The sequence below is a fragment of the Novosphingobium rhizovicinum genome (genome assembly GCF_040813635.1).
GTDB lineage: Bacteria > Pseudomonadota > Alphaproteobacteria > Sphingomonadales > Sphingomonadaceae > Novosphingobium > Novosphingobium rhizovicinum.
Genome location: NZ_JBFNXR010000017.1, coordinates 113,414 through 227,447, shown reverse-complemented (window position 1 = coordinate 227,447; position 114,034 = coordinate 113,414). Strand labels below are relative to the sequence as shown.

Here is a 114,034-nt window from a genome sequence, read left to right as displayed (position 1 = left end):
ATGGTCTGGCCTGTGATCCACTGCCCAGCGGGTGAACACAAGAGCAGAGCAGTGCCCACCAACTCATCGGGTTCCCCCCGCGCGCGCATCGCGCAGGTCATCTCGAGGAACTTGATGAAGGGCGAGTCATCCGGAACCAGCAGCTTGCCTGCGTCGGACGTGACATTCCCCGGAGCTATGGCGTTGCAGGTGATTCCGTCCTTGCCGAACTGCTTGGCCAGCGTGGTCGTCAGTCCAACCAGCGCAAGCTTCGTGACGCCGTACAAACCCGTTGCCGGGAATGCTCCCCCAGAGGACTGATTGATGATCCTGCCACCGCCCCGCGCCCGCATCGAGGGCAACACGGCGCGTGAGCAAAGCAGCGCTCCATTGACGTTGACTCCAAAGGCGCGGTTCCATGCCTCAAGGCTGATCGTCTCACAATTGTCGTAGCTTACGTCCACCATCAACGCGGCGTTGTTGACGAGAATATCAACCCCGCCGAACGCATCATTGGCAGCCGCAGCCATGGCCAGCGTAGAGTTCTCGTCCGCGACATCCACCTGGGTGGCGACTGCACGGCCGCCCTCGCTTACGATCTCCTCAGCGACAGCTTCGGCGCCTGCGCGGTTGAGATCCGCCACTACTACCGCGGCGCCGGCGTTCGCGAGGCCAAGAGCGTAGGCCCGGCCAATCGAGTTACCACGTCCACCCGCGCCGGTGACAACCGCCACTTTCCCATCGAGACGAAACTGATCGAGGGTAAAGCTCATGGTCGGTACTCCGTGGCATCTGGTCCGCCGGTTGCGGCGCTAAGAAAGGGATCGGCGGCGGCACGCAGCGCTTCGGCTCCTGCGTCATCGGGAAGAGTTGTCTTCAGAAGCCCGACGTCCTTGACGAGCAGAGGAGCACCGACTGCGAAATCGCGTGGATGCGGCAGGCGTGCGAAGACTTCGAAGCCGAAGCTGCGCCCGCTGCTGGCCTTGATCAGGTCCGCAAGAGCACCCCGGTCCAGGTCGAGAGCATCTCCAGCCTGCAACGCTGCCTGAGCGAGTCCCATGTTCGCTGCCAGGAGCGCGTTGTTGACGATCTTCGCACGTTGGCCCGCCCCCACCTCGCCCAGCAGGACGACCAATTCGGCAAAGGTGTCGAGTACCGGGCGCGCTGCGGCAAACGCATCTGCCGCTCCTCCGCACATGACGGTGAGTGTTCCCGCCGCTGCGCCGGCGCCGCCGCCGCTGACCGGTGCATCAATCAGATCAATGCCATGCGCGGCGCAGCGCCGCGCCAATCCTTGGCAGGTCTCTGGAAGGACTGTCGAATGGATTACGATCAGGCTGCCTGACCGCATTGCGGGGATAAGTTGCTCGCAAACGGACGCGACGTCGTCATCATTGACGACGCAGACGCCGACGTGATCGCAGTCTGCGCCAAGCTCCGCGATGCTCCCTGCGACGTCTGCCCCTTTGGCAGCGAGGTCCTCAGCGACCTCGGATCGGCGTGCCCATACGGTCAGCGGGTACCCTGCGGCCAGGATCCGTTCCGCCATTGGGCCACCTTGGCTACCCAGGCCGATGAAACCCACCCGATTCATCCTGCCGTGATCCCGGCATCGATGGTCACGCAGCTGCCGTGAAAGCCCTTCCCCGCTTCCGAGGCGAGAAGCACGATCATGCCAGCCACCTCATCGACATCCACTGTCCCGCGGTAGCCTGTGTACCGCTTCAGCAGTTCGAAATCACATCCTTCGGGAGGGGTGAAGTTCCTGGCGATGTTGGTCACCATACCCCCGGGAGCGACTGCGTTGATCCGTATCGGCTTTCGCACGTACTCCATGGCCATGGCCTTGGTCATGTTCACGATGCCCGCTTTCGTGGCGCAATAAGCCGCAGCGTAGGCTTCGCCGATGAAAGCGGCAGACGACGCCACGTTGACGATGGCACCGTTGGCTTCGAGCAGATGCGGGATCGCCGCCTGCGACAGCATGAAGGGCGCTGTCAGATTCACCGCGAGGGTTCGCGCCCAGAGTTCCTCCGGCATCTCGTGCGAGTTCGCCAGGTAGATGATGCCAGCAACATTGCAGAGGCCATCGAGCCGGTCGAACTTTTCGACGGCAGCGCTCACTGCCTCCTTGCAAGCTGACGGGGGTGACAGGTCCGCCTGGTGAAGCAGTGCTTCGCTTCCCGGAACCAGGAGAGCCTGTGTCTCGGCAAGCCCGTCTGCATCCGCGTCGACCAGGCACAGCTGGGCACCCTCTTGCGCAAATCGCAGCGCCGTCGCCCGGCCCAGCCCTGAGGCCGCGCCGGTTACCAGCACGACCTTGCCGCTCATATTCGTGTCGATATCCATGCCGCAGTTCCCCTTGTCAGCCGTTCCCCTTGTCAGCCGTTCCAGGCCAAGCCCTTTTCAATTTTCGCGGCCATTTCGAAAACGACGCTCTGGATGACCGAGGCTTTCGGCCAACCGGCATGGACTGCGTACTGGAGCACGAACTCATGCAGCTCCGCCGCGGTGCAGTTGCCGCTGGCCATGGCTGCGTGAAAGTGACTGCGTATCGGCACATCAGCTGCCGCGTTCGCCACGCCGACGAGGGTCAGGAAACGGCGTGAGCGCTGGTCCAGGCCAGGACGGCACCACATCTCTCCGAAAACGAAGTTCAGGATCCCATGCTCGAGAAAGGGAACGCCATTTCCCACCGGAGGCCCGTCGAAAGTCATCACCTCGTTGAACGCGGCGAAGCCGGCTTCCATCCGCTGTCGCGGGTCCCAGGGCGCGCCACGTATGGGATCGAGGCTGACGCTATCCAAGCCGAGCTCGGCCTCTACAAGCGTGATAGCCTCATCCAAATCGCCCCCTACACCCCAGCCACAGTAGACGGAGAGATGCAGCGCCGCCTCGCGAAGTTCACCAAGGGTGAGCTCACGTGTCGCCAATGCGCCACGTACGTAATCCACGAGGGTTGTTCGGGGGCCGCCGCTGCTGGCGGCGGAAGCCAGGGAAATGAGGAAACGCGCACGCTGGTCCAGCCCTGGGCGAGACCAGACTTCCGCATAGACGAAGTCTCGCCAGCTTTCCTGCAGGAGTGTCTCGGGACGATCATGCTCACGCCCTGTGAGCTTTGCCTGAAGCGAATGGCCCCTCTCGCTCCGGTCGGCCGGATTCAGCGCCGTCACTGGCCCTGCTCCGGAGCAGCCATGCTCATCCAGATATTCTTGGGCTGGAGGAACTCGTGCAACCCCTCCACACCGCCCAGTCTGCCGTGCCCGCTCTTTTTGAAGCCACCAAACGGGCAGTTCGGCTGCATCGCCTCTCCGGCGCCGTTGACGTGGATCATGCCCGCGTGAAGCTGGCTCGCGACATGGTGAGCACGGCGCAGGTTCTGCGTATGGACGTACGCTCCCAGCCCGTATTCGGTTCCGTTCGCGAGGGCGATCGCCTCCTCCTCGGTGTCGAAGGGAGTTGCGACAAGAACCGGCCCGAACACCTCCTTCTGCGCGATCTCCGAGTCGTTCGCGACATCCGCAACCACCGTGACAGGCAGATAGAAGCCGTCCGCGAACTCGCCATCGAGGCGCTTCCCACCTGCGACCACGCGGCCGCCCTCACCTGTACTGCGGTCGATCATGCCCTGAATGCGACCGAGTGCCGCGTTGCTGATGACCGGGCCCAGGACCGTCGAGGCGTCGAAAGGATCGCCGGCCTTCACGTGGCTCGCCATGGCCGCCAGCATTTGCAGGTACTGGTCGTAGATGCTGCGCTGTACAAGCAGACGGGTTCCGTTGACGCAGCCCTGCCCGTTGGAAGAGACCGCGCCGCTCAACCCCTTCTTCGCGGCGACCATCACGTCGGCGTCATCGAACACGATGACCGCTGACTTGCCGCCGAGTTCCAGCCCCACTGGCTTCAGGGACTGGGCAGCACTGGTCAGAACTTTCGTCGCAGTGCCCCCCGATCCGATGAATTCGATCTTGTCGATGCCGTGGTGCCGCACCATGGCCTCGCCCACGTCGGCGCCTCCAGTCACCAGGTTGACGACGCCGTCGGGGATGCCGGCTTCCTGCAGCAGTTCGACCAGCTTCATCACGCTATAAGGCGCCAGGTCGGGAGATTTCAAAACAACGCAGTTGCCCGCCGCAAGCGCCGGAGCCATCACCATGGTCGCCGCGAAAAGAGGCCCGTTCCAGGGCACGATGACACCGACGACACCATAGGGTTCGAACGCCACGTAGTCGTGCGCAGGAGCACCCCACATCGGAACTGTGCGGCCGTGGATCTTGTCGCACCAGCCGCCGAAGTAGCGGAACTTCTGCGCCGCGTCGTAGCCCATGAACGGAGCGGTCATGGCCACTGAGCCATTCTCCGCGACGAGGCTCGGAGCGATCTCCGCCGACCGAGCCTCGAAAAGTGCTGCGATCTTGAACATCAGGTCACGCCGCTTGTCGCCGGGCAATGCGCGCCAGCCGGGCTGCGCCGCCCGAGCGGCTGCGACAGCGCGCTCCACATCGTCGGCACTCGCCATGCGAAACTCACGCGTGACGCGCCCTGTCGCGGGATAGACGTGCGCGACGACTTCGCCGCTGCCCTCAGCCTCCCGCTTCCCGCCGATGATGTTCGCGAATTGCGGAAGCGCGGCCGCGTCCGGATCTCTGAAGCCCATATCCTCTCACTCCCCGGCTGCAGCAGCCGCATCGCGCCTCTCATGACTGGAGGCGCTTTCTCGATTCTTTCGCCACATTAATATGCCTATCTTGTCTCTTTCAATCTCTATTTTGAGCGTTAAACAACATCGATCCAGTAGAAAGACGCATATTATTACCATGATTACGGAAACGGCTACCGAGCAAGAGCCCGCCAAGCGCCAGGTAGTGCGCACAACCGTGGATAAGCTGCGCGAGCGGATCTATGCGAAGGCTGCAAACGAACAGATCGGGTCTCTTCGCGACCTCGCGCGGGAATGCGGCGTCGGCATCGTGACGATCCAGCAAGCCGCACGCATTCTCGAGCATGAGGGCATACTGGAGGTTCGGCGGGGACCCGGCGGCGGGTACTATGGTCGGCGACCGGATCTTCGCGACATGGAGCGGGTGCTTGGAGCCTACCTTCAGAGCGAGCCGGCTTCCTGGAAGGAAGTGCTCGACATAACGTCCCTGCTCTTCAACCAGCTCTGCTCAGCAGCAGCTCGCTGCGCCGATGATCTTCCGCGTGAGGAACTGCGGACCGTGGCTCAAAAGATCTCTGCATGCGAGGACAGCAGCCAGCTTGGAGCGCTGGAGACGGAACTGCAGGAAGTGCTGTTCCGCATGGTGCGTCGCCCTCTGTTCGAATTGCTCACGCGTGTTGTCCTCGGAACGGCACAAAGTGCCGGATCCGAGGACGCGATGCGCAACTTCTTCGGCTTCGATCAATGGAAAGAAAGCCGCGCCAGCATCATCGCGGCGATTCTGGCGCAAGACGCCGGCCTCGCGCACTTCCAGGCGAACCGCCTCAACCGGGAAGTGCTCGTGCAGCTATGTGGATTGCAGAGCTACTGACACTTACGCTTGACCCGTGCCGACGACGCCGGGAGGAGGTACCGCCTCCTCCTCCCGCGCGGCTTCGGCATCAGGTGCTCGTCCGCCTCTCAATAGCAGGACCGCTGCGGCACCCACTAGCACGGCAGCGCCGACGATCGTGAGATACAGGTCGTAGCCGCCGGTCTCCTCCAGGGTATAGCTGAGGAGCAAAGCGCCCGCCGCCGCGGAGAACGACATCGCCGCCGTGAGCAAGCCTAGCGTAGAGCTGTAGACCCGCACTCCAAAGTGACGGGCGACAAGGAACGCGACGATGTCGCCCTCCGCCCCGAAGGCAAACCCGAGGCAGAACACCGCAAAGGTAATCACTTCCGGTGAATCCATCGACGAGGCGAGCAGAAAAAGCCCCAGGCTCGGCAAGGCGAGACCGACGAAGGACGTCAAACGCACATTGAAACGGTCGAGAGCAACGCCGGTGACAAAACGTCCCGCCAACATGCCTACGGACACCGCGCTCAGCATCACCCCGGCGCCCTCTCCCGGGATGCCATTCGCCAGAAGGAGCAGCTTCAACTGCACCAGCACGATCGTCTGCGGCAGGTTGCACAGTAGCATAGCGACCAACAGAGCCCAGAATGCGGGCGTGCGAAAGATGAGGGGGTAGTCTTCCCGCGCGCGACCCTTCGGAGCGGCTGCGCCCTTCTGCCCCCGGTCGGGCGGCAAGAGAAGGAAGGTCACGAGCCCGGCAATGGCGGTGCCGAGAGCGACGATCTGATAGCTTGCACGCCAACCATATTCTTCGACATATCCGTTCAGCAGCGGCGCGATGATGATCCCCGCGATGGCCGGTCCGGAAGCTACGATCGCCAGCGCCAGTCCCCGAGCATGCTGCACATGCTGAACGGCGGCGCGGGTATAGACGGTCGAGGTGGTGGTTACGCAAATCAGGCTCTGGAACGCGAAGATGACCACGTACAACCACAAGGAACCGCCCATCGCACTGTAGGCGAGGTACACCAGCGGCAGCGTGACCTGACCGATCAAAGCGGTCTTCCGCACGCCCAGAGTATCCGCCAGCCGTCCGACGAAAGGAAAGACGAACGACATCAGAAGGGCCAGGCTTCCCACCATGGCGAAATCGGCTTGTGACCAGCCCGTGTCGGAAACAAGCGTGGGCGCGATGGTGCTGGTGATCGTTCCGACGATGGACATGCCGCTGGCCATGCCGATGGTGGCAGCAAGCAACGGCCTCCAGGCCTGCCTTAGCTCCGACAGATAACTCATTGATCCTCCCAAGCGAACCCGTGCCCAGCCTTCGCGGCTGCGACTGTCTGATATGTTGTCTGCCGCCTTCTGATTGGGTTCACCGGCCGCGTCCACCCAAAACATACGGGCCTGGTGCCGACACAGTCACTGGCGTTATTCGCGAGACGGAAATGACCGTGCGAACCAGTCGTCGCGCGGTGTTCGAAGCGCTACAGTACGAAGATGAGGCGACGGGCGGTCTATTTCTTCGACGGCGGTAGCCGGCCCAATCCCGGGCCGATGGAAGCCGCCGTGGTTAACCGCGGCGTGGCTCATTTCAGGGATAGCCCACGCACGGGTGATAACAACGAGGCCGAGTGGGGGGGCCTGATCTTCGCCGTCGAATTGGCTATCGCGCAAGGCGACACGGACGTTCTGTTCGTCGGCGACTCATTGCTGGTCATCCAGCAGGCCCGGGGTCTTTGGACCTGCCGGAGCACGCACCTGAGGCCCTGGTTGGCTGCGTTTCAGCACGCCTCCGCACCGTTGGCGCGCATCGGCTTCCGACACGTTCCGCGATCGAAAAACCTTGCGGGAATAGCGCTCGCCCGCCGTTACGATCCGTAACCGGGCAGCAGTCTCCGAAGACCCCTAAGCGGTCCAGCTCGACAGATCCTCCTCCTGTGCCACCAGGGCGAGGCCGTGCGCGATGGAGGTGAGCTCTCCGCCGGACATCAGCTTCTCCTCTCCGAACCGCGTGGCGAACAAGGCGCGCACTGCAGGGACCAGCGACGTACCGCCAGTCAGGAACACCCGGTCGATCTCGTTCTCTGCCACGCCTGCGTTGCGCAAGGCCTCATCTACAGCACCGGCCATCCGCGCAACGTCCTCCGAGATCCAGCCCTCGAACTCGGCGCGAGTCACATTTGCGTCGATGGTCACGCCTCCACCGGAAAACTGGAACTGCGCCTGCTCCTCATCAGAGAGAGCTCGTTTCAATCGGCCGACCGCATCATAAAGCGCAAACCCGAGCTCGTTCTCGATCATCGCGATCATCCGGGTAATGGCGTCGGGATCTACGGCGCTGCGCCGCAAGCGATCCAGTTCCGCAAGTGTCTTGCGATTGCGCATGAGCGCCAGCTTCGACCAGTCCGAGAAGTCGGCGAAGTAGGAGGCAGGAATGTCCAGGACCTTGTCGAACGAGCGATACTGGCTGCCCTTCCCCAGCACCGGCAGCACCAGCCGGTCGACGATGCGCTGGTCAAAGCGGTCGCCGGCAAGCCCCACGCCCGCATGACCAAGCGGCACACAACGCGCCTGGGCGCCTCGCTCCCGGATATGCACCACGGAGAAATCGCTGGTGCCGCCTCCGAAATCGGCAACTAGCAACGTCGCAGGATCGCTGATGCGAGATGCGAAGCTGAATGCCGCCGCAAGCGGTTCGTAGACGTAATGCACCTCCGCCGCAAAGCCGTCGAACATGGCATCATAGCGTTGACGTGCCAGCACCGGATCAGGACGCATGCCCGCATAGTGAACCGGGCGTCCGACCACCAAACGATCCAGCCGCTGGAACTCACCACGTGCATGCGACGCCATCTCTTGGATAAACCGCCGACCGAGTTCCTCGAAGCGGAACCGTTTCGTGAAGACAGGTGCGCTGTCAAAGGTGGAGCTTGCAGCGACCGATTTGAACGACTGGAGGAAGCGGCTACCGCTGGGGTCTTCCAGGTACTCGTGGATAGCCGCCGGCCCGGCTGCGGCCGCAAGACCGCCGGGTACACCGTCATCTTGCCAGAAGCACAGCGCCGATCGAAACACCTCGGTGGCGCCATCAGCATGAGAGAAGCTCAGGAGGCGTGGCGTATCAGCGCCTGACGCCCGGGCGGCCACACTGTTGGTGGTGCCAAAATCCAGCCCTGCGAAGCGGCCGTTCTGATCGGAAGTCATGTACTCAGGGTCCCCGCGATAGGCACGGGCTTATGGTCGTCCTGTGGCGACGCCACAAGACCTCCGGCTCAGGGGGCACTTGAAGGGCACTGTGCAGGCTGCTCGCGCGCAACTGCTTGCCGAAGTTTGCCGGATGCGGCAACTCGGTTCGCATGGTGCAACATGACAGTCTCCTGCAAGGACGTAACAGGGTTTGAGGGGCCGAGCGCGATACCTCTGGCTGGCAGCACTGCTGGCCATCGTCTGCGCGACTGTCTTTCTTCTGATGCCCCGCGCCCAGGAGGTGGCCGTCCTGACCGTGGAGCGCGGCGATGCGGTGCGTGCTCTGGCGGTGAACGGACGCATAAGGCCGCGCCAGTCGGTAGCGGTGCAACCACCCGTAGCAGGCGTCGTGGTCGAATTGCCCCACGACGTGGGTAACCAGGTCACAGCAGGCGCACTTCTCGCCCGCATAGACGACGGTCCGCAGCGTGCTGCAATTGGCGAAGCTGCGGCAGCCGCCGCAGCGCAGCAGGCAGTCTTGGCCCAAGCCCGCCGTGAGCTGGCCCGATTCGAAGCGCTCGATGAATTTGCTTCAAGGCGCGAGGTGGAAGAGAGAAGGCTCGCAGTTCAGGAGGGCGCACGCGAGTTGCAGCGCAGGCAAGCAGCCCTGGCGCAAGCTCAAGAAGTGCAGCAGCGATACGTCGTGCGGGCTCCTTTCGCGGGCGTGATCCTGGAGCGCCCGGTCGACAGAGGCCAGACGGTCGGTCCCGAAACCGTGCTCTACCGCTTGGCCGACCTTGCTGCGCCAGAGATCAGCGCGGACGTGGATGAAGCATACGCCGTGGAATTGCGCACGGGGCCCATGGCTCTGGTGAAACTCCCCGGCAGAGATCGGCCGGCCCGCGCCGAGATCGTCCATATCGAACCTCGGGTCGACGAAGCCACAGGCGCCCGCGAGGTCAGGCTGAGACTTCTTGCGCCGCTGGCTTCCGCTCCCTCGGGCCAGACGGTGTCGGTCAACCTGATCGTCGAACGGCGCCCTCAGGCGATCAGTATTCCGCGTGCCAGCATCCTTCAGCCCGATACATCACCGCACGTGCGGATCGTGGACGCGAGCGGTCAGGTGAAAGAACGCCCGATCCGTTTCATCGATTGGCCCGCCGCTCAGGTGATCGTCACGCAAGGGCTGCAAGCCGGCATGCGGATTCTCGTAAATCCCGAAGCCGCCGAGCCGGGCGACAAGGTCAAGCCAGTCACCCGCTGATGCCCTACACCTTCAAGCTTGCGCTGCGCCATCTGCTCTCGACCCCCGGCCAGACTGTGCTGCTGATGCTGGGCGTTGCCGTGGGAGTGAGCGTATTCGTATTCATGAGCGCGCTCATCGGAGGCCTCGCCACGTTGCTGACACTCCGCACCGTCGGCAACATCCCGCACATCACGATGGAGATGGCCGAGCGCGACCCGGAGCAGGTTGTGCCCGGCCGGAACGTGCAGGTCGTTGTCCAAAAGGACCTGAGCCGCCGAGAGCAAATCGCCGTCTGGGAGCCCGCGGTCGCCATGGTTGAGGCCACCGAAGGCGTCGTGGCAGTATCGCCGCAGATCCGCGGAAGCGCTTTCGTTCAACGCGGGCAGGCGATCGCTCCGGTGGGAGTGATCGGAGTGCAGCCCGACAAGATCTCCGCCATCGTCGACATCGAAGGCGCCCTGGTGTCGGGTACCGCCGTGCTTTCTCCCGACACTGTGCTGATCGGCAGAACACTCGCCGACGATCTGGGGTTGAGGACAGGACAGGTCGTGGTTGTGCGGTCGGATCGCGGGCGAGAGCGAAGTTTCCGCATCGGAGGCATATTCTCGCTGGGGATCTCCACCGCGGACCGACAAGCCCTTTACATGAACTTTCGTACCGCAAGGGCCCTGTTCGATCTGCCGAGCGGGATTTCCCGCATTGAGATCAAGGTCTCACCGCCCGCTGCAGCACCGCAGATCGCAGCACGTCTGCGCAGGGCCACCGGTTTGAAGACGCAGCCCTGGACAGAGGAGAATGCGCAGCTTTTCGAAGCACTCGATGCACAAGGGCGTACTGGGACGATCGTGAAGACTTTCGCCCTGATCACCGTCGTCATCGGCATAGCAAGCGCCATGCTGCTTTCGATCGTGCGCCGCCGGAGCGAGATCGGCATCATGCGCGCAGTAGGCGCAAGTCAGCGCTTCGTGCTCGGCATCTTCGTTATCGAGGGAACGCTGATCGGGGCAATCGGAGCTATGGCCGGTGCGCTGCTGGCCTGGCTCGCTCTCATCCCCTTCCCCCCGCTGGAGGCGGTGGAAGGCGGCGGCCTGCCTGTCGACCGAGCCCAGGGCGACTACCTCGTCGCCATTCTTCTGACCACGGTAGCGTCCGCTATCGCCTCGGTCATCTCGGCACAGCGCGCCACGCGGATAGACCCCGTTGAGGCAATCGGCGCATGACCGCGGAGCCGCTGGTTCGCGTAAGAGGCCTGAGAAAAGTCTTCGGCGAAGGCGACGCGGCAGCGGTCGTCCTGCGCGGGGTCGACCTGGACCTCTCTCGTGGAGAAATGGCCACACTTCTGGGGCCTTCCGGGTCGGGCAAGAGCACTTTGCTGACGATACTTGGAACCCTGCTGAGGCCAAGTGAGGGCCTCCACCACATGCTCGGACAGGACCTGAGCACCGCCAGCGATGCGGAACGCACGAGGTTTCGCAACAAGCACATCGGGTTTGTCTTTCAGTTTCATCACCTGCTTCCCGACCTCACCGCGCTGGAGAACGTGATGATGCCAGCCGCTACGAGCAGGGGTAAGGAGACAGCGTCCATGCGCTCCCGCGCAGCGGAGTTGCTGGACGCCGTGGGCCTCTCCGACAGGCGCGACTATCGCCCCGCGGCCTTGTCAGGCGGGCAGCGGCAACGGGTGGCGGTTGCCCGATCCTTGATGAATGAACCACCACTCGTGCTGGCAGACGAGCCCACCGGCAACCTTGACCGGCACTCAGCAGATCAGGTGATGGCTCTGCTGGATCAGATCAACCGCGATACCGGCACATGCTTCCTTATATCGACCCACGACGAGCACATCGCGAAGCACTGCCGGCGTCACATCGAGCTGCTAGACGGCGCACTTGTTTGAAGGACATGCCCGCGGCGGCGCCGTATGGCTGCGCCTCCTGGGCAATCTGGACCTCGAACGGATCAGGGAAGTTGCGCAAAGTCGGTCAGCGCCGCATCGCGCAGGCCTCGCCAAACGTGGATTGCCTGCACCGTCTCAAACACGTCGTGAACGCGAAGGATGTGAGCACCGGCGTCGAGCGCCTTCATGGCCAGCGCCAGTGATCCACCGAGACGCCGGTGAGCGGGCGCCTCGTTCGAAAGAGCGCCGATCGTCCGCTTGCGGCTCGCGCCGACGAGCAGCGGTGCCCCCAAAGCGTGGAACAGCGGCAGCGCGTTCATCAGCGCCAGGTTCTGAGCGACCGATTTGCCGAAGCCGATGCCCGGATCCAGAATGATCCGCTCCGGCTCGATACCAGCTGCCAGCGCTACGTCTCGCCGGGCGGCAAGCCAGTCGAAGACATCCAGGACCACGTCGTCGTAACTGCCATCCGCGTGGAGATCATCGGCCGATCCAGGCGCATGCATAAGCACAACCGGAGCCCCTGAGGATGCGGCGAATTCGAGGCTGCGAGGGTCATGCCGCAAAGCCGACACATCGTTGATGATGTGGGCACCGGCACCGAGGGCAGCCTCCATTACGGCGGGGCGCCGGGTGTCGATGCTGATCGCCGCTCCCATACCCACGAGACGCTCGATAGCGGGGAGGACACGCTTGACTTCGTCCCCTTCCCACACCGCGGCGGCACCGGGCCGCGTGGACTCTCCACCCACGTCGACGATTGCGCCTCCTGCTTCAAGCATCTGCGCGCCATGGGCTGCCGCCGTCTCTGGATCGTCGAGAAACTGGCCGCCATCCGAAAAGCTGTCGGGCGTGACATTCAGGATTCCCATGACCTGAGGCTGGTCGAGGCGAATGGTCCGCTCTCCGCACACGAGGGGAGAGTGCACCTTTCGCAGAGAGGCCCACTGTGTCTCGGCCTGCGAGGCCAGATCGTCCGGGAGCGATGCGAGTGCCTCGACCACCCCGCTCGCTCCCACAAGATCACGCGAGAGGACTCGACCGCCCTCACGCACGATCAGGGCAAACCGGCTCGCCCAGACGAGTGAACCGGCCAGTCGTATGGCCTCCCCATGCTCGCTCTGCGGGCTTTCCGCAAAAGCGACTGGTCGGATGTAGAGCTTCCTCACGAGCAGAGGGCGAACGGCGAGGTCACGGCTCGGTCGCCAGCAGGTAGAGTTGCCGGATGGCATCCACCGGCTTCAGCTCGCCCTGGTGCTCCAAGTGCCAGAACGTCCAGCCGTTGCATGAAGGCGCGCCCTGCAGCGCGGCCCCCACACCGTGGATCGAACCACCTTCCTTGCCGCTGACCAGCGAACCGTCCGCGCGCACCGTCGCCGTGAACCGCCGCTTGCGATCGAAGAGCGGGGTCCCCGGAGCGATCCAGCCCGTCTCCACAAGCGTACCGAACGCGACGCGCGGCGCAGTGCGCTTGCTTTGCATCGTCTTGAGCGCGCTCTCGTCGAGCGGGAGCGCCATCTCGATACGCTCGAGGGCGGCGTCACGGTATCCCGCCTCCCGCTCGCAGCCGATCCACTCGCGCCCCAGTCGCTTGGCAACCGCGCCGGTCGTTCCGGTCCCGAAGAACGGGTCGAGCACGATGTCGCCCTTGTTCGTCGTCGCCAGCATCACGCGGTAGAGCAGCGCTTCAGGCTTTTGCGTTGGGTGAACCTTGTGGCCATCCTTCTTCAACCGCTCAGGCCCAGCGCAGATCGGCAGAACCCAGTCAGAGCGCATCTGCAACTCATCGTTCAGCGTTTTCATCGCGCGATAGTTGAAGGTGTACTTCGCCTTCTCACCCATCGAGGCCCAGATCAGCGTCTCATGTGCGTTGGTGAAGCGCGTGCCCTTGAAGTTGGGCATCGGGTTCGCCTTGCGCCAAACGATGTCGTTCAGGATCCAGAACCCGGCATCCTGCAGGATCGCGCCCACACGGAAGATATTGTGGTAGGAGCCGATTACCCAGAGCGACCCGTTGGGCTTGAGGATGCGACGCGCCTCCGCAAGCCACTCACGCGTAAATCGGTCGTAAGTCGCGAAGCTGTCGAACTTGTCCCAGGCATCCGTGACCGCATCGACATGGCTGCCGTCCGGCCTCGACAAATCGCCCCCGAGTTGGAGGTTATAGGGCGGATCGGCGAACACCATGTCGACACAAGCGTCCGGCAAGCTCCGCATCGCAGCAATGCAGTCGCCGTCCAAAATTTGCCCTAACGGCAGCAACTCGCGAGGAACCGGAGCAGGCGCCTTGGCCCTTATCCGCTCCTTGACCAGAACCTGTCCCATTCTCGCTCCGCAGCAGCCTCGTTAAGGCTACAGGGTGAGTCTTTCTGGACTCGCAGTCAAGCTGCGACTCGCCACAACTCGGCGAGTCGCAGCAGGCGGAAAGGGAGAACGGAGCGAGTCCGTCACAAGATGTCGAGTCCCGATGGCGGTGCCGGACTCTAGATCTGGTATGAGGAGGCCTTCGGCTTTTTTCTTCAGGCCGGCGCCAGGCCCGGGTCGATCCCCGTCAACTCGACCGAGATGTCCCAAAGCTGTCTGGCAGCGGACGGATCGCGGGAGGTAGCAGATCGCTTCGCCGGTCCCGAAGGTCCCGCTGCGCCACCGAAGCGTTGAGGGCCGTAATAACCTCCCGCCTGCGCATCGGGCGCTGTTGCTGCCTGTAGAGCGGGCCACGCCCCCTCGTCCGCATCGTTCAGTACGAAGGACAAAAGCGGCCAAGCCAGACGCAGAGCCGCCGGCATGTGCCGCGCCAGATCGGTGGACGCCACTCCGGGGTGGCAGGCGATTGCCTTGACCGGCGAGCTTGCCGCCTGAAGCCTACGATCAAGTTCGTACACAAACAGCAGGTTCATCAGCTTGCTGTCGGAGTAGCGCTGCGTACGGCTATAGCTCCGGTGTGCATCGATATCATCCCAGTCGATACGTCCGCCACGGTGTGCCAGGCTCGACGTCACGACCACTCTGCCATCAGGCGCTTTCGCCAGCTTCTCCAGCAGCAGGCATGTGAGCGCGAAGCAGCCGAGGTGATTGACGCCGAACTGCAGTTCGTGACCTTGCGCAGTGCGTTGAAGCGGCGGAAACATAACGCCGGCATTGTTCAGCAGCACGTCTAGGCGAGGCTCTCGGGCAACAACTTCGGCGCAGGCACGCACGCTCTCAAGATCGGCCTGATCGAGCGGCACAAACGCCAGATCCGCATGGGGCACGTCCGCCCGGATCCTTGCCATTGCGTCCCCTGCCTTCTTCTTGTCACGGCAGCCAAGCAACACGCGGGCGCCCCGAGCAGCTAGCGCTTTCGACGCAGCGAAACCGATCCCGGTGTTTGCGCCCGTGACAAGAATGCACCTGCCTTGCTGTGAGGGTACGTCCAATGCTCTGAAGCCGGCCATCGTCATGCCTCCAATGCAAGATGCAGTTGCGAAACGGGAGCGAAACTGCGGCGGTGGTGAACGCAAGGTCCGTGACGACGCAATGCTGTCAAATGTTCAGGAGTGCCGTAGCCGGCATTACGTTCCCATCCATAATGGGGGTGCGCTTCCGCAAGTTCGCGCATCAGCCGATCGCGGTGCTCCTTCGCGATGATGGACGCTGCCGATATGCAGGGCTCAATCGCGTCCCCGCCGACAACCGCGCGTGCCTTCCACTGCCACTCGGACCGGCGCCCCGCCGGCGTTAGATTTCCGTCAACGAGGACTTCGCGCGGCACGCCTTCCATCTGCTCACAAAGGGATTGCACCGCCAGCGTCATCGCCAGCATGGTCGCTCCGAAGATGTTGAGCCGGTCGATTTCCTCCACGTCGACCACGCCGACCGCCCAGCGACATCGGCGCTTGATGGTCGCCTCCAACACGGCCCGGCGCTCACGCGTGAGCTTCTTGGAATCGTCCAGCCCGGCGGGACGCGGCTTGCACAGGACCACAGCGGCCGCCACGACGGGTCCGGCCAGCGGACCTCGACCGGCTTCGTCTACCCCGATCACATAATCGGCGGTCATCGCGCTTGCAGCGGGAACCAGGGCTGGGTTATGCGTTAACATGGCATGATCGACACCACAGGCTTTGGGCGCCTGCTCGCCTCCGTATCGCCGCTTCTCATTGCTCTCGCAAGCTGCGGCGCCTCATCCTCCGGGGAAAACGCGAGACCTCCGGCCGACAGCGCAACAAGTGGCGCCCCGTTTGAGGTCGAGGAACTGGCTCAGTTCGACGAACCCTGGGCGATGGACCTGGACCAAAGCACTGGCATCCTGCTCATCACGGAGCGCAAGGGGACGATGAAACTTCGGCTGCCCGACGGGCGGATCGGAGACGTCACAGGCATGCCCGAAGTCGCCTACGGTGGCCAGGGAGGGCTTGGCGACGTGATCTTTGCTCCCGGCCAGTCGGGCGGCGATACACTCGACGGAAGAACGGTATACCTCAGTTGGGCTGAAGAAGGCGAAGGCGACACGCGCGGCGCTGCAGTAGGCCGTGGAACGCTGGCATGCCCCCAGCCTGTCTTCTGCGAGTTGCAGTCTCTCGATGTAATCTGGCGACAGGTGCCGAAGGTGACGGGCAAAGGGCACTACTCGCACAGGATAGCCTTCTCGCCCGATGGCAAGCACCTGTTCGTGTCCTCAGGCGACCGGCAGAAGATGGAGCCAGCGCAGGACCTATCCAACACGCTTGGCACCATCGTCCGGCTAAACCCGGACGGCACGCCTGCCGCAGGCAATCCGTTTGCGGATCGGGGTGCGCCGACGAACCAGATCTGGAGCTATGGGCACCGTAACATGCTCGGGCTCGCATTCGGACCGGACGGCCGGCTGTGGACGCTTGAGCATGGACCGGCGGGCGGCGACGAGATCAATCTGGTAAAGCCTGGCCAGAACTATGGCTGGCCCCTTGTCTCTGAAGGCAATCATTATGATGGTCGGCCCATTCCGGATAACGACACCAGACCGGATCTGGCCGCGCCCGCAATCAGCTGGGATCCAGTAATCGCACCCGGTAATTTCATCTTCTACACAGGCGACGCATTCCCGCAGTGGCAGGGAGAGGCACTCGTCGGAGGCATGAAGCCCAATGTTCTCGTCCGTGTGGCGTTCGATGGAGAACAGGCGCGTGAAGTCGCCCGCTATCCTGTAGAGCACCGCATCCGAGAGCTCGGGCAGGCACCGGACGGGTCGGTCTGGCTGCTGGAGGACGGCAAGGAGGCCGGAGCAGGCAGGCTGCTCAAATTGACACCTGCCAAGCCGCGATAGTTGTCGACAATCGGGTACTGGCACCCTATCGGCGCGCCCAATGTCCGCAGCCGCGATTATCCCGCTCGACAATGTCGATCCCGCTCTCGTCGAGCAACTGCTCGACCGCGCCTTTGAGCCTGACCGGCACAAGCGCACCGCCTACAAGGTGCGCGAAGGCATGGATTGGCTGCCGGCGCTCAGCTTCGCGGCCCTCGACGAGAATGAAATGCTGGTGGGCACGATCCAGTGCTGGCCCGTCGCGCTGACCGATCCCACCGGTCGCCCCCATCCCATGATCATGGTCGGTCCCGTGGCCGTACTGCCGGACCAGCAGCAGCGCGGCTATGGACAAGCCTTGGTGACGGCAAGCCTCTCAGGCATCGACGCGCGTGCGCCGCTGCCCCAGGTGATGATAGGCGACGCGGAATACTACGGCCGCTTCTGGGGCTTCTCGAACGAGCATTCGAGCGGATGGGACCTGCCCGGGCCGTTCGAGCGGCACCGGCTCCTCGTCCGCTGCGACAACCCGTCCGTTCTGCCCGAAAGGGGAACGCTGGGGCCTTGGCTGCGCTAAGCTTGTCTGGCATCGGACTGACGATGCCTTACGAACCGCCACCAGAGCTCGCCGGCCTCTCGCTCGCGCAAATCGCCGAGCTGGTCCACGAGCGCAAGCTGCCACCGCTGGACAAATGGTCTCCCATGGAAACCGGAGACAGCGAGATGCGGATTGCCGCCGACGGCCGCTGGTACCATCAGGATGGTGAGATCCGCCGGCCCGCAATGGTCCGCGCATTTGCGTCCTTGTTGATGCGCGATGCGGAGGGGCAGCACTGGCTCGTAACGCCAACGCAGAAGCTCTCGATCGCCGTTGACGATGCCGCGCTGGTGGCCATTGATGTGCGGCACGACGGAGACGCCCTCGCCTTCCGGTTGAACACCGATGACCTCGTGATCGCCGGACCAGAGCATCCCATCCGGGTGGACGGCGATCCGGACACTCCGGCAGTCTACATCGGCGTCCGTCACGGGATCGAGGCACGACTTAACCGCAGCACGTGGGCGCAGCTCGCGGAAATCGCTCTGGCTGGCGACGGCACCTCGGTGTCGAGCCAGGGCGTCTCGTTCCCTATCGTCGCATCATGAGCGCCCTCTTCGATCGCGTAGCGCATCTCTTCCGGAATGGGCACGCGGCTGCCCCACCAGCGCTATGGCTCGACCCCCGCATTCACGAGATCGAGCGCTTCGTGCCAGCTGCCGTGCTGATCGCCATGACGGAGCGAGAACGGCCCGGCTTCCTCTTCCTTCACCGGCCCGCCACGATGCGGGCGCATGCAGGCCAGATCGCCTTCCCAGGGGGCAGGATCGATCCCGGCGAAACGGCGGTGGAAGCAGCCCTGCGGGAGGCATGGGAGGAACTGGGCATCAGCCCAGAGGACGTGCGCGTGGTCGGTACCACAGACCTCTATCGAACCGGCTCCGCCTACGAGATCACACCGGTATTGGGCATCGTCCCTCCTGATATCGAGATCAGGCCGAACCCCGCCGAGGTCTCCCAATGGTTCGAAGCCCCTGTCGATTTCGTGCTGGACCCCGCCAACCAGGTACAGAAAACCATCGAGCACGAGGGCCACATGCACACTTTCGTCGAGGTGGACTGGCGTGGGCACCAGATCTGGGGCGTAACCGGGGCGATACTTCACAATCTTGCGGGAAGGCTGCGCTGGCATGGCTGAACTGCTCCCGCACGCTGACTGGACCGCTCGGGAAGATCTGACGATCCTTACCGACACGCTCGGCAGCGACAACGCGCGTTATGTTGGCGGAGCCGTGCGCGACACCTTGCTCGGGCTGCCGGTCAAGGACATCGATATGGCCACGCCGCTGCTGCCGACCGCAGTCATCGAGCGGCTCGATCGGGCGGGCATCCGCAGCGTTCCGACCGGGATCGAGCATGGAACCGTCACTGCGGTGCTGTCCGGCGGCCCGGTAGAGATCACCACTTTGCGCCACGACGTCAGCACCGACGGCAGGCGCGCGACGGTAGCGTTCGCCAGCGACTGGCGAGAGGACGCGGCGCGGCGTGACTTCACCATCAACGCGCTCTATGCGGACCCGTCCACTCTGGAAGTCTCGGACTGGTTCGGCGGGCTTGCGGACCTCGCCGCCCGCCGCGTCCGCTTCATCGGCGATGCCCGGCAGCGCATTCGCGAGGATCATTTGCGCATCTTGCGCTATTTCCGTTTCCAAGCGCGCTTCGGCAGCAGACCGGCCGACGATGAGGCCGAAAGCGCCTGCGCAGAACTCGCTTCCACGCTCAAGGGGCTTTCTCGCGAGCGGATCGGGATGGAAATGATGAACCTGCTTGGCCTCCCGGACCCGGCGCCCACGATCAGCCGCATGGCCGAGCTTGGCGTTACGGCTCAGGTTCTCCCGGAAGCGCATCCTGAGATGCTTGAGACGCTCGTCGAACACGAGCGAGCGCAGGCCGTGGCACCTGATCCGCTACGCCGGCTCGCGGCCTTGCTCCCCCCGGATCCGGCGCTCGCCGAGCAGGTCGCTTCGCGATTCCGACTGTCTACTGCGCAGAAAAAGCGCCTTGCGAACGCGGCAGCAAGGCAGGGCCCGCCCGGAGAGGCGCGTGCACTCGCCTATCACCTCGGCCGCAGCGAGGCGCTCGACCGGCTGCTTATTGCCGGTGCGGACGTTACTCCCCTCCAGTCCTGGCAAGTGCCACGGTTCCCGCTGAAGGGCGGAGAGATCGTCGCGCGTGGGATCAACGCAGGGCCCGAAGTCGCCCGCACGCTGCGGGCACTGGAGAACCGGTGGGTGACCGAAGGGTTTCCCGACCGCGCGCGAGTCCTTGAAATGCTCGAGGAAGTGCTGACTTAAGCATTGTCCTCCGGTTCGAGGACAGCAGGCAGTCAGCTTGCTTCTGCTAGGAACGCTTGGTGGACCTTCCTGAACTGATTGAATTTCTGACTCAGCAACCGCTGCTGGCACTGGCCATAGCCTCGATCTTCATCGCGGTACTAGGTGGAATGCTGCGCGGCGCCTTGCCGAAGCTGGGCGGCTTCGTCCGCGGAATGGGCAATCTGGGCTTGATCGCGGCGCTGCTGCTGACCATCGCACAAGTGACGCGGTTCACAACCGGCAGCGATCTGGCCCTTCCCCAGCTCGGGATGCCCGGTCAGACCGTCGAGGGCGGCGAGACGCGCGTGCCCATAGACCGCGACGGCCATTTCTGGCTCACCGCCAGCGTGAACGGGGTCGAGCGCCGCTTTCTGGTTGATACCGGCGCTACCCTGACCGCGATTTCCCCTCGAACGGCGCAGGCCGCGCAGCTTGAGGAAAAGGCCTTTCCGCAAGCCATCATGATGCGCACAGCCAACGGTACGGTTCAGGCGCAGTTGACCACGATCGACGAACTGCGCTTCGGCAATGTCGTCGCTCGAGACCTGGACGCCGTCGTTGCGCCAGGACTTGGTGATGCGAACGTGATCGGCATGAATTTGCTGTCACGCCTTGCAAGCTGGCGAGTGGAAGGGCGGACGCTCATCCTGGTGCCGCACCATCCCCAAGAGGTGAGCTAGGCTTTCCTCAAAACTTGTTATCGCGCGGAAAGCCCTGCGGTGGAAGCCTGCCAGCCGCGCCACGCGCCACTTTCCATGGCAGCAGATCCTTCTCAACCCTCGTGCGGCCACTCTCGCCGCCCATGGTCCATGAGAGGCCCTCCTCCAGCTTCAGCGTTACCGCATCGGACATGCCGCCGTCACGGTAGCGCTGCAGAGTGACGCCCTGTCCTTTCGCAAGCACGGGGAGTTCCTGCAGACTGAACACCAGCAGCTTGCGATTCTCGCCCACGACCGCAACGTGGTCGTGCTCAGCGGGGATTTCCCGTGCTATGGCCAGTTTTACGCCGGGCTTGGTGCTCATCACCGCCTTGCCCTTGCGCGTCTCAGCCAGCAATTCGTCCATCTCCGCCGCGAAGCCGCGCCCGATATTCGAGGCGAGCAGCAGCAGCCCCTTTGGCCGGTGGGTAAGCACAGAGACGATCTGCGCGTCAGCATCGATATCGACCATCGTGCGGATCGGCTCACCGAAGCCGCGCGCGCCAGGCAGCTTGTCCGCCCCAAGTGTGTAGAAGCGGCCATTGTCGACGGCGATCAGCAGCTTATCGGTCGTCTGCGCATGCAGAGCGAAGGCTGGGCCGTCGCCCTCCTTGAACTTGAAGTCGCCGTCCAGAGGCACGTGTCCTTTGGCGGCACGCACCCAGCCGCGCTGAGAAACGATCACCGTTACCGGCTCCTTCTCGATCATCGCGTCCATGCTGAACGCAACAGTCGGCGCGGCCTGCGCTATTGTTGTCCGCCGCCGTCCGAGCGCGGTGTCCTCTGCGTAATCCTTGCGCAAGTTCGTAAGATCACGTTTCAGCCTGGTGCGCTGGCGTGCCGGGCTTTCGAGCAGCTTGTTGAGTTCCTCCTGCTCCTTGAGCAGATCGGCATGCTCCTTGCGCAGCTCCATTTCCTCAAGCTTGCGCAGCGAACGCAGTCGCATGTTGAGGATGGCTTCGGCCTGACGGTCGGTCAGCTCGAACTCGGCCATCATCACCGGCTTGGGTTCATCCTCGGTGCGGATGATCTCGATGATCCGATCGAGGTTGAGATACGCAATGATGTAGCCCGCCACCAGCTCCAGCCGGGCGGCGATCTTCTCCAGCCGGTGACGGGTACGGCGCAGCAGTATGTCGATCTGGCTGTAGACCCACTCCTGCAAGAGCAGCTTCAAGCCCATCACGCCCGGTGTGCGGTGCGCATCGAGCACGTTGAGGTTCAACGTGAAGCGGCTTTCCATGTCGGTCAGCCGATAGAGGCTCTCCTTCAGCAGCTCCGGATCGACATTGCGGCTCTTAGGCACGAGGACGATGCGGATCTGCTCGTCGCTCTCGTCGCGCACGTCCTCGAGGATGGGCAGCTTGCGGTCGCCGATGAGCGCGGCGATCTGCTCAATCAGCTTGGCCTTCGGCAGCATGTAGGGAATCTCGCTGATGACGAGTTGCCACTGGCCGCTCCCCAACTTTTCGATTCCCGAATCTTCCCAGTCCTCTCCCACACGTCCGGTGGAGAAACGGCCCCGCACCCGGAAGGCGCCTTTGCCGCTTTCATAGGCGGTGCTGATCGCCTCAGGGCTGTCGACCACGAGGCCGCCGGTGGCAAAATCCGGCCCCTGGAAGACCTCCATCAGTTCGGCATGGGTGGCTTCGGGCTTGTCGATCAGCAGCAGCGTCGCATCGATGACCTCGGCGACATTGTGGCTGGGAATCGACGTCGCCATGCCTACGGCGATCCCTGTGGCTCCGTTCGCCAGCAGATTGGGGAAAAGGCCGGGGAAGATCTCGGGCTCTTCCTCCTCGCCGTTGTAGGTGGGGTGGAACTCCACCGTACCTTCGTCCAATCCGGCCATGAGCTGGATCGCGGTTTTGGTCAGGCGGGCTTCGGTATAACGATAGGCGGCGGCGTTATCGCCGTCGATGTTGCCGAAGTTACCCTGTCCTTCGACCAGCGGGTACCGCAGCGAGAAATCCTGCGCCAAGCGCACCATTGCATCGTAGACCGAGGCATCGCCATGGGGGTGGTACTTACCGATGACGTCGCCGACCACACGCGCCGATTTCTTGTAGGCGCTGGCAGGATCGAGCTTCAGCTGCCGCATCGCCCAGAGCAGCCGCCGGTGCACTGGCTTCAGGCCATCGCGCAAGTCGGGCAGCGATCGTGCCGTGATCGTGGAGAGCGCGTAAACGAGGTAGCGCTCCGAGAGCGCCGCATCGAAGGGCGCATCGACGATGGCGTCAAAGGGATCGGGTTCGTCGGTCGTGCTGGCCATTGCCGGAACGCCCTAGCAACACCGTGAGCGGAGCGGAACCGTCGGAACCGATGTTTTCCGCCAATCATTTCCTTTGCAGACCCATTCAGAGGAGAAAGACCATGGCACACAAGGTGCTCATCCTTGCGACGGACGGCTTCGAGCAGTCTGAGCTGACCGAGCCGAAGAAAGCTCTGGAAGATGCTGGCATTCAAACGGCCGTGGCCAGCCGCGAATCCGGGCAGATAAGGGGTTGGAATCACACGGATTGGGGCGAGAGCGTCTCTGTCGACCTAACCCTCGATCAGGTCAAAGCAGAAGACTATGACGCCATCATGCTTCCGGGTGGTCAGATCAATCCTGACAAGCTGCGAATGGAAGAGAAGGCAGTATCGCTGGTCAAGCGGTTTGCAGAAAGCGGCAAGCCGGTGGCGGCCATCTGCCATGGGCCTTGGTTGCTGGTGGAGGCCGACGTCGTTAAGAACCGGAAGGTAACGAGTTGGCCCTCTATCCGCACCGACTTGCGAAACGCGGGCGCCGATGTGGTGGATCAAGAAGTCGTAGTGGACGGCAACTTCATAACCAGCCGCAAGCCGGACGACATACCGGCATTTTCCAAAGCCCTCATCGAGGCTGTGCGATCCCCCGTTATCGCGAGCTAGGTATTGCTGGCGGCCTGCGACGTGTCAGTCACCCGAACTGCATGTCGCGGGCGAGGCCAGGAATGCGAACCTCCAGCCCTTCCATGCCCTCCGCCAGCTCGATCTGGCACGACAGGCGGCTGGTCCGGGTAACGCCCGCAGCAAGGTCGAGCATGTCTTCCTCGTCAGCGGAAGCCGGAGGCAGTTTTTCGAACCACTCGGGGGCAACGATCACGTGGCAGGTGGAACAAGCCATCTGCCCCTCACACGTACCTTCGAGCGGCATTCCTGCCGCCTGCGCCAACTCGAGCAAGCTTGTGCCGCTTTCCGCTTCAGCCGGAACGACACTGCCATCACTGGTGACGAATCGAACTTTCAACTCATCAGACTCCCTGCGCCGCCGCTGCGGCATTTATGCGTGCGCAGGCATCCTCTATTTCCCGTAGCCTACTATATCTTCCGAATCCGAGACGGATAGAAGATTTTGCTTCGTGCGGCGAAAGACCTAAAGCCGTCAGCACGTGGCTTGGGCGGCCGGAGCCACTGGCGCAAGCCGAACCTGCCGAAAATGCGAGGTCACGCAAGTCGGACATCAGCCGTGCGACGTCCACGCCCTCCAGACGTACGTTCATGTTGCCTGGCCAGCGCGCCTCTGCCGAACCATTCAGAGTCCAGCGCGACAGGATCTCGCGAGCGATGCTCCATAGGGAGGCCACGTGCTGCATGTCGGCTTCGGCGCGCTCCAGCGCCAGCTTTGCGGCTGCGCCAAAACCGGCGCATAGTGCTGGGCTTAGCGTACCCGAGCGCAGCCCCTGCTCCTGCCCACCGCCGTACATCAAGGGTGACAGCGTGACTCCATCCCGCACCCACAGAGCTCCAATGCCCTTTGGTCCGTACAGCTTGTGTGCTGACAAGGCCACCAGGTCCGCCCCTTCCGGATAACTGATCTTGCCAGCGCCTTGCACAGCATCGCAAAGGAACAAGGCGCCTGCACGATGCGATGCCTCAGCCAGCTCGTTGACGGGCTGAACGGTTCCAATCTCGTTGTTCACCTGCATAACGGCGACTAGATCGCTGCCTTGCGGAATCGCCGCGGCGGCATCGACGAGGCCGTTGGTATTCACAGGCAAGAGCGTGACACAGGAACTGGCCGCGCGCGCCGTGTCCAGAACGGCAGCATGCTCGATCGCGGAGACAGCGAGGCGCTTGGCCCCGGAGCCAAAGATCGCAAGATTCAGCGCCTCCGTCGCACTTCCGGTGAAGATAACGCGGCCACCTGGAGGGAGGAGCGCCGCTACTTGCTGCCGGGCGACCTCGATAGCCGCGGCTGCTGCGCGACCGGGCCGGTGCGGGCTATGCGGGTTGGCAAAGCCTACGGTCTCAGCGCCGCCCAGCCAGGGAAGCATGGCGTCGCGCGCCTCGGGCGCCAGAGGCGTCGTAGCCTGATAATCCAGATAGATCATGCGGCTGCCCGGCCTCGTGCCACTTCCTGCCAGGCGGCGAGGAAGCGATCGACGTCATGGCTGCCAGTCTCGCGACCGATACTTACACGCACGACCTCTGCGGCACCATCCACCCCCATCGCCGTGAGGACGTGGCTGGGCTTGAGGCTGCCGGAGGAGCAGGCGCTGCCGGCCGATACGGCAATGCCTTGTGCGTCGAAGCGGATCAGCTGAACCGCTGAAGAGACCCCCGGCATCCTGTAAGCGCCGACCGTCGGTATGCGCCGGGCTGCGTTACCCACCACGGCCCCACCGGCTGCGCGAATGCCGTTTTCCAGTCGCGCCCGCAGACGTGCCGCGCGCTCCAGCCAGGTTCGATCCGCTTCGAGAGCGGCGGCCATGGCCAAGGCGCCGGGCAGGTTCTCCGTCCCTGCGCGATATCCGCGCTCCTGCCCACCCGAGGGCCTCAAGATCGCCCAGTCCCGCACCAGCAAAGCGCCGATCCCGATCGGCCCTCCAAACTTATGAGCCGAAACCGCAATCATGTCGGCGGCGGGCAGCGGCAACTTGCCCGCGCTCTGAGCGCAATCGGCAAGCAGCAAACCGCCAGCAGCTCGCATGGTAGACGCTATCGATTCGAGGTCCTGGATCACACCTGTTTCATTGTTGACGTGCTGTATCGCCACCAATCCGGCTTCGGCCTCGCCGACCTCCACGAGCCCGCCGTTATCGACTCGAAGCCTTGGCACACCTTCACACAACCGAAGCACCGCGTCGTGCTCCACAGCGGAAATAGCGCTCACGGGCCTTACACAGCGAGTCAGCGCAATAGCCAGCGCCTCGCTGGCCCCGGAAGTGAAGATGAGTTCGCCCTGCCAGTCCAAGGCTCCCTTGACCCGCTCCCGCGCGTTCTCGAGCGCTGCACGGGCTGCGCGCCCCTGACGGTGCGGACTGGAAGGATTGGCCCACAGAGCCGCTCCCTCCAGCCACGCCGATCGGGCTTCGGGGAGCAACGGAGCGGTCGCAGCATGGTCAAGATAGAGCAGATCGGGGGACATTTTCAGGCACGTTGTTTTCGGGAGCGGTAGTTCTATATAGCGAACACCCATCCTTTGGCACCCCCGGTGCTGCTGTCGTCTTCGTGGCGCGGCGCTCCGGTCAGCAAGTCAGGTTCGCGAATCACATGCCCGCAGTCATTTTCCCTGGTCCCGAAGGGCGGCTCGAAGGCCGCTTCCAGCCCGCGTCGCGTCCTCGTGCGCCGGTCGCGATGATCCTCCACCCGCACCCGCAGGCGGGTGGAACCATGAATGACCGCATCACGCAGCACCTTTACAAGACTTTCGTGAACCGCGGATTTGCAACTCTGCGATTTAACTTTCGCGGTGTCGGGCGCAGCCAGGGCAGCTTCGACAACGGCATTGGCGAACTTTCCGATGCGGCTTCGGCCCTCGATTGGGTGCAGTCGATTCACCCCGAGGCATCGACCACCTGGATCGCCGGGTACAGCTTCGGCGCTCTGATCGGCATGCAGCTTTTGATGCGCCGCCCCGAAATCCGCGGGTTCATATCGATCGCTCCGCCAGCCAACATGTACGACTTCAGCTTTCTGGCGCCCTGCCCCGCTTCGGGCATCATCGTTCAGGGCACGGCAGATACTGTGGTGACCCCCAGCGCTGTACAGAAGCTGGTCGACAAGCTTCGCACGCAAAAGCACATCACCATCCACCACGACGAAGTGCCCCGCGCGAACCACTTCTTCGAGAACGAGATGGAAGACCTGATGCGTTCGGTGGATAACTACCTCGACATGCGGCTTTCACCGGACTGCCCGATCAAGTGAACCGCCGGACCGGCTAAAGCCTCTGCAGGCGCGGCGTTGCGAAGCGCCGCGCCTCGTCCTAGGGGCGGCATATGTCCGACGCCGTTTCTCCGCTCGCCATCCCCTTTCCCGATCTACCCGCAATCGCGGGCGTCACCCCGCGCGTGGCGCGCGCCGGGTACAAGAACTGGGGGCGGTGCGATCTCACCTACGTGGAACTGGCCGAAGGCACTGCAGTGGCGGGAGTCTTCACCCGGAACGTTTGCTGTTCAAGCGAGGTCGAGATCGGCCGCGACAATGTCGCCAGAGGACGCGCCCGCGCCTTGGTGGTGAATGCCGGCAACTCGAACGCCTTCACTGGCTATCGCGGTCGCGAAGCCGTTGAGCAGATCATGGCGCAAGTGGCCGGACACCTAGGGTGTGAGCAGGAAGAGGTCTTCGTCTCTTCAACCGGGGTCATCGGCGTTCCCTTGCCGAAAGATAAGGCTCGCGAGGGCGTCGCGGCAGCCATGAGCGCAGCGCCATGCTCATGGCAGGACGCCGCCTCGACCATCGCAACGACTGACACCTTCCCCAAGGGCGCGACGGCTTCCGCCATGATCGGCGACGTCAAGATAACGATCTCTGCGATCATCAAGGGCTCAGGCATGATCGCGCCCGACATGGCGACAATGCTGGGCTATCTCTTCACCGATGCGGACGTGGCGCCAGCCTTCCTCCAGGAATGCCTGTCGCGCGCCAACAAGACGACGTTCTCCTGCATCACCGTTGATTCGGACACATCCACCAGCGACACCGTGCTTGCCTTTGCGACCGGCAAGGCAGGCAACAAGCCGCTCACCTCCATCGACAGCCCTGGCGCTGACGCTTTCGCTGCCGCCATCCACGATGTCTGCCGTCAACTCGCACATCTCGTGGTGCGAGATGGAGAGGGCGCGCAGAAGTTCATCACGGTGACGGTCTCTGGCGCAGTGTCGGACGACAGCGCGCACCGCGTGGGACTTGCCATTGCCAACTCGCCACTGGTGAAGACCGCAATCGCTGGAGAAGACGCCAATTGGGGCCGTGTAGTCATGGCTGTGGGCAAGGCAGGCGAGCCTGCAGATCGCGACAAGCTGTCGGTCGGCTTTGGCGGCGTCTGGGCCGCGCGTGAGGGGCTACCCCTCGCTGACTATGACGAGACGCCAGTCGCCGCGCACCTGAAGGGGCAAGACATCACGATCGAGGTTGATCTGGGACTGGGCGACGGTCGAGCGCAAGTCTGGACCTGCGACCTTACGCATGGCTACATTTCGATCAACGCGGATTACAGGAGCTGAAGCCCACGATGAACGGCCGTGACATCACTCCCGCCTTCACTGCGCGTGTCGAGGCGATCATGCGACAGGCAGCCCAAACGGCTATCGTTCCGCGCTTTCGCGCCCTTGCCGAAAATGATGTCATCGCCAAGGCTGTAGACGATGTGGTCACCGTCGCCGATCACGAAAGCGAAGCCATCCTGACGGGTCTACTCACCGATTTGCTTCCGCAGGCAACGGTCGTTGGCGAAGAGGCGGCCTTCGCCGACCCCGCAATCTTCGAACGCCTGCGTAGCGGCCTGTGCTGGATCGTCGACCCTCTGGACGGAACCAACAACTTCGCCTCGGGCAAGGCGCCGTTCGGCGTGCTCGTGGCTCTGGCGGATGGTGGTGAGACGATCGGGGGCTGGATCCTTGACGCGCTGAGCGGCCGTTTTTGTTACGCCCACGCTTCGGGTGGCGCCTTCGTAGACGGAGAACGGATCACGGCGCGTCCGACGGCAGAAGAGCCGCCGGTCGCAGCGCTCTCCACGGTCTACATGGACCCGGAGGAGCGCGAGCAAGTGCTCGCGCATATCGCACCGCACTATCGAATGGTCGATATTCCCCGCTGCGCGGCCGAGCAGTACCCGCGCCTCGTTCTGGGCACGAACGACGTCTCGATCTTCAACCGGACGCTGCCATGGGATCATGCCGCCGGCACGCTGTTCCTGAACGAAGCCGGGGGGCGCGCGGCTCGTCTTGACGGCTCTACCTATCGTGTGGACGAGTGGGAGACACGTGGGCTGATCGGAGCCGCCACGCCTCGGCTTTGGGACGAACTGGCCGAGCGCATGGCACGCCTATAGGGTGCCCGCGCTCGGCCTCACGTCAGCTTACAGTTCGCCTTCGAGCCAGCCCTTGAGAGCACTCTTGGGTGCAGCGCCGAGCTTCTGGGCGACCGGCTTGCCATCCTTGAACAGCACCATCAACGGGATCGACTTCACGCCGATCTGACCTGGCACTTCCGTATTGGCCATGATGTCCATCTTGGCGACCGTCACCTTGTCGGCCAACTCCTCGCTGATCTCCTCGAGCGAGGGGCCGATCATCTTGCACGGACCGCACCAATCCGCCCAGAAGTCGACCAGCACGGGCTTGTCGGACTTGAGGACATCCGCCTCGAAGCTGGCGTCGGTTACGGCTTTGGTGGGCATGTAAGTTCTCCGATGGAAAGGATTGAGCTGCAATCTAGGCACGAAAGCGGCGCAGGCAACGCCGGCTTGCGAAAGGTTTACTCGATTGCGGCCAAGTGCGGCTTGTAAGGCGCCAAAACGTCGGCATCGAGTGCAAGGAGTTGTGGAGTGGCCGTGTAGAGGATCGCCGCGTCGACGGTGCGGCCCGGATAGACTGTCTCCAGCGCCGCAACATAGGCTGCCATCTGCCTCAGAGTGGCGACGGGCACCTGCTCCAGGCTTGCGGGCGGTCTTCGGGCGGTTTTGAAGTCCACGATCCGTATCTGCTCTGGCGTTATGAGCAGCCGATCGACTGTACCGGCGACCACCTGCCCGCCTACGATCGCCGAAAAAGGAACTTCCGCGAGGCTGGAGGGGCCGAACAGGTCTGCCCAGCCCGGCTCGCTGACGATGGCCAGGGTCGCCGCCAGCATCGCCTCTCGCTCATGCTCCGAAAAGTCAGCAGCATTGCGGACGAGCCACTGGCGCGCGCCCTCCTCGCGCATTTCAGAGCTCATTTCGGGCAGGCGCTCCAGCAGCCTGTGCATGAGGGTGCCGCGCCGCGCAGCATCCAGCGCAGCACCGGGCAGCAGGGGCGGGTCGGATGCGGCTTCCTCACCCAAGGCAGAGGGCGCAAGCGGGCGGGGCGGAAGCGGCTCAGCCGGCGGAGGGCGTAGCAAAGCCGGAGGGAGCGGCTCCGGAAGGGGCAACTCAACCGCAGGACCGGCGCTATCCGCGGCCATGCCCTCCGGCGGCGAGCCCCAGTCGCGCCGGCTGTCCCAAAGCGGATCTGCCACGACCTGCTCTGGGGGAAAGAGTGCTTCCAGCCGAGCATACCAGCTGTTCGGAGCAGCTGCTCCCTTGTCCCGCGGACCAAGCGCGCCACCTATGAAAAGCGCCTCCTCCGCCCGTGTCATGGCAACGTAGAGAAGGCGCCAGTGCTCCTGCATCTCAGCCTGCTTTACTGCCTGCGCTTCCTCCGCAATGCGCCCGCACTTCTCTTCCTTGCGCAGGGGCGGCAGCGGAATGCGTCGCTTGGTGTCGTGCGGGTCAGGCAGGTCGAGCCCGCGCTCCCGGCTCTCGTCCGGATTGCCGGTTGCGTCCGCAAGAATAACGATGGGGGCTTGCAGACCCTTCGAGCCATGGACGGTCATCACCCGAACAAGATCTTGTGCATTGTCGGCTTCGCGCTTCAACTCACCGTCACCCGCATCGAACCAAGCCAGGAATCCGGCGATGCTGGGCGTGCCGATCGCGGAGTAGGCAAGCGCCGCGTTCACAAGCTCGTCGATGGGATCGTTGGATTCCACCCCCAGGCGCGCGACGAGTTTACGGCGTCCTTGCCATGGCCCTGACAAGAGCCATTGAAGCAGAACGTGCGGAGGATCGAAGTCCGCGATCGCCAGCAGGGATGAAAGCTGAACGACGCTATCCCGCACCAGTGGATCGACGGATGCGCGCAGGTGTGCCCAGAGCGAGCGGCGGGGCCGCTGTCCGGGATCCCGGTATCCATGTTCCAGCAGTGCATCCTGCGTCCACCCAACCAGCGGTGAGACGAGAAGGTTAGCCAGGTTGAGATCATCTAACGGCTGGGCCGCGAAACGCAGGGCCGCGACGAGGTCCTTGACCGCCAGCGGTGCGCCAAGACGGAGCCTGTCCACGCCCGCCACGGGGACGCCCATGGCATGGAGCCGGGCAACGATGAGCCCCGCCAGTTCCTTGCGTTTGCGCACCAGAACCATGATGTCGCCGGCCGCCGCGCGACGCTCCCCGCCCTTGTGCAGGCGAAAGCCAGAGCCCTGCGGATCAAGCCAGGCGCGCACTTGCCGGGCGATGCGCTCGGCCAGTTGACGATCGGGACGCGAGAGCCAGGTTTCGGCCCCTTCCTCCGGCTCATCATCGAGTTCATCGGATGCGGCGCCGATCGGCTGCCAGAGCGAAACATAGCCGGGCCGCTGCTGTCCGACGTGTCGTTCAGCCGGCCGGTCGAGACCGATTCCATCGTGACCGATGGCGTGGAGAGCTCGATCGACAAAGTCGAGCACCTCCTGCGCGGTTCGGAAACTGCGATCGAGGCCGAGGTCCTGGAGCTCGCGAGGGCGGGCGTTCTCCGCAAGGTAAGTCGCATTGTGCGCAGCATCGCGCATTGTCAGGCGGACCCGATCGGCGGCGCGGCGGAAGTTTTCCGGACTCGTGCCCTGGAACCGGAAGATCGCCTGCTTGTAATCACCAACGACGAACAGCGTGCGCAGTCGGTCTGAGTGCTGTCCTTCGCCCGCCCAGAACTCCTCTGCCATGGCGAAGATGATGTCCCACTGCGCCTCGTTGGTGTCCTGCGCTTCATCAACGAGGATATGGTCGAACCGTCGGTCGAGCTTGTAGCGTATCCAGTCGGACAGTTCGCGCCGGCTCAGCAGGGCTGCCGCTTGGCGGATCTGGTCGTCGAAGTCGATGAGACCCTCACGCCGCTTTGCGTCTTCCCACGCCAGTGCAAAGGCGCGGCCAAGCCGCAAGGCCGGGACAAGCCTGTCCGCCAACTGCAGCATGGCTGCCATCTGCTGCACGCGCGCAATGCACTCGCTCACGCGGCCAATGTGATCCTCGTAATCCGGATCGCGTTTGAGGATGTTGGCGAGCCGTTTGGGCGCGCCGGTCGTCTTTGTGAAAAGACCGCCATAAAGATCAGCCAGCGCTTTTGCCCGCACCTCGGGCTCAGCGGCGAGCCAGGCCGCGATTGCCTCGGCGCCCTCCCGGCCGGTCTCGGTGGACCAGGCGCTCAGCGTCTCGTGGCAGCGCCGTAACGCAGACGTGTCGAACGCGTCATCGCAGCACATCTTGGCCAGCATATCGGCGTTGGCATCGCTGGGCAGCCCCAGCAACCGCAGGACGTTCGGCCGCATCGGCTCCTGCCAGCCGCCCGGTCCCAGCCATGCTTCCCGCGCGGAGGCGCAACGCAGCAGGAAGGCTTGGACCGCATCGGGGCCCATGCGCAGCGAAAGCTCGGCGACAGCAACAAGCAACTGCGGATCGCCGACAGGGTCCTTCTCGGCGGTGACCAGGAGGTCTGCCAAGACCTGCCGGGCGAGCAGCACGCGCTCGCGATCTTCCATCGGTCGAGTACCCGGAACCAATCCCGATTCGAGCGGGAACGCCGCGAGCAGCCACTGCGAGAAGGCGTGGATTGTGTCGATCCTTAGCCCTCCACCGGGACAGTCGAGTACCGCAGCAAACAGGGTCCGCGCATGCTGCCGCGTCTGCGGTCCGACGTCCGCGCCGATCGCTGCCAGCTCTGCCGCCAGTTCAGGCTCGCCCAACCTGACCCAGCTTGCCAGCTTCTCGTTGATGCGAGCGGCCATTTCGGTGGCGCCCGCCTTCGTAAACGTGAGGCACAGGATCTGCGAAGGCTCCACGCCAGGCTGCAGCAAAAGCCGCAGCACGCGCGATGAAAGGACCTGAGTCTTACCGGTGCCCGCCGAAGCAGAAAGCCACACAGTATCCTGGGGCGCGACCGCCTTCATCTGGCTGCCGACTAGGGGATGTGGCCCCGTCATGCCGCATTCTCATGCTGGTCCGCGTTGCCCAGCGTCGTGATCCACTCATCCAGCCGCATGAGTTGGTCATAGTCGGCATAGCTTGGAAGGTCGGGGTTGAGGCGCGCGGTGAAAGGTTCTGTTCCCAGCACCCAGCGGTCAAGCGCATCGTTGAGATATCGGACCGTTTCAGGAAGGAACTTCTCACGCGGGATGCCGGACTTCTTCTGCCCCTCCAACACAGGCTCGGTCCAGTAACCAAACTGATCCTGACCCTGCTTCTTCGCCAATGACCAGTATTCGAAACGCTGCGCCTCGCCCGAAATGTCCTTGATGCCGCCCTCGCTGGCGATCAGGCCAACGAGGCCTAACTGCAGCGAGAAACCCTCCTGCACCCGTCGCGCCGAAGGAGGCTGGCCGGTCTTGTAGTCAACGACGGCGAGTGTGCCGTCAGGACAGAGATCGACGCGATCGGCCCGCCCGTGAAGACGCACACCGCGCCACTCAATCGCGCCGTCCGCTTCAGTTGCCAGGACCCGCCGTCCTTCGGCGTTCTGGCGGCTGATCTCTTCTCCCACCCAGTCGAGCGCCGCCAGCAAACGTGGCCGCCAGAGCGCCCGCATCAGTGGATGGGCGCTCATCTCGTCCATGACCTGCTCTGCAATGCTGCGCAGCATTCCGGCAGGCTGACCCTGCTTGTGCCAACGATCCAGAATGGCGTGTACGGCCGTCCCTTTCCAGGCCGCACTGGGCTCTGCATCGAGCGGATCGAGGCTGCGCAACCTGAGAATGGAACTCGCGTAAAACTGGTACGGATCGCCACGCAGTCGGTCGAGAGCCGTGACCGAGATCGCCACCCTGCGCTGGTCCGAGGACGGCATCGGCTGCGGGCGCGGATATGCAGGTGCTGGCGCCGCCTCATCCAGCAGCCGCGCGAGACGGGGCGTATCCTGATCCACCATCAGCCGCGCCTGCTCGCCCAGCATCGCCTTCACTCGCAACACGAAACGGGAAGGTATCACGGGCGAGCTCTCGTCGCGGCGAGCCCAGCTCAGAACCACCTCTGGTGCGCCGAGCGCCGCGGCAAGATCATGCGCGGAGAGCCCGATGCGAAAGTCTGCGCCCGGAACGCCAAGAGCGCGCAGCAGTGCCGGCGGCAACAGCGCATCGGCTGAAGGGCTCGCGGGCCACACGCCCTCGACCAGACCACCACAGATCACGAGGTCCGCCCGGCTCATCCTGGCTTCAAGCAATCCATAGATTGCGACCCGCGGGTGCCCACCCCACGGTGGACGAACGGAAACCCGCTCCATCGCATCGCGCAACACCGCGTGCAGTTCAGCCGGGTCAAGGCGCGTCTGGATCTCCCGCGCCGCCTCCCGCAGTTCCTCGATGAACTGGGCAAGGGCGCGCCCGTCTGGTCGTCCCCACACGCTCTCGCCGCAAAGGGCTTCTGCCGCCAACGCCAAAGCATCGATCAGATCAGCCAGCGTTGCACCGGAGCCAAAGGCAAAGAGCGGAGCGAGCACGGGCTCCACATAATCCCACCACGGTGCGGCACCAGCGCGCTCAGCAACTTCCCGGATCGGCGCAAGGCCCGGGCCGGGCCGCGGCCCCCGCAAAGCGAGGTCGAGCGCCCTAGCGTGTTCCAGCCACTCCGCCCGTTTCTCTCCGGCGGCCACAAGAGGATGCGTCAAAAGAGCGACAAGCGGCACCGGGGCCGCCTGCTCTGCAATAAGCTCTGCTAGCAATAGCAGGACCCGACCGGCAGCAGTCTGGGGCAAAGGGCGGCCAGCGGTATCGTCCGCAACTATGCCCCAGCGTCCGAGCTGCGCGACGACGCGCCCCGCGAGTGCCCGATCCGGGGTGACAAGGGCGACCCGACGCTCCGATGTCTCCAGCGCCTGACGAATCAGAACAGCGATTGCCTGCGCCTCCGCCGCCGGAGTGGCGCTCTCCATCAAGCGAACACCGGACAGCCGCCGCTCGCGAGCCGCCAGGTTCGACCATCGCGCCGAAGCCGAGGGGGTGAGAAAGAGGTTCGATATAGCACGGCTGCGCTCAGGCGATGCAGCGCTCATGCCCGCGCGATGCCAAGGCTGCACTTCCTCGCGCGATACCCCCATTCGATTAAGCAGCAGCTTCAGGTGATACTGGGGGTGCGTGACCGCGTCGGCTCTGCCGAATGGAGGGTCGCCTGCCTCTTTCGGCATGCCTGCGGTACCAAGCGACTCCCATACTTCCTGATCCAGTGCCAGGTCGAGGTCTGGGAGAATCACCGAGCAACGGGGCAATTGCGAGATCACCCGCAGCAATCTTGCGAGCGACGGAGACGCGCTCGTGACCCCGACGGCGACCACCGGATGAGCCGGAGGCGTCTGCAACCAGCGCTTGGCAGCATGATCGAAAAGGCGATTTCGCCGCTCCGGTGCATCGACTTCGCCGCGTAGTGCAAGGTCGGCGATCCAGAGTTGCTGCACCTTCAGAAACGTGCGTGTCGCCTCGCGCCAGTGCTCCGCCAGTTCCCCAACAATGCCGATGACTTCATCGGAAAGCAGGTCGACAGGGGCAATGCCCTCGACGGCAAGCCGGTCCATCGTTCGCCCGATCTCAAACGCTCTCCGCAGCAGGACCGCGCCACTACCGGCAGCTTCACCCTCGATCGACGGGAGATGATCGGCCAGTCGCAGCCAGCGCCGCACCGGATCGGCCGCGGGAGGAATCTCCGATGCGCCAAGAGGATCGAGCAAAGGACCGAGCGCCTCGTCCAGATCCAAGTCGCCCACGACGGTCATGCGTGGAAGCAGCATGCCGCCCTGCCCTGCGTCCGTGCCCGAGTGTCGGATCAGCGCTTCGGTGACGGTCCGCACAGTACGACGGCTCGGCAGCAAGAGTGTCAGGCGGGCAAGGCCGAAATCAGGTTCCGCGTAGCGGGGCACCAGCCCGGCCACCAGCGCATCGGCAAACCCCCGGTGTGCGGCAATCGAATAGACCTGCGGCTGGGTGTGCTCAGGCACGTTGCCACTCAGACACGGTTGAGCCAGTTCTCCGTCACGGCAACTGCAGAGGGCTCGCCGACCTCGAACCAGATGCCTGTATGCGAAACCCCGTAAAGCCGCCCCTCCTCGATCGCCCGATTCCAGAAGACATTGGTCGAGAACGCCCCCTCGGGCGCGTCACGCATCAATTTGTGGGACACCAGCTGAATGCCAGAATAGATGAAGGGCGCCACTCGGCCCGAACGCCTGCGCGAAATGCGGCCCATTCCATCCAGATGGAAGTCGCCTTTCCCCTTGTAGTTCAGTGCGCGCGCGTGCGGCACGAGCAGGAGCAAGGCGTCCATGCGCGAAGGGTCCCATGCCGACGATAGCTCGAGCATGGCGTTGCGAGGCCCATCCAACCAGATGTTGTCGCTGTTGATGGCAAAAAACGGATCGGGCAGCAGTGGCAGGGCCTTCGCCATGCCGCCGCCGGTCTCCAGCAGGAGATCCCGCTCGTCGGAAACGGTGATGGCGGGTCCGGACCGGCGCGCCTGCAGGTGGGCCTCCAATGCGTCGGCCAGATAGTGCACGTTCACCACAGCCTTCGCCACGCCAGCACCGTCAAGCTGGTCCAGAACATGGTCAATGAGCGGCTTGCCCGCGACGCGGACCATGGGCTTGGGCTGCGTCGCGGTCAGCGGACGCATCCGCTTCCCCAGACCTGCCGCCAGCACCATTGCGGTGTCACTTGCCAGTGCCCCGGTCATCGTACGAACTCTCCGCCGGCAGCCTGGCGCAAGGCTTGGGGAATGTTCGTGTCAAACCACGTGGCCACCGGCGCGAGGGCCGGATGAGCGAGATCCCGCTCAAGCTGGCGCCACACCCGTGGGATCAGGTCAAGGTAGCGTGGTTTGCCATCTCGACGCCATAGACGCACGAAAATGCCGACGATCTTGGCATTGCGCTGTGCGCCAAGCCGCGCATAGTCGGCCAGGAAGGTATCACGATCATCGCCCGTGCTTGCGAGATAACGGTCGATCATTTCACTTTCCAACTCGGGGGATACGTCGCGACGGGCATCCTGCAGCAATGACACCAGGTCATAGGCGGGATGTCCCACAAGCGCGTCCTGAAAATCCAGCAACCCTTGTTTGTGCAGGGCGCCCAACAGCATGATGTTCTCCGCGTGATAGTCACGCAGCACGGTCACTCCGGGCCGCTGACGCGGCAGCAGGTCGCGAAGGACTGTTTCCCATGCTGCAGTGTAGCTTGCAGCATCGGCATAGAGGTTCTGCGCAGGGCAATACCACTCGGTAAAAAGGCGCACCTCGCGCATGTACTCGCTCATCGAGTAATCGAGGAACGGGCCGGAGGGGAGAGAACGGATCGCAACGAGAGCGTCGACGGCTCCACGGTAAACATCCAACTCATCGTCGGGCCATTCGTCAAGGTAGTCGCGCATGCGCACGGTGCCGAAATCTTCCAGCAGCACCCACCCTCGTCCCGCATCCTCTGCCAGGATACGCGGTGCGCGCATGCCGTTTGCATCCAGCCACCGGGCGGCGCGCAGGAAAGGCGCAGGATCTTCGTTCGGTGGCGGTGCATCCATCAGCAGGGCAGTGTGCTCACCCTTGCGAAGACGGAAGTATCTGCGGAACGAGGCGTCTCCTGGCAGCGGCTCAATCGCGGCATCGCTCCAGCCAGCGCTGGTAAGGAAGGAATCGACCCCTTCGGGTAACGTCATGGACATGGCATCCGCCCTAGCCAATCGCCCCCGCCCTCGACAATGGCGATCCGTCCGTCATCCGCAGCTTGCAGCGTGATGGACAGGCAACCCGCCTCATGTGCGAAGCCGCCCGCGTTCTCGGGCCATTCCGCGATCAGCGCAGCACCAGCGCGGTAATCGTCCAGTCCGATCTCGTCGCGCTCTGCCGGGTGTGACAGGCGATAAAAGTCCGCGTGCACAACCGGGATGCGCACGGTAGGCGGCTCGTACAGCTCGACGATCGCGAAACTGGGGGACGGGACTTCACCAGCGTGGCCCAGCGCCGCGATGATCGCGCGCGCCAGCGTCGTCTTGCCTGCCCCCAACCCGCCCGAGAGAGCAATGACGTCGCCGGGCTGCAGTGCAGAGGCAATGGCTGCGCCGAACCGCTCCATCGCACTCAGATCCGGAAGTGCGATCTTCACGGCAGTTCCACGATGGCTGCCGTACCCTGATCAGGTTCCGAGAGCAGGCGGAGTGTACCGCCATGCGCACGGATAAGCTCGCGCGCCAGCGGCAGGCCAAGGCCCTGACGACGCTCCACCGTTCGACCGTCGCCGCTGATCTTCAGGCCGTCAAGCGCGCGCGCCAGCGCCTCCTCGTCCATCCCAGGACCATTGTCGGACACAACAACCTGAGCGAATTTCCTGCCCTCGTGCTTCTCCCGCGAAACCTGAACCAGAATGCGCCCGCCCTTGGGCGTCGCGGCAATCGCATTGTCGAGAAGGTGGCCGAACGCACGGCCGAGGCGCCGACGATCCCCCTTGATCGAGCCGACCAGATTGCTTCCCTGCAAATCCAGGCTCAGTTCGGCACGTGTGATCCGCGCGGCTCGTTCTTCCACCACGGATCTGACGAGCGCCATCAGTTCGACGTCCTCGTGAGACAGCGGCAGCAGCCCGGCCTCGCTTTGAGAGAGATCGAGCAAAGTCTCGATCTGCTCCCCCAGCCCCTCCGCGGATGCAATGATCGCCTGAACGTACTCCGCGCCCTCTTCGCTCAACTCACCGCCGACACCTGCCTGCAACAACTCGGCAAAGCCACCGATCGACGTCAGCGGCGTCCGCAATTGATAGCTCATGTTCGCGAGGAAGCGCGTCTTGACTGCATCCGCTTCCTCCAAAGCCGCGTTCCGGTCACGCAGAGCGGCCTCAGCTTTCTGCGAATCGGTGATGTCGAGTACTGTCAGCAGACCGTTTCCATCGGGCAGAGGGACGCCGGCAAACTCCAGAACGCGCCCATCGGCCAGCGCAATCCGTCCTCCCGTCTGACGGCGGTCGAGCGTGGCCGCACGAACGACGTCGCCAATGGCTTTTGCCTGATTCGGCACCTTCAAGCGGGGCGAAATTTTGCCGAGAAGGGCTTCGATGTGCGGATGGCTGTCGAGAAAATCGCTCTCGAAGCCCCATTCCGCCGCGAACCGCCGATTCCACAGCTGCATGCGTCCGTTGGGCGCGAAGACCGCAATGGATTCGAACAGGCTGTCAAATGTTGCGGTTCGGGTGCGCAGAAGCGTGTCGCGCGTTGCTGAGAGGCGCAGTTGCTCAGTTCGATCCTCAACGATAAGCAAAAGCCCGCCGTCCGGCACCGGCTGCGCGACGATGCGCAGGTGCGTGCCGTCCGAAAGTGGCCAAGCCTCCTCCCGCGTCACGTCAGCGGCGAACCACCCTGCCCGCTCGCGCCGCCAGGCAGGGAAATCGCGGACCTCTGGCACGCGCCCCGCGTCGCGCGCGGCATCCAACAGGCGCTCGAACGCTGGCGGATCTGCCATGGCGGCGGGCGACAACTTGAAGAGGCTCTGAAACGGCTGGTTCGCGAACGTCAGCCGGCGCTTGGCATCGAACTGTGCCACACCGGCCGAAAGCTGATCCAGCATCGCACGCTGGGCCTCACGGAAGGCACGGAAGCCGCGCGCCATCTCTTCCAGATCCTCCACGTCGACCGCGTAGCCGGCGATACCCTCGCTGCCGAGGGGCAGATCGTGCACTCGGAACGCGCGACGCTGGTTGTCGATCGTGACCGGGACCAGGCGTTCGATAGGGGCGCCGCGAACGGCTGCCTGCACTGCCACCTGGCCAGCCGTAAGCCCCTCGACGGTCTCGATGAGTTCAGTCCCGTCTTCCACCACTTGCTCGGCGCTCTCCCCCGCAACTGCCGCGACGTATGCAGAGTTCACCAGACGCAAAGCACCGTCGGGCCGGCGGAACCACATCGGCATCGGCGCCGCTTCGATGAGGGAGACAAGCGCGGTGAAGTCGCCGCGCGCGCGCGCTGCCTCCTGCCGCAAGGTCGTCAGTTCGGTCTCGCTGTCGCTGAAATCGAATACCCAGACGAGTGCGGCCCCACCGGGTGAAACCTGAGGATCGGCAAGATGTCCACGCAGGGCTAGGCTTCGGTCCGAACCACGCGGCGTTGCGACCATGCGGAACGGTGCCGCTGTTTTCTGGGCGCGCAGGACGGCCTGGGTCAGTTGCGCCAGCGTTTCGGTCGGGAGCCCGCGGTCGCCTGCATCCAGTTCGCTCAGGTATTGCGGAACGGCATCTAGGCCGAGCCACTGCGCGAGCCGGGCCGAAGCCTCGATCCTGCCGTCGGTGCGGACGAGCAAGGGCAGTGCCGGCGACTCCTCGACCATTCGCGCCAGTCGTCTTGCCGAACGATGAATCGTGTCTGCACGGCGTTGGCGGAACCGCGCGGACACGATCGTCCAGGCAGCCGCAATCGTCCACGAGCCAAGAAGCAGGCCCAGAAGAACGGGTACGATGCGATCGTGGTCCATCGCCAGCGGCTATGGGGCGCTACAGCGGGGAAGACAATGGGCCGCCTGAGCCTGACTGCCAGGCGGCCCGCTTGCCTCAGTAGCGGTAGTGATCCGCCTTGAACGGACCTTCTTGCGGAACGCCGATGTAGTCCGCCTGCTTCTTCGACAGCTTCGTAAGCTGCACGCCAAGCTTTTCCAGGTGCAACGCCGCAACCTTCTCATCGAGGTGCTTGGGCAGCACATAGACGCGGTTCTCGTACTCGTCAGCCTTCGTAAACAGCTCGATCTGCGCCAGAGTCTGGTTGGTGAAGCTGGCTGACATCACGAAGCTGGGGTGTCCGGTAGCGCAGCCCAGGTTTACGAGGCGCCCCTTGGCGAGGATCAGGATCTGCTTGCCATCGGGGAACTCGACGAGATCCGTGCCGGGCTTCACCTCGGCCCACTTGTAGTTGTCGAGAGCCGAAATCTGGATCTCGGAGTCGAAGTGGCCGATGTTGCAAACAATGCTCATCGGCTTCATCGCCTTCATGTGCTCGGCGGTGATGACGGCTTCGTTGCCGGTGGCCGTCACGAAGATGTCAGCGCGCTTCACCGCCTCTTCCATGGTGACGACTTCGTAGCCTTCCATGGCGGCCTGCAGGGCACAGATCGGGTCGATCTCGGTGACCATCACGCGGGCGCCGCCATTGCGCAGCGAAGCGGCGGAACCCTTGCCAACATCGCCAAACCCGGCGACGCAAGCGACCTTGCCAGCGAGCATCACGTCCGTTGCACGGCGGATCGCGTCGACCAGCGACTCCTTGCAGCCGTAGAGATTATCGAACTTCGACTTTGTGACGCTGTCGTTCACGTTGATCGCGGGGAACGGCAGCTTGCCTTCCTTCGCGAGGTGGTAAAGGCGATGGACACCGGTGGTGGTCTCTTCCGACACACCCTTGATCGCCTTGACCGACTTCGTGAGGTAACCCGGCTTCGCCTTGAGGAACGCGTTCAAAGCCCGGACGAACTCAATCTCTTCGGCGTTGGAAGGCTCGAACAGCGCTTCACCAGCCTCGACGCGAGCACCCCACAGGACAAACATCGTAGCGTCGCCGCCATCGTCAAGGATCAAGTTGGCGGTGCAGTCAGGGTCCGCTTCGCTCGACCAGTCGAAGATCCGGCCTACGTAGTCCCAGTAATCGGCAAGGCTTTCACCCTTGATCGCGTAGACTGGGATACCCCGTGCCGCGATTGCAGCGGCAGCATGGTCCTGGGTCGAGAAGATGTTGCAAGTGGCCCAGCGCACGTCGGCACCCAGAGCCACGAGCGTCTCGATAAGCACTGCGGTCTGGATCGTCATGTGCAGCGATCCGGTAATGCGCGCACCTTTCAGCGGCTTGCTGCCGCCGAACTCCTGACGCAGCGCCATCAGGCCCGGCATCTCCGTTTCGGCAATGGCGATCTCGGCACGGCCGTACTCGGCAAGGCCGATATCGGCGATGGCATAATCCTTGGTCAATTCGGCGGTCGCCACAAGCAGCTCCTGAGAAATGGTCCGGTGTTGCACGCCCAGATCGGACGCACCGGTGATGCCATATCCTTAGCCGCTCCGTCAGGACGAGGCAAATATAAAGCTTTCTTTATATCCCTCTGCCTGGGTTACTCAGACCGGAAAGCTCATCCCCAATCCCACGACCGCCAACAGCACAAGCAAAGCGGCACCCAAAGCCCCATGCTCTTTGGGAGTCGCTGTAGAAGCAGGAACTCTCAAGCTGTCATACGAATTGCGCATCTGCGTCACTCCTATCCACGAAGATCAGGCACACAGCGTCTCATCGATGGGGTTAACAACAGCTGGCGGGCGGTGATAAACCCGCATTAACCGCTCAGCCACGTTGCCGGAGGGCAACAGGGCCGTATATCTGCGACGAAGCGATTCACTCCAGAACAAGGATCTCAGACATGACCATCACCGTTGGCGACAAGCTGCCAGACGTGAAGCTCACGAAAGTGACGGACAACGGCCCCGAGCAGGTTCAGGCTGCCGACTACTTCGCTGGCAAGCGCGTTGCTCTGTTCTCAGTACCGGGCGCCTTCACGCCCACCTGCTCCGCGAAGCACCTCCCGGGCTTCGTCGAGAAGGCCGACGAACTGAAGGCGAAGGGCATCGACGAGATCGCATGCACCGCCGTCAACGATGCGTTCGTCATGGGCGCCTGGAACAAGGCTTCGGGTAGCGATGCGATCACCATGCTCGCCGACGGTAACGGCGAGCTGGCGGAAGCGGTGGGCCTGGTCATGGATGGGACCGGCTTCGGCATGGGCAAGCGCGGCCAGCGCTTCTCGATGGTCGTGAACGACGGCAAGGTCGAACAGCTGAACGTAGAGGCTCCCGGCCAGTTCGAGGTCAGCTCGGCCGACTATATGCTTGGCCAGCTCTAAGTGTGGCATCGGGGCGGCTCACGGGCCGCCCCTGCTCTATTCTGCTTTTTGAAATTGGGGGAATGACGTGGCGCGTTCGGTAATCGTGACGGGCGGATTCGGGGTACTTGGCCAGGCGGTGACGCAGGCCTTTACGGCGAATGGCGACAAAGTGACGCGGATCGATTTCGCGCAGCAGCCGCATGCTGCCATTGAGGGCACGCTCGATCTCGGCGGCATCGATCTGACGGACGCGGAATCCACGCGCGACGCTCTTGCCAAAGTTGTCGAGACGAACGGCGGCATCGACGTCCTCGTCAACGTGGCCGGCGGGTTCACCTGGGAGACCCTTGAAGGCGGCAGCATTGCCAGCTGGTCGAAGATGCACGCGATGAACGTGATGACCGCTGCCACTATTACTCAGCTTGCGCTGGCCGAACTCAAGAAGTCCAAGGCCGGGCGGATCGTGAACATCGGAGCCGGTGGCGCGGTGAAGGCGGGAATGGGTATGGGCGCCTATGCCGCTTCGAAGGCGGGCGTACACCGCCTAACCGAAGCGCTTGCAGAAGAACTCGCGGGGTCGACGGTGACCGTGAACGCCATTCTTCCCAGCATCATCGACACACCCACCAACCGTGCAGATATGCCCGATGCGGATGTCTCCACCTGGGTGCGCCCTGAATCCGCTGCGAAGGTGATCTTGTTCCTTGCGTCGGAAGAAGCCGGTGCAGTGACCGGCGCCTTGGTACCTGTCACACGCGGCGGCTGAGCCTTCATTCCCAAGGCCGCACGCTTCAAGTTCCCGTTAGAGGGCAATTTGACTTGAGCTGGGCAAAGGCAAGGCCGCTTTCGACTGCAACCTTGCCTTTGCTCCCGGCTTCACCGCCTTCAGTAGCCCATAAGCTTCAGGACTTCCTCGCGACTGCGCGGATCGTCCAGGAATGTGCCCATCATCCGGCTGGTGATCATTCCCACGCCGGGGGTCCGCACGCCCCGCGCCGTCATACAGGCATGGCTTGCGTCGATTACCACAGCAACGCCATGCGGCTTCAGGTGCTCCCAGATGCACTGGGCCACTTCCGCCGTCAGCCGCTCCTGAATCTGGAGGCGGCGAGCGAAACCATGAAGCACTCGTGCGAGCTTGGAGATTCCCACCACATGGTCGCGCGGCAGATAGGCGATCGCCGCCTTGCCGATGATCGGCGCCATATGATGCTCACAGTGCGACTGGAACGGGATGTCCTTCAGCAGCACCACCTCGTCGTAACCACCCACTTCCTCGAAAATGCGAGAAAGATGGATCGCCGGATCTTCGGTGTAGCCGATGCAGTACTCTTTCCACGCCCGCGCCACGCGCTTGGGCGTGTCGAGCAGCCCTTCCCGAGCCGGGTCGTCGCCAGTCCACCGGATCAGCGTGCGAATAGCCTCCTGAACGTCCTCGGGTACCGGGGGCTTGCCCAGTGGATTGTCTTCGTCCGGGCCTACCAGGCTGCTCATGCGTTCATACTCCTAGCCTTTATCCTGTTCTTCTGCGCCGTTTGGCCACGTTTCGGTTTGTGCAGCAACCCGCGACGTCGGAACAGGCCTCTTCGGGCAATAGGGTCGAACATTTCGTCGGGGCGTTCCGGATCCAGCACAGCATTGTCCGCCAGGACCTCCTCTACCTCGTTCAACTCGGGCAATTCGAGGGGCCGCAAGTGCTTGCCCACCTGCGGGAGCGCAGCGATCATCGCGAGCATTGAACCATGTTGCTCGATAAGCCCTGGCATGTCCTCCTCCGCAACACCGCAATGCTCGGCAAGCAAGGAGTAGCGCAAGGCAGTAACCTGATCCTGTACATGAGCATTGGCGGGGCGCGTGGTGTCGATGAAGATATCGCACTCGCTGTCCAGCCCCAGCGAGCGGTTGTTCATGTTGGCAGAGCCGATCCGCAGGATCTCGTCATCCACGATCATCAGCTTGGCATGAACATAGATGGGGGTGCCGCCCGACGTGTATGGCACCATCAGCCGAAAACGCTGTGCGTGATCGATCTGGCGTATTGCCCGGACCAGCTCCGCCCTTGCGGAATCCATCGCCACCTGTTCCAGCCAGCCCTCGGCGGTCAGCGGATTGATGATCAGAAACTCTGGCGGATCGGGCTCGACCAGCCGCTTGCTGATAGCCTCTGCAATTCGACGCGAAGCAAAGTACTGGGTCTCTGCGTAGACGAAGCGGCGGGCCCGTGCGATCTGCTCGATGAAGAGGTGCTCGATCTCGGCGATCTGCGCAGCATTCCCCCACGCGGCGCGCGTGCGGGCAATACCGATCTCCACGTCCTTGAACTCCGCCTCAACCCGTTCGGGCCAGACGCTTTCTTTCTGTGGCCTGCAAGGCTCCATATCCGAGCCGCCGGCGATCTTCCACCGCTCCCGCCCGAGATGATCGAGCGCCTCTGCCACCTCGCCCTCCATCATCATCGTGATATCGTGCCAAGGCCCATGCGGACGTCCGCTCGGTCGCTTTCTCCGCTTGTCCTTGTGACGGTGTTCACGCGTGTCCCACCGATCCGCCGTCATGTCGATACCGCCGCACACCGCGAACCGGTCGTCGATCACCACTATCTTCTGATGATGGCTGCAACCGACGGGATGGGCCGAATCGAACTTGAAATCGATCGATGGGCTCATCGCCCAGCGAAGTAGGTCGATTACCATGGTGCCGCGGAACACCGACTTGAGAAGCGAGATGTTCCACTTGAGAACCTTGATCTCAAGCGACGGGGTGTGATGCGCGAGCCAGAGCATGAACGAGCCCAACCGCGCCGGAAATCGTTCTTGCTTGCCCAGCTTCCACCACCGTCGCCCTGCTGAAAGCAGAATGCGCGTGTCGAAATCCCAGCCAATCAGGAAGACCCGCTGCCGCGCGTTGCACATCGCGTCGCGCATGATCTCAAAGTAATCTGCCGCATCGATTACGACATGTGCTCGGGAGGCCTTCGCATAGCGCCAGACGGACTGCGGGGGCTCCCCAGCGCGTGCAACATCCCGGCTCTTACCCACGCCATTTCTCCTCGCACGAGGAAATCATGAGCTATAGCAATGTTCCGTCACACGATGATCTGCTCAACTCCTCGCGCCTTAGGCTCGGTTCAACGTGCCGTTCAGTTGCCCTCAAGCCGATAACCGGGAAAGTGGCCCGGTGGGTAGCTCATAAGCCTGCAGCCGCCGTACTGGCGTACTTCCTTCCGGGTTCATGCGAGTCTCGGCTCGACCCGGTTTCCATTCCAGCGGAACGGGAGGGAGGGTTCCGCGTTTATCGAACCAAAGTAGTTCCCGTGTTTGAATAGGAGAATGCAATGAAGAAACCTTTCATGACCGCCGCTCTCGCAGCCGTCGCACTGTCCCCGCTCGCCGCGCACGCGCAGGCTCAGGACGCAAGCGCTCAGGCAACGACGAGCGCGCAGGCATCCACCGCGGCGGCAACAAAGCCGGCGGTCGGCGCGAAGGTCTTCGGTCCGCAAGGTGCAGAAGTCGGCACCGTGGAGAAAGTAGATCCCGCAAACGTTGTGGTGAACACCGGCACCAAGCGCGCAACGTTGCCGCTGGCGGCGTTCGGCAACAATGAAAAGGGCCTGCTGATCAGCATGACGCGCGATCAGCTGAATGCTGCAGTTGCAGCCGCTGAAGCTCAGACCTCCTCCGCGATGCAGGCCGCGCTCGTCGCCGATGCCGAAGTGAAGAGCAAGGACGGCGTGCTGATCGGCACCGTGCAGAAGGTCGAAGGCGATAACGTCACCATCGATCTGGCCGACGGAAACCCGGTCACGGTTACGAAGCAGTACCTGACCGTAGCACCGGCCGGTGGCCTCGCCCTCACCATGAATGCAGCCGAGTTCAAGTCGGCCGTCGCGGCAGCGGTCCAGAGCGGAGCGAGTGCGCCCGCCGGAGCCGATGCCCAGGCAGGTGCCAACGCTCAGGCAGCCGGAACGGAAGAAACGGCGGCAACCAACTGACCGGGCCAAGCTTGGTTCAGGTTAACAACAAAGCCGGAGCGACCACGTCGCTCCGGCTTTTTCTATGCTCTACATGAACCGGAGCGAGGTGCGAACTAACCGGTCGGATCGACAGGCATTGGTTTCTCCGAGCAGCGTGGAGGCTCCGGCCCTATTTCCGGGTTCGGCAGGATCAATAAGCGGCCAACCAACCTTGTAGCATTCGCAACCTATGAACCGTCCCCACGCCGCCAGGATCTCTCATCGCGCGTTCGTCTGCATAGATCCGGCATCTGCATAGATCCGGTTCCCGGCCACTGGACATCCGCAGAGACTTCGGAAGAAGTATGCTTCTTACTCCAGTGCCGCAAAGGCTTCGCACGCGTCGTTGCCGCCAGCAACGATCAGGATGTCGTGCTGCTGCACGATGATGTCCTCTGTGATGTGCCGGAACGGGCCGTCCTGCGGTTTAACGCCAATGACCGCGACGCCGAACCTTGCCATGGTGTCAATGATTCCCAGCAAGTTGCCGACAAGGGCTTCGGGTGCCTTTGTCTTGATGATCGAGAAGTCTTCGTCGAACTCGATGTGGTCCATCATCTTGCCGGTCACTAGGCGGGCCACCCGGCGCCCCATGCGCTCTTCGGGATAGACCACATGATGTGCGCCCACACGCTCTAGGATGCGCCCATGCGTCTGGTGAGTGGCCTTGGCCCAGATTTGTGGAATGCCAAGATCGGTCAAACCCATGACCGTCAAAACACTCGCTTCCACATCGCTGCCGATGCCGACGACGACACGCCGGAAATCGGAGATGCCCACTTGCCTGAGCGCGTCGGGATCGGTGGTGTCGGCCTGCAGCACGTGCGGCAGATCGTCGGACAGCATCTGTACCCGCCGTGCATCGTAGTCCATTGCCAGCACGTCGTGCCCCATCTGCAGCAACGATTGTGCTACAGCGGTGCCAAACCGGCCCAGGCCGATGACGGCAACGGCAGACGATTTCTTCGTGTTCCGGCTAGCCAACAATGGGTTGCTCCTCAGGATAGCGGTATTTGAGGGTGCGCGGCGCCAAAGCCAGAGCCGTGGCGAAGGTGATGGTGCCGACGCGTCCGACGAACATCAGCAGCACAAGCAGCACTTGCGACGCAGGAGAAAGGTCCGCGGTGATCCCGGTCGAAAGCCCTACGGTGGCGAACGCTGAAACCGTCTCGAACAGGATGAGGCGAAAGTCGATCTCAGGCTCGATCCACTCGATCATCAGAGTGACCAAGCCGATGAGGGCAATTGCGATCAGCACAATCGATAGCGCCTGCCGCACGACTCTCGATCCAACCCGCCGACCGAAGATGCTCGTCTCTTCGTGCCCGCGAATCTCGGACCATACAACGAAGCCGAGCAGCGCGAAGGTCGTGACTTTCAATCCGCCCGCCGTACCTGCGCTGCCGCCGCCGATCATCATGAACACGTAGTTGATCGACAGGGATTGATCGGCAAAGGCACCGACGTCCAAGGCGTTGAACCCGGCCGTTCTCATCGTGACGGAATGGAAAGCGGCGTTTAGCAGCCGCTCACCTACCGGCATCGCTCCCAAAGTGGCGGGGTTAGTCCATTCCGCTGCCAGCATCAGCCCCATCCCGCCCGCGAGGAGGGCCGCGCTAACGGTGAGGGTTATGCGGCTGTGCAGCGACCAGGGTCTATGCCGCCGCGGCCTCCCGCGCCGCGACCACAGCTCGTGCAGCACGGGAAAGCCGATTCCGCCGACGATGATCGCCGCCATGATCGGGCCGAGGATCAAGCCATCACTCTGCCAGCTTATGAGGCTGTCCGAAAACGACGAAAAGCCAGCGTTATTGAAAGCGGACACGGCGTGGAACAAGGCGTGCCAGGCCGCGACGAGCGGGCTCAGGCCATAGCCCAACCACCAGCGCAGCCACAGCGCCAGCGTGACGACGGCCTCGATCGCGATGCTGACCACGAACACGAGCCGCACGAGGCTTGCCGCCTCGGCACGATTGAGGTGACCGTGCTCCGTCAGGGCGATGGCACGGCTCGACAGGCTCATGCGCCTTCCGGCAACCAGACCCAGCAAGGTTGCGCCCGTCATGATACCCAGACCGCCGATCTGGAACATCAACAGGATCGCCGCTTGCCCCAGGGGAGACCAGAAAGTGGGCGTGTCCACGGTAATCAAGCCGGTGACGCAGATTGCCGAGGTCGCGGTGAAGAAAGCAGTCATGAAGCCGGCGCTTCGACCGCTGGCAGTGGCAAGCGGCAGCATCAGCAGCAGCGTGCCTAGCGCGATCGCGGCCAGAAACGCGGCCGGAACCACGCGTGTGGGGTGGTCCAATCCTTTCATCGCCGGGCCTGTCGCAGGACAGTCGATACAAGACAATGGTTGGTAAGCGCAGGTTTGGCGAGCCACGGCATCGCGGCTGCCCTATCACGCCGTCGGCAAAGCTTCTACGGCGTGTTGAGCCCTGTTCCAGCAGTTACGGCTGGGCTTCCGTTCCACTCCCGCGCCAGCAGTTCACGGATGCGGCGGGTTGGTGCCCCTTGCCTATACGGTCTAGCACATCGGTCAGCCAGGTTTGGCGGTTTGCGCCGTTCAGCTTAGTGGCCTGCAGCAATGGGGGATCGCCGCTGTGCACTCGCCGCCACAAAAACATGAGACGTCCCGCAGTCTCGCGCAGCAGGCGTAAACCTGTTACTCTCGGCGGCCGGGCCGCGTCACCTATCTGACAATCTGTGGAGGAGGTGAATTCGGCGCTGCCACCCCGGTCATCACTCCGCCCCGAACAACAGCAGGACGGTTAGCGAGAACCTCTCGCTAACTTCCTTATTTCCTCTTGGGGAAAATGGCGCGCCCGGAACGATTCGAACGTCCGACCCTCAGATTCGTAGTCTGATGCTCTATCCAGCTGAGCTACGGGCGCGTTGGAGGGCTGCCAATAGAAAGGGTTTGCCGACCTGGCAAGCACTAAAATGCGTTCGCGTGCAACAATCTCAAAAGTCCTTCAGCCAGAGGGTAATCCAGCGGCGGCATGGGCAGCTTGGAGATGTCAGCAGGATCGCTCCAGGCGATGCTCGCGCCTCCCTCAGCTGCCGGAACACCCTTCCAGCGGCTGCAGGCGAAAAGCAGGATGACCAGTGGGCGGCGGCTCGCAGCCTCCGTGCTCCCGGACGCGAAAACGGCGGGCTGCAAGTCGGACGGATCGAGAATTACGCCCAGTTCCTCTGCAATTTCGCGCACCGCAGCGGCTTCAGGGGATTCGCCCTGCTCCAGCTTGCCACCAGGAAACTCCCAGAGGCCGCCATGCGCAGCTTCCGCCGGACGCTTTTGCATCAGGACCTGCCCGGCCGCGTCGATCAAGGCGACTGCGGCCACCCACAGCGGACCACTGCACTCGTGTACGTTCGACATCAGACTTAACGCATCCTTCACGCGAAGGTGACAAGTAGAAGAGGATTGGGGCAATTTGAGGCAGCGATGCGCGGCAAACGTCTTTTTCTATGCTGCCTGCGCGACAACCGCGGTGCAACAGCCGTCGAGTACGGCCTGATCCTGAGCCTGATCTTCCTTGCGATGGCAGGCGCCCTGTCCGGCGTCGCTGGTGAGACCCTGCGCATGTGGACCCATGTGGAATCCGAATCAGCCAAGGCCCACAACAAAACCGATTAAGCGAATCTCAAGTTTTCCAACCTACTCAGCAGAGTGTCCGCGGGCAGGCGCTTAACGGACCGGGTACTTTAGAGACGTATTACATTCCCAGGAGACTATCCATGCAGTTCTTCAAGAAGCTACGCCGCGACGAGAAGGGCGCAACCGCCATCGAATACGGCTTGATCGCCGCTCTGATCGCTGTTGCAGCCATCACCGCCATGAGCGGCCTTGGCACCCAGCTGACCAACACTTTCAACAAGACATCCGAGAAGATGAACGAAGGGACAGTGAAGGCTGGCTAAGCGCAGCTGCCACGCAAACGACGGGCGGCGGGGTAACCTGCCGCCCTTCTCATTTGTGCAGCATGTCACCTTTACTGCGTGACGATCTTCACCTTCTGCCCTGGCGTCAGGCGCGCATCGGACTGTAGCCCGTTCAACACCAGAAACCGCTCAAGCGGCGCATCCTTGTAGGCCATGCGCGCTGCCAGCGATTGCACGGTATCACCGGCTCCGACTGTCACCACGCTGATGCGGCGCGGCTTGATCTCTCCGACCTCGCTGGCGCTCAGCCGGCGCAGCGAGCGGAACATCGGGTTGAACACACCGGCGTTCCCCGCCTGCGTGATCGCGGTGAAGTGGTAGGCCTGCCCCCCGCCAAAGTCATAAGCAAAAACCGTGACATCGACCGGCCCGCTACCACCCTGCGCCCTTGCCGTGGCGTAGCGTACCGGCATGCCGTTGACGGTCGTGCTTTGCAGTGCCTGTGGCGCAATCTGCGCCTGACCTGAACTCAGGCCGGCAAAGACCTTGCCGACGTAGCTGTCGAGGCTACCCTCGATGCGCCCTCCCGTGAACTCAGCCTTGCCCGACTGTCCGTTAATTGAGACCGCTTGCGTGCCATTGACGAGATAGAAGCCCTGCGGCGCCTCGAACGCAAAGCGCAGTTCCGGATGCCGGAAGGTGAGGCCCTCGACGATCCCCTGCCGCGGGTCGTCTCCATAAGTCAGCCCATTGATGCCGCTCAGGAACGCGTCGCGCTTTGTCAGACCGTCCGCATTGGCGCCTGCGGTGCGCAGCGCGTCACGAACGCGAGAGGCGGGATTGGGGTGAGTCGATGCCCACTCGGGAACCTGGTTCGCAGTGCCCCGCAGCCGCGCTTCCAAGGCGTCCTGGCGCGCCAGGCTCTCCAGTACGGTCGCCATCGCGCGAGGGTCGTAGCCAGCCTTGCGCAGATAGGCGATGCCAAGGTTATCGGCTTCCAGTTCCTGCGAGCGCGAGAACTGCAGCGTCAGGAGCTGCGATCCTTGTGAGAAAACCCGCTGGCCCAGTTGCCCGAACGCGTTGTCTCCCAGCAGGACGCCGGAAAGCACCGACCCTAGAGCTCCGAGAATGGAATTGCGCGTGGCGGTCTTCTGGCGCTTGGCCGAGTGGCGCGCCGCAACGTGCCCTACCTCGTGTCCCAGAACGGCCGCGAGTTCCGCCTCGTTATTCATCAGCGACGCAAGTTGCCGCGTCACGTAGACGTAGCCACCGGGAATGGCGAAAGCGTTGTTGATCGGCGAATTGAGCAAAGTGACCGTGAAATCCCCACGAGCGTTGCTCAGGCCAGACTGAACGGCGATCGTCTTGCCGACCGCTTCCACATAGTTCGCCTGGGATCCGGAGACTTCTCCGCCGAACTCGGCGAGCAGTTCGGGGTGCGCCTTGGCACCCTGCGCCTTGTCCGTCTGGCTGATCGCGTTAGCAGCGGTGCTTGGCGCCGCTTGCACGACACCGCTTCCGCCGGTCGCTCCACAAGCAACCAGACCGGTCATCGCGAATGCGGCTGTCAACTTGAGTGCGAGCTTGCGGCGGCTTATGCCCATGGGCGTCCCTCTCTGTTCACGTTCGTCCGGGAAGAACCGAGGCTACCCGCCCTTGTTCCCAGCCCTAGTGTTTCCGGATCAAGTCTGTTGAGGTCGGGCAAGCGGGTGGCGGGCGTTCACCAGTGCCACCAGCCTCGCACTGTCGACATGGGTGTAGATCTGCGTCGTCGAAATATCGGCATGACCAAGCAGCGTCTGCAGCACCCGCAAATCGGCCCCGCCCTCCAGCAGGTGCGTGGCGAAGGCGTGCCGCAAGACATGCGGCGAAACACGGGTCGGGTCGATGTCGGCCCCAACCGCCAGGTCGCGCAGGAGCTGGAACAAGCGCACCCTTGTGACATGCCCCGATGCACCATGCGAAGGGAACAGAAAGCGCGAGCCTGGCGCGCGCAGCACAAGCCAGCGCGACAGCGCCTGCCGCGCCCTTCCGCTGACCGGGACCATGCGTTGCTGCCCACCTTTGCCGGTGACGTGAAGGAAAGGCGCATCGCGAGGAACCGCATTGACGGGCAGCGCCACGAGTTCGCTCGCCCGCAGGCCCGACCCATAGAGAAGCTCCAGAAGGCACAAGAGGCGAACGGCGCGAGGCTCGTCGCCAGCCGCTTCCTCTTCAGCCCGAGCGAGAAAGCGCGCGACTTCGTCCTGGCTCAGAAGGCGCGGCAAAGGACGGCGGATACGCGGTCTGGGCAAGGCAGTCGAAGGATCATCCTCGCGCAGCCCCTCGTCGATCAGGAAACCAAAGAACTGGCGCAGGGCAGAGCAACGTCTTGCAAGGCTGGAGGCGGCCAGCCCGGACCATGCGGCACCGAGCGACGCCAGCGCATCGGCATCTGCGAACGCCGGATCGCCGATTGCAGCACGGGTCGCCTCGAGATCGCGACGATAAGCATCCAGCGTGTTGGCCGACGCTCCGCGCTCGACGGCGAGCATGGAGAGAAAGCTCTCAACCGCGTCGCTCCGCTCAGAGGCGGAAGGATGCGCTGTCACTGCTCAGACCCGCGCGACAGCCTCGGCCGCGATCATCCGCGCCTCGGCCTCAAGACCCACCGCGCGCAGTGCCGAGACGATATGATAGAGATAACGGGGCGTCATCTGCGACCAGCTGGTGCCCTGCATCCCCAACCCGGCAAGATACGCGACTGTCACCTCATCGCCATTGCGGGCGGCGCCCTCAATGGCTCGTGTCCAGCGGGTCTCGCCACCCAGGTTTATACCAAGGTCCGACGCATAATCGTTCACGGCATCGGCGCTGATCCGGCCCAAGCCCGCCAAGCCTGCCACCAGGAAAGCAGACTTGCGGGCGCGATCGCTCTCGTCGCTATCGATGAAGGTCGCGATGTCGCCGTTGCTCACCCTTGCCGAGCCATTCGGATTGGCGAGTGCCAGCAGCGCCCAACCTTCACTACCCGGCTCGACCACATCCGCCCAGCGCATGGCATTGGCGTCGAGACCCGCCGCGAGCATGGATGCGATCAGCGGAGCTGCGCTTTCGGCCATTTCGGCATTGACCGGCATGCGCGCCGCTGCACGGGCGGTCAGCACCTGACGCCCGTAGGTCTGCGGCTTCCCTGCCGCGCCTTCCCAGAGCGAACGAATGGCCGCCAGCCGAGCCGACGGATCCTCAAGGACGTAGGCGTCGCGCAGCTTCTCGGCCCTGTCAGACCAATCTCCGGTGATATCCGGGTCAGCATAGAGCTGGCCATAGAGGTCAACCATGGCCGCGCTGGAGAGAACCCCCGTGGCCCCCGCCCGATCGGCGGCAGATGCCCGGCGGGAGAGACTCACCGCAGGCGCCACTGCCGTGACGTAATCATAGCGGACCCCAGCATCGTTCATCAGCCGCTGCGGCGGTTCCACACCCACGGCGTTGCTCAAGCCGAACCGCCAGGGCGTCATGTCCGTGACATCGTCCCACTCGATGGTAACGGCACGGCGCGAGCGACCGGCAGCGCCGGCATACTTCTGCGCCAGGAGGAGATCGATCCGCGGCATGATTCCGCGAACCCGATAGCGCTCAAGCTGGGCTGCAGCCGTCGCCCCATTGCCGCGAAACGCGCTGCACATGCTCTTGGCGACGGTCCATTGCGGCTCCTCTCGGTCCGCAGTCTGCGCGGCCATCACGGGGCAGATGCCGGTGAAGTCGCTGTTATCGGCGTAGACGTTGAGCGCGATCGCGTTCAGCTCGGGCGTATAGTTCCCCGCGTTGATGTCCTGCATGATCGCTCGAGCCGCGTCGGGTTCGCCCATGCGCAGCAGCAGGCCGACGCGCAGGGCGAGAAACTCCTGCGGGGTCATTCCATGCGGAGCGTCAAGCCGCGAGGCGAGCGCGCGCCGCAGAAGGATATGGCCCCAACGCGACACCAGCGTCCCACGATTCCCCGCCAGCGAGGCGCGAACCAGACGGCCATTCTGTCGCGCCAGGACATCCCCGGCGAGCCCGCCTTCACTCTCATCAATCAGGCCGACGTTGACCATTGCGCGTCGGGCGCCCGATGGCATGTCGAAGTCCGGCTTCAGCCCGAGCAGTTCCTGGAAATCCTCAGGGGTCATCCGTGCCAGTTCGTCCAGCGAAGGCAGTCGCTTGAGTGTCCCTTCACCCTGTTCCTCAGTGCTCGTCGGGGTCGGCGGCTCTGCGGGGGACTGGCTCGGAAGCGGCTGAATAACCGGGGCGGAGACGGTTGCTGAGGGTGCAGGCGACGGCGCGGGAGCGGGACGCGGCTGAGCGGCCTTGGACGCAGGGCTCGGTCGAGGCGCGGGCGTGGGCGCAGGGTCGTTGAAGCCGGGCGGCAGCAGGGACTCCGGCGCACCTTGCGCCAGCGCCAGCGCCGAACTCAACGTCAAGGCGGCGCCCGCAATCAGGAGGGCTGGCCTCATTTCGGCGCCCTCGGCACCGGGAGCGGCTCTGCGATATCACGAAGGGGCTGACGCCCGCCATCCACCCAGGCGTAGCCGAGCAACGCGGCAACGGGCAGGAACAGCGCCATCAATATCACCCGCCTGCCAATGCGACCTTTCACTCAACTTCCTCAAGCATGCTTGCGCGCCGACCTAGCCCAACTATAGGGGCCGCTGCAATGGACGTTCAGCAGCCTCGTTTCTCCGAACAGGAAATTGCCCGGATTACGGCCCGGATCGACCGTCCCGTGGTGCTGGTCGGCATGATGGGTGTGGGCAAATCGAGTGTCGGCAAACGCTTGGCAACGATCCTGCACTGGCCGTTCGTAGATGCGGACGATGAGATCGAGCGCTCCGCGCGCATGACAATTCCCGAAATCTTCGAGTCGTACGGCGAGAGCTACTTTCGCGATGGTGAGCGGCGCGTGATTTCCCGGCTGCTGGCAGAGGACGCCACTCCAACCGTGATCGCCACCGGCGGCGGTGCTTTCTGCAATCCGGCAACGCGCGAGCTTATTCTGGAGCGCTCCCTCGCCGTGTGGCTCGACAGCGATGTCGACACTCTGGTCGAGCGTACTGCACGCAAGGATAACCGCCCGCTGCTGCGTGATGGTGATCCGCGCGAGATCCTGGGCCGACTGCGTGAGGAGCGTGCGCCCGCCTATTCACAGGCGCCGATCCACGTGATCAGCGCCAACGGTCCGCACACGCAAACCGTCAACCGCGTTCTGGAGGGAATTGCCCAGTGGCTGTGATCCCGGTCGACATAGCTGGTCGGCCATACGAAGTGCGCGTCGGCGCCGGACTTCTGCCCGAGATGGTCGAGCATTGCCGCGGGCGCCTGCGCAAGCGCGGCGTTCCGATCATCACCGACACGAATGTGTATGCCGCCTGGGGTGAGGTCGTCGAGACTGCGCTGCGCGAGAACGGGCACGAGCCGCACTGGCGAATCCTGCCCCCGGGCGAGCAGACGAAAAGCTGGGATGAACTCGCGGCGACGGTCAACTGGCTGCTGACGCTTGAAGTGGAGCGAGGCGACCATGTCATCGCTCTTGGTGGCGGTGTGATCGGTGACCTGACCGGCTTCTGCTCCGCAATCCTCAAGCGCGGCTGTCACTTCATTCAGATTCCAACCACCTTGCTGGCTCAGGTGGATTCCAGTGTCGGCGGCAAGACCGCGATCAACACGCCCGCGGGCAAGAACCTCGTGGGCGCCTTTCACCAGCCCTCGCTTGTGCTGGCAGACCTCGCCGTGCTGGAGACGCTGCCTGAGCGGGAGTTGCTCTCCGGTTACGCCGAAGTCGTGAAGTACGGGCTGCTGGGCGATGCGGACTTCTTTGCCTGGTGCGAAACCAACGGCGCTACGATGCTTGGCGGTGATGCGGCACTACGAGAGTACGCCGTTGCCCATAATGTCGCGGCGAAGGCTGCAATCGTGGCGGAAGATGAGTTCGAGCGAACGGGCACACGCGCGCTGCTGAACCTGGGCCATACGTTCGGCCATGCATTGGAAGCCGAGACCGGGTTTTCGAGCGCTCTGCTGCACGGGGAGGCCGTTGCGCTCGGCATGGTACTGGCCGCACGCTACTCGGCCCGCAAAGGCCTGATGCCTCATGCCTCGGCCGAGAGGGTGGCCGAGCACATCGGCGCCATCGGCCTGCCCGCGAGCTTGTCCGGCCTTGGCCTCGACTGCGACGGCCGAGTGCTTGCCGGACATATGCTACATGATAAGAAGATGGACGCGGGAACCCTGCCCTTCGTCTTGCTTCATGGCATTGGGAAGGCCTTCCTGGACCGCGATGTGGACATGACCGACATCGCCGCCTTCCTGGACGAAGAACTCTCGACCGACGGCTGAGTATCGGCAACGCGTGATCCTTGCGCGATGGCTCGCAGAAGTGCGGCAACCCTTGCGCGCGCGGGCCGTTTCCTTGGTCTACACCAAATCGAGGGAGAGCCGCGATGACCGAGCCCGTCGCCATCAGCGAAACCGACCGCCTGATCGCCTCAGACAAGGTGGAAGGTACCAAGGTCTACAATCGCCAGGGCGAGCGCCTCGGCTCCATCCGCAATTTCATGGTCAACAAGCGCAGCGGCCGTGTCGAGTATGCTGTCATGGAGTTCGGCGGCATCCTTGGCATCGGCAATGAGTACTACCCGCTTCCCTGGGAGATGCTGGACTACGAGGAAGCCCAGGGCGGTTACGTCGTCGACCTCGACAAAGACAAGCTGGAAGGCGCGCCCCGTTATCGTGATCGCGACCCCGTCTGGGACGAGATCTACGCGCGACAGGTCTATGGATACTACGGAGTGCCCTTTCCCGTCTTCTAGGCATTCCTCTGGCATAAGTTGCCACCGGGGGGCGGCCGTAGTGCCTCCGGACCGGAGGCGCTCGGGGCGGCAGGTTCATCGGGACCTGCCGCCTTTTTGCGCGGCGCCGATCTTTCTTGCCGACAATGAAGCGCTACGCCCCGCAGGCACGGGACAGACGCGGCGCCTGACAAGCCTTAAGCCACCGCCTTTCGCCAGCATGACGGAAGACGCATGACCGCAGCCGAAGCCACGCCGCAGATCGATCCAGAAACTGTCGCGAGCCGCGACGACCGCGCCTTTCTCGGCCACCCCAAGGGCCTCGGTTTCCTTGCCTTCGTCGAGGGCTGCGAGCGGTTTTCGTATTATTCCATGCAGACGTTGCTGGTCCTCTACATGACCAAGTATCTGCTGCTGCCCGAGAACATTGGCAACGTCATCGGCCTCCAGGCGCTGCAAGAGAGCTGGTACGGAGGGCTGGAGGGACAGCCTTTCGCCTCGCGCCTGTTCGGGGACTACACTGGGCTTGTGTACCTCACGCCCATTCTGGGCGGGATCATTGCGGACCGGTGGCTAGGGCGGCGGGTGACACTCGTCCTCGGCGGTGCCGTGATGGCGCTGGGCCACCTGCTGATGGCGTTCGAAAGCGCTTTCCTGTTTGCGCTGCTGGCGCTGGTCGTCGGCGTGGGGCTGTTCAAGGGCAACATCGCCAGCCAGGTGGGCGAACTCTACAGCACCAAGGACCTTCGCCGCGCCACCGCATTCCAGATCTTCTACATCGCGATCCAGCTCAGCGTCATCGCTGCTCCGCTGGTTTCCGGCACGCTGGGCGAGAAGGTGGGCTGGCATTATGGCTTTGGATGCGCGGGCCTCGTCATGGTCGCGGGGCTGCTGCTGTACATCTACGCCAAACCCTGGCTTCCGGCGGACAACCGCCCTGCCAAAGGAGCGAAAGCGCCGGCAGACCGCTTGCACAAAACCGACGTGCCACGCTTGCTCGTCCTGCTGCTGCTGATCCCGGTCCTCGCCGTGGCGCTGCTGGTAAACCAGGAGATCTTCAACGCCTACCTCGTCTGGGCCGATGAGCAGTTCCAGCTCACGTTCTTCGGTACGACGGTACCGACGAGTTGGATGATCACCGTGGATGCGACTGCCAGCTTCACTCTGCTGGTCGCCGTCACCGCCTTCTGGAAGTGGTATGCCGACAAGTACGGCAGCGAGCCAGACGAGCTCGGCAAGATGATCATCGGCAGCGTGTTCACTATCGCTGGCGCCCTGTGCCTCGTCATGGCGGCGGCCACGCAGGGGGACGGCAAGATCGGCCTGTTCTGGCCGGTCATGTTCCACATCCTCAACAGTATCGGCTTTGGGCACACCCTGCCTGTCAGCCTCGCCCTCTTCACCAAAGTCGCCCCCCGCGCGCTGACGGGAACGGTGGTGGGCATCTACTACCTCGCTTTCGTAGGCGCGAACATGGTCGTAGGCACCGTGGGTGGCTGGTACTCAACGATGGACACGGTACAGTTCTGGCTCTTGCACGTGGGCGCAGCGACTGTGGGTCTTGTTGCCTTTGTCCTTCTGAAGGTGACACTCGGAAAGGTGCTGAACACGCCGCAAGACGTGTAAGCCGTGCAGGCAAGCGCCTGCGCCCGCTGGCGAATGCGGGGTAACGCCAGGAGGGAAGTTCGGCAGGCCGGAGTGAACATCGGGCCGGAACCGGGGCGCTCTTCGCGAAGAGCGCGGGAAACCACGTTGGATCGCGAACGGCCGTCTGGCGTGGTGACCTCGGCTCGGCCCTTCGGATGCGGTGCGGACCGGGCAAGCGGGCTCGCAAGTCGAGCGCCGGTCCTTGTAAAGCACCGCTCCGGTGCAAGCGCTTTGGGGACGCAGCCGCGATTTCATCGCATTGCTCTTCGCCCTCGGCGCCGGCCCGAAACACCGGCGAGGACGTGTACTTGGCCCTAGCCGGATGGCCGGAGCATATAACCCATATGGTTCATAATGTCAAGGACGCAGCTCTGAATCGCTGCTAACCAAACAATGCGATCGACTGCACCCCGGTAAGCATCGGCACGCCTTTCGCGTTCCACAATGCCATCCTCTGGCTAGAGCAGCCATCCTTCGCATAGTCGGAAGTGGACCGCAGCAGCCACCAGCCGTCGACGGTTTCCGGCTCGGGTGTCAGCAGATTGACCTGCCAGTGCATTGTGCTGACCGGCACGCTGGGCGAAAGCAACCGCATGACGCCCGGCGGCAGAGCATCGGCCGTGAGCAGCAGTGCCACAGTGGGATCGAGCGCCGTCACTTCCCGAGGACGAACCCACCAGAACATTTCCGGGCGCCGCTCGTCACTGGGAGGCTGCGCAAAGCGCACGTCAAAGTTGTTGCGCAGGAACACTGCTCCCCGATCTCGGGAGAGTGGTTGCGCCTCTTCTGGAACCAGGACGCCAGAGGGCATCTCGCAGTCGTTCAGGGAGACCGTACTCTCCACCGGACGCATGAAGACGAAGCTCGCTGTGAAGCCGAGCCCCTTCTCACCATAAATCTCACTGGCCATCCAGATTGCGTTGCGCCCGCTGCGCAGCACGCGCGCGCGCACCTCGACGTCTCCGTACAAAGGAGCCATCATGGCCATCTGCGCCGACCGGAGCGGCGGCAATTCCCCTCCCACGCGCATCGCCTCGGCCAGAGCCAGAGCGGACGAAAAGCCGCCGTAGGCAGTGCGCCCCTGATGCCATGTTTCCGGCACGCTTACGACACGGCCCTCCGCCGTTGCCTTCGCACCGGTGAGCACGTCTGCAAAACTCGACAAACTCTGGTCCATCAAAAAAGGCGCGAGCCGTTCGGCACCGGCTTGTCCGGAGAGAACAGAACCACCCTGCCCTCCTCATCCGCGAAGCCAAGCGTCAACGCTTCGGACAGCGCCTTGCCGATCTGGCGCGGCGGGAAGTTCACAACCCCCGCCACTTGCCGGCCGATCAAGTCCTCAGCCGCATAGAGCGCGGCCACCTGGCCAACGCTCCTGCGCTCACCCACGCCGGGCCCGAAGTCGATCCGCAGCTTCATGCTCGGCTTGCGCGCGCGCTCGTAGACTTCGGCAGCGATGATCGTGCCCACGCGAATGTCGACCTTGAGGAAATCGCCGAAGCCGATTTCCTCACCGGCCGCCGCACTCGGATCATGATCGAGGTGCATGCTACTCCAGTTCGAGGATCACCGCGTCGACGGCAAGGCTCTCGCCGGCCTTCGCGTTCACGGCTTTGACCGTACCCGACTTTTCGGCGCGCAGGATGTTCTCCATCTTCATGGCTTCGATGACTGCCAGCGGCTGGCCTGCCTCGACCTTGTCGCCCTCGGCAACACTGAGCGACACCAGAAGTCCGGGCATCGGGCAGATCAGGAAGCGGGACAGATCCGGCGCGACTTTCTCGATCATGTGCGAGGAAAGCGATGCAACGCGCGTGGGCAGGATCGCGACCTTGTGAATGGCACCGCGGGTTGTGACCTTCAGCCCGTTGCGCGTTGGCTCCACCCGAAGGCCAAGCAATTCACCCCCGACTTCTGCCTCAACCAGTCGATCGCCTGGAGTATACTCCATCTCCAGGTCCACGACCTGGCCGTTCACGGTGACCTCGTCTTCCTCGACCGCAACTTCGAACGCGGTGTTGGCGATGGTGATCGTCCACTCGGACGGCGGCGGCAACGTGTTGGCAAGCTGGCCGTCAACGCGGCGCGCGCGGTCAGCGCGAGCGGTGGCGATAAAGCCGGCAACGGCAGCGATCTTGGCCTTCAGTTCGTCCGACGGCGGCGCGCCGTGGAAGCCTTCGGGGTATTCCTCGGCGATGAAGCCGGTGGTCAGTTCGCCCGAGCGGAAACGCGGGTGCTGCATGATGGCCGAGACGAAATCGATGTTGTGACCAAGGCCCTCGATCTCGAATGCGTCGAGCGCGGCGATCTGCTTGTCCGCCGCCTCGTCACGGGTTTCGCCCCATGTCACCAGCTTGGCGATCATCGGGTCGTAGAACATCGAGACTTCGCCGCCTTCGTAGACGCCGTCATCCACGCGGACGCCATCGATGCCGCGGCGCCCGTTCGCCTGGCCATCGTCCGTCCAGCCCTCGACCGGCGGCTGGTAACGAACCAGACGTCCGGTCGACGGCAGGAACCCACGATAAGGATCCTCCGCATAGACGCGGTTCTCGATGGCCCAGCCTTCGATCTTCACATCATCCTGCGTCATCTCCAACTTCTCGCCTGCGGCGACGCGGATCATCTGCTCGACCAGATCGACACCGGTGATTGCCTCGGTGACGGGATGCTCCACCTGCAGGCGGGTGTTCATCTCGAGGAAGTAGAAGCTCTCACCCGTCGGGTCCGCGCCCGAGACGATCAGTTCCACCGTGCCGGCCGAGTAGTAACCCACCGCGCGCGACAGGGCGACGCACTGCTCGCCCATAGCCTTGCGCATCTTGGGCGTGACGAAGGGCGACGGCGCTTCCTCAACCACCTTCTGGTGGCGGCGCTGAATCGAGCACTCGCGCTCGTTCAGGTAAAGGATGTTACCATGCTTATCGCCCAGGATCTGGATCTCAATGTGGCGCGGGTTGAGGATGAACTTTTCGATGAATACACGGTCGTCGCCGAAGGAGTTCAGGCCCTCGCGCTTCACGGCTTCGAAGCCTTCGCGCACGTCCTGCTCGGTATAGGCCAGGCGCATACCCTTGCCGCCGCCGCCGGCCGAGGCCTTCATCATCACCGGGTAGCCGATCTCGCTGGAGATGCGCACCGCGTGTTCGGTATCTTCGATTTCGCCGACGAAGCCCGGGACGACGTTGACGCCGGCTTCCTTGGCGAGCTTCTTGGACTCGATCTTGTCACCCATCGCCGCGATGGCGCCAACGGGAGGGCCGATGAACTCGATGCCCTCTGCGGCAAGCGCCTCTGCGAACGACGTGCGCTCAGAGAGAAATCCGTAACCAGGGTGCACCGCCTCTGCTCCGGTCTGCTTGCAGGCGGCGATGATCTTGTCAGCGATGAGGTAGGACTGGGCCGCCGGAGCCGGGCCAATGTGAACCGCTTCATCAGCCATCTGCACGAACGGCGCGCGCGCGTCGGCGTCGGAGTAGACGGCGACGGTCTGGATGCCCATGCGCCGCGCGGTCTTGATCACACGGCACGCGATCTCGCCGCGGTTCGCGATGAGGATTTTCTTGAACAACCCCGTACCCTCCAAAACTCAGTTGCCGCGCCTCGCGCCGCAGCACTGAAAAACCAAAATTCATTGCACCAGTCGAGCGGTGCCGGTTACTCCGCCGCTTCCAGCTTCGCACAGCCTTTCGGCATGCGCTGGGCCTCAACCTCAGCAGGCGTCAGTTCGATCGCCATCGGCTTGATGCCAAGGCGCGCGAACATGGCCATGTCGCTATCGTCTCCCGCGTTGGGAGCCGTCAGCAGCTTGTCGCCGGTGAAGATCGAGTTGGCTCCGGCCATGAAGCACATCGCCTGCGTCATCTCGGACATCGACTCACGCCCGGCGGACAAGCGGACCATCGAGAGCGGCATGGTGATGCGCGCCACCGCCACGGTGCGCACGAATTCGACGTCGTCGATCTTCGCGAGCGGCGTATCGGCAAGCATGTCACCCAGTACCGTGCCCTTGACCGGAACCAGCGCGTTGACTGGCACCGACTGCGGATGGTCAGGCAAGGTCGCCAGCGTGTGGATGAAGCCAACGCGATCCTCGCGCGTCTCGCCCATGCCGACGATCCCGCCGGAACAGACGTTGATCCCGGCCATGCGCACGTTCGATAGTGTGTCCAGCCGGTCGTCCATGGTGCGCGTAGTGATCACCTGATCATAGCGTTCGGGCGAGGTGTCGATATTGTGGTTGTAATAGTCGAGACCCGCCTCGCTCAGCATGTCCGCCTGCTCAGGCGTCAGCATGCCCAGCGTCATGCAGGTCTCCATGCCCATCGCACGCACGCCCTTCACCATCTCGATGATGGAGGGCATGTCCCGATCCTTGGGATTGCGCCAGGCGGCGCCCATGCAGAAGCGGGTCGAGCCCTGGTCCCGAGCCTGGGCGGCACGCTGGAGAACCTGCTGGACCTCCATCAGCTTGGTCGCCTTGACGCCGCTGTCCGCCTTCACCGATTGCGAGCAATAGCCGCAGTCTTCGACGCAACCGCCGGTCTTGATCGAGAGCAGCGTAGAAAGCTGGACCTCGTTCGCGGGATGGTTGGCCCGGTGGACTTCGGCTGCGCGGAATACCAGCTCCGTGAACGGCAGGTCGAACAGCGCAGCGATTTCCTCGCGGGTCCAGTCGGTTCGAGGTTGGGTCATCGGGTCAGATTTGCTCCAAGGCCTGCGCGAGGTCCGCGACGATATCTTCGATGTGCTCGATGCCCACCGATACGCGCACCACGTCCGGTCCAGCGCCTGCCTCTATCTGCGCGCCTTCGTCAAGCTGGCGATGGGTGGTGGAGCTGGGATGAATGATGAGCGAGCGCGTGTCGCCAATATTGGCAAGGTGGCTGAACAGCTTGACCGCGGACACGAGCTTCACGCCGGCCTCGTAGCCCCCTTTGATCCCGAAGGTGAACACCGCACCACCCTTGCCGCCCAGATATTTGTGAGCGAGCTGGTGGTAGGGGTTCTCGGGAAGACCTGCGTAGTTGACCCAGGCGACCTTGGGATGGGCTTGCAGCCACCGAGCCAGGTGCAGCGCGTTGTCGCAGTGACGCTCCATGCGCAGCGCCAGCGTCTCCATGCCGGTCAGCGCGAGGAAGGCGTTCATCGGCGCCATCGCGGGGCCAAGATCGCGCAGACCCAGCGCGCGGCAAGCGACCATGAACGACAGCTCGCCCAGCGCCTCGTTGAAGACCATGCCATGGTAGCTGGGGTTCGGCTCCGTCAGGTACGGGTACTTGCCCGAGGCCTTCCAGTCGAACTTTCCGGAGTCGACAATCAGTCCGCCAACGGCGTTGCCGTGGCCGTTGAGGAACTTGGTGGCGGAGTGAACGACGATATCCGCCCCATGCTCGATCGGGCGGCAGAGCACCGGCGTCGCCAGCGTATTGTCGACGACCAGCGGCACGCCTGCGGCATGGGCAACCTCTGCAATGGCAGCAATGTCGGTGACGACCCCGCCCGGGTTCGCGAGGCTCTCGACGAAAACGGCACGGGTCCTGTCGGTGATGGCTGCTGCGACGTTCGCGGCATCGTCCGCATCAACGAACTTCGTTTCCCAAGCCATTTTGCGGAACGAATGGCCGAGCTGGTTGAGCGAACCGCCGTAGAGCTTCTTCGCCGCGACGATCTCGCAGCCGGGCTCCATCAGCGTGTGGAAAACCAGAAACTGCGCGGCATGGCCCGAGGCAACACCAAGTGCGGCCACCCCGCCTTCAAGCGCCGCGATCTTGCCCTCGAGCGCGCCGTTGGTGGGGTTCATGATCCGGGAATAGATGTTCCCGAATTCCTCCAGGTTAAACAGGCGCGCAGCGTGATCGACGTCATCGAACACATAGCTCGACGTCTGGTAGATCGGCGTGATGCGCGCCTTCGTCGTCGGATCCGGAGCCGTTCCGGCGTGGACCGTCATCGTCTCGAGCTTTTGGCTCATGTCCTTCTCCTACGTCGAAAGCGCGACCGTGCCGACGCCCGGCAACTGCCGGTACGCCAAAATTGTTTACTCCGCCGCCTCGAGCTCGCCTGCTGGCGGCATGTTGTGACCCAACAGGCGCAGCACATCGGCAGCGCACTCAACCACGTTGGTGCCGGGACCATAGATTCCCTGCACGCCAGAGTTGCGAAGGAACTCATAGTCCTGGGGAGGGATCACACCGCCCGCAATCACCTTGATATCGGCGCGGCCCTGCTCACGCAGGCGCTGGATCAGCTCTGGAATGAGGGTCTTGTGACCCGCCGCCAGAGAGGAGGCGCCGACAACGTCGACGTCGTTCTCAAGCGCGAGCACAACCGTCTCCTCAGGCGTCTGGAACAGCGGGCCGGACACCACGTCGAAACCCATGTCACCGAACGCCGACGCAATTACGTTGGCGCCGCGATCATGGCCATCCTGGCCCATCTTGGCGACCAGCAGCTTGGGCTTGCGTCCCAAGCGGCGCTCGACAGCGGCCACACCGTCAACCACCTGCTGCCAACGGCTGTCGTTCTCGTAAGGCGCGGCATAGACGCCCTTCACTGGTGTCGGCTGCGTGCCGTAGCGGTTGAAGCTGTCTTCCATCGCCGACGATATCTCGCCCAGCGTCGCGCGAGCGCGGGCGCATTCGACCGCGAGCGCCAGAAGGTTGTTCTCCAAGCTCGCCGGAGCCGCCGCACCCTTGCGAAGCGCGTCAAGCGCAGCCTGGCACTTGGCCTCGTCGCGCTCGGCCTTGACCTTGTTGATGCGCGCGATCTGCGCCTCGCGCACTTTGGCGTTGTCCACCTCAAGCGTCTCGAGCAGGTCTTCGTTGGCGAGGCGGTACTTGTTGACGCCGACGATCACGTCGTCGCCCCGGTCGACGCGCGCCTGACGGGCAGCGGCCGCTTCCTCGATCATCGCCTTCGGCCAGCCGGCGGCCACTGCCTTGGCCATTCCGCCCTCTGCCTCGACACGCTCGATTATTTCCCAGGCCTTGTCGACCAGCTCCTGTGTCAGCGCCTCGACGTAATACGAGCCACCGAGAGGATCGACCACCTTCGTCATCCCGGTCTCTTCTTGGATCACGATCTGCGTGTTGCGCGCGATGCGGGCCGAGAAGTCGGTCGGCAGCGCGATCGCTTCGTCCAGCGCGTTGGTGTGCAGCGACTGGGTGCCGCCCAGCATTGCCGCCATCGCCTCGATCGTAGTGCGGATGACGTTGTTGTACGGGTCCTGCTCCGTCAGCGACACACCCGAGGTCTGGCAGTGGGTGCGCAGCATCTTGCTGCGCTCATCCTGCGCGCCGAGCTTGGTCATGACACGGTGCCACAGCACGCGCGCGGCGCGAAGTTTGGCGACTTCCATGAAGAAGTTCATGCCAATGGCGAAGAAGAAGGAAAGCCGGCCGGCAAACTTGTCGATATCCAGCCCCGAGGCAACGCCGTACTTCACGTACTCCATGCCGTCGGCGATGGTGAAGGCCAGCTCCTGCACCTGCGTCGCGCCGGCTTCCTGCATGTGGTAGCCGGAGATTGAGATCGAGTTGAACTTGGGCATCTCGCGGCTGGTGTAGCCGAAAATGTCCGAGATGATCCGCATGCTCGGCTCGGGCGGGTAGATGTAGGTGTTGCGGACCATGAACTCCTTGAGGATGTCGTTCTGGATGGTCCCATCGAGCAGCTTACGCTCGACGCCCTGCTCCTCGCCCGCGACGATGAAGAAGGCCAGGATCGGGATCACCGCCCCGTTCATCGTCATCGAGACCGACATCTTGTCCAACGGAATTCCGTCGAACAGAATCTTCATGTCCTCGATCGTGTCGATCGCAACGCCGGCCTTACCGACGTCTCCGGTGACGCGGGGATGGTCGCTGTCATAGCCGCGGTGCGTAGCAAGGTCGAACGCGACCGAGAGGCCCTTCTGACCGGCGGCGAGGTTGCGGCGATAAAAGGCGTTCGATTCCTCGGCGGTCGAGAAACCCGCGTACTGGCGGATGGTCCAGGGACGGCCCGCATACATCGAAGCGCGGACACCGCGGGTGAATGGCGCGAAACCGGGAAGACCCGGATCGACGCTCACGTCCTCGGCGGTGTAGAGCGGTTTGACGGCGATTCCTTCCGGCGTCTGCCAGGTCAGATCGCGGCCCTTCACTTCCTTTTCGGCGGCGGCGCGCCACTTCTCGAGATCCGCTGCGGACGTGGGTTGAGGCAGCTCGCGCGCTTCGGGCGCGGCGCCGCTGTCCTCGCCAAGGTTCGTCTCGATCGTCGGCTTCTCGCTCATCGTCCGTTCCTCTTTCTCCTCACCCGCCTGCAAGTGAGAATACGCGGGCTTACCAGCGCGCTGGCCAGCCTGAGTTGATGTGGGCTGCAACCCACCTGTGCGAACCGGACCGTCACACGGCCCTGCGCTCGCCACCCCCTCCCAAGCGGGCGGGGATGAAAGCTTAATGCGCCTCTTTGGGCGTCTCCATGATCTCGGTAAGCTGGCCGCCCATGTCCTTCGGGTGCACGAAGAAAATAAGGGTGCCGTGCGCGCCGACGCGCGGCTCGCCCAGAACGCGCTTGCCCAGCTTCTCGAACCAGGCCTTCGCTTCATGGATGTCCGGCACTTCGTAGCAGATGTGGTGCTGCCCCCCGAGCGGGTTCTTCTCCAGCCACTTGCCGACCGCAGAGTCGGATGTGGTCGGCTGCAGCAGTTCAACCTGCGTTCCGGCCGTTCCGTTCTCGCCCGGCGTGTTCACAAAGCAGACCCGGACCTGCTGGCTTTCCAGCACGAACGGCTCGGTGATGTCCGTTGCCCCCATGATGTCGCGGTAGAACGCGATGGAAGCATCCAGATCCGGCGTGGCGACGCCGATGTGATTCATGCGTCCCAACTTCATGCCGCATTCTCCAGCCGCTCAGCGGCCACATTCTCGATCACCAGGGCGATACCCTGGCCGCCGCCGATGCACATCGTGATCAGCCCATAGCGCCCCCCGATGCGCTTCAGCTCGTACATGCACTTGATGGTGAGCATGGTGCCGGTGGCGCCGACCGGGTGGCCGATCGAAACGCCCGAGCCATTGGGATTTACCTTCTCAGGATCAAAGCCCAGCACCTTGGCGCACGCTGCGGCTTGCGCAGCGAAAGCTTCATTGCTTTCGATTACGTCGATCTGCTCGAGGCTGAGGCCTGCACGCTCCAGGGCAATCGGCACGGCCCTGATCGGCCCCTCGCCCATGTACTCCGGCTCGACGCCGGCATGCCCCCAGGCGACGATCCGCGCGAGGGGTTGCAGCCCACGCTTCTGGACCTCAGCTGCAGTGGCCAGCACGACTGCGGCCGCCCCGTCGTTGATGCCCGAGGCATTACCGGCGGTGACGGTGCCGTCCTTCTTGAAGGCGGGCTTCATATTGCCCAGCACCTCGGCAGTCGTCTCGCCACGAACGTGCTCGTCGGTGTCGAACACGGTGACACCCTTGCGGGTCTTCACCTCGACCGGCACGATCTGCTCCTTGAACCGCCCTTCGGCGATGGCGCGGGCGGCGCGCTGGTGGCTGGTCGCGGCAAGCGCATCCATGTCGTCGCGGGTTACCTGATGGCGCTCGGCCACGTTTTCCGCCGTGATCCCCATATGAAAGCCGCCGATCGCGTCGGAAAGGCCGATGGTCAGCGCGTCCTCCTGCGTGTTCGCGCCCATCTTCTTACCCCAGCGCACGCCGTGATCGTGGTAAGGTACGTTCGACATGGATTCCGCACCGCCAGCCACCGTGACCGAGGCTTCACCCAGCATCATCACCCGAGCCGCCGAGACAATGGCCTCCACCCCCGAGCCGCACAGACGGTTCAGCGTCAGCGCCGGAACCTCAGCAGGAATGCCCGAGTTCAATGCCATCACACGGCTGAGCATCTCGTCACGCGCGCTGGTCGGCATGACCTGCCCCACCACGACGTGCTGCACGTCAGCCGGAGCAACGCCCGCCCGCTTCAATGCTTCGGAGACGACGATGGTGCCCAGATCCGAAGGCATGAATGACTTAAGCGAACCGCCGAAGTCTCCAACCGCGGTACGCGCGCCGCTGACGATGTAGATGTCTTCCATACGAGCCTCAGTTCCTCTGCGCCTGCCGACGCCGGGCAAGGAAGCTCCGGCGCGCGGGACACCAATTAGAGCGGGATGTTGTCGTGCTTCTTCCAAGGATTCTCGAGCGCCTTGTTCCGCAGCTTGCGCAGACCCAGCGCAATGCGACGACGGGTCGAGTGCGGATAGATCACTTCGTCGATGTAGCCACGGCTGGCGGCAACGAACGGGTTGGCGAAGCGGTCCTCGTACTCCTTCGTGCGCGCCGCGATCCCCTCTGCATCCTGGCCACGGAAGATGATCTCGACCGCGCCCTTTGCACCCATCACCGCGATCTCCGCAGTGGGCCACGCGTAGTTGAGGTCACCCCGCAGGTGCTTCGAGCTCATGACGTCATAAGCACCGCCGTAGGCCTTGCGGGTGATAACGGTGATCTTGGGCACAGTGGCCTCGGCATAGGCGAACAGCAGCTTGGCGCCGTGCTTGATGATGCCGTTATGCTCCTGCGCAGTACCGGGAAGGAAGCCCGGCACGTCCACGAAGGTAATGATCGGGATGTTGAACGCATCGCAGAAGCGCACGAACCGCGCGGCTTTACGCGACGAGTCGATATCGAGCACGCCTGCCAGCACCATCGGTTGGTTGGCGACAACGCCGACGGTCTTGCCCTCAACGCGGCCGAAACCGATGATGATATTGCCGGCATAGGTCGGCTGGAGCTCGAAGAAGTCCCCCTCATCCATGGTCTTACGAATGACCTCATGCATGTCGTAAGGCTGGTTGGCGTTGGGCGGAATGATCGTGTCGAGGCTCTCCTCAAGCCGGTCCCACGGATCGGCGCAAGGACGCTCGGGCACTTCGTCGCGGTTAGACGCGGGAAGGAAATCGAAGAAGTCGCGCGCCGCGAGCAGAGCCTCGATATCGTTCTCCAGTGCGAGGTCGGAGACCGAAGTCTTGCTCGAATGCGTAACCGCTCCGCCCAGCTCTTCCTGTGTCACGACTTCGTTCGTGACCGTCTTCACCACGTCGGGCCCGGTGACGAACATGTAGGAACTGTCCTTCACCATGAAGATGAAGTCTGTCATCGCAGGCGAGTAAACCGCACCGCCGGCACAGGGCCCCATGATGAGCGAGAGCTGCGGCACCACGCCCGAGGCGAGCACATTGCGCTGGAAAATCTCGGCATAACCACCCAACGAGGCGACGCCTTCCTGAATGCGGGCGCCGCCGGAATCGTTGAGACCGATCACCGGAGCGCCGACTTTCATCGCCATGTCCATGATCTTGCAGATCTTCATGGCATGACGCTCTGACACCGCGCCACCGAAGACGGTGAAGTCCTGGCTGAACACGAAGACTAGACGACCGTTGATCGTGCCGGAGCCGGTCACGACGCCGTCACCGGGGATCGTGTTCTCCTGCATGCCGAAATCGACGCAGTTATGCTCGACGTAGGCGTCGACTTCCTCGAAGCTGCCCTCGTCGAGAAGGACGTCGAGCCGCTCCCGCGCGGTCAGCTTGCCCTTGGAATGCTGTGCGTCGATGCGGCGCTGTCCGCCGCCCATCTTCGCAGCTGCCCGGCGCTTTTCCATCTCGGCGATGTTGGCTGACATTGCGCTTCCCTTGCCCCGCATGAAACTGATGAACTGGTTTCCCGTCTAAAGGCAGGAAGGAGCCGGCAGGTCAATAGGTTTTAACCGCGCGATTAACAGCTGGTGCTGCATCGCAGCGCGCAGAACAGCGATATCGCCGGGCCGAACTGCGCGCCTTCGCCGGCTACTTCAGAAGAACCATTTCCTCGGCCATGGTCGGGTGAATGGCGACGGTGGCGTCAAAGTCCGCCTTGGTCAGACCTGCCTTCACGGCAACCGCTGCAGCCTGCAGGATTTCCGGGGCATCGGGGCCGATCATATGCATGCCAACGACCTTGCCCGTCTGGCCATCGCAGATCATCTTATAAAGCGAACGCTCGTTTCGATGAGCGACGACGTTCTTCATGGGCCGAAAGTCGCTTTCGTACACAGCTACACTTCCCAGTGTGTTGCGCGCTTCCGCTTCCGTGAGGCCTACGCTCGCGAGAGGAGGATGGCTGAAAACCGCACTGGGAATGCAGGAGTAGTCCACTGTGTGCGGATTGTTTCCGAACACAGTGTCGGCGAAGGCCTGGCCCTCACGGATAGCCACAGGCGTCAACTGAACCCGATTGGTGACGTCGCCAATGGCATAGATGTGCTCGACCGAACTGCGTGAGTTCTCGTCCACCCGCACCGCATTCTTCTCGTCCAGCTCGACCCCGACGGTCTCCAGCCCCAGCCCCTCAACATTGGGGACGCGACCGGTCGCGAACAGCACGCAGTCCACGTCGATCGGCTCGTGACCAGTCATAGAAACGCGCAGACACCCCTCGTCAGTCTTCTCGATCGACTGGAATTCTGCATGGAAGCGGAAGTCGATGCCCTTCATGATGGAGATCTGCAGCAGCCGATCACGCAGAGATTCATCGTATCCGCGCAGGAGCTGGTCGGAGCGGTTGATCAGAGTGACCTTGGAGCCGAACTGGTGGAAGATGCCCGCAAACTCGTTCGCGATGTAGCCTGCGCCCGCGATCAGCACGCGGCGCGGAATGGCGTCGAGGTGGAACGCCTCGTTGGAGGTGATGCCAAGCTCGTGTCCGGGGCAGGACGGTACGTGGGGGCGAGCACCAGTGGCCACCAGGATGCGACCGGCGGTCTTCTTCTCGCCACTTGCCAGGGTGATCTCGTGCGGGCCGGTGATCGTCGCCCGTTCGTTGAAGATCTCTACGCCGGCATTTTCGAGCGTCTTGGTGTAGAGCCCATTGAGCCGGTCAACATCGGACAAGACATTGTCGCGCAGCTTGATCCAGTCGAACGTGCAATTTCCCACGTCCCAGCCGAAATGCCGCGCGTCTTCCAGATCCTCCGCGAAATGCGCGCCATAAACGAGCATTTTCTTGGGAACGCAGCCGCGGATCACGCATGTGCCGCCGACCCTGTGTTCCTCCGCCACCGCCACGCGCGCGCCGTAGCTCGCTGCCACACGGGATGCGCGAACGCCGCCGGAGCCCGCGCCAATCGTGAACAGGTCGTAGTCGAATTCTGGCATATGCGCGCTCCTGTGGCTTTGGCGTGCATATGCGTGCGGACAGCGGCGATTGCCAGAACTGCATTGGCGAGGTGCCCCGATTACCTCGCCAAAGTGGCTCGGATCACCGCAAGGTCAGGCGCCAGGATGCAAGCGCCCGGACGTCATCGGCGGCAGTGTTCGCCGCCGCCGCGAACCGAAACGCGGCGTTCGCGCTGACCTTCTCATAGCCGACACTGAGCACCGGGTCGGAACGGCCGGAAAGATCCACGCGCTCACGACGATAGACCAGCGATCGTGTGTCCAGATCGTAGCCAGAGGCATACGTCAAGGTGCCCGATCCGGCGAACGCAGAAAGCGGCATTGCAAGACCGAACCGCACGCGCCCGCCCATCGCTTCACGGCTGGCGGATAGCCCTGCACGCTGGGTGAAGATGGAGGCAGCCGAGGTAAGCAGAGTATCTGAACCGATCCTCAGCCTTGTCACGCCCAGTGAGGCGTAGCTGTCGAGCGACCACTCACCTAAGCCCCATGTTCGCGAAAGCTGCACAAAGGCCGTGCGCGCGCCATCACCGAGCCGCAAGGCTCCGGTGCCGGCAGGCGCGCCGAACAGCGTACCCTCCTCTTCCAGAACGCCCACCTTGACCCGTCCAACGGCACCACTCCAGCCAAGAAGCACTCCGCGTGCGGAGCCGCCCTGGCCGTTGCCAAAGGCATAAGTCAGCGATGCACGTCCGCCCGCGACACCGCGCTCGGCTGTGAAAGCTATGTGAGCTGAAGGCGCATAGGCCAGCGTGATGTCCGATGTAGGAGCGAGCCCCATCGCCTCATCTTGTACACCGTCCTGCCCCGAGTAAGTCGCCGCCACCAGAGTTTTTCCAAGGCTCGTCACAACTTCGCCCCAGGTCAATTCGGACCGCTGATCCGCGGCCTCGGGCCCCCAGCGCATGTGCGTGTACCCGATGCTGCCGGAGGTTCCCGGAACTGCAAACCGCGTGGCGCCCGAACCGGCACTCGCGGCCACCCGGCGGGCGAACAATCCGCGCTGACGCTCAGGACGGGCAACAAGGCTGGACAGATCGCCACGGTAATCTCTGCCGAAGGCATCGAGCACCGTTACATCGGCCAGCAAGCCACGCACCTGCATGCCCGTAGCCTCACCGCCAAGCGCTTCTGGTATGACCATGACGGAACCTGCCAGTGCCGTCTGCGTCGTGCCGTTCGAGAGTGTCGGAGCGACAGGGGACAAGGCCGCTTCGACATCGATGAGCCCCCGTCCGTAAACCGTGTCAGCTCCGGGATCGCCCATGTCCCGAGCGGTGTTCACGATGACCTCACCAGCCTCCACTCCTGACAGCTGAGGCCACTTGCTCAAAATCAGGGCCGCAAGCCCGCTCACCTGGCCGGCAGCAGAGCTCGTGCCGCGGAACAGGACCAGGTCACCGTTCACGTCCATGGTCGCGTTCGTACCAACAGCAGTGACGCAACGCTGCATTGCCACCGTGCCGCAGCGGTTCGAGTAATCCGCGATCTCGAGGCCCTCCGCCCCCTCCTGGGCCGCAGCCACAAACAGCCAGCCCTTGCTGTTCGACGCATTGAGGTCGAGGTAGCCTTTCGGGTTCTCCTCCCCATCGTTGCCCGCTGAATTGACGAAGAGTCCTCCAGCCGCGGCGTACCGCGTGACCATGTTCGACCAGCCCGCACTGGGAACACTGGCGTCCACCTTGGCGATTGAGGCGTTGATGATCTTCACACCGTTCGCGGCTGCATAATCGAGAGCAGCGGGGAGCGTGCGGCCAAGCGTCTCCTCATCCTTGCTGACATCGACATCGCTGACCCGCAGAGCCACGATCTTGGCGTCAGGCGCGATGCCCTGGATGCCCGCGCCGTCGTTCTTTCCTGCGATGACGCCCGCGACCATAGTGCCATGGTCGGAGTATGCATCACCGATCACCGACCGCTCAGCCGTCTTTCCCGAGGTGGTGGTCCGGCCGAAGTCGCGGCTTAAGGGCGAAAGCTGGCCGCTCAGTTCGGCGGTCTCGACCACACCATCATCGACCACACCGACGAGCGCGTTTTGCCCGGTCCAACCGTTATCGAGAGCATAGAGTGCCCGCACGTACTCGAACGCTGTGTAGTTGCGTCGATACTCACCATCGTCCGCCGCCGACCGCATCGGCACCGAGGTCTTGCGCAGAATGGGCGCAATGCGCAGAGGCGACGCCGGAGTGGGGGTCGGCGTGGGCGCAATCGGCTCAGGCGCCGGCGCCGGTGGGGGAACCGGTGCCGTCTCAGGGTTTGGGGTGGGTGTCGGTTCCGGAGTGGGCGCGGGCGTTGGCGCCGGTACTGGCGTAGGGGTTGGTCCCGGTGGGGGATTGAGGCCTGGGGCGGGTGCAGACACCGGTGCCGGAGTCGAGGACACCGAGCCACCGCCGCCGCCGCAGGCTGAGAGAGCCGCTCCAGCAACACTGCAGAGAGCAGCACTCCGGATGAACTTAGGGCGGAGATACAAAGACATGTGCATAGTACCAGGAGTCCCGACGCAAACGGATGCGGCGGGGCTGCTGGTACTATCTCATGCTTTACGGGGCCTTCGCACTGCCTCCGTAGAACTACGAAGCTGGCCCTAGAGACTCTGACAGAGAAGAAGCTACGGAACGAACAGGTGGCGCGGCTTCAACCGATCCCTGCCAGCTCCAGCAGAGCTTCGGTCGAGGGATCGAAACTTGCACCGCCCTTGTCGATCTGCTTGGCAATCTCCTTGCCCAATTCCACGCCGAACTGATCGAAGGGGTTAATCTCCATCAACACCGCATTGGCGAAGGTGCGATGCTCATGGAAAGCAATGAGCGCGCCAAAGCTGACAGGCGACACCTCATCCAGCAGGATGGTCGTGGATGGACGATCTCCAGGATAGGCCCGAGCCGGATCGTCACTGGACTTACCCGCCATCAACGCCGCTCCCTGTGCGAAGCAGTTTGAGAGCAGAATGCGATGGTGCGCGAGGTCAAGTTCATGACCAGGAGCGATCGAGGCGATGAAGTCCACCGGCACAATATGAGTGCCTTGATGCAGGAGTTGAAACACCGCGTGCTGCGCATCCGTGCCCACGCCGCCCCAGGTGATCGGCGCGGTGGGGCCGTCTACGGGCTTGCCCTCCATGGTCACTGATTTGCCGTTCGATTCCATCTCCAATTGCTGGAGGTAATCCGGCATCAGTGCGAGCCGCTCGTCGTAAGCAAAAACGGCCCGCGTCTGGCAGCCGCGCAGACGCGCATAGAACTGGTCAGCGAAAGCGGCGCGCAGAGGCAGATTTTCCGCCGGATCGGCGTCACGAAAGTGGCGGTCGACGATCGCTGCGCCTTCCAGCATCTCAGCGAAGTCAGGCCAGCCCAAAGCCAGTGCTACGGGGAAACCGATGGATGACCACAAAGAGTAACGCCCTCCGACGCTTTCCGCGAAGGGCAGGATGCGCGTCTCGTCCACGCCCCACTCAATGGCCCGCTCCGGCGAGGCAGTCAGTGCAACGACACGCCCATAGGGATCGTCCACACCGTTTTCCCGCAGCCAGTCCAGCGCGCTCTCGGCATTGGTCATCGTTTCGATGGTCGTGAAAGTCTTCGATGCCACGGCAAGCATCGTCGTCGCAGGATCGCATGTCTTGAATGCTGCCTCCAGCGCGGCACCGTCTATATTGGATACCACGTGCACGTCGACCATCGCGCCATCGCGCGCGAGAGCATCCACCGCCAGTGCCGGGCCCAGTGCCGAGCCGCCGATGCCGACATGGATAAGGTGCTTCACATCACCCATGGCTCCGCGATGGATCGCCTCCACCATGGCGGCCATGCGTGAATGATAGCCGAGCGCTTGTTCGACGCTCTCTTCCTTCCCGACCCCTCTTTGGGCCGTGTGCTCCGCAGCCCGGCCTTCCGTAGGGTTGACGACGGCGCCGGCGAACAAGGCGTCCCGGCGAGCACGAAAACCGGTAGCTTCCGCGAGTTCGAGGAACTTCTCCAGGTGCGCATCATCCAGATGGGTCTTGGACCAGTCGAAGCGAATACCCTCTTCGCCAAGATCCAGGCGGGAGGCGAGCTTTAAAAGGCGATCAGGATCGTTCGCGAACAGTTCGGCCAAAGTCGGCTTTGGAAGCTCGGCCAGCTTGTTCCAGACGGTCTGCGCCTTGTCGCTCATGCTACATCCCTATCAACGCGAGACTGCCTCGCCATCATGCTGCCTTATGCATGTTGCACCTGCGAGGGCCAAGGCCGATCTTGCCCCCAAATGGCGCCTTCGGCGGCGGAACTATCGTACGAGCAGCCTTGACGGACGCTATGGCGAGCAACATGGACATCTTGATGAACGACACCGACACTGCCGCCACGGATCGCGAGCCGTCCGGCGCTTCCAAACCGTCCGCTCGCAAGGAGGAAAAGCAGGAGAACTTCTTTGTTTTCCTGCTCAAGCTCGTGCTTCTGGTGGTGGTGTTCCGCAGCTTCATCTTCTCGCCGTTCAACATCCCCAGCGAATCAATGCTCCCGCGTTTGCTGAACGGAGATTACCTGCTCGCTTCGAAATGGTCGTACGGCTATTCCAAGTACTCGCTGCCGCTGAGCCTGCCCCTGATCCCGGGACGCATCTTCGCCAGCCAGCCGGAGCGCGGTGACATCGTCATTTTCAAGGCTCCTCCGACGAATGACGTCGACTACATCAAGCGCGTGATCGGTCTACCCGGCGACACCGTGCAGATGCGGCAGGGGCAGGTTTTCCTGAATGGAAAGCCCGTTCCCAAGGAGCGCGTCGAAGATTTCGTCCTGCCTCTCACACCGAACACGCGGTGCTATGGCATCGATTTCGAAACGCAGCTTCCGGACGGCAGCCTTGCCTGCTCGTACCCGCAGTTCCGCGAGACGCTGCCCAACGGCAGGACCTACAACGTGCTGGACCTTGGCGACCAGCCACAGGACAACACCCAGACCTACACTGTTCCGGCAGGCCACCTCTTCCTGATGGGCGACAATCGGGACAACTCGCTCGACAGCCGCTTCCCGCCGATCGAAGGGGAAGGCATCGGGATCGTGCCGCAGGAAAACCTGGTCGGCAAGGCAGCTGTCATGATGTTCTCGACCGATGGCGGCGCTGAGTGGCTCAAGCCTTGGACCTGGTTCACAGCCGCGCGCTGGAGCCGGATCGGCGGTACTTTCTAGTGCTTGACGATACGACGTTTCGCTTTCTTGCGGAGACAACCGGGCACGAGCCGAAGGATCAGGCGCTCTGGGTGGAAGCGCTAACCCATGCCAGCACGGCGTCTAGACGCAACTACGAGCGTCTAGAGTTCCTCGGAGACCGCGTGCTCGGACTTTCCATTGCCCAATGGCTGTTCGAGCGGGGAGCCGAGCCCGAAGGACGCCTTTCCCAACGCCTCAACGCGCTGGTCAGCCGGGCGACGTGTGCCGAAGTTGCGCGCAATATCGGGCTTGCCCAGCACATCCGCATGGGCAAGCAGGCTCGCGACGACGGAGGTCAGGATAGCGACAACATCCTGGGCGATGTGATGGAGGCTCTGATCGGCGCCTGCTTTTGCGAAGGCGGTTTTGATGCCGCACGCACCATGGTACATCGGCTCTGGGACGAGGTCCTGAGAGGGAAGACGGGTAACCGGAAGCATCCCAAATCAGCACTCCAGGAATGGGCAGCTGGCAACCGCAGGCGCATGCCGGAATACACACTCGTCGATCGCTCCGGGCCCGATCACGCCGCACGGTTTACGGTGGCGGTCGCGATCCATGGTGTTGGCGAAGTGCAAGCCACGGCCAACAGCAAACAGGATGCAGAGACGCTGGCCGCAGAGGAATTCATGAGGAAATTCGGATGAATCAGAAGTGCGGCCTGGTTGCGGTGATCGGCGCGCCGAATGCCGGCAAGTCGACGCTCGTCAACGCTCTGGTTGGCCAAAAAGTCGCGATTACCTCCGCAAAGGCACAAACGACGCGCGCGCGCCTTCTGGGCATAGCCCTCCACGGCGAGGTACAGATCATTCTGGCGGATACCCCCGGCATCTTCGCGCCGCGCCGTCGCCTCGACCGGGCCATGGTCGCGGCAGCATGGGAAGGCGCTCAGGAAGCCGACGCCATCCTGCTTGTCGTCGATCCCCTGAAGCAGCGGCGCCATGAACTGGAGCCTCTACTGGAGACTCTGAAGGACCGGTCGGAACGCAAGATTCTGGTGCTCAACAAGGTCGATGCCAGCGCGAAGGAGCCTCTGCTGGCGCTGGCCGAGGAGCTCACTTCCAAAGTTCCCTTCGAAGAGGTCTTCTTCATCTCCGCCCTGACTGGGGACGGCGTATCCAAGCTGAAGGACAGGCTGGCTGCGCTCATGCCGGAAGGGCCATGGCACTACCCTGAAGACCAGGTGTCAGACGCCAGCGAGCGGCTGCTCGCCTGCGAGGTAACCCGCGAGCAGCTGTATCGGCAGCTTCATGACGAACTGCCGTACGACAGCGCCGTCCGCCCGGAAGCCTATACGCATCGCAAGGATGGGTCGGTCGAGATCCGCCAGCAGATTGTCGTCGCCCGAGACAGCCAAAAGGCAATCGTTCTCGGCAAACGCGGCGCCATGATCCGCGGCATCGGCGAAGCCGCGCGTAAGGAGCTGACGGAGATCCTGGGCCAGAAGGTTCACCTCTTCCTCCATGTGAAGGTCGAGGAAAACTGGGCAGAAGCGCGCGACCTCTACGAGGAACTCGGGCTCGACTGGGTGAAGTAGCGCCGGGAATTGACACGGCCCGCCGATCAGGAGCGGGCCGCAGCGCGTTCATCGCAGCTTCTTGATCTCCATCCCGTGCAGCTTGGCCGCGTCCTTCGTAGACTCCTCTGTGCGGTTCAGGGCCTTGGCAATCTCCTTGAGGCCCTTCCCCTTGCCGGCGAGCGTGCGCAAGCGCTGCAGTTCGTCCGGCTTCCAGGGCTGCTTGTGCTTGGCAGTCTTGTCGCTCATTCCGCCGTATCCTCGCTCGCCTCGGATTTAGCCGCCTTGCTTGTTGTGCCCGCAGCGCTCGCCTTCTTGGTGGAAGGCTTCTTGGCGGGCGCTTTCTTGGCGGACGCTTTCTTGGCGGACGCTTTCTTGGCCGCTGGCTTCTTGGCGGCAGCCTTCTTGGGAGCCGCCTTCTTGCGCCCCTTCGCTGGAGGACCCTTCGCCGCCTTCTCGTCGATCAGGGTAATTGCTGCCTCTGCGGTCAGTTCTTCAGGCTTGGCATCACGCGGGAGCGTCGCATTCGTCGTTCCATCCGTGACGTAGGGGCCATAGCGGCCTGCGAGCACCTTCATCTCGCCACCGGAGGTAGGATGGGGGCCCAAGACCTTGATCGGCTCGGCAGCCGCGCGGCTACCGCGACCACCCCGGTTCGCTGCAGCCTCAGCCAGGAGGGACACGGCCGCATTCATGCCTGTCTCAAAGACGTCAGCAGTAGAACGCAGCCTGGCGTACTTGCCCTCATGCACCAGGTACGGTCCGTACCGTCCGATATTGGCGGCGATTTCCTGGCCGGTCTCCGGATGGGTTCCGACCGAACGAGGCAAGCTCAAGAGCTTGATCGCCCATTCCAGCGTAAGTTCGTCCAGGTCCTTGGGGATCGACGCCCGCTTGGCCTCCTTACCCTCACCCAGTTGGATGTAAGGCCCGAAGCGGCCCGACCGGCGCGTGATTTCAAGACCGGTTTCCGGCTCCTGCCCGAGCACCTGATCGTCCACCTGTTCGGCGCTGCCGCCCGGCTGCGCGAATTTGCGGGTGAACTTGCATTCCGGGTAATTCGAGCAGGCGACGAACGCGCCATACCGCCCCCCGCGAAGTGCCAGGCGACCTTGCTCGCACTTCGGGCAGAGCCTGGGATCGGAACCGTCCTCCTTGGGCGGGAACAGATAGTCAGAAAGGAACTCGTCCAGCGCTTCCGTCACTTCGGAAGGCTTGCGCTCCATGACCTCGTCAGACTTCGGCTTGAAGTCCCGCCAGAACTCCGCAAGCACGTCCTTCCATTCGGCACGCCCGCCAGAGACGTCATCGAGCTCCTCTTCCATGCCCGCTGTGAACTCATAGGCCACATAGCGATCGAAGAAGCGCTCGAGAAATGATGTGAGAAGCCGTCCGGATTCTTCTGCGAAGAAACGGTTTTTCTCAGTCCTGACGTAGTTGCGGTCCTTCAGGACCTGCAGCGTCGCCGCGTAGGTTGAGGGCCGGCCAATCCCGAGCTCCTCCAGCCGCTTCACCAGACTTGCTTCCGAATAGCGCGGAGGCGGCTGGGTGAAGTGTTGCTCGGCCTTCACGTCCTTCTTGGCTGGCATGTCACCGGTCTTCATTGCGGGAAGAAGGCCTCCGTCTTCGTCCTCGTCCCCCTTCTGGTCGCGGCCTTCCTCGTAGACCGCCAGAAAGCCTGGGAACTTCACGACCTGTCCGGTCGCGCGCAGCTCATTCCGGCCGGTTCCGTCGCGCAAAGTGACGGTGGTACGCTCAAGCTGCGCCGACGCCATCTGGCTTGCCATCGCGCGCTTGTAGACGAGGTCGTACAGGCGCGCCTCATCGCCCGAGCCGAAACGGTCGCGCATGAACTCGGTCGGACGGATGGCCTCGTGCGCTTCCTGCGCGTTCTTTGCCTTGCTCTCGTAATGACGCGGTTTCTCGGGAAGGTAGTGCCCGGAAAACTTGTCCGAGATCGCCGCACGGGCGGCGGATATCGCCGAGGGGTCCATCTGCACGCCGTCGGTACGCATATAGGTGATAGCACCGGCTTCGTAGAGCGTCTGCGCGATCCGCATGGTGTGGCTGGCGGAGAAGCCCAGCTTGCGGGCTGCTTCCTGCTGCAGTGTCGACGTCGTAAACGGCGGCTGCGGGTTGCGCCGATGCGGCTTGGTCTCGACGCCCTCAACCTTGAAAGCACCTGCTTCTACCGCCGCTTTGGCGCGCATCGCAGTGCCCTCGTCGCCAAGGCTCAGACGATCGAGCTTTTGCCCCTCGAAGGCCACCAGCTTGGCGGTGAAGTCGGCTCCGTCGTGCGCCATTAGCGCCGCGACCGACCAGTATTCCTGCGGCCTGAACGCCTCGATCTCACGTTCGCGATCAACGATCAGACGCAGCGCGACCGACTGCACACGGCCTGCCGACTTCGCACCGGGAAGCTTGCGCCACAGAACTGGCGAGAGCGTGAAACCGAACAGGTAGTCGAGCGCGCGACGTGCCAGATAAGCGTCGATCAGGTCCTGATCGAGCTCCCGCGGTGCCTCCATCGCCTTCGTCACCGTGTCCTTGGTGATGGCGTTGAAGGTCACGCGCCGCACGTCCTTGGGGAGCGCCTTGCGCTTGGCCAGAAGCTCTCGCACGTGCCAGGAAATCGCCTCGCCCTCACGATCGGGGTCGGTGGCGAGGATCAGACGATCGGCCTGCTTGGCAAGGTCGGTGATCGCCTTCACCTGCTTCTGCTTATCGCCGTAAAGCTCCCAATCCATCGCGAAGTCCTCGTCCGGCCGGACGGAGCCGTCCTTCGGCGGGAGGTCGCGGACATGGCCGTATGACGCAAGAACGCGATAGTCCTTGCCCAGGTACTTCTCGATGGTCTTCGCCTTCGCCGGCGATTCTACGATAACAAGCTGCATTGTGGTTCCGAAAAAGAGCCCCTACGCGTGCGCGCACGCCTACACATACGAGTTGGTAGTGCGCGGCAAGCTCCGTCAAGGGGCGAGTGAGACCCGCGCACCTGCATGGCGGATCAGGCGGCCTGCCAGTTCGAGTTCAAGAAGCCCAGTTGCACTGCGGCGGCAGTCTCTCCCGATTGCCGCACCAGTTCGTCGACACCAATCGGCGCCAGCGTTAACATACCCGCCACATCGGCGGATCCGGTATCCCGAGCCGGTGCCACCCATTCGCCAGCGCTCGCAGTCTCGCGCAAGGCGACGCGCGGTCCTCCATCGAAGCCGGAGATCAGCTCCATCACATCCTCGGGCGATTGCACCAGCACAGCGCCATCTCGGATAAGCTGATTGCAGCCATGAGCCCGCGAATCGAGCGGCGAACCGGGTATCGCCATGACATCGCGACCGAACTCGGCCGCCAGCCTCGCGGTGATCAGAGACCCCGAACGCGGCGCCGCTTCCACCACGAGCGTAGCCGCAGCCAATCCCGCGATAATGCGGTTACGGGAGGGGAAATGCCGGGCGAGCGGCTCGGTACCGGGCGGCTGCTCCGCTATGAGGAGTGCTTCCTGAGCGATGCGCTCCTGAAGGTCCGCATGTTCGGGAGGGTAGGCGATGTCGATGCCGCTGGCGATCACGCCTATCGTGGAGCCCCTGCCAGCAGCCAGAGCTCCCTGGTGTGCTGCCCCGTCGATCCCGCGAGCAAGCCCGGAGACCACGGTGCAACCAGCTTCCGCCAGCGAGAGCGAAAAATCCCTCGCCAGCTTGAGCGCCGCTGCAGAGGCGTTGCGCGCACCGACCACGGCCACGCAAGGGAGGCGCGCGACCGGGACATCCCCGCGCACGTTGAGAATTGGCGGTGCACTCTCGCTGGCTGCGAGGAGTGCGGGATAGTCCGGTGAATCGATGAAGAGGTAGCGGGCACCGAACTTGCGAACAGCCGCGATCTCACGCTGGATTCGCTCTTCGTCCGCGACACGATACGGCCGCCCACCCTTCCCTGCGAGATCAGGCAGGGCCTCCAATGCGGCCGTGGCCGAACCGAACCGGGCGAGCAGTTGCGCGTAGGTGACCGGACCTACATTGGGCGAGCGTAGCAGGCGGATGCGGGCGAAGGCTTCATCCTGCGAGAGGGCAGTCGAATTGGCAGCAGTCATGCCTTCGATCTGCCGATCCGCGGCTCCGTTCCGGCTCGCAGGCGCCCGATGTTCGCCCGGTGCATCCAGAGCACGAGCGCTGCGAGTGCCGCCAGTGCCGGGACGAAGTTTTCATAACCGAACAGCAGCGCTGCGATGGGTGCGGCCACGGCGGCGCTCATGCCTCCCAGGGACGAGATGCGCGAGATGGTGAGAACCGCGAGCCAGACTGCGGCGTATGTCAGGCCGACCGGCAGGGCCAGACCAAAGCAAACCCCCGCGAGCGTGGCCACGCCCTTGCCGCCACGAAACCCCAGCCAGACCGGAAAGCAGTGGCCCAAAACTGCGCCAGCCGCAGCGAAAGCCTCGCTTCCGGGCCACACGGCACGGGCGATCAGTACGGCCACCAATCCCTTCACCAGATCCAGCAGCAAGGTCGCAGCAGCCAATCCTTTGCGACCTGTGCGCAGGACATTGGTCGCTCCGATGTTGCCCGAACCGATCGCCCTCAGGTCGCCAGCGCCAGTCAGCCGAGTCAGCAGCAGACCAAACGGCGTTGAGCCGAAGAGGTAGCCGAGTGCGAGTGCAAGAATCCACGTCATGTCCCATTCTTAGAACCACTCTCGGGGACTCGTCGAGCAGGAGGGATGAGGCGTGTTGCAGAATGTCTCAACTCATCGCTAGGGGTTCGAGTGACTTGGCCCCGAAAGGACTGATCCTGTTGCATCGCCCCATCGCGCAAACCGCTCCGGTCCTGTTGTTCGATTCGGGCGTTGGCGGGCTGACCGTCCTGGAGGAACTGCGTACCGTTCTCCCGCAGGCGCCCGTCGTTTATGCAGCTGATACCGCTGGCCTGCCCTATGGCACGAAGACGGAGGCACAGATCGCCGCGCGCGTATCGGGACTGCTGGGCCGGCTGACAGAGCGACTGAATCCGCGCCTGGTGTGCATCGCCTGCAATACCGCCTCGACGATTGCGCTGGGAATGGTGCGAGATGTCCTCGAAGTGCCGATCGTGGGGACGGTGCCCGCAATCAAACCGGCTGCCGCCATGACTCGCAGCGGCGTCATCGGTTTGCTGGGGACAGAGGCGACTGTGCGACAAGCTTATGTGGACCGGCTTGAGGCCGAGTTCGCGGCGGACAAGCGGTTGTTGCGGCATGCTGCACCGGGCCTGGTCGAGGCAGCCGAGACGAAGCTGCGCGGCGAGAGGGCGAATCCAGCCGCGATCGCCTCTGCCGTTGATGGGCTGCGCCGAATGCCGGGCGGTGACGCAATCGACACAGTCGTTCTCGCCTGCACGCACTTCCCCCTGCTGGAAGAAGAGCTGACCGCGGCGTTTGGTGGCGGTGTGCGCTTCGTACACGGAGCCAGCGGCATCGCACGACAGGTTGCCCGGCTGCTGGAGGGGCAGGATTTTGCCCGCGTTGCCCCGGACTACGCTTTGACGACCGCTCCCGATGCACTGCCGGAGTCTTTTGCGCGCGCAATGGCCCGTTATGGACTCGCGGATGTGCGGAGTGTTTGATGCCCCGCCGGGCGCGCATCACCTCTTGATCCGAAGCACGGACCCACCATTTTCACCTGGAACCCTGCATTTCCGGCACCCTCCTTAAGGAGGATAAGCGACTGGCAATGCAGGGGCGAATGGAGTAAGGCCCCCGGAAATGCGCCGGCATTTCGGCAGCCGCGGAGCGGACAATTTCGTGAACTACGACCAGATTTTCGATCAGGCGATCGAGCGCCTGCACTCCGAAGGCCGCTATCGTGTCTTCATCGATATCCTGCGCAACAAGGGCGCTTTCCCGAACGCGCGGTGCTTCGCGGGCCATAATGGGCCCAAGCCGATCACTGTCTGGTGCTCGAACGATTATCTCGCCATGGGCCAGCATCCCAAGGTGGTCTCCGCCATGGAAGAGGCCCTGCACGACGTCGGCGCCGGTTCCGGCGGGACTCGCAACATTGGCGGGAACACGCACTACCACATCGAGCTGGAGCGCGAGCTGGCCGACCTGCACGGCAAGGAAGGCGCCCTGCTCTTCACGTCGGGCTACGTCTCCAACGACGCGACGCTTTCGACACTTGCCAAGCTGCTGCCAGGTTGTGTCGTGTTCTCCGATGCCCTGAACCACGCCAGCATGATTGCCGGCATCCGCAACTCCGGCTGTGAGAAGAAGGTCTGGCGCCACAACGACGTCGAGCATCTGGAAGAGCTGCTCGCCGCTGCCGACCCCAACGTGCCCAAGCTGATCGCGTTCGAAAGCGTCTACTCGATGGACGGCGACGTCGCGCCAATTCACGCGATCTGTGATCTTGCAGACAAGTACAACGCGATCACCTACCTCGACGAGGTGCATGCGGTCGGCATGTACGGCAAGCGTGGTGGCGGCATCTCCGAGCGGGATGAGGCAGCCCATCGTGTGACCATCATCGAAGGCACGCTGGGCAAGGCCTTCGGCGTGATGGGCGGTTACATCGCCACTGACACGCGCATCATCGACTGCATCCGCTCCTACGCTCCCGGCTTCATCTTCACGACCAGCCTCTCGCCGGTTCTGGTTGCCGGTGTCCTTGCTTCGGTACGACACCTGAAGTCGTCTTCCGAGGAACGTGAGGGCCAGCAGCGCTCTGCAGCGCAGCTCAAGTCCATGTTCCGTGACGCGGGGCTGCCGGTAATGGACTCGGTGACGCACATCGTGCCGCTCATGGTCGGAGACCCCGTCAAGGCCAAGAAGATCAGCGACATTCTGCTCGCCGAGTATGGTGCCTACGTGCAGCCGATCAACTTCCCGACGGTGCCGCGTGGCACTGAACGCCTCCGCTTCACGCCCGGACCGGCTCACACCGAAGAGATGATGCGGGATCTGACAGAAGCACTCGTGGAAATCTGGGACCGGCTGGAAATGCGCATCGCCGCCTGACGACGCGGCGCGTCAGCGTCGCACGAACATGGTCTCGCCCGGCAGGCGCCTTGCAGCTGCATAGCCGGGCACTTGCGGCAACTGGTCGTGCGGCACTCCCGAGATCCAGATCGCATCAAAGCGGTCGCGCCGCATTTCATCGAGTGACTGGCGCAGGACTCGCAAGTCCGGACGATCATTGCCGAGGCAGTAGTTCAGGAATCCGTACATCCAGGCCTGGTGGAACACCAAGGGAAGCGCCAGCATTGCACTGCCCGCGATCCGGCCGTGAGCAGCGCGCGAGAGCGCCGCAATCCCAGCCACCGTCAAAGGTGCGATGAGCGCCGTGACCAGCCGCGTCGCCCGTTCTCCGCCCAGCCAGGTCCGATCAGAGCTGCTGGTATGTCCTCCCCCAGATTACCAAGCCAATACCAATCCACTGCGAAGTGTCCCGACAGCGGCCCTCCAGAGGACGCCACCGCCAATATGTGATGCCGGGCCATGTGCGCGGGAGCATCGACGAATCCGGGAATGGGGACCAACAGCACAGGTATGAGCGCCAGCACGACGGCCAGTGCGACCAGCACGGGCATTCCGCCCCGGCTGGCCGCTTCAAATCCCTGCAAGCGCGCCCAAGTCCAAAGTTTCGTGAGGTCAAAAGAGGACGCAATCTGTGCGATGCGCTCCTTCATACATTTATCGTCCACATGGAACCGGTGTGGTAGCTACGATTTGCGGCATGGCGTAGCAGAGACATAGCGACCTGCTCCAGCACGGCGGTGGGCACCAACTTGAGGACAGTCCATGAGATTCCTACGAATTGTTGGCGTCATCATCGGCGCCCTCCCGATTGCGGTCGGTCTCCTTTGGCTGGGGCAAGGCACGGGGCTCATCCTTTGGCCAGCAGACAGCTTCATGCTGGCTGACCGGACTTGGGCGCGCAACGGGCTTCTGCTCGCCGCTGTGGGTGCGATCATCGTATGGCTGAGCTTGCGTCAGCGCTGACCGCTCCGCTCAGTCTGCCTCAGAGCCGGGATCGGCAGGGAGGTCGAGAAAGAACCGGGCGCCGGAGCCCTCTTCGCTGTCTACGGACAATTCGCCGCCCATGGCACGGGCGAGGCGGCGTGAGATATAAAGGCCAAGGCCAGACCCCCCATCACCGCTCCGGCCCAGACGTTCGAACTTCTCGAACACAATGGCCTGCTGTTGCGGCGAAAGACCCGGCCCCTCGTCACCCACGACAACCCTCGCCCGTTCGCCTAGCTGCGCCAGTTGTATGCGGATGCGCGAGTGTTCGGGCGAATACCGGATGGCGTTGCCGATCAGGTTGATCAGCACCTGCAATACACGACGGAACTCCGCCACGGCGTTCAGCCGTTCGGACGGGCCCGGCCCTTCGATGCTGATGTTCTTTTCGCGTGCGCGGACGCCCAGAATACCGGCGGCCTGCCTTGCGACTTCCGCCAGATCGATATGATCGGGTGCCGTCGAAAACCCGGCGGATTCCACCACTTCAAGATCGCTCAAGTCTTCCAACAGGCCGAGCAGAAGCCTCCCCGCATTCGCGATCTCGCCTGCATAGTCGGCATAAGCATCCGGCAGCGGACCAGCCAGCCGCGTGCGAATGGTCTCCGCATTGGCCACGATCCGGGCAATTGGCTGCCGCAGCACCGGAGCAAGATCCTGGCCGACCAAAGCACGCCCACCGACCATACCCGCCAGAGCAGGCGGCTCTTCAACGGGAGGAGGCTGATCCGAGACGAGGAGCAGCTCGAAGCCGGCAGGATCGCGGCCCGGTTGCAATTGGGGAAGAAGGACGATCCGCCACTCTCGGTCAGACGCGGCTACGCGGACCTGCGCTCCGTCAAGCATTCGCCAATGAAGCGGCTGAGTCCCGTGTTTCTCCGGGGCCAAGAACTGCGTGAAGGGCTGCCCGATCCCGCCCTGCATTTCCGCCGCGATGTCCTGCAGTTCGGCGCTCTCACTCTCCACGGCGAGAATGCGCTGCTCGGCGTCGAGCCAAGCCACCAGCTCGGCCACTTCCCGCTCGATTGTGGCACGACGCTCGAAGGCTGCATACGCATCCTCGGCGGGCAGCGGTGCGGTGCGCCAGCTGCGCAGCACGATCTCACAACCCGCGCCATCGGGCTGAGGCTCGACATCCACCCAGGCGCTGATCGTATCCGCGCCATCCTGAGCGTTGATCGCCTTGGCCAGAGTGCTCCGGCTTCGCCTTGCCCTGGTCACAAGCTCCAGAAGCTCTGGCACGGCAATGACGCCCGGCACGGCACCGCCACAGCTACGCTGAAGCCCGGCAAGCGGCTCATCCGCACTCAGCAAATGATCTTCGGCGTCACTTCTCGCTCTCGCCAGCAGCGGCCCGCGTTCGTCCATGTCAGAGTCCCGCATGAGGCGCTCCGGCGAGAAGCGAGGCTGCCTGATCCGAAGTGATCTTGCCAAATCCGTGATGCAACACGCTGTTCGGTACAAGGATGAAGAGCTGCCGCTCTATCTCGTCCCCGCTCAGGCCTGCAGCCCGTAGCGCCAGCGCCAACCGCACCATCTGGCTCTCATGGGCAGACAAGCAGAGCCTGTCGCGCGCCTGGCCAGATGCGAGCGCAAGCGTCGTCATGAACAAGGCTACGCCGCCCTGCCCAACGTCGAACGGATCGATGGTGGGGTTGCTGATGCTTGTCAGCAAACGGCCTGCAAGCTCAATCCGCGAAGCCTCACGCCTGTAGATCACGGGTGCCTGATGTTCGGGAGCAAAACTCCGCGAATCCACAGGAAGCGCGGCATAGGATGCTGCCAAGGCTGAATCGAGGACGTCCTGAGGCAGCTCGGCAAGGGGCAGCTGCATTCGCCGTTGTGCCTGGCACCAGCGCGCCTGCGACCCCAGAAACTTCGCTGCCAGTTCACGCGTCGCGACCTCTTGCGAGGTCAAAAGGCTCTGCAGCAAGGGCGGCGTAATCGGGTCTATCGCGAACTCCTGAAGCAGGCGCTCAGTGATCTGCCATTCAAGCGCAAGCGCGTGCAAATGCGACAGAACCTCTGACTTCTGCCTTAGCGCAGCGATAACTGCGGCTGTGCAGGCCGGATCGCCGGACCGCACTCCAGAACCGGGAACATCGAGCAACTGAGCGCCAAGGTGCGACAGCATGCCGCGCATTCGTGCCAGTATCTCCTCTCCGAAGAGCGAAGCGTCAGGTCCGGCAAGCAAATGGTTCAGGACCGGCTGCACGGTTCCGGCCACAGCGTCGCCTTGCGCCAGGGTGGCGCGCAGGCTCTCCTCCAAGGATACACCACTGATGGTACGCACAGGTGCCTCGATCATGGCTCTGCATACGGCGCCCTTGGTTAAGGCAGCGTTAGTTGAGCCGCCTTGGTGGCAGGAGAATGGCGCTAAGCGCAAGCACGATGGCGAGCAGCCTTATAGATACGCCAAGAACGCCCAGAGCTGCAGCCCCTGCAAGCAGGAGCGACAGCACGGCACGGTCGCTTGTCCAAACCGCGACGCCATCTGTTAAAAGCCGCGGAGTCAGGTGCATCAGCAGCATCAGCATGAGTGGCGGGAAGAACCTGTAATCGACTCCAGCCGCCGTCACTGCGGGATGCACTTCCAGTCCAAGGACACACACAGCGACAATGCTGACGTCGACCAGCCATCCCAGCGCATGCGCGCGGGGAATCGCCGGCGCAGCCACGCTTTGCGCATCGCGCTCTGCGCGGCGCAGCAGCTCGGAGGCTCGGACCAGCATCCATGCGAATGCGACAAGCACGAAAGCAACGAGCGCAGACCCCAGCCACGCGACGGCAAATGCGAGCGCGAGCGCCACCACCGCACCGATCCCGACGGCACCGCTGGCGTTACCGGCATGGAGCAGCGACGACCCGAACGCCATGACGCCCGCACGCGCGAGCTTGTCCGAAGGGGCTGCCGAGGGACCCGCAACGAGCCGGGTCCGCAACCATTCCACTTCCGTAGCCAATGCCTCGCTCTCGCTCCGCACCATGCGCCAGTTTCCGCCAAGGCGGGCCTCGGCAGGCAGCTGTTGCATCGGCACACCCGATTGCAAGGCGATACGAGTCAGAGCCGAAGGAACGTCGCAATCGGCTGGCAGATCGTGCAATCGTTCCACCAGCGCGCCTGGGATCTTCATCACTCCCGCCGCTGCGTTGTTGATATCGAGACGCTCGAAACCTTCTGCCACGGCACCGTCGTCCGGAAGTGCGAGCACGACCGACTGAGTTCCTTTCATAATCGTTGCTGCCGTCGACCAGTCGGCAAACACGCCTTCTGTCACAACCATCAACTCATCGGCCGCAGTCACAAGCGCTGAAAGCTGCTGCGGACCAGGAGCGATGTGGAAGCGCACGCCTGCATTCTCGGCAGCATGTTGCAAGGCGGTAAGCTCTGGCGAAGGTCCGCGTGCAAGGCAGATCAGCCGCTGGCATTCCAGCCCCAGCACTAGGCCGAGTTGGTGCTGGGCAAGAGTGGCTCCGCCGATGCGCAGAAATGCACGTGGAAACGGCTGTCCCGTTCCCACCGGCTCCAGCATGGCTAGCAAGGCTATGCGCAGGTGTCCCTCCGTGGAAAGTCGCCTGTCTAAGGCTTGGCTGCGCAAGTGCCAAGCCACGCCTGTCCATCAGCCGCTGGATAAGTCCAAAACATGCGCCTTGAGGCGCCGGACCACAGTGGGCTCACCAGGGGCTGCCTCAAGCGCTTCTTCCGAAAGGAGCAGAAGCGCCTCAGAATGGAAGCTGGCAGCAAGACCCTTGAGGCGCATGGCAGCAACCGTCCAGTTGCCGTCACAACGCGAGCGCTCCAACAAGTCGACCTGCCGCGCTACACTCTCCACATAAGCGGAACGCAGCTCCGCAAACAGCTCTGGATCGCCGCCGGCAGCGGCCTGGAGAGTGGCTTCTAGTGCACCTGCTTCATAGGCCATGCTCCGCCGAGTAGTGGAGGAGAGTTAAAACGGGGTTTATCGGGAGGCCGCTCATGGTAGACCTCGCCCATGGTAGGGGAACGACGCATCATCGCCTTGGGCGCGAGCAACAACGAAGCCGGGAGTGCCGGCGGCACACTGCTGCCGAACGAGGCCGGGCATGCCGAGCCAGCCGAATCGGCGGCACACGAGACCCCGGCGTGGGATGCTGACGAAAGCGCCGAGACTCCGGCAGCCTGGCGGGCTTATCTTGCTCCGGTCGCGGCGATCGTTCTGACGCTCGTCTGGAGCGCGTTCTTCCTTTGGTCGCAATATCAGGCAGCTGAACCGGTCACCATCGGCACGGCTCCCGAACTTGTCGCTCAATGGGCGGTTCCCGTGCTGCTGATCGGCGTCATTTGGCTCCTGATGATGCGAAGCAGCCGCCGCGAAGCGGCTCGGTTTGGTGACGCCGCGGCACTGCTTTCGCGCGAGAGCGCTCAGCTTGAGACCCGTCTTGCCACCATCAACGGAGAGTTGAGCCTTGCGCGGGAATTCATCGCCTCCCAGTCGCGAGACCTGGAAACGCTTGGCCGTCTGGCCGTCGAACGGCTGACGCAGAACGCGGATCGGCTGCAGGAACTGATCCGCGAAAACGGCGTCCGCCTCGACACCATGCAGACGGTAAGCAAGTCGGCCCTGGACAACATGGACCGGCTGCGAACACAGCTTCCGGTCATCGCCAGCTCTGCGAAGGACGTCACCAACAACATCGGGAACGCCGGGCGGACCGCGCATGACCAGCTCGAGGACCTGGTCGCCGGTTTCAATCGCCTCAATGAGTTCGGGGCAGCCTGCAACCAGCAGGTGGCCGCCGTTCGCCAGGCAATGGATGGAGCCACCTCCGAGTTTGTGCGCTCCTGCGAGGATCTGGAGAAGCTGGCGGCCGCGCGTTTCGAAGCGCTGGCCGCGCGCGGTACAGAATTCCGCGGGCAACTGGAAAGTCACGAGGTAGAGGCGCTCGCCGCCATTCGCACGCGCGCTGCGGCTCTGGCGGACGAAGTTGAGAGCGCACGCGCGGCTCTCGACAACCATGAAGCCGAAAGCCTGACGTCGCTTCGTGCTCGCCTGAGGGCGCTGCGGGACGAGAGCGGTGTAGTCGGCCGGGCAATTCAGGACGGCGAGACCCGCGCCGCGGAAGCCTGGTCCTCCCGCCTCACCGCAGTCGAGCAACAGCGGACGGAGCTCGAGGGTCGCATCCACGAGGCCGAGAAGCGCGCGTTGGAAGCCCTTCGCGAACGCGCCGACATGCTCGCCGCTCGCAGTGGGGAACTGCATGAACGGCTGTCTGCGGCAGAACAGGCCGCGCTTGCAGGTCTGGAAGAGCGCGCGGGGCAGCTCGCGATGCGAACCAGCGAGTTCCAGTCACGCCTTTCGGCAGACGAGCAGACCGCCCTCGCCCGCATCACGGCTCAGCTCGCGGCGCTGGACGGAGAGATTGCCGAAAGGCTGGCGGAACATGAGCGGCATACGGACGCTCTCACCCGCCGTTCGGAAACCTTGGTGGCAACGCTGGGCGATCACGGCCAACGCATGGCCGCCGTCGCCCAGAGCGGGGCAGAGATCGAGGCCACGCTGACCACAAGCCTGGCGGTTCTTGGCGAGCGTCTTACCGCATCGCGCACCACCCTGGCCGCTACGGAAAGCGAGGTTGATCGCCTGACCGATGCCAGCGTCCGCTTGCTTGAGCTGATCCAGGCGAGCGCGAAAGAGAGCGCCAGCGCTCTTCCCGAAGCGCTGTCCGTCGCCGATGATCGGCTCTCGCGGCTCGGCGACAAGATCCTCACCCTCGTCGAGGATCTCGAAGGCGGTTCGCGACGCAGCAGTGAGCTTCACGCGAAGATCGATGCCACGCGCGAGGCTCTGGCCAATTTCCAGACAGAGCTCAACGCCAGCCAAGGCTCCGTTTCGCAACTCAACGAGACACACCGCGCCGAAATTTTGGCGCTGCAGTCGGCGGTCGATGAAGTCGAGCAGAGCGGGAGGCGCGTGGGCGCGGCCACTCGCGATGAACTCAGCGGCGCGATCGAAGACCTGGCAAGCGCAGTGCGTGGGGTGCTGGCCGCACTGGACGACGAGGGCACCGTAAAGGTGCGCGCTCTTGCGGAGCGCCTCGGGGAGGAAAGCGCACAGGCCATCGACAAAGTCATGCGCCCCCGCGCCGCCGAAGCCGCAGGCGCTCTGGAGCAAGCCGTCGCGCATGCGTCCGGCGCCGGGCGCGAAATGGCGACGCAAATGCGCGAACAGCTTGCGAGCGTGGAAGAGGCTGTCCAGAACCTTGAGAACCGGGTTACTCAGGCCCGTGAGCGCGCACAGGAGCAAGTCGATAACGACTTTAGCCGCCGCGCTGCGCTCATTACCGACTCGCTCAAGTCAAATGCCATCGACATCGCAGCGGCCCTATCGGCGGACGTCGGCGACACGGCGTGGTCCGCTTACCTGCGCGGGGACCGTGGGATCTTCACGCGCCGCGCTGTTTCGCTGATCGAGGCTGGCGAAGCACGGGCGATCCAGCAACTCTTCGAGCGGGACGACAGCTTCCGCGAGCATGTGAACCGCTACATTCACGATTTCGAAGCGCTGCTGCGGCAAGTCCTTTCCACGCGTGAGGGCAATGCCTTGGGCGTGACCCTGCTCTCCTCCGACATGGGTAAACTGTACGTCGTGCTGGCACAGGGCATTGAACGTCTCCGCAGTTAGGAGACGCGCTGCAGCCCTGCTGCCCGCGCTGTAATCAGTACCCCATCTCCTTGAGAGGGGGCGTGCCGAAGAAGTTGAGATCTTCGGCAACGACCCACCCATTGATGTAGTTCACGTAGAACACCACCATCAGGATCAGAGCCAGGATGGCCGCACGTAGCGCCACCTTGCCCGGACGGAAGTTGACGGGCGCACTATCCGCGTGCCCTTTCTCGACCTGGTGCCCCTGCACCTCGTCGGGTGTGCGCAGTCCGAACGGCAGAACAAGAAACGCACTCAGCACCCATAGCAGGGCATAAATCGCCAGGATCGAAGTCCATTCCATCTGAGCAGCCCTCAGCCTTCCTGTGCCATCATCACGATGATTTGCGGCTTCTTGCCCGTCCACCGGGACGCCGCCCGGCGTGCCGCAAGCCGCACTGCCTCGCGGGTCTTGCCGGCGTCCGCACGCGCCTTTCGCGCACCCGCACAGGCGCCCTCGACGTCGCGCCGGACTTCATCAAGGAAGCTCTCTCGTTCGAGTTCAAGAGGAAGTCCCAAGGCCTCAACCTGGACCTCGCCTTGCTTTCCAACCGCCACGGTTACGACACCGGCGTTGGAAAGCCGGCGACGCATGACTACGGCGTCCCCGTCGGCCGGCACGATCATGTCGCCATCCAGAACGAGCCTGCCGGCGCGCACTTCGTCGATCTTACCCGGCGCTCCCGGCGCAAGTCGCACGAGATCGCCATTCGTTTGAAACACGGCCTTGGGTATGCCGCTCGCCAGGCCGAGGCTTGCCTGCTCGCGCATGTGCCTGATCTCACCATGCACCGGCACCAGGATCTCAGGACGCATCCAACGGTAGAGCGCCTCAAGTTCCGGGCGACCGGGGTGACCTGAAACGTGGATCAGGCTTTGGCGGTCGGTCACCAGAACGATACCACGCTCGGCAAGACGATTCTGGATCCGCCCGATCGCAATCTCGTTCCCGGGGATCTGACGGCTTGAGAACAGAACGACGTCCCCCGCTTCGAGGGCCAGGGGATGATTTTCCTCGGCGACGCGGGCCAGCGCCGCACGGGGTTCGCCCTGGCCACCTGTCGCAACGATAAGCACTTCGCCGCGCGGCAGACTCATCGCCGTGTCGAAGTCGACAGGCGTGGGCAGATCCTTCAGATATCCACTCGCCTGACCCGCCTCGATGATACGATCAAGCGAGCGCCCGGCCACGCAGAGCTGTCGCCCCGTCGCGCGTGCGACAGCCCCAAGCGTCTGAAGTCGCGCAACGTTCGACGCGAACGTGGTGACCAGCACCCGGCGTCCCTTATGCTTGGCCACTTCAAGCTGCAGCCCGCGATAGACCTCACCCTCAGAACCCGAAGGTTCGGGGTTGAAGACGTTGGTGGAGTCACACACCAGCGCGAGCACCCCCTCGTCGCCGATCTCCGTCAGTTCGGCAGCCGTTGCGGGAGTACCGATCTGCGGCTCCTCATCGATCTTCCAGTCACCTGTGTGAAATACACGGCCGAACGGCGTATCAATCAGCAGCGCGTTGCCTTCTGCGATGGAGTGCGCAAGCGGCACATAGCTGATCCCGAAGGGACCGAGCTCAAACTCATCGAGATCATTGACGACGTTAAGCTCGACCTCGTCGAGAATGCCCTCCTCCTGCAGCTTTGCGGCCACGAGACGGGCGGTGAAGGGCGTCGCATAGAGGGGAGCGCCCAGCTTCCTGGCAAAGTATGGAACCGCCCCGATGTGATCCTCATGCGCATGAGTGAGCACGATTCCGAGCAGATCCTCCCGCCGTTGTTCGATAAAGTCCAGATCCGCGAAAACGAGATCGACACCAGGGTACTCATTCCCACTGAAGGTCATCCCGAGGTCGACCATGATCCACTTGCCGCGGCAGCCGTAGAGATTGACGTTCATGCCAATCTCACCCGAGCCTCCCAGGGCGCAGAAAAGCAGTTCCTCACCCGGTTTGTTTGTATTCGTCACTTAGAAGCACGCTCCGCTAGAATGGCCAGGCCTTCGAGCGTGAGGTCGGGGTCAACGGCATCAAAGATGTCCGCTGCCTCATCGAACAACACGGCAAGGCCGCCGGTGGCTATGACTTTCGCAGGGCGACCAATCTGCGATCGGATTCGTGCGATCAGCCCCTCCATCATGGCAACATAGCCCCAGAACACACCAATCAGCATCTGGTCCTCTGTGTTGCGTCCGATCACGCTCGAACTCTCCGGCACTTCGATTGCAATGCGCGGAAGCATCGCGGTGTTGCCGACGAGGGCATCGAGCGAAAGATTGATACCGGGCGCGATGATCCCCCCCTTGTAGGCGCCGTTGAAGTCGATCACGTCGAGCGTAGTCGCCGTCCCGAAATCGATGACGATCAAATCACCTGCATACTTCGCGTGTGCGGCAACCGCATTCACCGCGCGGTCGGCGCCGAGCGAACGCGGTTCGTCCACGTCGATATCGATGGCGTAGCTGGCGGCGCCTTGTCCCGCGATCAGCGGCTCGATGCCGAAGTAGTGCCTGGAGAGCACATCAAGGTTGTGCAAGGCGCGTGGCACGACCGTAGAGATGATGATTCGATCGATTGCCTGCCGCTCCACTCCTCGGATCTCAAGAAGCTGCATCAGCCAGACCGCATACTCATCCCCCGTGCGCCGCGGATCCGTCGCAATCCGCCAGCGCCCTTTAAGCGTGCGCCCCTCGAAGAGCGCAAAAACGACATTGGTATTGCCTGCATCGATTGCGAGCAGCATGGTTCGGTAATCCCGATCAACGGCTGTCTATGAGGACTTCGCCGGCGTGAATGGTGCGTCTGGTGCCGCCCGTGTCTTCGAGTTGCAAGGCCCCTTCGCTGTCGAGCCCGAGGAACACGCCATGCAGCACCCCGTTCTCAGAACCGTGGACCGCCAGGGCCGTGCCAACGGGATGCGCCCGGGCCAGCCAGCGAGAGCGAACTTGCGCCCACCCTCCAAAGCGCCAGAGCTGAAGCACCTCGCCCCAAGCCGTATCGAGCGTTGCTGCGAATGCATCACGGTCGACCACATGGCCGAGCGATGCCAGGCTCGCCACCGCCCTGCCTTCCACATCTGGCGCATGTAACAGGTTAACGCCCACGCCGACCACCACCGCTTCGCCTACCCGCTCCAGCAGAATGCCCGCAAGCTTCGCAGGCCCGACCAGCACATCGTTCGGCCATTTGAGGCTAAGCTGCTCCCTTGTCCCAGGCGCGACCGCGCACAACGCCTCGAAGACCGCTACACCTGCAGCCAACGAGAGGGTGTGAGCTGGTGGATCGCCAGCCCTCAACCTTATCAGCGTCGAGCCCATGAAGTTCCCGGCGCCATCGCTCCAGGTCCGCCCATGTCGCCCACGACCGCGGACCTGACGGTCGGCGACGAGCCAATGCCCCTCACTCACCATCTCACCTGCACTCACACGTGTTGTGAGATCAGTGTTGGTCGATCCAGTCTCGGCGACGACCTCGATCAAAGCCGTCGCATCAAACGGGGAGGAACAGCACAGCAGCCGCCGTCGCAGCCACACCGTCGAGCCAGCGCGTCAGGAAATATCCGAGAGGCGACATGAAGAGCGCAGCAAGGACCAACAGGACGTTGTGGGCCCAATCGCTGCGTCCCGTCACCACACCAGCCGGCTCATCGAAATACATGATCTTGACGATCTTGATGTAATAGTAAGCGCCAATCACGGACGCCGCGATGCCGATTGCAGCCAGCGCGACAAAGCCGCCCTGAACCGCCGCCTGAAACACAACGAACTTGCCCCAGAACCCGAAAAGCGGCGGTATGCCTGCGAGGCTGAACATGATGATCGCAAGCGCCAATGCAAGGCCAGGACGCGTGCGCGAAAGACCTGCCAGATCGGCAATAGCCTCAACCTGATTTCCTTCGCCGTCTCTGAGCATCAGCACCGCGACAAAACCGCCAAGCGACATGATGACATAGATGACCAGATACACCAGCATCGCAGCCGCGCCCTGCGGGGTGGCTACGGCCAGACCGATCAACACAAAGCCTACATTGTTGATCGAAGAATAGGCCATCAGACGCTTGATGTTTGTCTGGGCAATCGCTCCGAGGGCACCTACCACGATCGACGCCAGTGCCGCGAAGATCACGATCTGCCGCCATGCGTCTGCCTGCGAGCCAAACGCCTCGAGCGCGACGCGCATGGTCAATGCAAGGGCGGACGCTTTGGAGGCTGTGGCGAAGAACGTCGTTACAGGGGTAGGCGCACCCTCGTACACGTCAGGGGTCCACATGTGGAATGGAACCGCACTGATCTTGAACGCGAGACCTGCAAGCATGAACACGATGCCGAACAGCGCGCCAGCCGAAAGACCGCCGCTCAGTGCCAGGTTGATCCCTGCGAACGATGTCGTACCGGTGAAGCCGTAAGTGAGGCTTACCCCGAAGAGCAGGATGCCCGAAGCCAACGCGCCAAGCACGAAGTACTTCAGCCCCGACTCTGCTGACCGGCTGTCATTGCGCAGAATGGCCGCGAGCACGTACGAGGCCAGCGAGTTGAGCTCCAAACCGATATAGAGCGTCAACAGGTCGCCGGCAGAGGCCATCATGCCCATTCCCAACGCACCGAACAGCACGAGCACAGGGTACTCTGCCCGCATTCCACCGAAGCGGTCGAAAAATGCCGGCGTCACCACCAGCGCCGCCGCAGCGCTGCCGTAGATCAGGAGCTTCGCGAAGGACGCAAACGCATCCGCACGATACTGCCCTCCGAATGCGGTTACATCCGGCCCCATCGCTCCCTGAAACAGGGCTGGAGCGGTCAGGAACATACAGCCGATCAGCACAGCAACTGATACGATGGCGATCAGGCGCGCAGCCTTGTCACCGCTCCACGCCGAGACAAGCAGCAACACAAGCCCGGCGACGCTTAGCGTTACTTCCGGAGCAATCAGGCCAAGGGAATGGGCGAAATCCATCAGTGTGCCCCCTCCCCATGGGACGCTTCTTCATGTGCGGGCGTCTGCCCCTTGCCCATCACCAGCTTGGCATCACCCGCTGGCCGCGCGCGGGCTAGCCTGGCATCGAGCGCGGCAATGTCGCTGCGCATCGGTGCCAAAAAGCTCTCTGGATAGACACCCATCCACAGAACCGCCAAGCCAAGCGGGATCATCATGACGTACTCACGGAAAGTCAGGTCTGGCATGGCGGCAGCATCCGCGTTCCTCTGCTCACCGAACGCGACGCGCCGATAAAGGTACAACATGTAGGCGGCGCCAAGAATGATCCCGGTCGTTCCCACCAGCGCGACCCAGCTAGACACCTGGTAGATCCCCGCGAGGCTCAAGAACTCACCTACGAAGCCCGAAGTGCCTGGCAGCCCAATGGAAGCCATCGTGAACAGCAGGAAAAACAGCGCATAGCGCGGCATGTTGATGGAAAGACCGCCATACCGGGCAATCTCCCGCGTGTGCAGCCGATCATAGATCACGCCGACGCACAGGAACAGCGCGCCAGAGACGAGTCCATGGCTCAGCATCACGATCATGGCGCCCTCAAGCCCCTGAACATTGAAGGCAAAAAGGCCCAGTGTCACGATCGCCATGTGCGCGACGGACGAATAGGCGATGAGCTTCTTCATGTCGCTTTGCACAAGCGCGATCAGCGATGTGATCACCACCGCGAGCATCGACAGAGCGAACACTAGAGGTGCGAATTGAGCGCTCGCCTCGGGGAACATCGGCAGCGAGAAACGGATGAAGCCATAGCCACCCATTTTCAGCAGCACGCCTGCAAGAATCACCGAACCTGCAGTTGGCGCCTGCACGTGCGCATCTGGAAGCCAGGTGTGCACAGGCCACATCGGCATCTTGACCGCAAAGCTGGCAAAGAAGGCGAGCCACAGCCACGTCTGTACGCCAGGCGCGAAATCGTATGCCATCAGCGTCGGGATGTCTGTGGTGCCAGCCTCGTTCGCCATCCACAGCATCGCGATCAGCATCACTACTGATCCAAGCAGAGTGTAGAGGAAGAACTTATAGCTGGCGTAAATCCGGTTGTCGCCGCCCCACACGCCGATAATCAGGTACATCGGAATCAGGCCGGCCTCGAAAAAGATGTAGAACAGGAACAGATCCTGGGCCGCAAACACGCCGATCATCAGCGTTTCCATCAGCAAGAACGCTGCCATGTACTCACCGACGCGCTTGTTCACCGAAGTCCAGCTCGCGCCGATGCACACCGGCATCAGGAAAACCGACAGCATGATCAGCAACAGAGCAATGCCGTCGATACCCAACGCATAAGAGAAGCTTGAGAAGATCGCATGACGTTCGGTGAACTGCCATTGCGCGCCACCGACATCGAAACTGAGCCAGAGCACAACGCCCAGCGCCAGATCGACCAAAGTCGCCATCAAAGCGACGGTCCTTGCCGCCTGAGCCTGAAGGAACAGACATGCGCCCGCCGCCACGAGCGGCACCAGCAGCATCAGGGAGAGGATCGGAAAGTCTCCCATCACTCATGCCCTCTTGATTGTACCACTCGAACCCCCTGAACCAAGGCGATCATGCGATCACCCAGCTGATTGCGGCAACCAGCCCGATCAGCATGACTAGCGCATAGCTGTACAGATAGCCGGACTGAACCTTATGCGCGTACTGCGAACCCTTGCTCACGACCCAAGCAGCGCCGTTCGGACCGAACCGATCGATGATGCCCACATCGCCGACCTTCCAGAACACACGGCCCAGCCAAAGAGCCGGCACTACGAACACGTAGTGGTAAAGCTCATCGAACATCCACTTTCGATAAACGAAGGTATAGATCGGCCCGAGTTGATCAGCGACGGCCGCCGGGAAGCGCGTATTCCGGACATAGCCATACCACGCAATCAGCAGCCCTAACGCCATCACCGTGAACGGCGCCCATTTGACCCACGTCGGCACTGCGTGCAGTTCGTGAACGAGGTGCTCGGAGAAGACCAAGCTGCCTCTCCAGAACTCGCCTGTTCCCGCGCTGATGAAGGCGTGATGGAAAACGAACCCGGCGAAGATGGCCCCGATTGAGAGCAATACGAGGGGCAGCAGCATCACTGCAGGGCTCTCATGCGGACGATAGCCGCCAGTTCCCTCGCCCTGGCCATGATCCGGCACCTCGTGAGATGCAGATACGCCGTGATCCTCATGACCCGAATGCTCCTGTGCAGGCGCATTGTCTTCCGCGGTCCCGTGGCCGTGCGTGTCCACATGACCATGGCCATGCGCATCGTGGACGGCATGCTGAATGTGCTCGGACGCTGCCCACCTGGGCTTTCCGAAGAACGTCAGGAACACGAGACGCCATGAATAGAAGCTTGTCATCAGCGCGGCAGCAATACCCAGCCAAAAGGCATAGCTGCCAACCTGCGAGTTTGAAGCGTAAGCAGCCTCAAGGATAGCATCCTTAGAATAGAACCCTGCAAAACCGAAGACGTTGACGATGCCGACACCCGTAATCGCGAGCGTACCTGCGGTCATCGCCCAGAAGGTTACGGGGATCTTGCTCCGCAACGCGCCATAGTAACGCATGTCCTGCTCATGGTGCATTGCGTGAATGACCGAACCGGCCCCAAGGAACAGCAACGCCTTGAAGAATGCGTGCGTAAACAGGTGGAACATCGAAGCTCCGTACGCACCCACACCTGCAGCGAAGAACATGTATCCCAGCTGAGAGCAGGTGGAATATGCGATCACCCGCTTGATATCCCACTGCGTGCAGCCGATCGTCGCAGCGAAGAAGCAGGTGGACGCTCCGATAAACGTCACGAAGCCAAGTGCCACCGGGGCTGCTTCGAACATCGGCGACAGACGGCACACCATAAAGACGCCTGCAGTGACCATCGTCGCTGCGTGAATCAGAGCCGAAACCGGCGTGGGGCCTTCCATCGCATCCGGCAACCATGTGTGCAGGCCAAGCTGAGCGGATTTGCCCATCGCTCCGATGAAGAGCAGGAGGCACAGCACCGTCATCGTATCGAGACGATATCCCAGGAAGCCGATGGTCGAGCCCGCCATGCCCGGCGCGGCAGCGAGAATTTCAGGAATCGACACCGTACCGAACACCAGGAAGGTGCCGAAAATGCCTAGCATGAAGCCAAGGTCGCCGACGCGGTTCACCACGAACGCCTTGATCGCGGCTGCACTTGCTGAGGGCTTGCGGAACCAGAAGCCAATCAGCAGGTACGAGGCCAGACCCACGCCCTCCCAGCCGAAGAACATCTGCACGAGGTTGTCGGCGGTCACCAGCATCAACATGGCGAACGTGAACAGCGACAGATAGGCAAAGAAGCGCGGCTGATCCGGCTCTTCGTCCATGTACCCCCAGGAGTAGAGGTGAACCAGAGCCGAGACACTGGTGATCACGACCAGCATCACTGCCGTCAGCGTATCCACCCGCAGCGTCCAGTCGAAGGTCATGGTGCCGGACTGGACCCACTTCAGAACCGGGATGACGCTCGCCTCCGCAGTCCCCGAAAGGAAGCCGATAAAGATCGGCCAGGACAGCGCACATGCGACAAACAGGGCGCCGGTCGTGATGACCTTGGCCCCAAAGTTGCCAAGCGCCTTGTTTCCAAGCCCGGCGACGATCGCTGCCAGAAGAGGCAGGAAAACAATGTAGATGATGGGATGCACGGTCTTATCCCTTCATCCGATTTGCGTCGTCGACGGCAATCGTGCCGCGACTCCGATAGTAGATCACGAGAATGGCGAGACCGATGGCCGCTTCCCCCGCAGCCACCGTGAGCACGAACATCGCGAAGACTTGCCCGGTGAGGTCCTGCAAAAACGCGCTAAACGCCACCAGATTGATGTTCACCGAAAGCAGGATCAGTTCGATCGCCATCAGGATGACGATGATGTTCTTGCGGTTGAGGAAAATGCCCAGGACGCCAAGCACGAACAGGATCGAGCTGACGACGACGTAGTGTTCGATGCCGATCATCAGAGGCTGACCCCCTTACCAATTTCCGGCTTGACGTTCACGGTGGAGTCCTCCGGACGCCGCGCAATCTGCCGCGCAATGTTCTGCGCCCGGGTGTCCGTGCGCTGATAGTGCGTCAGCACAATCGCGCCGATCATCGCGACGAGCAGGATCAGACCCGATGCCTCGAAGAGGAACAGATAGCGGCCGTACAGCAGAGCGCCGATCGCAGTGATATTGCTGACCCCTACAGGTGTAGCTGCCATGCCATCAGGTGCACCAAGCTCCAGCGCCCCCGCGCGGTAGGCACCGATGCCAAGCACTATTTCGGCCAGCAGGACCAGCGCGATCAACATGCCGAGCGGGAAATGCTTCACAAACCCGGAGCGCAGTTCGGCAAAGTCAATGTCCAGCATCATGACGACGAACAGGAACAGCACCGCGACCGCACCGACATAGACGATCACGAGGAGCATCGCGATAAACTCGGCACCGACGAGTACCATAAGGCCGGCAGCGTTGAAAAACGCCAGGATGAGCCAGAGCACGGAATGCACCGGGTTGCGGGCGAGAATAGTGATCGCGCCCGAGGCGATCGTCAGGACCGCAAAAAGGTAAAAGGCGAAAGTCTGAATCATGAGCCCCGCGGCCCCCTAGCGGTAGGGCGCATCGGCTTCAAGGTTCGCGGCAATCGCCCGCTCCCACTTGTCCCCGTTCGCCAGAAGCTTCGCCTTGTCGTAGAGCAGTTCCTCACGCGTTTCCGTCGTGAACTCCAGGTTCGGCCCTTCAACGATGGCATCGACCGGACACGCTTCCTGACAGAAGCCGCAGTAGATGCATTTGGTCATGTCGATATCATACCGGGTGGTACGACGTGATCCGTCGGCTCTCGGCTCTGCCTCGATCGTGATCGCCTGCGCGGGACACACAGCCTCGCACAGCTTGCACGCAATGCATCGCTCCTCTCCGTTGGGATAGCGCCGCAAGACGTGCTCACCACGAAAGCGCGGCGAAAGCGGGTTGCGTTCGAACGGATAGTTGATGGTGGCTTTCGGCTTGAAGAAGTACTTCAGCGTCAGCGCGTGAGCCTTCACAAACTCGTAGAGAGTGAAGGACTTGACTAGTTGGGCGACACTCATGCGCCATACCTCGTGAACATCAGCCAGCCCGAGACGAGCACTACGAAACCGAGCGAAACGGGAAGGAACACCTTCCAGCCCAGCCGCATCAGCTGGTCGTAGCGGTACCGAGGCACCGTCGCCTTGACCCAAGAAAATACAAAGAAGAAGAACAGAATCTTCAGCAGCAACCAGATGAAGCCCGGCACGTAATAGAGCGGCGCCCAATCAATCGGCGGCAACCATCCGCCGAAGAAGAGCGTCGCATTCAACGCACACATCAGCAGGACGTTCGCGTACTCGCCAAGCCAGTAGAGTGCGAAAGCCATGGACGAGTATTCGGTCTGGTAGCCCGCGACGAGTTCGGATTCTGCCTCGGTGAGGTCGAAGGGAGCGCGCTGCGTCTCTGCCATGCCCGAGATGAGGAACATGACCCACATCGGGAAGAGCAGGATATTGAACCAGAAGCCGTTGACGATGCCAAGGCCGTGCCCGCGCTGCGCTTCAACGATCTCGTTCATATTGAAGGTGCCGGCCCACAGCACAACACAGATCAGAATGAAACCAATCGAGACTTCGTAGCTGATCATTTGCGCCGACGCGCGCATGGCCGAGAAGAACGGATATTTGGAGTTGGAGGCCCACCCGGCCATGACCGTCCCGTACACGCCCAGTGAACTGATCGCGAGCACGTAGAGCAGGCCAACATTGATGTCGGCCAGGACCGCGCCAGAGTTGAACGGGATCACCGCCCACGCCAGCAGTGCCACGGTAAACGTCACGATCGGTGCGATCAGGAAAATGCCCTTATTCGCCGCCGACGGAATGATCGTTTCCTGCAGAAAGACCTTCAGGCCGTCTGCGAACGACTGAAGCAGACCGAAGGGTCCGACAACGTTGGGTCCGCGACGCAACGCCATCGCGGCCCAGATCTTCCGGTCCGCATAGATGATCATCGCGACGCCCAACATCAGGGGCAGCGCGATCAGGAGAATTCCGCAGATCGTTGCGACGGCCCATGCCCACTCGAACGACATGCCAAGCGACTGGAAGAAAGCGGTCATTCCGCTGCCTCCGCGAAGTCCTCACCGTGCAGCAATTCGGCCGAGCAGCGCTGCATGACCGCACTGGCGCGGGCGATCGGGTTGGTCATATAGAAGTCCTGGATCGGATAGGCGATGGCGCCCGAAGCGGAACCGCCACCAGACGGTAGGTCGCTTCCGTAGTCTGCCAATCCCTCCGTGCCAAGAGCCGGCACCTCTGCGATCATAGCGGCACGCAGTTCTTCGAAGCTGTCGAACCCGACCCTCGCGCCAAACGCATCGGCGAGAGCGCGGAGGATTGTCCAATCCTCGCGTGCGTCGCCGGGCGCGAACACGGCCTTGTCAGAGAACTGCACCCGTCCTTCTGTGTTGACGTATGTTCCCGCCTTTTCGACATAAGCCGCGCCGGGCAGGATGATATCGGCAGCATGCGCGCCTTTATCACCGTGATGGCCGATGTAGACGATCATCGAACCGGCAAAACGGGTGTAATCCACCTCGTCTGCGCCGAGCGAAATGACGACCTTCGGCTTGGCTGAAACGAGATCGGCGATGCCACCCTTCTGCGCGAAGCCGAGCATCAGCCCGCCCATGCGGCTCGCCCCCATATGCAGGACGTTGAAGCCGTTCCAGCGCGTGCCGTCTTCCAGCTCGCGCACGAGGTTGAAGTTGCCTGCCAGCGCCAGAGCTGCCTCAAGCCCTCCGCGACCGAGCCCCGCCCCGCCCACGATGATCGCCGGGCGCTTGGCCTCGCCAAAAGCACGCACAACCGCCTCAGGGAGGTTTCCGAGCAACGACAAGTCGTCGCCGATGAATTCGCCGCCGAACGTGGTTTCCCACTCCGGGCCGATCAGGAAGACCTTTGCGCCGCGCTTCACCGCCTTGCGAATCCGGACATTCACCAGCGGAGCTTCCCAGCGCACCATCGAACCTGAGATCAGAATGACGTCCGCGGTTTCAATCCCGGCGAATGTCGAGTTGAAGTTCACTGCGGCCAGGCTGTCCGTCGCATAATCCATTCCCGTCTGCCGGCCTTCCAGCAGGCTCGACCCGAGGGCACCGAGTAGCTTTTTGGCCGCAAACATCGTTTCGCAGTCGACGAGATCTCCGGCGATGGCGGCGATGCTGCTGCCCGGGTTCAAGGAAGCGATCGCGGTGAACGCCTCCTCCCAATTCGCCGGATGCAGCTTGCCATCGCGGCGGATCCACGGGCGATCAAGGCGCCGGCGCATAAGGCCGTCCACCTGATAGCGCCCCTTGTCGCTCAACCATTCCTCGTTCACGTCGTCATTGTTGCGCGGCAGAACGCGCATGACCTCGCGACCACGGCTGTCGATGCGAATGTTCGCGCCCGTGGCGTCCGAGACGTCTATTCCGAGCGTCTTCTTGAGCTCCCACGGGCGTAGCTCGAACGCGTGCGGACGGCTGGTCAGTGCGCCAACAGGACACAGATCAATCACGTTCGCCGAGAGCTCATGCTTCGCGGCATGCTCGAGATACGTCGTGATCTGCATGTTTTCGCCGCGGTAAAGTGCGCCGATCTCGTCAACGCCGGCGATCTCCTCGGAGAAGCGCACGCAGCGGGTGCAATGAATACACCGGGTCATCGCAGTCTTTATCAGCGGCCCCATGTACTTCTCGGTGACCGCGCGCTTGTTCTCGTGATAGCGCGAGCCGCCACGCCCATAGGCCATGGCCTGATCCTGCAGGTCGCACTCACCCCCCTGGTCGCAGATCGGGCAATCCAGAGGGTGGTTGATGAGGAGGAACTCCATCACACCCTCGCGCGCCTTCCTCACCATTTCGGAATCGGTGCGGATCTCCTGCCCTTCGGTGGCTGGCAGTGCGCAGGAGGCCTGCGGCTTGGGCGGTCCGGGCTTAACCTCGACAAGGCACATGCGGCAGTTGCCGGCAATCGACAGCCGCTCATGATAGCAAAAGCGGGGTATCTCTTTGCCGGCAAGTTCGCAGGCCTGGAGAACGGTAGCGCCGTTCGGGACTTCAAGCTCGACGCCGTCGATGGTCAGCTTTGGCATTATTCGGCAGCCTCTTGCAGCGAACCGAGCCGCTCTTCGATTCGGCGTTCGAGTTCGGGGCGGAAGTGGCGGATGAGGCCCTGGATCGGCCAGGCGGCGGCATCTCCGAGGGCGCAGATGGTGTGGCCTTCAACCTGCTTCGTGACCTGCTGAAGCATGTCGATCTCGTCCACATGAGCCTCGCCAGTGCGGAGGCGTTCCATGACCCGCCACATCCACCCTGTCCCCTCTCGGCAGGGCGTGCATTGGCCACAGGACTCATGCTTGTAGAAATAGGACAGACGGCTGATGGCGCGAACGATGTCCGTCGATTTGTCCATGACAATCACGGCTGCGGTGCCGAGCCCCGATCCAACCGCCTTAAGCCCGTCGAAATCCATCGGGCAGTCCATGATCTGCGCAGCCGGGACTAGGGGCACGGATGAACCACCGGGGATGACGGCAAGCAAATTGTCCCAACCGCCGCGGATCCCGCCGCAATGACGCTCGATCAGTTCGCGGAAGGGGATGCTCATCTCCTCCTCGACTACGCACGGCTTGTTCACATGGCCGCTGATCTGGAAAAGCTTCGTGCCGCGATTGTTCTCATTGCCGAAGCTGGAAAACCACGCAGCGCCACGCCGCAGGATCGTCGGCGCGACAGCAATCGACTCAACATTGTTAACCGTGGTGGGGCAACCGTAGAGCCCGGCCCCTGCAGGGAACGGCGGTTTCAGGCGCGGCTGGCCTTTCTTGCCTTCCAGACTCTCGATCATCGCGGTTTCTTCACCGCAGATGTAAGCACCAGCACCACGGTGCACGAAGACGTCGTAGTCGTAGCCGGAACCGGCCGCGTTCTTACCGAGCAGACCGGCGTCGTAAGCCTCCTGCACGGCAGCGAAGAGCACCTCGGCCTCACGAATGTACTCACCGCGAATGTAGATGTAAGCGGCGCGCGCACCCATCGCGAAGCCGGCCACCAGCGCACCTTCAATCAACTTGTGCGGATCGTGGCGAATGATCTCCCGGTCCTTGCAAGAGCCCGGCTCGGACTCGTCGGCGTTGATGACAAGGAAGCTCGGCTTTGGCTTGCCCGCAGCGTCCAGCGGCGGTTGCTTGGGCATGAACGACCACTTCATGCCCGTGGGGAAGCCTGCGCCACCCCTCCCGCGCAAGCCAGAGTCCTTCATCTCCTGGATGATCGCGTCGCGCCCGCGCGCAATCAGCTCCTTGGTATTGTCCCAGTCACCCCGCGCCTGCGCGGCAGCCAGGTTCCACGACTGATAGCCGTAGACGTTGGTGAAGATACGGTCCTTGTCAGCGAGGCTCATTGCCACTCACCCCGGTAGTCGTGGTTCTCGTTGACCATGGCGGTCAGCGTACTCAACGCGCCAGCCGGCTCGACTGTATGACGACCGGGCTCCTGCGTTCCCGCTTTCGGCGTGTCGCCTCGCGCAAGCGCATCTAGGACCGCGTCCAGCCGCTCCTGCGTCAGGTCTTCGAAGTTGTCGTCGTTGATCTGGACCATCGGTGCCGATGCACAATTGCCCATGCACTCCACTTCGGTGAAGGTCCAGAGCCCGTCATCGGTCGTGTGGCCATGGCGCATCCCGCGCCTCTCGCAAGCAGCGATAAGGTCATCCGAACCGCGCAGCATGCACGGCGTCGTTCCGCATACCTGAACGTGGAAGCGGCCTACGGGCACCAGATTGTACATGGTGTAGAACGTCGCCACTTCGAGAACACGCACGACCGGCATGTCCAGCTCCCGTGCGACGAATTCGATCACCGGAATCGGCAACCACCCCTGCGTGTTGGTCTCCTCGCCGACTTGGCGCTGCGCATAGTCGAGCAGCGCCATCACGGCGGAGCGCTGACGCCCCTCAGGGTAGCGCGCGATCGCCGCCTTGGCCTTCTCTGCCCATTTCTGAGTCCAGGCAAAGTTGCCCCACTGCGCCCGCAGTTCGGGCGAGTCCGGTTCGAGGTAGCGGTCGGCCATCAGCGAACAAACTCCACGCGAGAGCACTTGTCGCCCTCAAAACTGTAAATCGACATCACTTCGAACGGCTCGGCGTCGGGTGAGCGCGAAACCGTCTCATGCAGCACCACGTATTCGCCGAGTTCGTAGCTCTTAACGATGTCCGCGCGGTTCTGCGGAAACTCGGCAAACATTGCCTTCAGACCCGATCGCACGCCCTCACGTCCGCTGCGCAGCACTGCGCCGCGATAGCTCGCCTCGCAAGCGTCCTCACTCATCAGCGTGACATACGCATCGGCGTCCTGCGCATTGTAGTACGCAATCATCTGCTCAGCGATGGCAAGCCGATCAGCCATGTTTGCTCCGCCGCCTCAGCCATACATCCTGCCCGTACAGGAACATTTCGAACCCACCAATCGCGGTTACGAGCATCGGCAGCATCTCCGAGGCCTTGTAACCAAAATAGACCGAGGCGAAGTACCAGACCGCCAGAACCAGGCCGGTCACCATCGCCCACATCCGCGTCATCTCGAACATCTGCGTCTTCATTTCACGTACTCCCGCGTTCCCGCTACGCATGCGCCGCACCGGAGAGTCCCACCTCGCCCGATCCAGCCGTCGACAAAGGTCTACCGGTCGCACTCTCCGAAAACGACGTCGATCGCGCCAAGGATGGCTGTGGCATCGGGCAGCATGTGCCCTTTGCACATCATGTCCATCGCCTGAAGGTGCGAGAACGCTGTTGGCCGGATCTTGCAGCGGTACGGCTTGTTCGAACCGTCCGAAACCAAATAGACACCGAACTCCCCTTTGGGGCTCTCGGTAGCAACGTAGACTTCACCTGCGGGTACGTGAAAACCCTCGGTGTAGAGTTTGAAGTGGTGGATGAGAGACTCCATCGAGCTCTTCATCTCGGCACGCTTCGGTGGAACGATCTTCCGATCTGTCGAAGCAATGGGCCCTTCTGGCATCTGAGCCAAGCACTGCTTGATGATCTTGGCCGACTGCCGCACTTCTTCCACACGCACCATGAAGCGGTCATAGCAGTCAGAATTGGTACCGACGGGAATCTCGAAATCCATCCGGTCGTAGACGTCGTAGGGCTGGCTCTTCCGGATATCCCAAGGAATACCCGCCGCACGAATCATCGGACCGGAGAAGCCCCAGGCAATTGCGTCGTCGCGGCTCACTTTCGCGATATCGACGTTGCGCTGCTTGAAGATGCGATTTCCTGTGACAAGGCTCATCGCGTCCTCGAACAGCTCGGGCAGACGCGTGTCGAGCCAGTCCCCGATGTCCGTCAGCAGCTTGAGCGGCACGTCCTGATGCACGCCGCCAGGCCGGAACCAGGCTGCGTGCATGCGAGCACCCGAAGCCCGCTCGTAGAAGTTCATGCAGTCTTCACGAAGCTCAAACAGCCACAGGTTTGGCGTCATCGCCCCCACGTCCATGACGTGGCTGCCGATGTTGAGCATATGATTCTTGATGCGTGTCAGCTCGGCGAAGAGGACACGCAGATACTGCGCCCGAATGGGAACCTCAAGGTTCAGGAGCTTCTCGATCGCCAGCACATAGCTGTGCTCCATGCACATCGGCGAGCAGTAATCGAGCCGATCGAAATAGGGCAAAGCCTGAAGATAGGTTTTATGCTCGATCAGCTTCTCTGTGCCGCGGTGGAGCAGTCCGACGTGCGGATCGACACGCTCGATAACCTCGCCGTCCAACTCCATGACCATACGGAGCACACCGTGCGCTGCAGGGTGCTGGGGGCCAAAGTTGATCGTGTAGTTATCGATCGCATCGCCCTGTGTCGTGGGCGAGCGCTCAAGGGAAAGTCCGCTCATAATCAGCTACCTTCGGGTGCGGGGCCTGTACCCTCATTCGCGCTGGCCGCTCCGTCAGCCGGCCTGTCCGGGCGATCTGCAGTCGGCTTAGGCGCGCCTGGCTCAGGAGTAGAGCTCGTAACGGGAGCCGGTTCACTCTGCCCCTGCCCCGAGATTGTGCCACTCGTTCCGACACTTGGCGCAACCTTCTCAGCCGCCTTCGCATCGGTCTTCTCACCAGCACCTGTCTGTTTCGGAGAATCCGTCGTCTTCACCTCTGCGACCGGCGGAGGAGCCGGCACAGCCTTCTCATCACCGGGCAACTGGTAATCCGCGCCTTCCCATGGACTCATAAAGTCGAAAGTGCGCAGGTCCTGATCCAGACGCACGGGCTCGTAGACGACACGCTTGTCCTCTTCGGAATAGCGGACCTCGACGTAACCGGTGAGAGGGAAATCCTTGCGGAAGGGATGCCCTTCAAAGCCATAGTCGGTAAGAATTCGGCGAAGGTCGGGATTTCCCGCGAAGATCACGCCGTAGAGATCGAAAATCTCACGCTCCAGCCAGCCAGCGACGGGCCAGAGAGTCGTCACCGTTGGCACCGGAGTATTCTCTGCCGCGCGCACCTTTACCATGATGCGGTGATTCCTGGTGAGCGACAGCAGCATGTAGACCACTTCGAAACGCTCAGCCCGCGACGGATAGTCCGCTCCGGCAATCTCCATGAGCATCTGGTACTCATGCTCGTCTCGCAGGAGACGCAACGCGTCCTCGACGCGATCGCGCTGCACCGTGATGACGATCTCTTCAAACTCCTCCTTGGTGTCGATCACTAAGGAGCCCAGGGCGGCCGCGAGAGCCTCGCGCACCCCGTCGTTCGGAGCGATCTTTGGAGCGGAATGCAGGACGGTCATCGTCGACTTACCTTTCGAGCGTGCCGATGCGACGGATTTTGCGCTGCAACTGCATCACGCCGTATAGCAGCGCCTCAGCGGTCGGTGGGCAGCCAGGAACGTAGATATCGACTGGAACCACCCGGTCGCACCCGCGCACAACGCTGTAGCTGTAGTGATAGTAGCCACCACCGTTAGCGCACGAACCCATTGAGATCACGTACTTGGGATCCGACATCTGATCATAAACCCGGCGTAGCGCGGGAGCCATCTTGTTACACAAGGTACCCGCCACGATCATCACATCCGACTGGCGCGGCGATGCACGCGGCGCAACGCCGAAGCGCTCCATATCGTAGCGCGGCATGTTGACGTGGATCATTTCAACCGCACAGCAGGCGAGACCGAAAGTCATCCACCACAGCGAGCCTGTGCGAGCCCACTGAAACAACTCTTCGGTCGAAGTCACGAGGAAGCCCTTGTCGGACACCTCCTGATTGAGCCCGTTGAAGAAACCCTGATCCGGAAGCGTCACCTGACTTTCCGGCAGGTGACCGTCCTTACGAAATTGCGCGACGTCCGTCATGCCCAGTCCAGAGCCCCCTTCTTCCACGCGTAAATCAGGCCAATCGCCAGTTCGCCGAGGAATACCATCATAGTGATCCAGCCCGGCCAGCCCGTCAGGTCGAGGGAAACGGCCCACGGAAACAGAAACGCTGCTTCGAGATCGAAGATGATGAACAAAATCGCGACGAGATAGAATCTCACGTCGAATTGGCTGCGCGGATCCTCGAACGCAGGGAAGCCGCATTCGTATTCGCTGAGCTTGTCAGCAGTGGGATTGTGCGTGCCCGTCAGGCGCGCGACCCCCATCGGCAGAAACACAAACGCGCTCGACAGCGCGAGTGCGATGAACAGGAATATGAGGATCGGCAGGTATTCCGAGAGGTCGACCAAGGCTCTGACTCGTTGTGTTAACCGGTTGAGCAGGGCCCTAGTCCTGCCGGGACCGGCGCGCAAGCCCGTGCTGGCAGCTGCCTGCTATTCGTGAAGTGAAAAGCACAGCCAAGGCACGCGTTACGGTGCATGCCGGCGCAACTCTGGGAGGCTCAGCAATCAATCCTTACATGCAAGTCGGCGCGGATTGCCATTGCCGCAATGCAGCATTATGCGACCTCACAAGTCCTGTCCGACAGCAAGCACTGAAAGGCGTTTCATGGCACAGATTTCCGCCGAAGACCCGATTGTTATTCTCTCCTATGCGCGCACCCCCATGGGGGGACTGCAGGGCGCACTGGCCGACGTCAGCGCCACGGACCTGGGCGCTACTGCGGTGAAGGCAGCTGTAGAGCGCGCGGGCGTCTCAGGTGATGACATCGAGCGCATCTACATGGGCTGCGTTCTTCCCGCGGGCCTTGGCCAAGCACCCGCGCGCCAGGCCGCGCTGAAGGCAGGTCTGCCGAAGTCCGTTCAGGCCACGACCGTGAACAAGGTCTGCGGTTCCGGCATGCAGACGGTCATCATGGGTGCGGAGGCACTGGCCGCCGGCACGATCGACATGGTGATCGCGGGTGGCATGGAGAGCATGACCAACGCGCCTTACCTGACCAAGAAACATCGTGGCGGCGCCCGTGCGGGTCACGACACACTGTATGATCACATGTTCCTCGACGGCCTCGAAGACGCCTACGAGGAAGGCCGTTCGATGGGCTCGTTCGCGCAGTGCACGGCCGACGAATATCAACTCACCCGCGAGGCGCAGGACGCTTACGCCATTGAATCTTTGCGTCGTGCGCAGGCCGCAATTGCGAGCGGCGGTTTTGCAAGCGAAGTTGTCCCGGTCACCGTGAAGACCCGCAAGGGCGAAATTGTGATCGACACGGATGAAGCTCCCGGCAAGGGCCAGCCTGACAAGATCCCGCAGCTGAAGGCTGCGTTCGCGAAGGAAGGGACGATCACCGCTGCCAGCTCCAGCTCGATCTCCGATGGCGCCGCGGCAGTTGTTCTGACCCGGCAGAGCATCGCTCAGGACAAGGGCGTAACTCCGGTTGCCACCGTGGTTGGTGTATCTGCACACGCGCAGGAGCCGGCCAAGTTCACCACAGCTCCTGCCGGCGCGATCACCAAGCTGCTCAAGAAGGTTGGCTGGGATATCTCGGACGTCGATCTGTTCGAGATCAATGAGGCTTTCGCCTGCGTCGCAATGTTCGCGATGCACGATCTTGGAATCCCGCATGACAAGATCAACGTCCATGGCGGTGCCACGGCTCTGGGCCATCCGATCGGCGCATCGGGCACCCGGATCATCGTCACGCTGCTTGGCGCCCTTAAGGAGAAGGGCCTGAAGCGCGGCATCGCGTGCCTTTGCATCGGCGGTGGCGAAGCGACAGCCGTCGCGGTTGAACTCAACTAAGCTCGCAAAAGCCAAGTGGTCTTTTGGAAGCTCCTCGCCCCTTGGGGCGGGGAGCTTTTCTTTATAGCCGTCGAATTGTCCTCAGGGTGCACCGGCGCCCCATAAGCG

General features: G+C 62.9%; 106 protein-coding genes, 1 tRNA gene and 1 pseudogene (2 of these 108 cut by a window edge). 32 read left to right on the top strand and 76 right to left on the bottom strand.

What is annotated here, in order from left to right:
• The 5 genes in view from ABUH87_RS02560 to ABUH87_RS02540 are tightly spaced (at most 32 nt apart) and all read right to left on the bottom strand, a layout consistent with a single transcriptional unit that may run on beyond the window.
• A protein-coding gene (locus ABUH87_RS02560) for an SDR family oxidoreductase (protein ID WP_367768987.1) crosses the window boundary here: on the bottom strand, positions 1-752 show its 5' portion. 34 nt of this gene lie to the left of the window's left edge; only the first 752 of its 786 coding nucleotides appear in the window; it begins with the start codon at positions 750-752; the stop codon falls past the left edge of the window.
• Complete coding sequence (locus ABUH87_RS02555) at positions 749-1,573, bottom strand: NAD(P)-dependent oxidoreductase (RefSeq protein WP_367768984.1); 825 nt, start codon at positions 1,571-1,573, stop codon at positions 749-751. The genes ABUH87_RS02560 and ABUH87_RS02555 overlap by 4 nt, the downstream gene beginning before the upstream one ends.
• Positions 1,570-2,328, bottom strand: coding sequence for an SDR family NAD(P)-dependent oxidoreductase (locus ABUH87_RS02550; RefSeq protein ID WP_367768979.1), 759 nt, complete (start codon positions 2,326-2,328; stop codon positions 1,570-1,572). The genes ABUH87_RS02555 and ABUH87_RS02550 overlap by 4 nt, the downstream gene beginning before the upstream one ends.
• Before the next feature lie 32 nt (positions 2,329-2,360).
• Positions 2,361-3,152: a carboxymuconolactone decarboxylase family protein gene (locus ABUH87_RS02545; protein ID WP_367768976.1), complete on the bottom strand. Its 792-nt coding sequence runs from the start codon at positions 3,150-3,152 to the stop codon at positions 2,361-2,363.
• Positions 3,149-4,636, bottom strand: a complete 1,488-nt coding sequence (locus ABUH87_RS02540) for an aldehyde dehydrogenase family protein (protein WP_367768973.1) — start codon at positions 4,634-4,636, stop codon at positions 3,149-3,151. Before ABUH87_RS02540 ends, ABUH87_RS02545 begins: the two co-directional genes overlap by 4 nt.
• A 160-nt stretch (positions 4,637-4,796) precedes the next feature.
• Between ABUH87_RS02540 and ABUH87_RS02535 the strand changes: the two genes are divergently transcribed.
• The gene (locus ABUH87_RS02535) at positions 4,797-5,510 is read left to right on the top strand and encodes a GntR family transcriptional regulator (RefSeq protein WP_367768970.1); all 714 of its coding nucleotides are present in this window, start codon (positions 4,797-4,799) and stop codon (positions 5,508-5,510) included.
• A gap of 3 nt (positions 5,511-5,513) precedes the next feature.
• Here ABUH87_RS02535 and ABUH87_RS02530 read toward each other — a convergent pair whose 3' ends face one another.
• Positions 5,514-6,773 (bottom strand): MFS transporter, encoded by a 1,260-nt coding sequence (locus ABUH87_RS02530; RefSeq protein ID WP_367768965.1) that lies wholly within the window; start codon positions 6,771-6,773, stop codon positions 5,514-5,516.
• A 204-nt stretch (positions 6,774-6,977) separates the two neighbouring features.
• On the opposite strand from ABUH87_RS02530, the gene ABUH87_RS02525 reads away from it, so the two are divergent.
• Positions 6,978-7,361, top strand: a complete 384-nt coding sequence (locus tag ABUH87_RS02525; RefSeq protein ID WP_367768962.1) for a ribonuclease HI family protein — start codon at positions 6,978-6,980, stop codon at positions 7,359-7,361.
• A 24-nt stretch (positions 7,362-7,385) separates the two neighbouring features.
• Here ABUH87_RS02525 and ABUH87_RS02520 read toward each other — a convergent pair whose 3' ends face one another.
• A complete protein-coding gene (locus ABUH87_RS02520) occupies positions 7,386-8,684 on the bottom strand; it encodes an Hsp70 family protein (protein ID WP_367768958.1) in 1,299 nt (432 codons plus the stop codon).
• 193 nt (positions 8,685-8,877) lie between these two features.
• Here ABUH87_RS02520 and ABUH87_RS02515 point away from each other — a divergent pair, with 193 nt between their 5' ends.
• The 3 genes from ABUH87_RS02515 to ABUH87_RS02505 are packed head-to-tail and all read left to right on the top strand — an operon-like array spanning position 8,878 to position 11,809.
• A complete protein-coding gene (locus tag ABUH87_RS02515) occupies positions 8,878-9,930 on the top strand; it encodes an efflux RND transporter periplasmic adaptor subunit (protein WP_367768950.1) in 1,053 nt (350 codons plus the stop codon).
• On the top strand, positions 9,930-11,132 hold the full coding sequence (locus ABUH87_RS02510; protein ID WP_367768947.1) for an ABC transporter permease: 1,203 nt from the start codon (positions 9,930-9,932) through the stop codon (positions 11,130-11,132). The genes ABUH87_RS02515 and ABUH87_RS02510 overlap by 1 nt, the downstream gene beginning before the upstream one ends.
• Positions 11,129-11,809: an ABC transporter ATP-binding protein gene (locus tag ABUH87_RS02505; RefSeq protein WP_367768944.1), complete on the top strand. Its 681-nt coding sequence runs from the start codon at positions 11,129-11,131 to the stop codon at positions 11,807-11,809. The genes ABUH87_RS02510 and ABUH87_RS02505 overlap by 4 nt, the downstream gene beginning before the upstream one ends.
• 62 nt (positions 11,810-11,871) lie before the next feature.
• On the opposite strand, the gene folP is transcribed toward ABUH87_RS02505, so the two are convergent.
• The 4 genes from folP to ABUH87_RS02485 all read right to left on the bottom strand — a co-directional run bounded on the left by folP (position 11,872) and on the right by ABUH87_RS02485 (position 15,890).
• Complete coding sequence (gene folP / locus ABUH87_RS02500; protein WP_367768936.1) at positions 11,872-13,041, bottom strand: dihydropteroate synthase; 1,170 nt, start codon at positions 13,039-13,041, stop codon at positions 11,872-11,874.
• Positions 13,001-14,134 (bottom strand): site-specific DNA-methyltransferase, encoded by a 1,134-nt coding sequence (locus tag ABUH87_RS02495; protein WP_367768931.1) that lies wholly within the window; start codon positions 14,132-14,134, stop codon positions 13,001-13,003. Before ABUH87_RS02495 ends, folP begins: the two co-directional genes overlap by 41 nt.
• 194 nt (positions 14,135-14,328) lie before the next feature.
• The gene (locus ABUH87_RS02490; protein WP_367768928.1) at positions 14,329-15,243 is read right to left on the bottom strand and encodes an oxidoreductase; all 915 of its coding nucleotides are present in this window, start codon (positions 15,241-15,243) and stop codon (positions 14,329-14,331) included.
• Positions 15,244-15,245: 2 nt separating this feature from the next.
• Entirely contained in the window at positions 15,246-15,890 is a 645-nt protein-coding gene (locus tag ABUH87_RS02485; protein WP_367768926.1) for a ribonuclease HII, read from the bottom strand.
• A gap of 3 nt (positions 15,891-15,893) precedes the next feature.
• On the opposite strand from ABUH87_RS02485, the gene ABUH87_RS02480 reads away from it, so the two are divergent.
• Genes ABUH87_RS02480 through ABUH87_RS02455 form a run of 6 tightly spaced genes read left to right on the top strand, consistent with a single transcriptional unit; the run spans position 15,894 to position 20,665 of the window.
• Positions 15,894-17,093 carry a PQQ-dependent sugar dehydrogenase gene (locus tag ABUH87_RS02480; protein WP_367768923.1) on the top strand — a complete coding sequence of 400 codons (1,200 nt, stop codon included), beginning with the start codon at positions 15,894-15,896 and terminating at the stop codon, positions 17,091-17,093.
• Between the two features lie 40 nt (positions 17,094-17,133).
• Complete coding sequence (locus tag ABUH87_RS02475; protein ID WP_367768919.1) at positions 17,134-17,649, top strand: GNAT family N-acetyltransferase; 516 nt, start codon at positions 17,134-17,136, stop codon at positions 17,647-17,649.
• Positions 17,650-17,672: 23 nt separating this feature from the next.
• On the top strand, positions 17,673-18,218 hold the full coding sequence (locus tag ABUH87_RS02470) for a DUF1285 domain-containing protein (RefSeq protein ID WP_367768916.1): 546 nt from the start codon (positions 17,673-17,675) through the stop codon (positions 18,216-18,218).
• A complete protein-coding gene (locus tag ABUH87_RS02465; protein WP_367768913.1) occupies positions 18,215-18,808 on the top strand; it encodes a CoA pyrophosphatase in 594 nt (197 codons plus the stop codon). The genes ABUH87_RS02470 and ABUH87_RS02465 overlap by 4 nt, the downstream gene beginning before the upstream one ends.
• Positions 18,801-19,964, top strand: a complete 1,164-nt coding sequence (locus ABUH87_RS02460) for a CCA tRNA nucleotidyltransferase (RefSeq protein WP_367768910.1) — start codon at positions 18,801-18,803, stop codon at positions 19,962-19,964. The genes ABUH87_RS02465 and ABUH87_RS02460 overlap by 8 nt, the downstream gene beginning before the upstream one ends.
• Positions 19,965-20,023: 59 nt before the next feature.
• Complete coding sequence (locus ABUH87_RS02455) at positions 20,024-20,665, top strand: retropepsin-like aspartic protease family protein (RefSeq protein ID WP_367768907.1); 642 nt, start codon at positions 20,024-20,026, stop codon at positions 20,663-20,665.
• Positions 20,666-20,672: 7 nt separating this feature from the next.
• Here ABUH87_RS02455 and parC read toward each other — a convergent pair whose 3' ends face one another.
• Positions 20,673-22,955, bottom strand: coding sequence for a DNA topoisomerase IV subunit A (parC, locus tag ABUH87_RS02450; RefSeq protein WP_367768904.1), 2,283 nt, complete (start codon positions 22,953-22,955; stop codon positions 20,673-20,675).
• 101 nt (positions 22,956-23,056) lie between these two features.
• On the opposite strand from parC, the gene ABUH87_RS02445 reads away from it, so the two are divergent.
• Positions 23,057-23,596, top strand: coding sequence for a type 1 glutamine amidotransferase domain-containing protein (locus ABUH87_RS02445; protein WP_367768901.1), 540 nt, complete (start codon positions 23,057-23,059; stop codon positions 23,594-23,596).
• A 28-nt stretch (positions 23,597-23,624) separates the two neighbouring features.
• Here ABUH87_RS02445 and ABUH87_RS02440 read toward each other — a convergent pair whose 3' ends face one another.
• From ABUH87_RS02440 to ABUH87_RS02430, 3 genes are read right to left on the bottom strand one after another with little or no spacing between them, the layout of a single operon-like run.
• Positions 23,625-23,987, bottom strand: coding sequence for a 2Fe-2S iron-sulfur cluster-binding protein (locus ABUH87_RS02440; RefSeq protein WP_367768898.1), 363 nt, complete (start codon positions 23,985-23,987; stop codon positions 23,625-23,627).
• Complete coding sequence (locus ABUH87_RS02435; RefSeq protein ID WP_367768894.1) at positions 23,959-25,038, bottom strand: cysteine desulfurase family protein; 1,080 nt, start codon at positions 25,036-25,038, stop codon at positions 23,959-23,961. Before ABUH87_RS02435 ends, ABUH87_RS02440 begins: the two co-directional genes overlap by 29 nt.
• Complete coding sequence (locus ABUH87_RS02430; RefSeq protein ID WP_367768891.1) at positions 25,035-26,075, bottom strand: cysteine desulfurase family protein; 1,041 nt, start codon at positions 26,073-26,075, stop codon at positions 25,035-25,037. Before ABUH87_RS02430 ends, ABUH87_RS02435 begins: the two co-directional genes overlap by 4 nt.
• Before the next feature lie 125 nt (positions 26,076-26,200).
• On the opposite strand from ABUH87_RS02430, the gene ABUH87_RS02425 reads away from it, so the two are divergent.
• The 3 genes from ABUH87_RS02425 to ABUH87_RS02415 all read left to right on the top strand — a co-directional run bounded on the left by ABUH87_RS02425 (position 26,201) and on the right by ABUH87_RS02415 (position 28,982).
• Positions 26,201-26,857, top strand: coding sequence for an alpha/beta hydrolase (locus ABUH87_RS02425; protein ID WP_367768887.1), 657 nt, complete (start codon positions 26,201-26,203; stop codon positions 26,855-26,857).
• Positions 26,858-26,928: 71 nt separating this feature from the next.
• Positions 26,929-28,155, top strand: a complete 1,227-nt coding sequence (gene argJ, locus ABUH87_RS02420; protein WP_367768884.1) for a bifunctional glutamate N-acetyltransferase/amino-acid acetyltransferase ArgJ — start codon at positions 26,929-26,931, stop codon at positions 28,153-28,155.
• 8 nt (positions 28,156-28,163) lie between these two features.
• Complete coding sequence (locus ABUH87_RS02415) at positions 28,164-28,982, top strand: inositol monophosphatase family protein (protein WP_367768881.1); 819 nt, start codon at positions 28,164-28,166, stop codon at positions 28,980-28,982.
• Between the two features lie 27 nt (positions 28,983-29,009).
• Here ABUH87_RS02415 and trxA read toward each other — a convergent pair whose 3' ends face one another.
• From trxA to ahcY, 8 genes are all read right to left on the bottom strand, one after another.
• Positions 29,010-29,330, bottom strand: coding sequence for a thioredoxin (gene trxA, locus ABUH87_RS02410; RefSeq protein ID WP_367768878.1), 321 nt, complete (start codon positions 29,328-29,330; stop codon positions 29,010-29,012).
• A gap of 77 nt (positions 29,331-29,407) precedes the next feature.
• A complete protein-coding gene (gene addA, locus ABUH87_RS02405) occupies positions 29,408-32,899 on the bottom strand; it encodes a double-strand break repair helicase AddA (protein WP_367768875.1) in 3,492 nt (1,163 codons plus the stop codon).
• The gene (locus tag ABUH87_RS02400) at positions 32,896-35,895 is read right to left on the bottom strand and encodes a PD-(D/E)XK nuclease family protein (protein ID WP_367768872.1); all 3,000 of its coding nucleotides are present in this window, start codon (positions 35,893-35,895) and stop codon (positions 32,896-32,898) included. The genes addA and ABUH87_RS02400 overlap by 4 nt, the downstream gene beginning before the upstream one ends.
• A gap of 8 nt (positions 35,896-35,903) precedes the next feature.
• On the bottom strand, positions 35,904-36,626 hold the full coding sequence (locus ABUH87_RS02395; protein ID WP_367768867.1) for a nucleotidyltransferase family protein: 723 nt from the start codon (positions 36,624-36,626) through the stop codon (positions 35,904-35,906).
• Complete coding sequence (locus ABUH87_RS02390) at positions 36,623-37,609, bottom strand: aminoglycoside phosphotransferase family protein (protein ID WP_367768863.1); 987 nt, start codon at positions 37,607-37,609, stop codon at positions 36,623-36,625. Before ABUH87_RS02390 ends, ABUH87_RS02395 begins: the two co-directional genes overlap by 4 nt.
• Entirely contained in the window at positions 37,600-38,049 is a 450-nt protein-coding gene (gene tsaE / locus ABUH87_RS02385) for a tRNA (adenosine(37)-N6)-threonylcarbamoyltransferase complex ATPase subunit type 1 TsaE (protein WP_367768860.1), read from the bottom strand. Before tsaE ends, ABUH87_RS02390 begins: the two co-directional genes overlap by 10 nt.
• Positions 38,046-40,400: a sensor histidine kinase gene (locus tag ABUH87_RS02380; protein ID WP_367768856.1), complete on the bottom strand. Its 2,355-nt coding sequence runs from the start codon at positions 40,398-40,400 to the stop codon at positions 38,046-38,048. The genes tsaE and ABUH87_RS02380 overlap by 4 nt, the downstream gene beginning before the upstream one ends.
• 76 nt (positions 40,401-40,476) lie before the next feature.
• Complete coding sequence (ahcY, locus tag ABUH87_RS02375; protein ID WP_367768853.1) at positions 40,477-41,895, bottom strand: adenosylhomocysteinase; 1,419 nt, start codon at positions 41,893-41,895, stop codon at positions 40,477-40,479.
• A gap of 428 nt (positions 41,896-42,323) precedes the next feature.
• Here ahcY and ABUH87_RS02370 point away from each other — a divergent pair, with 428 nt between their 5' ends.
• Both ABUH87_RS02370 and ABUH87_RS02365 read left to right on the top strand, forming a co-directional pair.
• The gene (locus tag ABUH87_RS02370) at positions 42,324-42,803 is read left to right on the top strand and encodes a peroxiredoxin (protein WP_367768848.1); all 480 of its coding nucleotides are present in this window, start codon (positions 42,324-42,326) and stop codon (positions 42,801-42,803) included.
• A gap of 67 nt (positions 42,804-42,870) precedes the next feature.
• Entirely contained in the window at positions 42,871-43,551 is a 681-nt protein-coding gene (locus ABUH87_RS02365) for an SDR family NAD(P)-dependent oxidoreductase (protein WP_367768845.1), read from the top strand.
• Between the two features lie 119 nt (positions 43,552-43,670).
• Here ABUH87_RS02365 and folE read toward each other — a convergent pair whose 3' ends face one another.
• Positions 43,671-44,279, bottom strand: a complete 609-nt coding sequence (gene folE / locus ABUH87_RS02360) for a GTP cyclohydrolase I FolE (RefSeq protein ID WP_367768837.1) — start codon at positions 44,277-44,279, stop codon at positions 43,671-43,673.
• Positions 44,276-45,823 carry a phospholipase D-like domain-containing protein gene (locus ABUH87_RS02355; RefSeq protein ID WP_367768833.1) on the bottom strand — a complete coding sequence of 516 codons (1,548 nt, stop codon included), beginning with the start codon at positions 45,821-45,823 and terminating at the stop codon, positions 44,276-44,278. The genes folE and ABUH87_RS02355 overlap by 4 nt, the downstream gene beginning before the upstream one ends.
• Before the next feature lie 296 nt (positions 45,824-46,119).
• On the opposite strand from ABUH87_RS02355, the gene ABUH87_RS02350 reads away from it, so the two are divergent.
• The gene (locus ABUH87_RS02350; protein WP_367768830.1) at positions 46,120-46,776 is read left to right on the top strand and encodes a hypothetical protein; all 657 of its coding nucleotides are present in this window, start codon (positions 46,120-46,122) and stop codon (positions 46,774-46,776) included.
• A 333-nt stretch (positions 46,777-47,109) separates the two neighbouring features.
• Here the strand turns inward: ABUH87_RS02350 and ABUH87_RS02345 are convergent, their stop codons facing one another.
• From ABUH87_RS02345 to ABUH87_RS02330, 4 genes are all read right to left on the bottom strand, one after another.
• Positions 47,110-47,781 carry a potassium channel family protein gene (locus ABUH87_RS02345; protein WP_367768825.1) on the bottom strand — a complete coding sequence of 224 codons (672 nt, stop codon included), beginning with the start codon at positions 47,779-47,781 and terminating at the stop codon, positions 47,110-47,112.
• Positions 47,774-49,114, bottom strand: coding sequence for a TrkH family potassium uptake protein (locus ABUH87_RS02340; protein WP_367768822.1), 1,341 nt, complete (start codon positions 49,112-49,114; stop codon positions 47,774-47,776). Before ABUH87_RS02340 ends, ABUH87_RS02345 begins: the two co-directional genes overlap by 8 nt.
• Positions 49,115-49,614: 500 nt before the next feature.
• Positions 49,615-49,691, bottom strand: a tRNA-Arg gene (locus ABUH87_RS02335).
• A 44-nt stretch (positions 49,692-49,735) separates the two neighbouring features.
• Positions 49,736-50,179, bottom strand: coding sequence for a (deoxy)nucleoside triphosphate pyrophosphohydrolase (locus ABUH87_RS02330; RefSeq protein WP_367768819.1), 444 nt, complete (start codon positions 50,177-50,179; stop codon positions 49,736-49,738).
• A 66-nt stretch (positions 50,180-50,245) separates the two neighbouring features.
• On the opposite strand from ABUH87_RS02330, the gene ABUH87_RS02325 reads away from it, so the two are divergent.
• The gene (locus ABUH87_RS02325) at positions 50,246-50,437 is read left to right on the top strand and encodes a Flp family type IVb pilin (protein WP_367768816.1); all 192 of its coding nucleotides are present in this window, start codon (positions 50,246-50,248) and stop codon (positions 50,435-50,437) included.
• A 101-nt stretch (positions 50,438-50,538) separates the two neighbouring features.
• Entirely contained in the window at positions 50,539-50,721 is a 183-nt protein-coding gene (locus tag ABUH87_RS02320; RefSeq protein ID WP_367768813.1) for a Flp family type IVb pilin, read from the top strand.
• Positions 50,722-50,792: 71 nt separating this feature from the next.
• Here ABUH87_RS02320 and ABUH87_RS02315 read toward each other — a convergent pair whose 3' ends face one another.
• From ABUH87_RS02315 to ABUH87_RS02300, 4 genes are all read right to left on the bottom strand, one after another.
• Positions 50,793-52,286, bottom strand: coding sequence for a M48 family metalloprotease (locus ABUH87_RS02315; RefSeq protein WP_419956653.1), 1,494 nt, complete (start codon positions 52,284-52,286; stop codon positions 50,793-50,795).
• Positions 52,287-52,364: 78 nt separating this feature from the next.
• Complete coding sequence (locus tag ABUH87_RS02310) at positions 52,365-53,273, bottom strand: tyrosine recombinase (protein WP_367768810.1); 909 nt, start codon at positions 53,271-53,273, stop codon at positions 52,365-52,367.
• Between the two features lie 3 nt (positions 53,274-53,276).
• Positions 53,277-55,160: a hypothetical protein gene (locus ABUH87_RS02305; protein WP_367768807.1), complete on the bottom strand. Its 1,884-nt coding sequence runs from the start codon at positions 55,158-55,160 to the stop codon at positions 53,277-53,279.
• Positions 55,157-55,303: a hypothetical protein gene (locus ABUH87_RS02300; RefSeq protein ID WP_367768805.1), complete on the bottom strand. Its 147-nt coding sequence runs from the start codon at positions 55,301-55,303 to the stop codon at positions 55,157-55,159. Before ABUH87_RS02300 ends, ABUH87_RS02305 begins: the two co-directional genes overlap by 4 nt.
• Positions 55,304-55,360: 57 nt before the next feature.
• Between ABUH87_RS02300 and ABUH87_RS02295 the strand changes: the two genes are divergently transcribed.
• The 4 genes from ABUH87_RS02295 (at position 55,361) to ABUH87_RS02280 (ending at position 59,117) form a co-directional block, all read left to right on the top strand.
• The gene (locus ABUH87_RS02295; RefSeq protein WP_367768803.1) at positions 55,361-55,936 is read left to right on the top strand and encodes a shikimate kinase; all 576 of its coding nucleotides are present in this window, start codon (positions 55,361-55,363) and stop codon (positions 55,934-55,936) included.
• Positions 55,927-57,039, top strand: coding sequence for a 3-dehydroquinate synthase (aroB, locus tag ABUH87_RS02290; RefSeq protein WP_367768800.1), 1,113 nt, complete (start codon positions 55,927-55,929; stop codon positions 57,037-57,039). Before ABUH87_RS02295 ends, aroB begins: the two co-directional genes overlap by 10 nt.
• Positions 57,040-57,143: 104 nt before the next feature.
• Positions 57,144-57,512, top strand: a complete 369-nt coding sequence (locus tag ABUH87_RS02285) for a PRC-barrel domain-containing protein (protein WP_367768798.1) — start codon at positions 57,144-57,146, stop codon at positions 57,510-57,512.
• Positions 57,513-57,725: 213 nt separating this feature from the next.
• Positions 57,726-59,117, top strand: a complete 1,392-nt coding sequence (locus ABUH87_RS02280; RefSeq protein ID WP_367768795.1) for a peptide MFS transporter — start codon at positions 57,726-57,728, stop codon at positions 59,115-59,117.
• A gap of 403 nt (positions 59,118-59,520) precedes the next feature.
• Here the strand turns inward: ABUH87_RS02280 and ABUH87_RS02275 are convergent, their stop codons facing one another.
• The 12 genes from ABUH87_RS02275 to pgi form a co-directional block, all read right to left on the bottom strand.
• Positions 59,521-60,303 carry an acyl-CoA thioesterase gene (locus ABUH87_RS02275; RefSeq protein WP_367768792.1) on the bottom strand — a complete coding sequence of 261 codons (783 nt, stop codon included), beginning with the start codon at positions 60,301-60,303 and terminating at the stop codon, positions 59,521-59,523.
• An 11-nt stretch (positions 60,304-60,314) separates the two neighbouring features.
• On the bottom strand, positions 60,315-60,686 hold the full coding sequence (locus ABUH87_RS02270) for a tRNA-binding protein (protein WP_367768789.1): 372 nt from the start codon (positions 60,684-60,686) through the stop codon (positions 60,315-60,317).
• 1 nt (position 60,687) lies between these two features.
• The gene (locus ABUH87_RS02265) at positions 60,688-62,709 is read right to left on the bottom strand and encodes an ATP-binding protein (RefSeq protein ID WP_367768786.1); all 2,022 of its coding nucleotides are present in this window, start codon (positions 62,707-62,709) and stop codon (positions 60,688-60,690) included.
• Positions 62,710-62,795: 86 nt separating this feature from the next.
• Positions 62,796-63,833, bottom strand: a complete 1,038-nt coding sequence (gene bioB / locus ABUH87_RS02260) for a biotin synthase BioB (protein WP_367768783.1) — start codon at positions 63,831-63,833, stop codon at positions 62,796-62,798.
• A 4-nt stretch (positions 63,834-63,837) separates the two neighbouring features.
• Positions 63,838-65,112, bottom strand: a complete 1,275-nt coding sequence (locus tag ABUH87_RS02255) for an O-acetylhomoserine aminocarboxypropyltransferase (protein WP_367768780.1) — start codon at positions 65,110-65,112, stop codon at positions 63,838-63,840.
• Between the two features lie 66 nt (positions 65,113-65,178).
• On the bottom strand, positions 65,179-67,413 hold the full coding sequence (gene scpA / locus ABUH87_RS02250; protein ID WP_367768777.1) for a methylmalonyl-CoA mutase: 2,235 nt from the start codon (positions 67,411-67,413) through the stop codon (positions 65,179-65,181).
• A 163-nt stretch (positions 67,414-67,576) separates the two neighbouring features.
• A complete protein-coding gene (mce, locus tag ABUH87_RS02245) occupies positions 67,577-68,014 on the bottom strand; it encodes a methylmalonyl-CoA epimerase (RefSeq protein WP_367768774.1) in 438 nt (145 codons plus the stop codon).
• Positions 68,011-69,216 carry a beta-ketothiolase BktB gene (gene bktB / locus ABUH87_RS02240; RefSeq protein ID WP_367768770.1) on the bottom strand — a complete coding sequence of 402 codons (1,206 nt, stop codon included), beginning with the start codon at positions 69,214-69,216 and terminating at the stop codon, positions 68,011-68,013. Before bktB ends, mce begins: the two co-directional genes overlap by 4 nt.
• A gap of 65 nt (positions 69,217-69,281) precedes the next feature.
• The gene (locus ABUH87_RS02235; protein ID WP_367768767.1) at positions 69,282-70,808 is read right to left on the bottom strand and encodes an acyl-CoA carboxylase subunit beta; all 1,527 of its coding nucleotides are present in this window, start codon (positions 70,806-70,808) and stop codon (positions 69,282-69,284) included.
• Positions 70,809-70,971: 163 nt separating this feature from the next.
• Positions 70,972-72,318 carry a glutathione-disulfide reductase gene (gene gor, locus ABUH87_RS02230; RefSeq protein ID WP_367768764.1) on the bottom strand — a complete coding sequence of 449 codons (1,347 nt, stop codon included), beginning with the start codon at positions 72,316-72,318 and terminating at the stop codon, positions 70,972-70,974.
• 103 nt (positions 72,319-72,421) lie between these two features.
• Complete coding sequence (locus ABUH87_RS02225) at positions 72,422-74,473, bottom strand: S8 family peptidase (RefSeq protein ID WP_367768761.1); 2,052 nt, start codon at positions 74,471-74,473, stop codon at positions 72,422-72,424.
• Positions 74,474-74,973: 500 nt separating this feature from the next.
• Complete coding sequence (pgi, locus tag ABUH87_RS02220) at positions 74,974-76,491, bottom strand: glucose-6-phosphate isomerase (RefSeq protein WP_367768758.1); 1,518 nt, start codon at positions 76,489-76,491, stop codon at positions 74,974-74,976.
• 164 nt (positions 76,492-76,655) lie between these two features.
• Between pgi and lepB the strand changes: the two genes are divergently transcribed.
• The 3 genes from lepB to era are packed head-to-tail and all read left to right on the top strand — an operon-like array spanning position 76,656 to position 79,062.
• Positions 76,656-77,504: a signal peptidase I gene (gene lepB / locus ABUH87_RS02215; protein WP_367768755.1), complete on the top strand. Its 849-nt coding sequence runs from the start codon at positions 76,656-76,658 to the stop codon at positions 77,502-77,504.
• Positions 77,504-78,172 (top strand): ribonuclease III, encoded by a 669-nt coding sequence (rnc, locus tag ABUH87_RS02210; protein ID WP_367769156.1) that lies wholly within the window; start codon positions 77,504-77,506, stop codon positions 78,170-78,172. Before lepB ends, rnc begins: the two co-directional genes overlap by 1 nt.
• Positions 78,169-79,062, top strand: a complete 894-nt coding sequence (gene era / locus ABUH87_RS02205; RefSeq protein WP_367768752.1) for a GTPase Era — start codon at positions 78,169-78,171, stop codon at positions 79,060-79,062. The genes rnc and era overlap by 4 nt, the downstream gene beginning before the upstream one ends.
• A 48-nt stretch (positions 79,063-79,110) precedes the next feature.
• On the opposite strand, the gene ABUH87_RS02200 is transcribed toward era, so the two are convergent.
• The 4 genes and pseudogenes from ABUH87_RS02200 to plsY form a co-directional block, all read right to left on the bottom strand.
• Positions 79,111-79,290, bottom strand: coding sequence for a hypothetical protein (locus ABUH87_RS02200; protein ID WP_367768749.1), 180 nt, complete (start codon positions 79,288-79,290; stop codon positions 79,111-79,113).
• Positions 79,287-81,935 (bottom strand): type I DNA topoisomerase, encoded by a 2,649-nt coding sequence (topA, locus tag ABUH87_RS02195; RefSeq protein WP_367768746.1) that lies wholly within the window; start codon positions 81,933-81,935, stop codon positions 79,287-79,289. The genes ABUH87_RS02200 and topA overlap by 4 nt, the downstream gene beginning before the upstream one ends.
• Positions 81,936-82,010: 75 nt before the next feature.
• Positions 82,011-83,128 (bottom strand): annotated as a pseudogene (dprA, locus tag ABUH87_RS02190) (DNA-processing protein DprA).
• Positions 83,125-83,709, bottom strand: a complete 585-nt coding sequence (gene plsY, locus ABUH87_RS02185; protein ID WP_367768743.1) for a glycerol-3-phosphate 1-O-acyltransferase PlsY — start codon at positions 83,707-83,709, stop codon at positions 83,125-83,127. Before plsY ends, dprA begins: the two are co-directional and overlap by 4 nt.
• Positions 83,710-83,828: 119 nt before the next feature.
• Here plsY and murI point away from each other — a divergent pair, with 119 nt between their 5' ends.
• Both murI and hemA read left to right on the top strand, forming a co-directional pair.
• On the top strand, positions 83,829-84,635 hold the full coding sequence (gene murI, locus ABUH87_RS02180) for a glutamate racemase (RefSeq protein WP_367768739.1): 807 nt from the start codon (positions 83,829-83,831) through the stop codon (positions 84,633-84,635).
• A gap of 178 nt (positions 84,636-84,813) precedes the next feature.
• Positions 84,814-86,028, top strand: a complete 1,215-nt coding sequence (gene hemA, locus ABUH87_RS02175; RefSeq protein ID WP_367769153.1) for a 5-aminolevulinate synthase — start codon at positions 84,814-84,816, stop codon at positions 86,026-86,028.
• A 12-nt stretch (positions 86,029-86,040) separates the two neighbouring features.
• Here the strand turns inward: hemA and ABUH87_RS02170 are convergent, their stop codons facing one another.
• Together ABUH87_RS02170 and ABUH87_RS02165 are read right to left on the bottom strand one after the other, a co-directional pair.
• A complete protein-coding gene (locus ABUH87_RS02170; protein WP_367768735.1) occupies positions 86,041-86,331 on the bottom strand; it encodes a hypothetical protein in 291 nt (96 codons plus the stop codon).
• A gap of 2 nt (positions 86,332-86,333) precedes the next feature.
• Entirely contained in the window at positions 86,334-86,699 is a 366-nt protein-coding gene (locus ABUH87_RS02165; protein ID WP_367768727.1) for a hypothetical protein, read from the bottom strand.
• 112 nt (positions 86,700-86,811) lie between these two features.
• On the opposite strand from ABUH87_RS02165, the gene ABUH87_RS02160 reads away from it, so the two are divergent.
• On the top strand, positions 86,812-87,012 hold the full coding sequence (locus ABUH87_RS02160; protein ID WP_367768725.1) for a hypothetical protein: 201 nt from the start codon (positions 86,812-86,814) through the stop codon (positions 87,010-87,012).
• 9 nt (positions 87,013-87,021) lie between these two features.
• Here ABUH87_RS02160 and ABUH87_RS02155 read toward each other — a convergent pair whose 3' ends face one another.
• The 4 genes from ABUH87_RS02155 to ABUH87_RS02140 all read right to left on the bottom strand — a co-directional run bounded on the left by ABUH87_RS02155 (position 87,022) and on the right by ABUH87_RS02140 (position 90,956).
• Positions 87,022-88,416: a sensor histidine kinase gene (locus tag ABUH87_RS02155; RefSeq protein ID WP_367768717.1), complete on the bottom strand. Its 1,395-nt coding sequence runs from the start codon at positions 88,414-88,416 to the stop codon at positions 87,022-87,024.
• Positions 88,403-89,341: a hypothetical protein gene (locus tag ABUH87_RS02150; protein ID WP_367768714.1), complete on the bottom strand. Its 939-nt coding sequence runs from the start codon at positions 89,339-89,341 to the stop codon at positions 88,403-88,405. Before ABUH87_RS02150 ends, ABUH87_RS02155 begins: the two co-directional genes overlap by 14 nt.
• 34 nt (positions 89,342-89,375) lie before the next feature.
• A complete protein-coding gene (locus ABUH87_RS02145) occupies positions 89,376-90,554 on the bottom strand; it encodes a hypothetical protein (RefSeq protein ID WP_367768711.1) in 1,179 nt (392 codons plus the stop codon).
• A 99-nt stretch (positions 90,555-90,653) separates the two neighbouring features.
• Positions 90,654-90,956, bottom strand: a complete 303-nt coding sequence (locus ABUH87_RS02140; protein WP_367768708.1) for an Hpt domain-containing protein — start codon at positions 90,954-90,956, stop codon at positions 90,654-90,656.
• Positions 90,957-91,025: 69 nt separating this feature from the next.
• Here ABUH87_RS02140 and ABUH87_RS02135 point away from each other — a divergent pair, with 69 nt between their 5' ends.
• A complete protein-coding gene (locus ABUH87_RS02135) occupies positions 91,026-93,695 on the top strand; it encodes a coiled-coil domain-containing protein (protein WP_367768705.1) in 2,670 nt (889 codons plus the stop codon).
• A gap of 34 nt (positions 93,696-93,729) precedes the next feature.
• Here ABUH87_RS02135 and ABUH87_RS02130 read toward each other — a convergent pair whose 3' ends face one another.
• The 20 genes from ABUH87_RS02130 to ndhC form a co-directional block, all read right to left on the bottom strand.
• A complete protein-coding gene (locus ABUH87_RS02130; RefSeq protein ID WP_367768703.1) occupies positions 93,730-94,020 on the bottom strand; it encodes a DUF1467 family protein in 291 nt (96 codons plus the stop codon).
• Between the two features lie 11 nt (positions 94,021-94,031).
• A complete protein-coding gene (locus ABUH87_RS02125) occupies positions 94,032-95,609 on the bottom strand; it encodes a ribonuclease J (RefSeq protein WP_367769148.1) in 1,578 nt (525 codons plus the stop codon).
• Between the two features lie 65 nt (positions 95,610-95,674).
• Complete coding sequence (locus ABUH87_RS02120) at positions 95,675-96,451, bottom strand: type III pantothenate kinase (RefSeq protein WP_367768700.1); 777 nt, start codon at positions 96,449-96,451, stop codon at positions 95,675-95,677.
• Between the two features lie 16 nt (positions 96,452-96,467).
• Positions 96,468-97,187 carry a biotin--[acetyl-CoA-carboxylase] ligase gene (locus ABUH87_RS02115; RefSeq protein ID WP_367768697.1) on the bottom strand — a complete coding sequence of 240 codons (720 nt, stop codon included), beginning with the start codon at positions 97,185-97,187 and terminating at the stop codon, positions 96,468-96,470.
• Between the two features lie 10 nt (positions 97,188-97,197).
• Positions 97,198-98,661: an NADH-quinone oxidoreductase subunit NuoN gene (gene nuoN / locus ABUH87_RS02110; protein WP_367768692.1), complete on the bottom strand. Its 1,464-nt coding sequence runs from the start codon at positions 98,659-98,661 to the stop codon at positions 97,198-97,200.
• Positions 98,661-100,199, bottom strand: a complete 1,539-nt coding sequence (locus ABUH87_RS02105; protein WP_367768689.1) for an NADH-quinone oxidoreductase subunit M — start codon at positions 100,197-100,199, stop codon at positions 98,661-98,663. Before ABUH87_RS02105 ends, nuoN begins: the two co-directional genes overlap by 1 nt.
• 49 nt (positions 100,200-100,248) lie before the next feature.
• Positions 100,249-102,354: an NADH-quinone oxidoreductase subunit L gene (nuoL, locus tag ABUH87_RS02100; protein WP_367768684.1), complete on the bottom strand. Its 2,106-nt coding sequence runs from the start codon at positions 102,352-102,354 to the stop codon at positions 100,249-100,251.
• Between the two features lie 4 nt (positions 102,355-102,358).
• Positions 102,359-102,664, bottom strand: coding sequence for an NADH-quinone oxidoreductase subunit NuoK (gene nuoK / locus ABUH87_RS02095; RefSeq protein ID WP_367768681.1), 306 nt, complete (start codon positions 102,662-102,664; stop codon positions 102,359-102,361).
• Positions 102,664-103,281, bottom strand: coding sequence for an NADH-quinone oxidoreductase subunit J (locus ABUH87_RS02090; RefSeq protein WP_367768678.1), 618 nt, complete (start codon positions 103,279-103,281; stop codon positions 102,664-102,666). The genes nuoK and ABUH87_RS02090 overlap by 1 nt, the downstream gene beginning before the upstream one ends.
• A 15-nt stretch (positions 103,282-103,296) precedes the next feature.
• Positions 103,297-103,782 (bottom strand): NADH-quinone oxidoreductase subunit NuoI, encoded by a 486-nt coding sequence (gene nuoI, locus ABUH87_RS02085; protein WP_367768675.1) that lies wholly within the window; start codon positions 103,780-103,782, stop codon positions 103,297-103,299.
• The gene (gene nuoH, locus ABUH87_RS02080) at positions 103,779-104,825 is read right to left on the bottom strand and encodes an NADH-quinone oxidoreductase subunit NuoH (protein ID WP_367768672.1); all 1,047 of its coding nucleotides are present in this window, start codon (positions 104,823-104,825) and stop codon (positions 103,779-103,781) included. The genes nuoI and nuoH overlap by 4 nt, the downstream gene beginning before the upstream one ends.
• Positions 104,822-106,840 (bottom strand): NADH-quinone oxidoreductase subunit NuoG, encoded by a 2,019-nt coding sequence (gene nuoG / locus ABUH87_RS02075; RefSeq protein ID WP_367768669.1) that lies wholly within the window; start codon positions 106,838-106,840, stop codon positions 104,822-104,824. Before nuoG ends, nuoH begins: the two co-directional genes overlap by 4 nt.
• The gene (gene nuoF, locus ABUH87_RS02070) at positions 106,840-108,150 is read right to left on the bottom strand and encodes an NADH-quinone oxidoreductase subunit NuoF (protein WP_367768666.1); all 1,311 of its coding nucleotides are present in this window, start codon (positions 108,148-108,150) and stop codon (positions 106,840-106,842) included. Before nuoF ends, nuoG begins: the two co-directional genes overlap by 1 nt.
• Positions 108,147-108,818: a complex I 24 kDa subunit family protein gene (locus ABUH87_RS02065; RefSeq protein ID WP_367768662.1), complete on the bottom strand. Its 672-nt coding sequence runs from the start codon at positions 108,816-108,818 to the stop codon at positions 108,147-108,149. Before ABUH87_RS02065 ends, nuoF begins: the two co-directional genes overlap by 4 nt.
• Positions 108,818-109,153: a nuclear transport factor 2 family protein gene (locus tag ABUH87_RS02060; protein WP_367768659.1), complete on the bottom strand. Its 336-nt coding sequence runs from the start codon at positions 109,151-109,153 to the stop codon at positions 108,818-108,820. Before ABUH87_RS02060 ends, ABUH87_RS02065 begins: the two co-directional genes overlap by 1 nt.
• On the bottom strand, positions 109,146-109,346 hold the full coding sequence (locus tag ABUH87_RS02055) for a hypothetical protein (protein ID WP_367768655.1): 201 nt from the start codon (positions 109,344-109,346) through the stop codon (positions 109,146-109,148). Before ABUH87_RS02055 ends, ABUH87_RS02060 begins: the two co-directional genes overlap by 8 nt.
• Before the next feature lie 80 nt (positions 109,347-109,426).
• Positions 109,427-110,641 carry an NADH-quinone oxidoreductase subunit D gene (locus ABUH87_RS02050; protein WP_367768652.1) on the bottom strand — a complete coding sequence of 405 codons (1,215 nt, stop codon included), beginning with the start codon at positions 110,639-110,641 and terminating at the stop codon, positions 109,427-109,429.
• A 2-nt stretch (positions 110,642-110,643) separates the two neighbouring features.
• The gene (locus tag ABUH87_RS02045; protein WP_367768649.1) at positions 110,644-111,534 is read right to left on the bottom strand and encodes an NADH-quinone oxidoreductase subunit C; all 891 of its coding nucleotides are present in this window, start codon (positions 111,532-111,534) and stop codon (positions 110,644-110,646) included.
• A gap of 7 nt (positions 111,535-111,541) precedes the next feature.
• Positions 111,542-112,099 (bottom strand): NuoB/complex I 20 kDa subunit family protein, encoded by a 558-nt coding sequence (locus tag ABUH87_RS02040; protein ID WP_367768646.1) that lies wholly within the window; start codon positions 112,097-112,099, stop codon positions 111,542-111,544.
• On the bottom strand, positions 112,096-112,470 hold the full coding sequence (gene ndhC, locus ABUH87_RS02035) for an NADH-quinone oxidoreductase subunit A (protein ID WP_367768644.1): 375 nt from the start codon (positions 112,468-112,470) through the stop codon (positions 112,096-112,098). The genes ABUH87_RS02040 and ndhC overlap by 4 nt, the downstream gene beginning before the upstream one ends.
• Positions 112,471-112,729: 259 nt before the next feature.
• Here ndhC and ABUH87_RS02030 point away from each other — a divergent pair, with 259 nt between their 5' ends.
• A complete protein-coding gene (locus ABUH87_RS02030) occupies positions 112,730-113,926 on the top strand; it encodes an acetyl-CoA C-acyltransferase (protein WP_367768640.1) in 1,197 nt (398 codons plus the stop codon).
• Between the two features lie 81 nt (positions 113,927-114,007).
• On the opposite strand, the gene ABUH87_RS02025 is transcribed toward ABUH87_RS02030, so the two are convergent.
• Positions 114,008-114,034 carry the 3' portion of an SH3 domain-containing protein gene (locus tag ABUH87_RS02025; protein ID WP_367768637.1) on the bottom strand. It continues 447 nt past the right edge of the window, so the window shows 27 of its 474 coding nt (coding positions 448-474); the start codon falls outside the window, past its right edge — the gene reads right to left on this strand; the stop codon is at positions 114,008-114,010.

Coding starts and splice junctions, on each gene's coding strand:
- ABUH87_RS02380 (WP_367768856.1), bottom strand. CDS start 40,400: ATGGACCACGATCGCATCGTACCCGTTCTTCTGGGCCTGCTTCTTGGC.
- ABUH87_RS02320 (WP_367768813.1), top strand. CDS start 50,539: ATGCAGTTCTTCAAGAAGCTACGCCGCGACGAGAAGGGCGCAACCGCC.
- ABUH87_RS02495 (WP_367768931.1), bottom strand. CDS start 14,134: ATGGGACAGGTTCTGGTCAAGGAGCGGATAAGGGCCAAGGCGCCTGCT.
- ABUH87_RS02550 (WP_367768979.1), bottom strand. CDS start 2,328: ATGGATATCGACACGAATATGAGCGGCAAGGTCGTGCTGGTAACCGGC.
- nuoK (WP_367768681.1), bottom strand. CDS start 102,664: ATGATCGGCATCGAACACTACGTCGTCGTCAGCTCGATCCTGTTCGTG.
- ABUH87_RS02325 (WP_367768816.1), top strand. CDS start 50,246: ATGCGCGGCAAACGTCTTTTTCTATGCTGCCTGCGCGACAACCGCGGT.
- ABUH87_RS02200 (WP_367768749.1), bottom strand. CDS start 79,290: ATGAGCGACAAGACTGCCAAGCACAAGCAGCCCTGGAAGCCGGACGAA.
- ABUH87_RS02055 (WP_367768655.1), bottom strand. CDS start 109,346: ATGAAGACGCAGATGTTCGAGATGACGCGGATGTGGGCGATGGTGACC.
- ABUH87_RS02425 (WP_367768887.1), top strand. CDS start 26,201: ATGCCCGCAGTCATTTTCCCTGGTCCCGAAGGGCGGCTCGAAGGCCGC.
- ABUH87_RS02480 (WP_367768923.1), top strand. CDS start 15,894: ATGATCGACACCACAGGCTTTGGGCGCCTGCTCGCCTCCGTATCGCCG.
- topA (WP_367768746.1), bottom strand. CDS start 81,935: ATGCAGCTTGTTATCGTAGAATCGCCGGCGAAGGCGAAGACCATCGAG.
- ABUH87_RS02280 (WP_367768795.1), top strand. CDS start 57,726: ATGACCGCAGCCGAAGCCACGCCGCAGATCGATCCAGAAACTGTCGCG.
- ABUH87_RS02225 (WP_367768761.1), bottom strand. CDS start 74,473: ATGCGGTCGGCGGCGGACGATGGTGAGTATCGACGCAACTACACAGCG.
- argJ (WP_367768884.1), top strand. CDS start 26,929: ATGTCCGACGCCGTTTCTCCGCTCGCCATCCCCTTTCCCGATCTACCC.
- parC (WP_367768904.1), bottom strand. CDS start 22,955: ATGGCCAGCACGACCGACGAACCCGATCCCTTTGACGCCATCGTCGAT.
- ABUH87_RS02390 (WP_367768863.1), bottom strand. CDS start 37,609: ATGTCCATGACGTTACCCGAAGGGGTCGATTCCTTCCTTACCAGCGCT.
- ABUH87_RS02305 (WP_367768807.1), bottom strand. CDS start 55,160: ATGAGGCCAGCCCTCCTGATTGCGGGCGCCGCCTTGACGTTGAGTTCG.
- ABUH87_RS02555 (WP_367768984.1), bottom strand. CDS start 1,573: ATGAATCGGGTGGGTTTCATCGGCCTGGGTAGCCAAGGTGGCCCAATG.
- folP (WP_367768936.1), bottom strand. CDS start 13,041: ATGCCATCCGGCAACTCTACCTGCTGGCGACCGAGCCGTGACCTCGCC.
- ABUH87_RS02045 (WP_367768649.1), bottom strand. CDS start 111,534: ATGACCGTCCTGCATTCCGCTCCAAAGATCGCTCCGAACGACGGGGTG.
- ABUH87_RS02315 (WP_419956653.1), bottom strand. CDS start 52,286: ATGGGCATAAGCCGCCGCAAGCTCGCACTCAAGTTGACAGCCGCATTC.
- ABUH87_RS02460 (WP_367768910.1), top strand. CDS start 18,801: ATGGCTGAACTGCTCCCGCACGCTGACTGGACCGCTCGGGAAGATCTG.
- bktB (WP_367768770.1), bottom strand. CDS start 69,216: ATGGAAGACATCTACATCGTCAGCGGCGCGCGTACCGCGGTTGGAGAC.
- ABUH87_RS02415 (WP_367768881.1), top strand. CDS start 28,164: ATGAACGGCCGTGACATCACTCCCGCCTTCACTGCGCGTGTCGAGGCG.
- ABUH87_RS02370 (WP_367768848.1), top strand. CDS start 42,324: ATGACCATCACCGTTGGCGACAAGCTGCCAGACGTGAAGCTCACGAAA.
- ABUH87_RS02540 (WP_367768973.1), bottom strand. CDS start 4,636: ATGGGCTTCAGAGATCCGGACGCGGCCGCGCTTCCGCAATTCGCGAAC.
- ABUH87_RS02105 (WP_367768689.1), bottom strand. CDS start 100,199: ATGGGAGACTTTCCGATCCTCTCCCTGATGCTGCTGGTGCCGCTCGTG.
- ABUH87_RS02065 (WP_367768662.1), bottom strand. CDS start 108,818: ATGGCCGACCGCTACCTCGAACCGGACTCGCCCGAACTGCGGGCGCAG.
- ABUH87_RS02350 (WP_367768830.1), top strand. CDS start 46,120: ATGAAGAAACCTTTCATGACCGCCGCTCTCGCAGCCGTCGCACTGTCC.
- ABUH87_RS02485 (WP_367768926.1), bottom strand. CDS start 15,890: ATGTTAACGCATAACCCAGCCCTGGTTCCCGCTGCAAGCGCGATGACC.
- plsY (WP_367768743.1), bottom strand. CDS start 83,709: ATGACGTGGATTCTTGCACTCGCACTCGGCTACCTCTTCGGCTCAACG.
- scpA (WP_367768777.1), bottom strand. CDS start 67,413: ATGAGCGAGAAGCCGACGATCGAGACGAACCTTGGCGAGGACAGCGGC.
- ABUH87_RS02475 (WP_367768919.1), top strand. CDS start 17,134: ATGTCCGCAGCCGCGATTATCCCGCTCGACAATGTCGATCCCGCTCTC.
- ABUH87_RS02430 (WP_367768891.1), bottom strand. CDS start 26,075: ATGTCCCCCGATCTGCTCTATCTTGACCATGCTGCGACCGCTCCGTTG.
- ABUH87_RS02445 (WP_367768901.1), top strand. CDS start 23,057: ATGGCACACAAGGTGCTCATCCTTGCGACGGACGGCTTCGAGCAGTCT.
- ABUH87_RS02150 (WP_367768714.1), bottom strand. CDS start 89,341: ATGATCGAGGCACCTGTGCGTACCATCAGTGGTGTATCCTTGGAGGAG.
- ABUH87_RS02040 (WP_367768646.1), bottom strand. CDS start 112,099: ATGACGGACGTCGCGCAATTTCGTAAGGACGGTCACCTGCCGGAAAGT.
- ABUH87_RS02090 (WP_367768678.1), bottom strand. CDS start 103,281: ATGATTCAGACTTTCGCCTTTTACCTTTTTGCGGTCCTGACGATCGCC.
- ABUH87_RS02060 (WP_367768659.1), bottom strand. CDS start 109,153: ATGGCTGATCGGCTTGCCATCGCTGAGCAGATGATTGCGTACTACAAT.
- ABUH87_RS02125 (WP_367769148.1), bottom strand. CDS start 95,609: ATGAACGTCAATCTCTACGGCTGCCGCGGCAAGTGGATCATGGTCGAC.
- ABUH87_RS02330 (WP_367768819.1), bottom strand. CDS start 50,179: ATGTCGAACGTACACGAGTGCAGTGGTCCGCTGTGGGTGGCCGCAGTC.
- ABUH87_RS02130 (WP_367768703.1), bottom strand. CDS start 94,020: ATGGAATGGACTTCGATCCTGGCGATTTATGCCCTGCTATGGGTGCTG.
- nuoH (WP_367768672.1), bottom strand. CDS start 104,825: ATGACCGCTTTCTTCCAGTCGCTTGGCATGTCGTTCGAGTGGGCATGG.
- ABUH87_RS02270 (WP_367768789.1), bottom strand. CDS start 60,686: ATGCACCTCGATCATGATCCGAGTGCGGCGGCCGGTGAGGAAATCGGC.
- bioB (WP_367768783.1), bottom strand. CDS start 63,833: ATGACCCAACCTCGAACCGACTGGACCCGCGAGGAAATCGCTGCGCTG.
- ABUH87_RS02050 (WP_367768652.1), bottom strand. CDS start 110,641: ATGAGCGGACTTTCCCTTGAGCGCTCGCCCACGACACAGGGCGATGCG.
- nuoF (WP_367768666.1), bottom strand. CDS start 108,150: ATGAGCCTCGCTGACAAGGACCGTATCTTCACCAACGTCTACGGCTAT.
- folE (WP_367768837.1), bottom strand. CDS start 44,279: ATGAGCAGCCTGGTAGGCCCGGACGAAGACAATCCACTGGGCAAGCCC.
- ABUH87_RS02160 (WP_367768725.1), top strand. CDS start 86,812: ATGAGATTCCTACGAATTGTTGGCGTCATCATCGGCGCCCTCCCGATT.
- ABUH87_RS02340 (WP_367768822.1), bottom strand. CDS start 49,114: ATGAAAGGATTGGACCACCCCACACGCGTGGTTCCGGCCGCGTTTCTG.
- era (WP_367768752.1), top strand. CDS start 78,169: ATGAATCAGAAGTGCGGCCTGGTTGCGGTGATCGGCGCGCCGAATGCC.
- ABUH87_RS02535 (WP_367768970.1), top strand. CDS start 4,797: ATGATTACGGAAACGGCTACCGAGCAAGAGCCCGCCAAGCGCCAGGTA.
- addA (WP_367768875.1), bottom strand. CDS start 32,899: ATGACGGGGCCACATCCCCTAGTCGGCAGCCAGATGAAGGCGGTCGCG.
- ABUH87_RS02530 (WP_367768965.1), bottom strand. CDS start 6,773: ATGAGTTATCTGTCGGAGCTAAGGCAGGCCTGGAGGCCGTTGCTTGCT.
- ABUH87_RS02135 (WP_367768705.1), top strand. CDS start 91,026: ATGGTAGGGGAACGACGCATCATCGCCTTGGGCGCGAGCAACAACGAA.
- pgi (WP_367768758.1), bottom strand. CDS start 76,491: ATGAGCGACAAGGCGCAGACCGTCTGGAACAAGCTGGCCGAGCTTCCA.
- nuoG (WP_367768669.1), bottom strand. CDS start 106,840: ATGCCAAAGCTGACCATCGACGGCGTCGAGCTTGAAGTCCCGAACGGC.
- nuoI (WP_367768675.1), bottom strand. CDS start 103,782: ATGAGTGTCGCCCAACTAGTCAAGTCCTTCACTCTCTACGAGTTTGTG.
- ABUH87_RS02470 (WP_367768916.1), top strand. CDS start 17,673: ATGCCTTACGAACCGCCACCAGAGCTCGCCGGCCTCTCGCTCGCGCAA.
- trxA (WP_367768878.1), bottom strand. CDS start 29,330: ATGCCCACCAAAGCCGTAACCGACGCCAGCTTCGAGGCGGATGTCCTC.
- ABUH87_RS02505 (WP_367768944.1), top strand. CDS start 11,129: ATGACCGCGGAGCCGCTGGTTCGCGTAAGAGGCCTGAGAAAAGTCTTC.
- ABUH87_RS02490 (WP_367768928.1), bottom strand. CDS start 15,243: ATGGCCGGCTTCAGAGCATTGGACGTACCCTCACAGCAAGGCAGGTGC.
- ABUH87_RS02435 (WP_367768894.1), bottom strand. CDS start 25,038: ATGATCTATCTGGATTATCAGGCTACGACGCCTCTGGCGCCCGAGGCG.
- ABUH87_RS02235 (WP_367768767.1), bottom strand. CDS start 70,808: ATGTCAGCCAACATCGCCGAGATGGAAAAGCGCCGGGCAGCTGCGAAG.
- nuoN (WP_367768692.1), bottom strand. CDS start 98,661: ATGGATTTCGCCCATTCCCTTGGCCTGATTGCTCCGGAAGTAACGCTA.
- lepB (WP_367768755.1), top strand. CDS start 76,656: ATGAACGACACCGACACTGCCGCCACGGATCGCGAGCCGTCCGGCGCT.
- ABUH87_RS02440 (WP_367768898.1), bottom strand. CDS start 23,987: ATGCCGCAGCGGCGGCGCAGGGAGTCTGATGAGTTGAAAGTTCGATTC.
- gor (WP_367768764.1), bottom strand. CDS start 72,318: ATGCCAGAATTCGACTACGACCTGTTCACGATTGGCGCGGGCTCCGGC.
- ABUH87_RS02525 (WP_367768962.1), top strand. CDS start 6,978: ATGAGGCGACGGGCGGTCTATTTCTTCGACGGCGGTAGCCGGCCCAAT.
- ABUH87_RS02465 (WP_367768913.1), top strand. CDS start 18,215: ATGAGCGCCCTCTTCGATCGCGTAGCGCATCTCTTCCGGAATGGGCAC.
- ABUH87_RS02520 (WP_367768958.1), bottom strand. CDS start 8,684: ATGACTTCCGATCAGAACGGCCGCTTCGCAGGGCTGGATTTTGGCACC.
- ABUH87_RS02165 (WP_367768727.1), bottom strand. CDS start 86,699: ATGAAGGAGCGCATCGCACAGATTGCGTCCTCTTTTGACCTCACGAAA.
- ABUH87_RS02295 (WP_367768803.1), top strand. CDS start 55,361: ATGGACGTTCAGCAGCCTCGTTTCTCCGAACAGGAAATTGCCCGGATT.
- mce (WP_367768774.1), bottom strand. CDS start 68,014: ATGAAGTTGGGACGCATGAATCACATCGGCGTCGCCACGCCGGATCTG.
- ABUH87_RS02155 (WP_367768717.1), bottom strand. CDS start 88,416: ATGCGGGACTCTGACATGGACGAACGCGGGCCGCTGCTGGCGAGAGCG.
- ABUH87_RS02140 (WP_367768708.1), bottom strand. CDS start 90,956: ATGGCCTATGAAGCAGGTGCACTAGAAGCCACTCTCCAGGCCGCTGCC.
- ABUH87_RS02510 (WP_367768947.1), top strand. CDS start 9,930: ATGCCCTACACCTTCAAGCTTGCGCTGCGCCATCTGCTCTCGACCCCC.
- ABUH87_RS02255 (WP_367768780.1), bottom strand. CDS start 65,112: ATGAGCCAAAAGCTCGAGACGATGACGGTCCACGCCGGAACGGCTCCG.
- ABUH87_RS02120 (WP_367768700.1), bottom strand. CDS start 96,451: ATGCTGCTCGCAATCGATGCAGGCAATACCAATGTCGTTTTTGCGCTC.
- ABUH87_RS02030 (WP_367768640.1), top strand. CDS start 112,730: ATGGCACAGATTTCCGCCGAAGACCCGATTGTTATTCTCTCCTATGCG.
- ABUH87_RS02395 (WP_367768867.1), bottom strand. CDS start 36,626: ATGACCGGGGCACTGGCAAGTGACACCGCAATGGTGCTGGCGGCAGGT.
- ABUH87_RS02285 (WP_367768798.1), top strand. CDS start 57,144: ATGACCGAGCCCGTCGCCATCAGCGAAACCGACCGCCTGATCGCCTCA.